Raw genomic sequence first — 91,303 nt, forward strand, 5'->3', positions numbered from 1 at the left:
AGTCAGGCGCGTTGGTGGTGTATCCCGTGCTCAGGAAGGCGGTCTTGGAGATGCCGAACTCTTGCCCGCCCCCCGCCCCGTCGATCATGGAGTTGTGGTGGGCCGCAAATGCCGCTCGTCCGGGTGAACCGGGCACCACAACTCCATGATCGACGGGGCGGGGCGGGGTTGACTGGAAGGTGTGGTGGACGGTGTGGGGCTGCGGGAGGCTTATCGCGGGGTGTTCGCGGAGGTCGACGCTGGGGGGTTCGGGCCGCCGCCGGATGGGCAGCTCAGTGCCGAACAGATCCTCGCGCACCTGGTCGCCAACGACGAGCTGATGATCCAGGCCACCGAGGCGTTGCTGGCCGGGTCGCCGTTCGCCTACTACGACCTGGATGACATCCACCGTCCGCAGCTCGACGCGCTGGCCGCTGAGCAGGGTGGCCTCCGTGGCCTGACCGCTCTGCTGCACGAAACCAGCGAACGGCTCTGCGCGCTGGTGGATCAGCTCGGCCTGGCGGCGGAGACCCCGGTCGAGACCCACCTACGCGAGGGCTTCGACCTTATAGTCGACGAGCCCCTGCCCTGGTCCCGAACCCTGGACCTGCAAGCCCGAGTCCACCTCCCAAAACACCAAGCCCAGCTAAACCTGCTCCGCCCCTAACTCCCCGCCCCCGCCCTGCCGCCCGCCCGCCCTCCCGCCCTCCTCCTCCCCCTCCCGCCCTCCCCCGGAAAGGCCACGCCTCACCGTCGATCTAGGGCAGATCGTTGCTCAAGGAGATCAACTCACCGCGATTTCCCCTAGATCGCGGGGAAGGAGGGGCGGGGGGAGAGAGGGGCGGGGGTGGAAGGTGCGGCGGTAGGTGGAGGGGGCTACTCCTATTCGCTGGTGGAGTTGTTGGCGTAGGGCGGCGGTGGTGCCGAAACCACAGCGGTGGGCGATCTGGTCGACGGTGAGGTCGGTCGTCTCCAGCAGCAGTCTCGCGTGGTCGGTGCGCTGTTGCAGCAGCCACTGGGCCGGGCTCAGGCCGGTCTCCGACCGGAAGCGCCGGGTGAAGGTGCGCACGCTCATCCGGGCCTGCTCGGCCAGGTCGCGCAGCGCGATCGGCTCGTGCAGCCGTTGTCGCGCCCACTCTCGGGCGCCCGCGGTGCTGGTGTCGGTGGCCTTGGGCACCGGCTGCTCGATGTACTGCGCCTGACCGCCGTCCCGCCAGGGCGGCATCACACAGCGGCGGGCCGCCCGGTTGGCCACCTCGGTGCCGTGGTCGAGGCGGATGACGTGCAGGCAGAGGTCGATGCCGGCGGCCACTCCGGCGGAGGTGAGCACCCGGTCGTCGCCGATGAAGAGCACGTCCGGGTCGAGGTCGACCCGGGCGTGGAGCCGGCGGAACTGCTCCGCGTACGCCCAGTGGGTGGTCGCCCGACGCCCGTCGAGCAGCCCGGCGGCGGCCAGCACGAACGCGCCGCTGCAGATCGACATGATCCGGGTGCCCCGCTGGTAGGCCGATCGCAGCGCCTCGGCCACCTCCGGCTCGACGGTGCCCGAGGTCAGCGCGTTGCCGTCGTGGATGCCGGGGACGATCACCGTGTCGGCGGTGTCGAGCAACTCCAGCCCGTGGTCGGGTAGCACCTGGAAGCCGGCGGTGCTACGGACCGGCTGCCCGCCGGGAGTGCACACCCGTACGTCGTAGTAGTGCGTCTCGTCGGCGGCGCGGGCGGTGCTGAAGACCTGCGCCGGGGTGCCGAGGTCCAGGCCGACCACGTGGTCCAGGGCGAGTACGGCGATGCGGTGCGGGCGTACGGACATGGCCCGATTATTGCGCACGATGGCTTTCCGGCCACTCGTCGCCGCCAACGACCCCGCCCAGACTGGTCGCGTGACCAAGAACCGCCGCCTGCATCCCGCCTGGCTGGTCGCCGCCGTCGCCTTCGTGGCGCTGGTCGGCGCGGCCGGTTTCCGCGCCACCCCGTCGGTGCTGCTGCACCCGCTGCACGAGGAGTTCGGCTGGCCACTGGCCACCATTTCCGCGGCCGTCTCGGTCAATCTGCTGCTCTACGGGCTCACCGCACCGTTCGCCGCCGCGCTGATGGACCGGTTCGGCATCCGCCGGGTGGTCTCGGTGGCGCTGCTCACGGTCGCCGTCGGTAGCGGGCTGACGGTATTCATGACCGCCAGCTGGCAGCTGCTGCTCTGCTGGGGTGTGCTGGTCGGGCTGGGCACCGGCTCGATGGCGCTGGCCTTCGTGGCAACCGTCACCGGCCGCTGGTTCGTGCGCCGACGAGGTCTGGTCACCGGAGTGCTGACCGCCGGTGGGGCAGCCGGACAGCTGGTGTTCCTGCCGCTGATCGCGGTGCTGGTGCGCGACCACGGCTGGCGGACGGCAGCGCTCGTCGTGGCCGGAGCCGCGCTGGCGGTCGTACCCCTGGTGGTGTGGTTGCTGCGCGAACACCCGGCGGATCTCGACCTGCCCGCCTACGGCGCGACCGAGGTCGTCGCGGCGCCGCCGGTGACCGGCGGCGCGGCGAGCCGAGCGCTGGGCGCGCTGGCAACCGCGGCCCGAACCCGGCCGTTCTGGCTGCTGGCCGCCGGGTTCGCGATCTGCGGCGCGACCACCAACGGCCTCGTGGGTACGCACTTCGTGCCGGCCGCGCACGACCACGGCATGACCCAGACCACCGCCGCCGGGCTGCTCGCCCTGGTTGGGCTCTTCGACATCATCGGGACGATCGCCTCCGGCTGGCTCACCGACCGGGTGGACAGCCGATTGCTGCTCGGCATGTACTACGCGCTGCGTGGGGCGTCCCTGCTGGTGCTGCCGAGCCTGTTCTCCGGCTCCGCCAGGCCGAGCATGCTGGTGTTCATCATCTTCTACGGCCTGGACTGGGTGGCCACCGTGCCGCCCACCGTGGCGCTGTGCCGCGAGTACTTCGGTAGCGCCGGGGCTGTGGTGTTCGGCTGGGTGTTCGCCGCCCACCAGTTCGGGGCGGCGTTCGCGGCGACCGGCGCGGGGCTGGTCCGGGACCGGCTCGGCGACTACGCGATGGCCTGGTACGTGGCGGGCGCGCTGTCGATCGGCGCGGCCGGGCTGTCGCTCCTGCTGCGTCGACGGCCGGGCAAGCCGGTGCCGGAGGCTGTCCTGGTCGCCGCCACCGCGCCCCGGGCGTGGAGCTTCCGGGGCTGAGGCCGGGCCGTCAGCCCAGGCTCCACTGCTGGGCCGGCCGGCCGTCGCAGGGGCGCTGCCGGATTTCGTCGCCGGCTTCGGCGCCGTCGTCGTCGGCCTGGGCGCACTTGCCGCTGTGCACCGCGACCAGCAGCACCGGGCCGGTGCCGGTGGCGGCCAGCCGCCACTGCTGGTTGGCACCGCCGTGGCAGGGGAACTGCATCATCCGGGCACCGTCGTCCCCGCTGCCGCCCTCGACGTCGAGGCACTGCCCGTGGGCGGCGTTGGTCAGCGTCACCACGTCCGCGGCGGCCGGATTGACCACCCACTGCTGCTCCGGGCCGCCGGTGCAGGCCGCGAGCTGCGCCTCCGCCTCCTTGTCGTCGCCGTCGAGCGCGAGGCAGAGCCCGGAGGCGGCCCGCAGCACCCGGGGGCCGGTGGGCGGCGCGGCCGAGGTGGTGGCCGACGGGGTCGGTGACGGCTCAGCCGGGCTCGGCGCGGCCGCCGGGGCGGTGGGTTCTGCCGCGCTGGACGACGCGCCGACCGTCGCCGGCACCACCGGCTCGTCGTCACCGTCGAGCAGCCCGGTGGCGAAGACCACCCCCAGGAGTACGCCGACCAGCCCGACCGCCAGCGCCACCCGCAGCAGCGGATCGGCCAGCGGGCCGGGGCGGGGCGCCTGTCGACCGCCGTAAACGGTGCCGGCGGGGTCGGGGCGTTCCTCGGGCGCGGACATACGCGCCATCCTCGCCCACGGCGGCGCGCCGGAGCCAACCCAGCGGTCAGTCGACGACCCGGACGTCCTTCCAGAACGCCACCCGGTCGCGCACCATCTCGGCGTCCGGCTTGGGCTCCGGGTAATACCAGACAGCGTCCTCGCTGGTGCTGCCCTCGTTCGCGAGGGTGTAGTACGAGGCGGTGCCCTTCCACGGGCAGACGGTGTGCGTCGCGGACTCCCGGATCAGGTCGTCGCGCAGGGCGGAGCGGGGGAAGTAGTGGTTGCCCTCCACCAGCACGGTGTCGTCGCTCTCGGCGACGATCAGGTCGTTCCACACGGCTTTCGGCATACGACCAACACTAGGCCGCGCCACCGACGTCGGCAGTGGTTGGTGCTGCGGTTCAGCGGGTGGGCTGCGGGTCGGTGACGTCGGCCACGGTCGCGTCGAGGGCGGTGATCGCCGCGTCGGCGTCGACCGCGATGGCGAGGCCGCGTTCACCGGCGCCCAAGGTGATCTCCCGGCCGCGCAGTCGCTCGTCGGCGATCACCGGCCAGGCCGTGCTCGCGCCGAACGGGGTGATGGTGCCGCGTTCGTAGCCGGTGGCGGCCAGGGCGCCCGCCGCGTCCGGCATGGAGAGTCGGTGCACCCCGAGCAGGGCGCGCAGCTTGGGCCAGGAGACGACCCGGTCGCCGGGGGTGAGCACGAACAGGTGATTGTCCGCACCTCGGCGGACCACGATCGTCTTGACCACGTCGGGGATGGCCACACCCCGGGCCGCGGCGGCCTCCGCGAGGCTGCCGACCGCGCCGTGGCTGACCAACCGGTAGGGCAACTGAGCGGTGTCCAGGGCGGCGATCGCGGGCGACGGCATGTCCGCCACGGTAACCGCCGGACCTGGCATCGGACGGGAAACGCCCCTCGTCGACATCCCACCGAATCCGGGGTGCGGGCGTAAGGTGATCACATGCGCGCTGAGCGTGTGGATCACCCCATTGACCATGATCAAGCGGTGGACACGCTGCGACGGTCGTACGCCGCGGTGCCCACGGGCGAGCCTGTCCGGCTCGCCAAACGGACCTCCAACCTGTTCCGACCCCGATCCGTTCCCCGGGCCCCTGGGCTCGACGTGAGTGGCCTGAACGGCGTGCTGTCGGTCGACGCGACTGGCCGCACGGCCGACGTGCAGGGCATGTGCACGTACGAGGACCTGGTCGACGCGACGCTGCCGTACGGGCTGATGCCGCTGGTGGTGCCGCAGTTGCGCACCATCACCCTGGGCGGTGCGGTGACCGGCCTCGGGATCGAGTCGACCTCGTTCCGTAACGGCCTGCCGCACGAGTCCGTACGGGAGTTGGACGTGCTCACCGGCTCCGGTGAGGTCATCACCGCCCGACCCGACGGTGAGCACGCCGACCTGTTCACCGCGTTCCCCAACTCGCTGGGCAGCCTCGGCTACGCCACCCGGCTGCGCATCGAGCTGCAACCGGTCGGCCGGTACGTGGCGTTGCGCAACGTCCGGTTCACCCGGCTGGAGGCGCTCACCGAAGCGATCGCCGAGGTCAGCGCGACCCGCTCCTGGGCCGGCGAGCCGGTCGACGCGATGGACGGGGTGATGTTTAGCCCCGGCGAGGCGTACCTGGTCTTCGCCAGGTTCACCGACACGGCCGACCCGCCGAGCGACTACACCGGTCAGTCGATCTACTACCGGTCGCTGCGCCAGCGCACCCGCGACGTGCTCACCACGTACGACTATCTCTGGCGCTGGGACACCGACTGGTTCTGGTGCTCGGCGGCGTTCGGCGCGCAGCACCCGGTCGTGCGGCGGCTCTGGCCGGCGCGCTACCGGCGCAGCGACTTCTACCACCGGCTGGTCCGGCTTGAGCACCGGCACCAGGTGGCGGCCCGGATCGACCGGCTGCGCCGACAGCCGGCCCGGGAGCGCGTCGTGCAGGACGTGGAGATCCCGCTGGACCGCATGACCGACTTCCTGCGCTGGTTCGCAGACAGCGTGGGGATGAACCCGGTGTGGCTGTGTCCGTTGCGACTGCGCGAGCCGGCGGGTCCCGGTTCAGCGCGGTCCTGGCCGCTGTATCCGCTCCGGCCGGGGCAGGACTACGTCAACATTGGGTTCTGGGGGAGCGTGCCGATCGCGCCTGGCGCTGGCGACGGCGACGTCAACCGCACGATCGAACGCAGGGTGTCGGAGTCGGGCGGGCACAAGTCGCTCTACTCCGACGCGTACTACGACCGGGACGCCTTCGATCGCCTGTACGGCGGCGACACGTGGCGTGCGGTGAAGGACCGCTACGACCCGGACCACCGGCTGACGGGACTGTACGAAAAGGCGGTAGCACGAGCATGAGCCTGACCGACAGAGATCAGGGGGCGGCAAGCGTCCCCGCCACCCCGCCGGCGGGGGGCCGGCACACGGGTCCGACCGTGGCGGACGTCGTCCGCGCGCTCACCGCAGGGCCGCTGCCGGTGCGGATCACCGGGTACGACTGCAGCGCCGTCGGCCCGGCCGACGCCGGCATCACCCTGGCGATCCGTACCGAGCGGGGTTTGTCGTACCTGCTCACGGCTCCCGGAGACCTGGGCATGGCCCGGGCGTACGTCAGTGGCGACCTGGCGTTGCAGGGGGTGCACCCGGGCGACCCGTACGAGGCGTTGCGGGTGCTCAAGGACGAGTTGCGGTTACGCCCACCGTCGCTGGCCGAGGGGCTGGCGCTGGCCCGTGGGCTGGGCTGGGAGCGGCTGATGCCGCCGCCCGCACCACCGCAGGAGGCGCAGCCGCGGTGGAAGCGGGTGATGAACGGGCTGCGGCACTCGCGGGGCCGCGACAGCACGGCGATCTCGCACCACTACGACGTTTCCAACGCCTTCTACGAGAAGGTGCTGGGCCCGTCGATGACGTACACCTGCGCGGTCTACCGGTCCCCGGACGACACGCTGGAGCAGGCCCAGGCGGCGAAGTACGACCTGGTCGCCGGCAAGTTGGCGCTCAAGAAGGGGATGCGGCTGCTGGATGTGGGCTGCGGCTGGGGTGGCATGGTGCGGCACGCCGCCCGCGAGTACGGCGTGAAGGCGCTCGGGGTGACCCTGTCGAAGGCGCAGGCCCAGTGGGCGCAGGCCGCGATCGAGCGGGAGGGGCTGACCGAGTTGGCCGAGGTGCGGCACCTGGACTACCGGGACGCGCCCGCGGAGCAGTTCGACGCCATCTCCTCGATCGGGTTGACCGAGCACATCGGGGTGCGCAACTACCCGGCCTATTTCGGGGCGTTGCGCGACCGGCTGCGGCCGGGCGCGCGGCTGCTCAACCACTGCATCACCCGGGCGGACAATCGGGCGCCGCACCGCTCTGGCGCGTTCATCGACCGGTATGTCTTCCCGGACGGGGAGTTGGCTGGTCCGGGCCGGCTGATCAGCGAGGTGCACGACGCCGGTCTGGAGGTGCACCACGAGGAGAACCTGCGTGAGCACTACGCGCTGACGCTGGCCGCCTGGTGCCGCAACCTCGTCGAGCACTGGGACTTCTGCCTCTCGGAGGTGGGCGCGGGCACCGCTCGGGTGTGGGGGTTGTACATGGCCGGGTCGCGGATGGCGTTCGAGCGCAACGGCATCCAGTTGCATCAGGTGCTGGCCACCCACAACGGCCCGGAGGGCGTGAGCGGCTACCCGCTGCGGCCGGACTGGCTGCCCTGACCGTCTCCTGACCGCCGTCGCCTGAAGCCGCGTCGAAAAGTCGGCGCGGCTTCTCGCGAAGCCATTGACAAACAAATTTTGTACGTACAAACTGATTTTGCCATGAGAGACGTCCTGTACCTGGAGCAGATCGAGCAGGCCGAAGTCCTGCTCAAGCCGCAGCGCGTCGAGGTGCTGCGGCAACTGGCCGAGCCGCGCACCTGCACGGAGGTCGCGGCCCGACTCGACCAGACGCCACAGCGCGTCTACTACCACGTCAAGCAGCTCGTCGCGGCCGGCCTGGTCGAGCTGGTCAACGAGCGCAAGGTCCGCGGCATCACCGAGGGCATCTACCAGGCCGCAGCCCGGTCCTACTGGCTGTCCCCCCGGCTCGTCGGCCGGATCGGGCTGCGGCGGGCCCGCGACGAGCTGAGCCTGGGCTACCTGCTCGACCTGATGGAGGAGGTCCAGGCCGACGTCGCCGCCCTGGACCGGGCGGCGCCCGAGCTGCCCTCGATCGGGGTGTCCGGCGAGATCCGGGTGCCGGCCGAGCAGCGCCAGCAGTTCCTGCACGACCTGCAAACCGCACTTCAGGATTTGTTCACCCGCTACGGCGGCAGCGAGGGAGATGCCTTCAAGCTCGCCGTCGCCTGCTATCCGAAAGGAAACGACCATGAGTGAACCGTTGAAGGTCCAGGCTCGTCTCTCCGCGCCCGTCGGCCGCGTCCGCGAGGCCCTGACCGACCCGGCCGAGCTACGTCTCTGGCTGGCCGAGCACGCCGAGGTCGAGCTGCCCCAGCGGTACGAGTTCTGGGGCCGCTTCACGCCCGAGGGTGACGCCCCGCACCAGCGGCTGCTGCACGCCGACGACGACACGCTGCGCTTCGGCTGGCTGCTCGACGGGGTGGAGACCACCACCGAGTTCCAGCTGACCGCCGAGGGCACGGACAGCACCGTGCTGACGCTGACGCAGAGCCACTTCGACTTCGCCGAGGCGATGAGCGGCTCCAGCATCCGGGGCGTGCTCCAGACGTACTGGGCCCTGGCCATCGCCAACCTGGACGCCCACCTCGAGGGTCGGCCACTCCTGCCGCGCACCGACTTCACCTCCGCCGACCTGCGCGGCGAGCTGGTCATCGCGGCCCCCGCCGACAAGGTGTGGGAGTCGTTGACCGACTCCGAGCAGGCCAGCGCCTGGTTCGGCTACCCGATCGGGATCGAGCCGTGGGTCGGCGGCCGGTACGCCATGGGCGGCTTCGAGAGCGGGTACGCGGCCAAGATCGTCGACCTGGAGCCGGGCCGGAAGATGTCCGTCGACTGGGGACCGACCGGCGTCACGAGCTGGGAGCTGGCCGAGTCCGGCGGCCGCACCACGCTGACCTTCGTGCAGAGCGGCTTCGACGAGACCAACCCCCCGTACGCGGCCTGGAGCGGGTCGGTGTCCGGGTTGTCCGAGCTGCGCCGCTACCACGAGGTGCCGGACTGGCAGCCGATCTGGCTCCCGGCCGAGGTCCCGGGCCTGGAGCCCGAGCCCGCCAACTGAGTCGCGGACACCTGCGAGCGCCGGCCCACCGCACCACGGGCCGGCGCTCGCCGCACGTCCGGCAGCCTGCGGGGTGAATTTTCGGGGTGGAGTGGGTATTGGTGGGCGATGTTCTTCATCTTTGGTCTGCGTACCAAGGTCGACCGCTCGGGGGTCGTGCAGCAGGTCTGCCGCCACTGCGGCAACCACGCCGCGCAGATGATCACCCGCCGATCTACCAAATTCACCCTTTTCTTCATTCCCCTCATTCCAATCCGCACCCGGTACGCGCAGCAGTGCACGTTCTGCGGGGCGGAGTATGAAATCTCCAAGTCCGACGCCGAGCGACTCCCGGTCGGCTGACCCGTCGATGGAACGCTTCCTCTGCTGGCTGATCCGCCGGCCACCACCGTCTGCCGGCCCTCCGGTGCACAGCGCCCCGCGCCCGCCCTGCACCCCCGGCCGGCGCAAGCACCGTCGGGCCCGGCGTCCACTGGCCGGCACCAGGCTGCCCCGCTCACCCTGGAACCGCTCCACCGGGCGCTGAGATGACCCGTCGCGTGGCTGCGCCCTCGCACTGCTGGTGATCCTTCGGCAGGTCGCGCTGGTCGACCACTACTCGCGGTCCCTGTAGAGCTGCCCCAAAGATGGGGCACCGGCATCGCCTGGAGTGCCGGAGGACGCGCTCTCGCCCAGGGCCGTTCGCTCGCCCCGTGTGTGGGGCAGCTCTACAGGGGCGCGTACCGGTCCACAGGGACGCCCGCCGGTCTACAGGGACGCCCGCCGGTCTACAGGGACGCCCGCCGGTCCACAGGGACGCCCGCCGGTCCACAGGGACGCCCGCCGGTCCACAGGGACGCCCGCCGGTCCACAGGGACGCCCGCCGGTCCACAGGGACGCCCGCCGGCGAGGCTTGTCGGTGCTCGTGGCTTGCGTGGCCGGTCTCGGCTGGACCGGCGCGGGCGTCCGGCTCTGGCGGCGCACCCGGGCGCTGGCTAGGCTTTTGGGGCTTGCCGTGGACCGGTCCTCCCGAGGGTGCACGCACGACGAAGAGCCGGAGCGACCGTGTCCCGACAGGACGTGAGGCAGGCTGCGGGGGAGCGCACCCCTGCCGAGCCGACCGGCGTGCCGCCCAACCGCGCTGGGCTGATCATCGCGGGCACCGTCGTGCTCGTGGAGGCGTGCTGGCTGGTCGCCGCGTTGCCCGCCGCCGCGCTGGTCAGTGACCTCGGCGGGATGCTCGTGGCCGGCTGGGCCACGGTCGCGTGCGTCGGAGTGGCCCGTCGACACCCGGCACCGCTGCGTCGGTTCTGGAGGCTGCTCGCCGTCACGATGGCGCTCGCCGCGCTCGGCCGGGCGATCTGGACGGTGCAGCGGCTCGTCGGCGGCGACCTGCCGCACACCCCGCTGGTCGGGGTGGTCTTCACCGCCGGCATCCTCACCGGCACGGCCGCGCTGCTCAGCTCGCCGTCCGCGCCACGGACCGCGGTCGGGCGGGCCCGTACGTTGCTGGACGGGGTGATCGTCGCGCTGGCCCTGGTGCCGATCGGTTGGGTGCTGGTCTACCGCGGGGTCGCCGCCGCCGAGTTGGCCGACCCGGCGCGCACGCTGGGGCTGCTCTACCCGATGTTCGACCTGATGCAGCTCACCATCCTGGTCGCGGTCTCCGGCCCGGTCCGGCCGATGTGGCGGCCGATGAGCGTGCTCGCGGCGAGCCTCACCCTGCGGGTTGTCGCCGACGTCGTCTACGTGTCGCTGGTCGCCCGCGGTGACTACACCGCCGGTCACCCGATCGACCTGTGCTGGCCGCTGAGCTATCTGCTGATCGGCCTGGCCACCCGGAACCCGCCGCCGCCGGACTGCGACGGCACCGACGACACCGCCGAGTCGCCGCTGCCGCCCTGGTGGCGGGTGGCGTTGCCGTACCTGCCGGTGGGTGGGGCGATCATCGCGGTGATTCTGGCCCGTCGGCCCACCGGGCAGACGCCACAGCTGATCTTCGTGACCATGATGGTGTTGCTCGCGGCCCTCGCCATCCGACAGGGGTTGGCCGCCAACGAGAACCTGCGGTTGGTGGCCCGGCTGCGCCGACTCGCGTACGGCGACCAGCTCACCGGGCTGCCCAACCGGCTGCTGTTCAACCGGCGGCTGCGCCTGGCCCTGCGCGACGGGCGACCGGTGGCCGTGCTGCTGCTCGACCTGGACGGGTTCAAGCAGGTCAACGACCGGTTCGGGCACGCCACCGGTGACACTCTGCTGACCGGGCTGGCGGCCCGGATGCGGGCTGCCGTGGACAGCGACGGCACCATCGCCCGGCTCGGTGGGGACGAGTTCGCGGTGCTGGTCGACGGCGACCGACCGGTGTCACCCGAGCGGCTCGCCGAGCGGCTGCTGGACGCGCTGCGACCCTTCGAGGGGGAGGAGGACGTCGGGGTGCACCCGTCGGCGAGCATCGGCATCGCCGAGTACGGCCCGCAGCACGCCTCCCACACCGATCTGCTGCGAGACGCCGACATCGCCATGTACGCGGCCAAGGCGGCCGGGAAGTCCGCGTACCGGACGTGCACCCCGGCGCTGCGCGAGTCGGCGGTCTCCCGCGCCGAGCTGATCGCCGATCTGCGCCGCGCGGTCGCCGAGGAGCAGCTGCACCTGGAGTTTCAACCCATCGTCGACCTGGCCACCGGTGCGGTCCGCAGCGCCGAGGCGCTGGTGCGCTGGCGGCACCCCCGACTGGGGATGCTGCCGCCGGCCCGGTTCCTGCCGCTGGCCGAGGAGACGGGCCTGATCCTGCCCATCGACCGCTGGGTGATCCACGAGGCGTGCCGGGCCGCGGCGACCTGGCGGGGCCGAGCGCCGGAGGCGACCGTCGCGGTGAACATCGCCGCCGCGCACCTGCGCCGGCCGGACCTGATCGCCACGGTCACCGCGGCCATCAGCGCCGCAGGGCTGGCGCCGCGCGCGTTGACCCTGGAGCTGACCGAGTCGGCGCTGATCGAGGGCACCGACGCGGTGCTGGAGCGGCTGCATCAGCTCCGGGAGCTGGGCATCAGGATCGCCATCGACGACTTCGGCACCGGGTACTCGTCGCTGAGTTACCTGCACCGCATCCCGGCCACCGAGCTGAAGATCGACCGTTCGTTCGTGGCCCGGCTCGGAACCGACGACCGCGCGTACGCCACGGTGGAGATGGTCACCCGGCTGGCCGGCGCGTTCGACCTGGCGGTGGTCGCCGAGGGTGTCGAAACCGAGCGTCAGCACGACGCGGTCGCCGCGATCGGCTGCCCGCGCGGCCAGGGCTACCTGTACGGGCGGCCGGACGGCGCCGCCATGGTGGGCCAGAATCGGGCTTGACCCTGACGTAGCGACAGGCGCGAGCCTGGTTTCCGGAAGGGAGGGGAACCATGGCGTACACGGTGGGTCAGGTGGCGAAGGTCGCCGGCGTGACGGTCCGGACGTTGCATCACTACGACGAGATCGGGCTGCTCTCGCCGAGCGGGCGGACCGCGGTCGGTTACCGGCGCTACGACGACGCGGACCTGCAACGGTTGCAGCTCGTCCTGTACTACCGGGAGCTGGGTTTCCCGCTTGAGGAGATCACCGCGATCATCGACGACCCGGCGGCCGACCCGGCCGCACACCTGCGCCGGCAGCACGAGCTGCTGACGGTACGGATGAAGCGGTTGCAGGAGATGGTCACGGCGATCGAATTCGCGATGGAGGCGAGCAAGTTGAACATCCAACTCACCCCCGAGGAGCGGTTCGAGGTCTTCGGGGACGTCAACCCGGAGGAGCACGAGGCCGAGGCGGAGCAGCGCTGGGGCGACACCGACGCGTACCGGGAGTCGAACCGGCGGGCCTCCCGCTACGGCAAGGACGACTGGCTGCGGATCAAGACGGAGAACGAGGACTGGGGTCGGCGGATCGTCGCGGTGCTGGCCTCGGGCGCCCCGGCCGACGGCCCGGAGGCGATGGAGCTGGCCGAGGAGCACCGGCAGATCATCAGCCGCTGGTTCTACGAGTGCTCGTACGAGATGCAGACCGGGTTGGCCGACATGTACATGGCCGACGAGCGGTTCACCGCGCACTACGAGAACATCGCACCGGGGCTGGCGGCGTACCTGAACGAGGCGATCCACGCCAACGCGATCAGCCGCGCGTGACTCGGTGCGGTCCGGCTAGTCTGGCCGGACCGCACCGCCCCCGGGGAGATGACCGTGCAGAAGCCGAAGCTGATCGCCGCTGTCGCCGTTCTTGTCGTGGCGGTCGGCGCCGGGGCGTGGGCCCTGGTCGCCAGCGGCGACGAGCCGGACGCGGGTCGCCAGGCGGCCGAGGCGTCGTCTGCCTCGACCGACCCGGTCGGTGTGCTGAAGGCCGCCGCCGCGAAGGCCGACGAGCAGCCGTACAAGCTGACGGTGGGCACCGGCGGCGCGGATGGCGACGCCACGGTGCTGCTCTGGGACCCGAAGGCGAAGCGTGGTCTGGAGACCACCTCGTTGAAGGTGCCCACCGGTGCGGTGAAGATCGAGCGGTTGACCACCGGGCCGGACGTCTACGTGCGGGTCACCGCCCCGGACCGGCGCGTCCCGGTGTGGGACGGCAAGACCTGGTGGCACGTGGGCGCGCCGGGCGCGCCGGCCGCGAAGCAGGGTCTGGACAACACGCGGCTGGCCAGCACGCTGGCCTCGCCGGCGGGGGTTCGGCAGACCGGCGTGCGGGAGTACGCCGGCACGTTGGACCTGCGCAACAGCGGCGAGGTGCTGGGCAGCGGCGTCGGCAAGGTGCTCGGCGACCGGGCCGGCGCGGTGCCGTTCACCGCGTCCGTCGACGAGCAGGGGCGGCTGGTCCGCTACCGCATCGAGCTGGCCAGTGAGCAGTCGCAGACCGCCCAGCTCGACCTGACGTACGCGGATTTCGGGTTGCTGGTGTCGGCCGACCCGCCGGCGGCTGACCTGGTCGGCGAGGACCCGCCGGCGAACATCCCCGGCGCCTGACGCTGGCTCACTCCTCGACCGCCCCGCCGGTCGGGGTGACCAGGAAGTCGTAGACGGTGCGGGCCATCCGGCGGACCGTCTCGTCGCCGGTGGCCATCGGCCCGGCGGTGAGGAACGCGACGGCGGTCTCGGTGCCGGGGATCAGGTAGTAGCCGACGTCGTGGGAGGCGTCCGGCAGGTCACCGGTCTTGTGGGCCACCGGCACCCCGGGTGGCAGCGCCGCCGGGATCTTGGTGTTCAGGGTCTGCTCCCGCATGAAACCGATCATCAGGTCGCGGGAGGCGGGCGTGAGGATCTCGCCGTCCCAGACCGCGCCGAGCAGCGACACCACGTCGTCGGGGCTGGTGTAGTTCTCCTCGCCGCGCTGCGCGGCCGCGCTGTCGAGCATCCGGCGGGCCAGGATGGTGGACCGCTGGTTCATCGAGTCGATCAGCGCGTTGACCGGGGTGAACCCACCCAGGTAGGTGATCAGCACGTTCGCCGCGATGTTGTCGCTGTACTTGATCAGGTACTGGGAGAGCCGATGCAGGGTGACCACCTGCGGGAACGTCTCGAACTGCAGCTGGCCGGTGCCGCCGACCACGTCGTCCGGGGTGACCAGCACGCCGTCGTCGAGAGAGACCTGTCCACAGTCGACCCGGCGGAGCAGCTCGACGAGGATCCACAGTTTGATCACGCTGGCCGCCTTGGGGCGGAGCGCGCCGTTGACGGCGATCTGCTGGTCGCCGTACCGGCCGGACAGGTCGCGGACGGTGACCCCGGCCGGGTTGAGGCTCGCGTCGGCGACGACCCGGGCGAGCTGCCCGCTGAGCGGGAACAGTTGGGCCCCCGCGATCGGGTCGGTGGGCGGCTGCGGGCTGGTGACCACCACGCCGGTCAGCTCGATCGGCTGGCGGTGCCGTCGGATCACCTCGAGCGTGCCGTCGCTCCGCCCGATCAACGGCACCCGGTAGCGGTAACCGGTGCCTCCGACGATGACCTCGCCGCTTGCCACCCCGGCGGCGACCCGCATGTTCGGGTCGGCGACCCGGCCGGTGTCGCCGTCGCAGGCGCGGTAGCGCACGGTGTGCCCGAGCGAGTCCACGGCGAACGCCCCGCCGGGGAACGACAACCAGGACACCTCGCTGGTCGGCGCACGATCTGGCGTCGGCTCCACACCGGGCTCGTGGCTCTGCCCGTCCTCGTCTCCCGGCTCCACCCCGTACCCCGGCTCGGCCTGCTGGCCCGGGTCCGCGACGGGCCCGCGGCCCGGACCGTCCGCGGTGGCCGGCCCGGTCGTCGCGACCACGGCGAGCGCGACCGCCGCCGTCAGCCACTTCAGGGGTACGCGGGCAGGGGTGAACAACAGGGAAGATGAGCGCGTCTTGTCGCTTTTTCTCACGTTTGCACGATATGAAGCGTCGGAGGCGGGTGGGGTCACCGGGACTGGTGTCACCCGTCCGGGCGGCGATGCTCCCGGGAGCGACATACCTCAGAAGTATAACTATTCCTCTGCGGCATCAGGCGCATCAGCAGAACCCCAGCCCGAGGGAGCGTCCATGTTGATCATCGCCGGCATTCTGCGCGTGGAGCCGGATGCGCGCGACGGCTATCTCGCCGACTGTGCACCGGTCATCGCGCAGGCACGCGCAGCCGCCGGCTGCCTCGACTTCCTGCTCGCGGCCGACCCGTTGGAGCCGGGCCGGATCCACGTCTACGAACGCTGGGAGTCCGCGGAGCAGTTGGCGGCGTTCCGTGGCTCCGGGCCGGATGATGTGCAGACGACGGCGATCCTCGACGCCGACGTGCACCGCTACGTGATCGCCGGCGTCGAGGCAGCCTGATCCGGGCCGTGCCCGCCGAGGTCGCTACAACAGCAGGTCGAGGAGGAGCACGCCCAGGAAGCCCACCACGGAGATGATCGTCTCCATCAACGACCAGCTCTTGATGGTCTGCCCGACGGTCAGCCCGAAGTATTCCTTCACGAGCCAGAACCCGGCGTCGTTGACGTGCGAGAAGAACAGCGACCCGCAGCCGACCGCCAGCGCCAGCAGAGCCACCTCGGGGCGGTCCAGACTCGCCGCGAGGGGCGCCACGATGCCCGCCGCGGTGATGGTGGCGACGGTTGCCGAGCCGGTGGCCACCCGGATGCCGACCGCGACCAGCCAGCCCAGCAGCAGCGGGGAGAGGTTCGCGTCCTTGGCGGCGTCGGCGACCAGGTTGCCCACCCCGGCGTCCACCAGCACCTGCTTGAACCCGCCGCCGGCCGCGACGATCAGCAGGATCCCGGCGATCGGTGGCAGCGAACCACCGATCACGGAGGAGACCTGGGATCGGTTGAACCCGGCCTGATAGCCGAGGGTGAACATCGCCAGGATCACCCCGGCGAGCAGCGCCACGATCGGTGTGCCGACGATGTCCAGCGTCTTACGCCCCGCCGTGCCCTCGTCCAGGAACAGCTCGCCGATCGCGCGCAGCAGCATCAGCACCACCGGCAGCAGCACGGTGATCACCGCCGGCCAGAACGCCGGGGTCCGCCGGGCGGTCTCCGTGCCGCTGTCGTCCACCGGGGCGCCCGGCCGCCCGCCCCCGGGGTTGACCAGGTCGTCGTCGGTGAGCAGGTCACCGTCCACATCACGCTGTTCCGCCGACGCGCCCGTGGTCCGGCCCGCGTCACGGCGGGTCGGCAGCAGTGCGGCGGGCGCGGTCGCCGGCACGTACCGGGCGATGATGTTGCCGAACACCGGCCCGGCAATGATCACCGTGGGGATCGCCACCAGCAGGCCCAGCCCGAGCGTCAGGCCCAGGTCGGCGTTGAGCGAGGAGATCGCCACCAGTGGGCCGGGGTGCGGCGGGACGAGGCCATGCAGCACCGACAGACCGGCCAGCGCCGGGATGCCGAGCTTCATCAGCGGCACGTCGGTGCGCATCGAGACGAGCAGCACGATCGGCACCAGCAGCACCACGCCGACCTCGAAGAAGAGCGGCAACCCGATCAGCGCCGCGACCCCGGCCATCGCCCAGGGCAGCGCCCGGCCGGAGAACCGGCCGACGGTCCGGTTGACGATGCCGTCGGCGCCGCCGGATTCGGCGAGCAGGCCGCCGATCATCGCGCCGAGTGCGATCAGCAACCCGACGCCGCCGACGGTGGAGCCCACCCCGGCGGTGAACGAGGTGATCATCTTGTCCGGTGCGACGCTGGCGACCACGCCGAGCACCGCCGCGCCGAGGATCAGCGACAGGAACGGATGGATCTTCGCCCAGGCGATCAGCAGCACGACGGCGGCGATGCCGAGCAGCGCGGCGATGACGAGCTGGGTATCACCGGCGGTGGTCACCGGGTCGGCGGGTGCGGCGAGGGCGGTCAGTGGATCGGCCAGGGCGGAGAGTGGTGGCACGAGAATCACGACCTTCGGGACGGGGTCGGTCCTTGGTGGGCCGGCCGAAGGGTCACATCGGTGGACCTGCTGATGGCTCGGATTCCGCGGGCAGGCCGGGTGCCAACCGGCGCATCGAGGTGAAGGTGGGCACCAGCGCGTCGTACAGCTCGGCGAAGAGCGGCAGCAGCGCCGCGTACGTGGCGGCGGCGGCCGGGTCGGGGCGGACCGTCTCCTCGATCCGCACGAGGTCGGCCGCGACGTCGATGCTGGGGATCAGCCCGAGCGCCTGCATGCCGAGCAGCGCAGCGCCGAAGCTCGACCCCTCGTGCGCGGCCGGGAAGCTCACCGGCAGGCCGAGCACGTCGGAGAGCATCTGCCGCCACAGCCCGCTGCGGGCGAAGCCGCCGCCTGCCCGGATCTCGCGGACCTCGTTGCCGGCCGCGCGCACCGAGCTGAGCACCAGCGCGAGCTGCTGGCAGACCCCCTCCAGTGCGGCTCGAATCAGATGCTCGCGGCGGTGCCCGTTTGTCAACCCCACGTACGCGCCGCGCGGCAGCGCGCTCCAGTGTGGCGCCCGTTCGCTGTGCAGGTACGGCAGCATGATGAGCCCGCCCGAGCCAGCCGGCGCGCGTGCGGCGAGAGCGACCAGCTCCTCCTCGGAGTGCTCGCCGAGATCCGGAGCGAGCGCCTCACCGGCCCACTTGAGGACGATGCCGCCGTTGTTGATCGCGCCGCCGACCACCCAGCGGTGCTCGGTCAGCGCGTAGCAGAACACCCCGCCGAGCGGGTCCACGCCGGGCCGCTCCACCATGACGCGCATGGCGCCGCTGGTGCCGATCGAGCAGGCCACCATGCCGGGGTGCACCGCGCCCAGGCCCAGGTTCGCCAGTGGGCCGTCGCCGGCGCCGACCACCACCGGGGTGCGTTGCGGCAGGCCCGTCTCGGCCGCGGCCTGCGGGGTGAGGCCGGGCAGTACGGCGGTGGTGGCGACCAGTTGGGGGAGTTGCTCCTCGGTGATGCCGGCGATGGTCAGCGCCTCGCTGTCCCACTCCAGCGTGTGGATGTCCATCAGGCCGGTGGCCGAGGCGATCGAGTGGTCGGTGACCAGCGCCTCGCAGAGCCGCAGCAGCACCCAGTCCTTGATGCTCACCCAGTGCGCGACGCTCTCGAAGAGCTTCGGCTCCTGCTCGGCGAACCAGAGCAGCTTGGGCAGCGGCGACATCGGGTGCATCGGCGTGCCGGTGCGCCGGTGCAGGGCCAGCCCGGACGGCACCGCCCGCAACCGCTCGGCCTGTCGGGTTGCGCGCGAGTCGGCCCAGGTCACCGACGGTGTGAGCGGGTTGCCGGCCGGGTCCAGCCCGATCACGCTGTGCATGGCCGAGCTGAACGACAGCCCGGCCACCGGCTCGATCAGCTCGGCCACGACCATGCTGATCGACTTGAGCACCGCCTCCAGGATGAGTTGCGGGTCCTGTTCGGCGTACCCGGGCTGCGGGTCGTCCAGCGGGTAGCCGACCGAGTAGCTGCCGAGCTCCCGCCCATTGGTGTCGTACGCGACGGCCTTGGTGCTGGTGGTGCCGATGTCGACGCCGATGACCACGGCGGGCCGGGTGTCCTGTGGCACGACCCTCACCCCCTTCGAACGGCGGTGCGGCGGCATCGCCACCCGGCTGCGGCTGACGTTACCGAGACAGCGACCTCCCCGCATGACACGCGCGAAGGCGGCACTCCGGGCCGGATGAATCGACGCAGCAGTATCGGCCTATCGTGCGGTTTGCTCCGCCGATCGGGTAATTTGCCCGTTCCGGCGTGTCCGCGCGCCGCGCCGCACCTGTTAAACCGGGTGACACCCCCAGATTGGTGGCCTGCGCGGCGAAGGAGTCGGCGTGGCAAAGACTGATTCGACGGGTTCCACATGGCGGTACCGGTGGGCGCACCGGCAGAACGTGCGGCGGCTCAGCACGTACCGCGGCGCTGATACGGCATGGCGGCGACGCGACGACGAGTTACGGCGGCTACGCGCTCTCGCCGCCGACTTCCAGGGCTCCGCGGCGGCTGGGACCGGCCTACCGCTGGAGTTGGCCGCCGACGAGGTCGTGCTCTGGGCGCTGCCCGCAGCGCAACTGGTCGAGGTGCGCCACACCACCGTGCTGCCCGCGCCGGACCTCACGGTCGCCGCGCAGACCGGGCCGCTGCGCCCGCGCCGCCCGGACGGCGTACGAGTCACCGACGCCGGCATGGCCGTGATCACCAGCCGTCGGCTGGTGCTGCTCGGCGGACGCGGCCGGCGCGACTGGGCGTACGGCCGAATGACCGGTCTGGCCCATGACCCGGCGACACCGGTCACCCTGATCCAGGTGCTGGACCGGCGGCGGACCTCCGGGTTGCTGCTGCCCGCCAAGGCGGCGTCGGACTTCCGGTTCAAGCTCACCCTGGCCTTCGCCGACGCGATCGAACAGCGCGCCGCGGTGCTCGCCCAACTCGACGAGCTGATCGCCGAGCATGCGCAGCTCAAGCCGTTCCGGCCGGCCGTGGCCACCCCCGGGCAGGCCCGGCTCTCCTCGTTCGTCCCCGGTGGTCGGCGGACCCTCGCGGTGGCCGCCGCCATCGCGCTCCTGGTGCCGGCGGCGCTGATCGAGTCGGATCCGTCCGACCCGACCGGCGGCCCGGAGGTCGCCGTCGCCGCCACTCCGGCGCCCACCCCCAGCGTGGTGCCCGCGCTGATTCACCCGGCGGCCCCGGCGCCCGCGCGGAGCACCCCGCCGAAGCCGACGAAGTCGCCACGCCCGTCGCCCAGCACGACCCGGGACCCGCGCTGTGGCGCCCCGGAAAACCCCCTGGGGTACGACTTCTGTGGCGGTACGCGGATCCGCCGGCCGGCTACCGAGGTGTGCGACTGGTTCGACTGTGTGCCGCAGTTCTGGGCTGGTCGGGGTTACCTCGTGCAGTGCCGCGACGGCTCGGTCAGCCTGACCGGCGGCCGGTCCAACGCCTGCGCTGAGCACCGAGGCGTGCGGCGAACCATCTGGAAGTGACCGGTTTGGGGGTTAACGTCTGCTTCGGTCGGCCAGAATGATCGAGTGGAGATCCGGTCTGACGATGGCGCGCGGGTGCGGATACGCCCCGTCGGCTACCAGCCCGGCATCGACCCGCCCGACGACCCGGGCCGAGCCGCGCCCGGCTGGCACGACTGGCTGCTCATCGAGGTGGACGCCCGCACCGCCGACGGTCAAACCTGGTCGCATCACTACCCGAGCCTGATGGTCGAGGAAGCCCGCGCGCTCGGCGGCTGGCTGCACGGGCAGGCCACCGCAGCCCTCGGGCCGAGCTCACCACCGGCGCTGGTCCGCTTCAGCGAACCCAACCTGGCCCTGCGGACCCGGATGCTCCGCCGTCGCCGGTTGGAGCTGACCGTGGAGTTCACCGCCGAGTCGCTGCCACCGTGGATGCGCCGCCCGTCGACCGCCATCTACCCACTGATCCTCACCGTCTCCGCGGACGCCCTCGCCACCGCCGCCGAGCACTGGGCCGAGCACTGCGAGGCGTACCCGCCGCGTACCCCGTCGCGGTTTCCGGCCCGAGGCCCGCTGCCGGACCCGATGCCGCACCGCCGAGGGGCCGGCTGACGTTCTTGTCCCAACCGCGCCGGCCTGCTGTGATGGGCGGTCATGGGGGACGAGCAGGTGCACCGCACCGTCGAGGCGGTCTGGCGGATCGAGTCCGGACGGGTGATCGCTGCCCTGGCCGGCCTGGTGCGTGACGTCGGCTGGGCCGAGGAGTTGGCGCAGGATGCGCTGGTGGCCGCCCTCGAACAGTGGCCGCGCGACGGGGTACCGGCCAACCCGGGCGCGTGGCTGACCACGGTCGGCAAGCGGCGGGCGATCGACGCGCTGCGCCGCCGCAGCCTGCTGGAACGCCGGGTCGCCGACCTCGGGCGCGACCTCGGCGACGACCAGTTCACCCCCGACTTCGACGCCGCCTTCGAGGAGAAGATCGAGGACGATCTGCTGCGCCTCGTCTTCACCGCCTGCCACCCGGTGTTGTCGCCGCAGGCACGGGCGGCGCTGACCCTGCGGATGCTCGGCGGGCTCAAGACCGAGGAGATCGCCCGGGCGTTCCTGGTGCCCGAGACGACCGTCGCGCAGCGGATCACCCGGGCCAAGAAGACACTGGCCGAGGCGAAGGTGCCGTTCGAGGTGCCCGGCGTCGAGGAGCGCGGCGAACGGCTCGCCTCCGTGCTGGAGGTGATCTATCTGATCTTCAACGAGGGCTACTCAGCGACCGCCGGCGATGACTGGATGCGTCCGGCCCTCTGCGCGGACGCGCTGCGCCTGGCCCGCGTCCTCCAGGGGCTGATGCCCGACGAACCGGAGGTGCACGGGCTCGCCGCGCTGCTCGAGATCCAGGCCTCCCGCACCGCCGCCCGGGTCGACCCCACCGGCGAGCCGATCCTGCTCATGGAACAGGACCGCGGACGGTGGGACCAGATGCTGATCCGCCGGGGCCTGGCGGCGCTCGACCGGGCCCGAGCCGCCGACGTCCCACCCGGGCCGTACACCCTCCAGGCGGAGATCGCGTCCTGTCACGCGCGGGCGCGTACCCCGCACGAGACGGACTGGGCGCGGATCGCGGCCGGCTACGCGGAGCTGGCCCGGGTCGTGCCGTCGCCGGTCGTGGAGCTGAACCGGGCCGTCGCGGTCTCCTTCGCCGACGGCCCGGCCGCGGGCCTGGACCTGGCCCGGGCGTTGGCCGACGAGCCGGCACTGGCCGGCTACCACCTGCTGCCCAGCGTGCTCGGGGACCTGTTGGGAAAGCTGGGCCGCTACGACGAGGCCCGGGCCGAGTTCGACCGGGCAGCCCAGCTCACCGGCAACGAACGCGAGCGCGCGCTGCTGCTCGCCCGGGCCGCCGACTGCGCCCGAGGCGTCGCGCCGACCCGCTGAAAAAGCTCCCATCGTCATGTCGTATCCCGCGCGTGCCGCTCGACGCGTCAGTGCACAGCCGGCTCGCACCGGCAGGTGGGACCGGCGGCCGGCCGGCAGAGACGAGGAGATCGACATGACGACGACGAACGCGATGAGCGCAGGGTCCGGGGTGGCGGGCGTCGACTCTCGGCGTACGACGACCAGGGCGCTGTTGGCCGGCGGGGTCCTCGCCGGCCCGCTGTTCGGGGTGGTGGCGGCGGCCCAGATTCTCACCCGGGACGGGTTCGATCTGAGCCGGCAGCCGCTCAGCCTGCTGGCGCTAGGCGACCTGGGCTGGATCCAGATCGCCAACTTCGTGCTGACCGGGCTGCTCGCTGTGGCCGGCGCGGTCGGGCTGCGCCGGGCGCTCGGCGGCGAGCCGGGCGGCACGTGGGGGCCCGCGCTGATCGCCGTGCACGGCCTCGGCCTGGTCATTGCCGGGGTGCTGATCTCCGATCCCAGCATGGGCTGGCCGGCCGGTGCGCCGGAGGGCACCCCGGACACGCTGAGCTGGCACGCCGTCGGTCACGGCGTCGGCGCTGGGCTGGCGTTCGGCTCGCTGCCCATCGCCTGCCTGGTCTTCGCCCGTACGTGGTGGCGTGCCGGGCAGCGCGGTTGGGCGACGTTCTCCCTCGGCTGCGCGCTGGCCGTCGTTGCGATCCTGGCCTGGCCCGACCAGGACACCCTCAGCGTGCGGATGGCGCTTGCCTGCGTCCCCACGTTCGGCTGGCTCACGGCGCTCTGCACTCGACCGCTCACCCGCTGACCGCTGCTCACCGATCACGAGAGGACCACACCGATGCGTTTCATGCTGATGCACAAGCTCGACGAGACCCGCCCCGAGGCGTTCAACCCGAGCCCCGAGTTCATCGCCCGGATGGAGGGCTTCATGAAGGAGGTGGCGCAAGCCGGGGTGTTGCTCGCCGCGGAAGGGCTGTGCGAGACCTCCAAGGGCGCCACCCGGATCACCGTGACCGGTGGGAAGACCACCGTCACCGACGGGCCGTTCGCCGAGACCAAGGAACTGATCGCCGGGTTCGCCCTGCTGGACGTGCGCTCCCAGGAGGAGGCGGTGGAGTGGGGACGGCGGTTCACCGAGGTTTTCGCCGACACGATCGGCGACGTCGAGGTGGATGTCCGCAAGGTCTTCGAAGTGCCGGAGGACGCGCCGCCGGCCTGATCCGACTACGCCCGCGCCGCCACTTCATGCCGGTGGCGGCGCGGTCCCGTGTAAGGTGATCTTCGTCAGCCATTGAGAGGAGGTGAGCCCGGTGACCACCCAACGTCATTCCTGGGCGCTCCTCTCGGCCGTCCCCCTCAGCTGACCTCTCGCGTCGGGGAGCGCCCTCCTTATCGGAGGACCAATGTCCCACTCTTCCTTCCGCATCGACGTACCCGATGCGGTCCTCGACGACCTGCGGGCCCGACTGGCCCGTACCCGCTTCACCACCCGTAGCGGCGACCAGCCGTGGCAGGGCGGCGTCGACCCGGACTACCTGCGCGACCTGGTGTCCTACTGGCACGACGGGTTCGACTGGCGTGCCCGTGAGGCGCAGCTCAACGCGTACCCCCAGCATCTGGCCCTCGTTGGTGGCCGGAAGCTGCACTTCCTGCATGTCCGGGCCGCGCGCCCGGCGGGCGCGCCCGCGCCGTTGCCGTTGATCCTCAGCCACGGCTGGCCCAGCAGCTTCGTCGAGATGCTGCCGCTGGTCGACCGGTTGACCGACCCCGATCGGCCGGGCGGCGCGTTCGACGTGGTGGTGCCCTCGCTGCCCGGCTTCGGCTTCTCGGAAGTCCCGGACGAGCCGGTGACCCGGGCGGTCCTCGCTCGGACGCTGCACGAGCTGATGACCGACGTGCTCGGATACGAGCGCTATGGCGCCTTCGGCGGCGACGTCGGCGGGGTGGTCACCGGCTGGCTCGGTGCCCTGTACCCGGAGCAGGTGGCCGGCATCCACATGATCCATCCACCGTTCCCGGCCAGCTTCGACGACGGACCCCTGTCCCCGGCCGAGCAGGCCTACCTGGACGCCGAAGCCGCGTACGACGAGACCGACGGCGGCTACAGCGCCATCATGGGCACCCGCCCGGACACCCTCGCGGCGGCGCTCGCCGACTCACCGGCCGGGTTGGCGGCCTGGATCGTCGACAAGTACCGGGACTGGAGCGACAACCACGGGGACCTGGCGAACAGCATCGACCGGGACACCCTGCTCACGATCATCACGCTGTACTGGGCGACCGAGACGATCGGCTCGTCGTTCCGGCAGTATGTCGACTTCGACCACAACACCCCACGGCCCATGATCACCGTGCCCGCCGCGTTCACGGTGAGCACCGAACCCTCGCAGGCCAACTTCCCCCGCTCGATCGCCGAGCGGGCCTGCACCGACATCCGGCACTGGAGCGAACCGGGCCGAGGCGGGCACTTCATGCCGTTGGAGGAGCCGGATCTGCTCGCCGGTGAGCTGAGGCAGTTTTTCACCTCACTGCGCCCGTAGTCGGGGCACTGCTCGCTGAACAGCACCCGGCGTGGCCGGCGGCTGTTGCGGTTGTCACCGCAGCAGCCGCCGGCACCCGGGCTACGCGCCGAGCGACGCCTTGGCGGCGTCGATGGCTTCGGACAACTCCTCGATATGTTCGAAGCCGTCTTCGACGATGGCCATGTTCACCCCGCACTCGCGCTGCCGTGCTCGCAGCAGCGTCTCCTCGATCGGGGCCACCGGGAAGGCCAACGGGTCGAGTCCAGGAGCGGAGCCCACGTCGTCGACCAGAAGCCACTTGCTGTCCGCGTCGTAGACGACCACACCGGCGGCGATTCCCCTGGTCCACTGGTCGAACAGCGTGGCCAGGCTGGTGGCGGCACGAACCGAATCCCAGGCGTCGGGCGAGATCTCGTAGCGCCAGATCTCACCCTCGTGCTCGCCCGCGAGGACGAACGTGTAGAGGACGGCATCGAAGTGGAACAGGGGCATTTGCTGCCGCCAGGGGAACGGCGTGCCGATCGACAGCCCCAGATAGTCCAGCGCGTCCCCGCCCTCCGGCCATGGCATCCGCCATCCGACGTTGGGCAGCAACTGCCGGTCGGGCCATCGTTGCGACTGCAACCAGGTCAGCTGCTCCGCGACGTGATCCACCCCGAAGATCCGGTGGACCACGTCCGGCGGCTGCCCGGCCGGCGACTCGCCCTGGTCGGGCCAGTCGAGGCCGGCAGCCGTCGCCACGACGCGGTACTCCCGCACCGCGTCGCGCAGCACGCGCATGTCATCGAGCATCAGGAAGCTCCTCGGCTACGGGGCCTTGGGGGTCATGCAGAGGCTAGCCCCGCCCCCGCTGACCTTGAAGGCGAAGCTCGGGCCGCCGGCCTCGACCCACGGCTTCACCGGCAACACGACGAACTTGGTTTCGTTGGTCACCTTGCACTTGCCGTAGAACGAGCTGATGTCTCTGGCCTGCGGCAGCGACTCCGTCGTCGGCACCAGCTTGAGGTCGGCGACCTGGCCGGTCAGGTTGACCGCCTGGTCCGTCGCCCAGAACGGGAACTCGTCGCAGGTCTGCCCGGGCACCCGCACGTCGCATGCGTTCGGTTGGAACTGCGCGGTGTTGAACCAACCGCGCGAATAGCCCCTGGACGTCGCGGCCTGACCGTTCACGCTGCGCGCCGGGTAGAACCACACCGCCCGGGTCGGCGGCTGCGGGAACCCGCCGTCACCCATCGCGGCCACGATGTGCTTGCCGGTCTCGGTCATGTCGTCGCCCCGGTAGTTCTTGGCGCCGGGGACGTAGACGATGACGTTGTCGTCACACCCGGCCTTGCCCTGGGTGCCGCGTTGGGCCGTGCACGCCGCGTCGATGATCCGCTTGAGTCGCGAATCCTCGCTGGAGTCCCACGCGAAGTCGAGATCCCGCTGGTCGGCCACCAGCTTCGTGGTCTTGATGACCTCGGCGTAGACCTTCAGGCTGTTGTACCACTCACCCTCGTCCAGGCCCCAGTTGTCGAACGTGTCGAAGTCGACGTCGTGCTCGATCGGGTACTCGATGAGGCCGTTCACGCCGATCGTGCTGGGGAACAGGATGGCGAGCAGGACGCCCAGCACGAGACCGATGCCGATGCCGGCGGCGCCAACGACGATCCACGAGATGCCGGCGGCCGCGGCCGGAGCGATCGCGACGACCTCCACCGTCTCCGCGATGGGAGCCAGCAACGTCGCGCATGCTCCGCTGGCACACCAGGCGATCGGCGCCACCGGGCTCGGCACCAGCAGGCGAGCCTGCGGTGCGTCCACCGAGGAGATCACCGGACCGCGGCCGGACGGGGCCACCGCGAAGAGCATGTCGGTGATGTTGTCCGCGCAGTCGAGCAGTTTCTCGCCGGACGGCGGCAGGAAGGCGTCGAGGCAACTGCTGTTCGACGCCCGGTAGCAGCCGAGGAAGACCTCCGTGCTGCCGGCGGGCACCGGCACCGTGGAGCGTGCGCTGGCCGCGATGTAGAAGTCGCCACCGGCGCCCGCGCACTGCGACGTTTCGCTGGCGGTCGTCTGCGTGGTCGCCGGCGACACCTCGTCCACATGGATCATCGTGGTGAAGTCACCGGCGAGCTCCCGCGCCACCGTGCCGTCGGCGCGCAGCGCCTCGACCCGGAACGCGTACGGGGTGTATTCCTCAAGCGGCTCGATGGGGAACGTGATGACGCTGTCGACCGTGCACGGGTTGGCCGCGTTGCCGTTGCCGTCCACGCAGAGCTGCTCCACGGAGAACTGGTCGTAGATCTCGCCGTCCAGGTAGGCGCGGTAGCTCGCCTCCTTGGCGGGGTCCGGGTGCCAGCTGGCCGTGGCGCCGCCCTCGTCCGGGTCCAGGGTCAGACCGGCGTCGACGTCCGGCGGCGGCGGCAACGCGTCCGTCGTGAAGGACGTCGTGGCGGCCGTCGTGGACCGGTTGCCGGCCAGGTCGATGGCGACCACGGAGACCGTGTGGTTGCTGGACGGCTGTAGGTCCGTGATCGAGTACGAGCGGGTGCCGACGGTGGTCCGGTGCGCCGTGCCGCCGTCGACCTTGACCTCGTATCCGGCGAGGCCGTAGTTGTCGGTGGCCGCGCCCCAGGTCACCTTGGCGCTGGTCGCCGTGATCGTGCCGACCGTCAGGCTCGGAACGTTGCTCGGCGGGATCAGGTCCACCACGGTGATGCCGCGCAGGATCTTCGCGTACCGGCCGGGTTCACGCTGTGCGCGGGAGCAGACCTGAACCGGGCCCAGGTGCGGCGGGCGCATGCTGGTGGTCCAGGAGGCGGACCAGTTCGTGACGCCGGGCGGCGGCGGACCGAAGGTGAAGCTGGACGAGGTCGTCTTCTCGATCGAGACGTCCACCATCGTGGCCTGCTTGTGCAGGTAGCCGCTGATCGCGATCTTGCCGTTAGCGTCGACCGCGACCTCAGACCCGGCTGTCGGTCCTTCGAGCCGGATGGAGGCGTGGTTGATGTCCTCCGGCACGGACGGGTCGGCGCAGGCCGGAAGTTGGGCCTCGGTCACCGCCTGGGTGACCGCGGCCTGGGCAGGCGGCGCGCTGATCAGGGTGACCGGCAGGACGAGCGCGACGGCCAGTGCCGTCGCGCGGAGTGACCTGCTGAAATATCGAGTACGTCTGTGGTCGGCCATGCGGCTCCGCTCCCCGTAGTTGATCAATGACGGAGCACAGCCTTCCATGCAGCTCTATATTTAGTCCAGCCGATATCGAGTCCGAAGGGCACGCCCCGACGCGGCCACAGCCTGGGCGTCCGTCAAATCTCTCCTTTCGGGAACAAAGGGATGCATCGATCCTTGGAGCGTTCCCTGTCACGTACGTGAGCGGTTGTACCACGTGTGACCGTGACCTCACTGGCACGCTCCCCCTGGCGGACCGCCTGGGCCGAGCGCGAGAACGAGCGGCGGCAGCGCGCGTACCGCGACGCCATCGACGCCTGGCTGCGCCGCAACGACCATTTGGTCCGGCTCCGCATCGAAGCCGCCGGCTTCCTCGGGTGTACGCAGCCACGCACCGGCCTGCCCGTGGACCTCGACGACGACGAACTCGTCTTCCGCGTCGTCCCCAGCGCCGAACTGGTCGAGGCCGAGGCGCGGCACGTCCCCGGGCTGCCAACGACTGGCCCGTGCGACTTCGCTGAGGTTTCGGGTGAAGCCATGCCGGCGGGCCTGCGGATCGTCGACATCGGCATGGCTGTCGTGACCAGCCGGCGGGTGGCGTTCGCCGGGAGCGAGCGTCGGCGCGAGTGGACGTACGCGGACCTGGTCGGCGCTGCCCACCACCCCGACGTGCCGGTCACCCTGCTGCCGGACCACAGTCGACTCGCGGGGCTGCTCGTCCCGGCCAGTGCCGTGGTGAACTTCCGCTTCTATCTGGCGCTCGCCGTCGCTGCGGCTGCCGGGGATCGCGCTGCCGTTACGGCGCAGGCCGACGCGCTGCTGGCCGCTCATCAGGATGCTCGGCCCACACCGCTGCCGTTGGTGGGGCCGGAGGAGGCTCCGCTGGCGGCGGTACGCCCCGACCGCCGAGCGCTCGGTGCTGCCGCCGTCGCGACGGTCGTGTTCGCGACGATAGGTCCCGGCGCTCTGGGTCCTCACGCACTGGGGTCGGAGCAGACCGCTCCTGTGCAGCGGGCGGAGATCGTCGCCATGGACGTTCTGAGGGCCGGGGAGATCCTTGCTCCGGTCCGTCCCGTCGGGCCGGTGGCACCCAAGGTCGGGCCCGGATCGGTCGGACGCCCGACGCCGGACCTGCCGAACGGCGGATCGAGCACCGCCGCACCCGTTCGGCCAGCGGCCTCGGCGTCCCGCCCGAATGCCTCGGCTGTTGTGGCACCGCCGGTCGCGGCCCCGGTGCCGATTGCTACGCCGTCCGTCCCCCCGACCTCATCGGCCAGTTCGGCTCCGACACCTGGCCCGGTCCCCATCACGGGCTCGCCCACGGCCGCCCCTTCGACGCCGCCCACCGCGACGGCCTCGCCGACGCCTTCGTCTGATCCCGCACTGCTGAGGCTCTGCCTTGACCCCCTACAGCTTCCGTTGCTGGATCCGCTGCTCTGCCCGTCTCCAGCGCCCGTTTCTGGATGAGTCGCTTCTGCCCGGGGGCCTGTTCGCCTTATTCCGTGGCGCTGAAGTCGGGGACCGTCAGGGTGCCGTCCGGACCGAGAGTGAAGCCGGGGTTCCAGGCGATCTCCCAGATGTGGCCGTCCGGGTCGGCGAAATAGCCGGCGTAACCGCCGTAGAACGTCTCCCTCGCCGGCTTGGTCACCTCGGCACCGGCCTTGGTAGCTGTGGCGATCACCTCGTCGACCTCCGCTCGCGAGCGGACGTTCTGGGCCAGGGTGATCCCACCGAAGCCGCGGGTGCCCGGATCGTCGATGCCGGCGTCGTCGGCCAGTTTGTCCCGGCCCCAGAGGACGAGGGCCAGGCCGCCGGCCTGGAAGAAGACCGTCTCCTCGACCTCCTGGCCGTGCCAGCCGAGCTGCTCGTAGAAGGCTTTCGCCCGCGCCACGTCCGCCACGCCGAGGGTGACCAAGCTGATTCGCTGTTCCATATTCGTCACGCTAGTGGCGGGGTGTGACGTACGGCCTGCGTTCGTTCGCCACGGGGCAGGAGCCGTGGTGCCTGGAGCCTCTTAACTAGCTTCGCCGCACACACGGACGCTGCCTGACCCCGGCCAGCCGGACCGGGCTGGGCCGGAGAAGGCTAGGCGGCGATCGTCCGAGCGGTGGCGTACACGTCGGCGGGTAGGGCGTGGTGGAGCTTCCACAGGACTCGCATGGGCCGGTCGCCGGTGTGCGACTCGTAGGTCGTGGTGCCGGCGTAGAGGTACGGCGGTGCACCCAGGTCGCGGTCGGCGATCCGGGTTTCCCGAACGAAGAGGTGCACGGTCGAGCCGCCCGACGTGTAGCGCTGCCCGGTCGCCGACGTGGCCGAGGTGGTGCTCTGCGACTCCCACTGGAACAACGTGTCGGTGATGGCCCGGTCGGCGTACATGGTGGTGGGGGAGTAGTGCGCCTCCGACTTGACCAGGGTGACGAAGAAGAGGTCCGCTTGGGCGTCGGGCAGCCACTTCACCCCCTCGCGGAGTGAGCCCGGGTTGGGCATTCCGAAGGCGGCGCACGCCTCGTTGCGGCTGTATCGAGCGTGCACCCGCAGCGGCACCGCACCCGGGCCGGCGGTTGGTGTGACCCGGTGGATGCGATCCCGCAGTACCTCGGCGACCTGCCGCAACTCGGTGCAGCGCGCCGGCTCCTTCCACAGTCGTGCCAGCCGCTCGCCGCGCGTGGCTAGGGGTGCGTTCGGCCCCCAGAGGCTGAAGTGCAGCATGTCCAGCAGTCGGCCGTTGCCTGCGTACACCTGCTGACCTGGCGCAGGCGGTCCGGCCGCAACCCGAGTCAGCAGCTCCAGCCGGTCGACGTCGTCGGTGTGCAGCATGCGACCGATGGCCCGGCCCAGCTCCCGGTCGTCCGGGCCGGGCGCGGATGTCTCGATGCCGGCGAGCCGGCGCAGCCCAGCCCAGCCGCCGATGCTGGCCGACCGGTACACGTCCTCGATCTCCAGGCCGGTCTCCCGGAGGAACGTCGCCAGGCTGACGTCACCGAGCTGCCGCAGCTCCGCGATCAGGCCGGGCTTCGACGTCGGCATCGCCTTTTCCAGGTTGCGGAGCACCACCTCCTTCGCCACCCGGTCCAGCTCGACATGGCAGCCACTGGGCAGGCTCGGGAAGTCGTCACGAACCGCCTCGGTGATCGCCCGCCGGCTCACGCCGGTTAGCGCCCGCCAGCGCAGGTCGAAGCGGAAGTTGGCGTGCTGTCCGCCGATGAAGTCGAGCACGGTGAGGCAGGGCTTGTCGTCGTCGAGGCGCAGCCCACGGCCGAGCTGTTGCAGGAAGATCGTGGCGCTCTCGGTGGGCCGCAGCATCAGGATCGTGTCGACCATGGGCAGGTCAACGCCCTCGTTGAACAGGTCCACGGTGAAGAGCACCCGAAGCTTGCCGGCCTTGAAGTCCCGCAGCATTCCGGCCCGATCGGTGCCGGCCCGCGAGGTCACCGCCGCTGCCTCGACACCGTGCTTCGTGAACCAGGCGGCCATAAACTCGGCGTGCCCGATGCTCACGCAGAACCCAAGTGCCCGCATGCGCCTGACGTCCACCTTGTCGCGGACCGCGCGCAGTACCAACAGCGCCCGAGCATCATTGCCGGTGTAGATGGTGTTCAGCTGTGTCGGGTCGTAGCCCTGGCCGCGCTTCCAGGTGACGTGCGACAGGTCCACGTCGTCATGCAGCCCGAAATACTGGAACGGCGCCAGCAACTGCCGCTCCAACGCCTCCCACAGGTGCAGCTCAACGGCCGCGCGGCCGTCGAACCACCGGCGCACGTCGCCGCCGTCGGCCCGGTCAGGGGTCGCCGTCAGCCCCAGGAGTACGCGGGGACGCAGCCGCTCCAACAGCCGGGCGTACGTGGGTGCCTCCGCATGGTGGAACTCGTCGACGATCACCATGTCGTACGCCTCGGGGTCGACCTCCCGGCGGTGCAGCGACTGGATGGAGGCGAAGACGTGCTTCCAGCCGTTCGGCTTCTCGCCCGCGACCAGCGTCTCGCCGAAACTGCCGTCCCCCATAACCTGCCGGAACGTCGAGAGGCTCTGCCGCAGGATCTGCTCCTGATGAGCGACGAAGAGCAGCGAGTCTGCTCGTCCCGCCTTGTGTAGCCGGCGGTAGTCGAGGGCAGCGACGACGGTCTTGCCGGTGCCGGTGGCCATCACCACGAGGTTGCGCCAACGCCCGTGCACCAGCCGCTCGGCGTCCAGGTCGGCGAGAATTTCCGCCTGGTACGGGTACGGGCGCACGTCCAGGTTCGAAATCTGGGTCGGGGCCTCGTCGCGGCGCTCACCACTCAACGCGTGCCGCAGCCGCTCGGCGTCCCTGGCCTTGTCGTACGTCTCGAACGCCGGATCGTTCCAGTAGTCCTCGAACGTGGCGGTGAAGGTGTCGATGACGTGCGGCTGCTCCATGTTCGAGATGCGGACGTTCCACTCCACGCCGTCCACCAGCGCGGTCTTCGACAGGTTCGACGAGCCGACGTACGCGGTGGTGGTGCCGTTGGACCGGCGGAACAGCCATGCCTTGGCGTGCAGCCGGGTGGTCCTGGTTTCGTACGACACCTTGATCTCGGCGCCCAGTTCGGCGAGCCGGTCGAGTGCCCGTTGATCGGTTGCGCCGAGGTAGGTGGTGGTGATGACGCGGACCTTGCCGCCCCTGGCGATCAGCTCGCGGATGGCTGGCTCGACGATGCGCAGGCCGTACCACTTGATGAACGCGCACAGCAGGTCGACGCTCTCGGCTGACGCCATCTCGTGGTTGACCTCGTGGCCGATGCGGGGCTGATGGCGGCCGTTGACCAGGAGCGCGCCGGTGGAGAGCGGAGTGGTGGGGCGCTGCGGGAAGGCTGGTAACGCGGGAGGGGTTGGTGGGGCGGCGATGGCGTGAAGCAGGTGCTTGGCGTCTGTTACCTGGTCCTGTTGGGTCGCCGCCTTTGGGCTCAGCGTGGCGATGGCTTCGGCGATTTGGTTCGCCAGGTCGACCTGGTGGTGGAGCTTGTCGTCGCTGTTGGGCAGGGACTGGAGGGCGCGGGCGGCCAGCGCGGCGATGTGGCGGGCGAGGGTGTGGTGGGCGTCGGCGGGGTCGAGTTTGTGGTGTTGGACCAGGGCGGGGTCGACGTGCTGGAGGCGGTCGGCCAGCTCACGGGTGATTAGGTGCTCGTAGATACCCCGCTCAAGATCCGTCATCCTGACAGCTAATCAGCTACGGCGCCGGGAGTAGACCCGCGGCACGATTGATTTAGGCACTGGCCAGCACGGGAAGCAATCCTGCTGACTGCAGGCGTTCGTACGCCATCTGAATGTGTGCTGGGGTGAACAACCTCGCCTTGCGACCACTCCAAGCCTGGACTCGCTCGATTAACTCACCGAGTTCGTTGGTCGGAGGGGTCAGTTCGGCGGCGTAGTGCACGGTGGCCAGCAATTCGAGGCTGTATGGCGCCTCGAAGCCCTCAACCAAGCTGGCTAGCCGCTCTAGCGAAGGCCTTGTTGGCGAGCCGTGCGGTTCCAACCATGCCGACACGGCCTCCGTCGTTCCGGCTGTCAGGCGGATTGGCTGGAAGTCTTCGACCCGGGCGCTGCGGTCGCCGAAGCCGGTCAGGTAATGCCCTTCAAGTCGGTCGAGGACCTGGTTCAGATTATCGGCATAAGGTCCATACCGTCCCCGGCTGAACTTTAGTCGGAGCGGCTGCCCCAAAACCTGAAGGAAGTAGGCGATCTTCTGGATCTCCAGCACGGTCACCCCATCCCGAGGCTCCAGCGCTCCTGCCCGTTCGAGGTAGCGGTCGATGGCGCAGAGGAGGGTTGCGCGGCCAGGAGTCAGCGGAGGCTTGGTCGTTGCCACTGGCATGTCCGCGGGGTTGGGAGCACCTTCCGGCGGAAACATTAGAACCCGAACCTCTGGTAGGTCAGCGAAGCTCCGCTCTATCAGTGGCCGGATCTCCTCCCAGTCCAGCCCTCCGTTACCGCATCCCAGCGCGGGCACGGCCAGCGAGGAGATCCGATGGTCACGGACGACGCGAACAAGGTCGTTGAGGCCGTCCTTGATATCCGTCAGTTTCGAACTGGTGCGCCAGTGACCTTTCGTGGGGAAGTTGATCACGTAGCGTCTTGGACCTAGGAGAGCCGAATCAAACAGGAACATTTCGCCCAATTTGACCTCTTTGGCAGCGCAGGCTGCCCGGTAGGCGGCGTAGTTCGCCGGGTAGGCACGCTTGAACTGCAGAGCTATCCCCTTGCCCATCACACCCACGGTGTTGACGGTGTTGACCAGGGCCTCGACGTCAGCGGTCAGCAGGTTGCCGTGAGCAATGACGATCATTCGCGTGCCTCCCCCCGTCGGAACCCGTAGTACCAGTTCGGTCTGACATCAACGTACGCGTCGATGATGCCAGCATCCCGTAAGACCTGCCTCAGCTGTTCCTGTCGCGCCGGCGTCCGTACGACGTAGCCCGCCAGTAGATCGAGAGGGAACTCACGGTGGACCAGCAGCTCGGCCATTCGACGCCGGACGCGGTCGGGGTCTTCCGGCAGGTTCCTCCAGATCCGCTCGCCCATCAACGCCCAGTCGACGAGTTCAGCAAGGTCGTCCAGAACTCCTGAGAAACTTGTCAAGGTTGCGGCGCAGTTGCCGTCGCTCGCGACCCAGCTCAACTGGGCGTGATGCACCTTCTCGAGCGAGCTTACGAGGTAGACAAGTGGATCGTCTCCGTCTGGGTAGCAACCCTGCGTTCCGTCCTGATGCTCCCGGGCGATACGAAACATCATGGGTGAACGCGGAGCGAAGTAGAAGGGCACGTAGTCAGCGACCGCTCCACCTGGAGGGCATGGGACGGCTCGTCGGCGGCGGCTGGCTTTGATATCGGGGGCACCCACGTTTGTGGCCAACCTGGTACCCACCATGCTGTCGGCGAAGAGCCGGCCTACGGCGAGGATGGCCGGCAAGTTCTCGATGTGAGTGAAGTGCAAGATCCTGGTTTGGCTCGGCTGACCGGCTGGCCCGGGCATCGATCAGTCCAGGTCAGTTGGATCGATTCGGGCCTTTACTTCCGCGTGCTCGGCGAGTAGGTAGAGCAGGTTCGAGCCGTCGATCAGCTCTAGTGGCTTGCCGGAGGCGAACTCGTATGAGGCAGGCCCGTATCCGCTTGTTGTCACCAAGATCCCCTTAGACGCGCCTTCGTTCTGTAGGGTCCCATAAAGGTCGCGGACAGAAGAAACGTCGACGGTGTTGCGGTAGCGTTTCGCCTGAATGACGACCTTGCCGCCAAAAATGGGTCGAGGATCGAAGGCCACGCAATCCACGCCGCCGTCCCGTGACGCGCGCGTTTGTTTAGTGTCGAGGCCCATCTTGGTGAATAGGTTTTGAATAAGGCTCTCGAACTCGCTCGGCGTCAGCCTTAGAAGGTTTGGTCGCTGGTCGAGGTCAGCCAGCACGTCAACCTCATCGATGAATCGCTTGTCTACCATGTCGAACTCAAGCACCGGTCGAACTGGCGCAAGGGCCTCGGGACGCTTTGACACCGAGGCGTTAAGGTGTTGCAGACATGCGGCTGGCTCGACGCTGCGTAGAGTCAGGGCGGTGAACACTTGCCGGGTCGTACGGAGTGTCACGAGGCAGGGCTGAACAGCAGTGCCAGTGCGCGGGTCGGTCGTGTCGACGATGCCGTTAAAGACGATCGTGTCTACCAGTCCTGCGCGGTCGGACTCGAAGAGTTCGTGGATGGTCCGCAGAGTCACTTGGCTCACGGTGCTTGCGTAACGTTCCTTGACTTCCTTCGCTGGGCGCGCCACAGTGCTGATCTCATCGCGCACTTTGACGTAACGGTATTCCCGCACAGCTGGAATCACGTCCAACGTCGGTAGGTGGTATTCCACCACGAGTTGCCGGGATTCGGGCACGTATGCCAAGCGGTAGTGCTGGGGGAAGTCGTCGGGGTAGACCGAGTTGCCGAGCACCATCCCGAAGTAATCCACCACCGCGGCGGGATCTCCGGCAGCCACTGCGGCCGCGAAGCGATCTACCTCAGCGTTGTGCGCCTTAATCTCGGCTTCGATTTTCGCACAGTCCTGTTGGTATCCCTGGTAAGCGATAGCCAGCCGGCGGTGCCGATCGGCCTCTGCGGCTGCGTGCTGCGCCTGAGCCTGCCCGAAGGCATGTTGCGCCTGAGCGAGATGCTGCTGATATTTGGCCTGGCCCCCGAATAGCTTTCCAATGCCCGACGGAGCAAGCGGTTCGAAGCGTCGCCAATCCGGTGGTGGCAGGGGAGTGCCGAGAGGTCCCGGCTGGAAGGGCGGATGCTTAACCGATTTGCGAAGTCGTCGGAAATCAATGTGATCGTCCACGTTAAGCGTGGCCAGCAGTAGTTCATCGAGCTCGTCTATGCGCGCCTGCAGGTCTGAGTTGTTTGCCGCGACCTCGGCATTGCGCGCCTCCGCGTAGAGCCGCTTGCGTTCTCGGTCATCCGCGGCAGACGCACGCTCTGCGGCCTTCCTGGCGCGATCTGCCTCGCGGTGAAGGTGTTGATGGTGCCGGTATGCGGCGGCTTGAGCCTGCCTTTGGGCGCGCTCCTGGCGAGCCTGCGCCCGCTGCATCTCCTTGAGAATCCCCACGCCATTCCTAAGGTCGCGACGACTGCGGTCCGGACACCATAACCAGCAATCGAGCATTCCGATACCCGCTGTACGGTTGTACTCGATACCGACGGAACCTTACGTCCTGCCTTGTTCGTATTCATTGGCGTTCTCAGTGTCGGATCTCGGACAGAATCATCCGCGCGTTGCGGCCGGGGTGATCCTGGTTGCTGCACTTGGCGGACGCTAGCCTCGATACTTGAGAGACCTGTCAGGTGAATTTGGGGAACGCATAGCGTTAATGGCAGCAGCGGATCTATTGCTGAATCTTTTTCCGTGCGCCTCGCATCTTTCCTGGACCACCCCGGTTAGCCACTTTAATGAGTGTGGGTCCCTGCGGCGTTGCGAACCAAGACATCGAAGACTGATGCATTTTCCCAGTTCGGCTGGAGCTTGGTGATCTTGCTCCAGCCCCAGGAGCGGTACGCGGTCTGTGCGGCGAAATTGTCAGGACGGGCCAAGAGCGTCGTTCGGGGCTCTGCCCGGCTGCCCATCAGGTCATCATGCAGCGCCCTCGCGATGCCCTGACGGCGCCAGCCGGAGTGCACCAGCAACTCGCTGAGCGCGAAGGTGCGCTTCCCGTCCTCCTCGGTGAACCCGGGCGGCACCGGCTCGTGGATGCCGTCCCACCAACGCGTCTGCGGAGGTAGCGGAAACCCATAGATGTACCCGACCAAGGCCCCGTCTACCGTTGCAGTGACCAGCTCCCACCCAGCCCGCTGCATGTGCAGGTCGAGCTGACGCCGGAAACAGTCCTCGTTGTAGAACTCGCCCCGGCCCGTGTAGACCTTCAGGTAGAGGTCTACGAGCTGATTGAGGAGCACCTCAGCCTCGTCGGCGCTGTGATGGCGGAGTTGCAAGCCTTCGATCACCCACTTACCGCCTGGTCGTAGGCGTCGACGAACTGGCGCGTCGCCGCGGTCGCCTGCCGTGGCACCGCCAGGTTCGAGCGCACCTGCGCAAGGTGCCGGCTAATCCGCCCCGAGTTCATCTGGCTCACCGCGGGCAGGACGTCCAGCGCGATGCGCGCTGCGTCGTTGACGTCGCCCTGCTGATACGCCGCTTGAGAGAGGTGCACGGTGTAGTAGACCTGGTTGCGTCGATGGCCCGGCGACGGATTGGCAATGATTGCGCGGAACGACTGAGCCGCACGGTCGGGCCTGTTCAGCGCGAGGTAGGAAAGCCCCTGGATGCCGTTCACTTCTTGCTCGTTCACGAAGTCCACAAACCCCGGATCATCCTCGTGCGGGCCGCGCTCCAACTCGCGGCGAGCCTTGGTCATCTCCCGGCTGAACCCACTCGCATCCGTGAGCACGGCGTAGGTATGCGCCCTCCGGAGATGTAACAGCGTGGTGAGGCGAGGTGTCGCCCATCTGGCGGAGACGCGTAGCGCGGCCTCGGCGCAGTGCAGCGACTCGCCGGGCTGACTTTCGCGGAGCAGCATAGATAGCTGTGTCAGCGCCTGTACTTCCATACGAGGGTCGTCGGCGATGCGGGCACGAGTAATGGCCTCGTTAAGGTAGGGCCTGGCTTCGGGCCTGCGCTCAGCATCGGTAGCGAGCCACGCGGCCTGGATGCCGAGGTCAGCCAGGGCGCTTTGGAGGGCATCGCCGACTTGTCGGCTGTAGTTCGCCCTCGCCGCCCAAGTTGAAAGCCTGGCGTGCGCTTGGACGGCAACGTCGCAGAGCTGGTCGGCACCGGCTGCCGCATCGGCTCGCCGGAAATCTTGAACCAGCGAACTGGCCAGTCGTACCTGGTCCATGCCAATGTTCCTGGGCACCTCGGCAGGGCCCGTGAGCAGGTATGGGTGACCGGCCGCGGCGAGTCCCGCGAGCGCGGCCATTGCATTGAAGCGTCGCCGGTCCGTAGCGCCACCCCCTCCGGTTGATGCCCCCTCCACGGTAACCGCCATGGCCGGCAGTTCGCCCTGCTCAGTCGTCTGGTCGTGGGCATGGGGATTGATTGCTGTGTCGTCCGATGCGCAGTTGTCGGCTCGGTAAGGCTGATCAGGAAGACCGAACCAGAGGCATGAAGCGGGTATCCCGAGAAGCTGTGCCCAATGTGCCAGCCGGTCCAGGTGCACCAGCGGCGGCCCGTTCTCCACCCGACTCAACTGCGCCTGCGTGATCCCCAGCCAGTCCGCCACCACGGTCTGGGGCAATGCGACTCGTCCGTGGTACGGATGGCATCGGTAGGCCCTGATCACCCGCCCCAAATGCCGCTCCGCCAACCCTCGCCGGACCGGCTCGTGGTCCCAAAAGCTCGCCGGAACCACCGGCGGCGTACTCAGCCGATCCCGTTCGGCGGCCTGGCAGGGCGTACACCGTCCGCTGTCGTTGTCCCGGGCCAGTCGTCCGCCGCACCGAGGGCAGTTTGCGTGTGTCACCGGCGGCTCCATCCGTCTCGCCTCATCGAGCCTATCCATTGAACACGGTGCGTGGAGAGCTGGTATACGCACCACGCATATCTTCAATGACTGCCAAACAAGGGAACAGACGGCAGTTGCTCAGGATGGGCGAACCATCCGCAGCGCCTCGATGACCACGGCCCACCGCTCCGGCCCGTGCGCCGAGTCCAACGCCTTGCCCTCGGCGACGACAACACCGGCAGCGCGCAGCACCGCCAGGTGACCGGCGTAAGCCGGATGCGCGGCCAACTCCGCCTTGACGTGCGGAAAGGCAACGATCGGTAGGCCCGCGCCCAGCGACTCGTTGAGAACGCCGAGCGCCAGGGTGTTGTTGATGCCCAGCGCCCACTTCGCGATCGTGTTGAACGTGACCGGCGCGGCCAGCACCACATCAGCTGGTGGGTGAGGCTCAGGGTCGCCGGGCATTCGCCACTCGACGCGTACGAGATAGCCGGTCTTGTCTTGCAACGCCTCCCGGTCGAGCCACGGCGCGGCGGTGGGGCTGACGATCAGGCACACCCGCCATCCGTCGGCGATCAGCAGGTCGACCAGCTCGTGAATGTGTTCCGCCGGACCCGCGGCGCAGACCACCAGATACAGGACCGGACATTCCATCATGCCCGCAGTCTGCCGGACTCGGGCGGCGTGTAGTCGAGCGCATACACAACGCGCATGCTGCCGACGATCACCGTGACATGCCGTCGTACCCGGTCAACCGCCACCGTCGACGCATGGCCCGGGGCGGGTGCTGGCTCCGGAGCTGTGCCGACCCGAACGGTGCAGCTCCGCACCCGCCCGCCCCGGCGCCACTCCATCCGTCAACGTCTCGGAGCCGGCATGCCCACCCTGATCGACGACTTCCCGGTCCTCACGCCCGTCACCGATGAGGACCTGTGTACCGCGCTGCGGGCGGTCACCATCCACGTTCCCGAACGCTGGCCGCAGGGCGAGCTGTGCCGCAGCGAACGCGTCCCGTACCCGTGCCGGCTCGCCCGCTGGGGTCGGGCCACCATCGAGGCGGCAGGCTTCAGCGAAGCACAGCTCACGCAGGGCGCACCGGCATGACGCCGAGCGAGGTGGTCGCCCGTTGGCTGCGGCTGGTGGTGGCGGACGCGGAGCTGTCGCCGTACCTCATCGGGGTTGACCTGGGCCGGCTTTCCGCGCATCTCACGGCGTGCCTGGCGAACGCGCTCGACGGCGAGCCGGCGGCGGCGGACGGCTGGCGCGGCCTGGGGTTGTCGGAGGCGCAGCACCGGAGGATCGTCGACTACCTGGTGGGGGTGCTGTGGGCAGCCGAGCTGCCGGACGGCCACATTGCCCGGGCGCGGCGGGCGTTCGAGGTGCCCGCGTGAACCTGGCTGCCGCGTGGGCGTTGGTCGACGACCGGGCCGCCGGCGACTTCTGGTGCACTCTCGAAGACCGTCGACCCGGGCTGCTCCCACACCGCGACGCGCCACTGTTCTTCACCGCGTTGGGTCGCCTCGTGGTCGGCGGTGACGACGCGGCGAGTCGGGCGGCGCTGCTGATGGTGCTCGGCCGCGCGTACCGTCACTTTGACCTGCTCCCGCACGCCACCACCATCGGCGACGCGCTGCTCGCCACCGTGGCCCGCCACGCCCACCCACTGTGGACACGGTCGCTCACCATCGCCGGGGAGCGCGCCGTGTGCCGCGCCACGCACGCCGTCCGTCGTGCCGTCGCCCGGGTCGGCGACGGCCCGGCCTGGTGGCACGTCCAGGTGATCGGCCACGAACGGCCGTCGCCCGGCATCGCCATTCTGACGGTACGTCCCTGGCGGCGGCTGCCCTTCCAGCCAGGCCAGGCGGTCCCGGTCTGCACACCACGCCTGCCGGGGCACTGGCGCTGGCTATCCCCGGCCAACGCCCCACGCGCCGACGGCACCGTCGAACTGCACGTCCGCGCCGTACCCGCCGGCACCGTCTCCCACCGCCTGGTCCATGACGTACGCCCCGGCGAGCTGCTCTGGCTCGGCCCACCCGGCAACACCGGCCTGAGCCTGCGTACCGGTGATCTGCTGCTCGTCGCTGGTGGCACCGGCCTGGCGCCGCTGCGCGCCCTCGTCGAACAGGTCGCCGCCGCACCGGATGGTCGGCGGGTGACGCTGGTCGTCGGCGCCCGCACGTTCACCGACCTGTACGACCCGATCACCCTCGACAAGCTGCAATGCGCCCACGACTGGCTGACCGTGGTGCCGGCGTTCTCCGATGACCTCTGCGCCGAGCCAGCCGAGCAGGGCGACGCCCTGACCATCGCCCTCGACCACCACCAGCCCGGCCAGGAGATCTACCTCTGCGGCCCACCCGCGATGCTGGCCGACGCGCGGCCACGGCTGCGCGCTCTCGGCATCCCCGCCGCGCGCCTCCACCTGCCTATTGGCTTCAGCCGCTGATGGCTGTCTACCGCAGTCGACACACCCTGACCGGGCCGCTCACCCCCGACCGGGTCGCCGCACTGGACCTGCCTCGCACCCGGCTCGGCCGCCGCGGCTATCAGCCCGATTTCGTCAATGAGCTGCTCCACCGCCTCGCCCACGAGCTGCACGAACAGGGCCGCCAACTCGACCTCGCCGAAGCCGAGAACCACCGCATCAAGAAGGCCCTCCGCACCTGGCAGACCCAACAGACCAGGAACCGGCATGAGCCCGGTCGCGAACGCCCCACGCTCGTGGCAGCCGAGCCGGACATCCTGGATGCGTGACTTGCTGGGTGCGGTTGGCCGGCAGCGGCTGAGCAACCAGGGGTCGAACGGCAGATTCCCCGAAGTGGTTGATGCTTGTGAGTCATCGTGTTGACTCACAAGCATCAACGCGCCCGGCGCGCGACTGTCCCGCCGGTAGAGGTCAGCTGCTCAGCCGGGCAAGGAAGCCCTCCAGGGCATAGACCTGATGTAGCTCGTCTGTGGGCCGCCCAGTGCGGCGGGCCAGGTTCTGAAGGTCGAGGTAGGCGCGGCCGCCAACTGTGGAACGGGTCGGACGTGCGGTCACAGCAGGATCTCCAGTGCCTCTCGGAGCGGTCGCTCTGCCCTGGGGAACTCCCGAGCGATCATTAACAGCTTTGATGGTGATGCCTCGGGCCGTCTCAACCAACGCCGTAGTGCCGCATACGCCAGGTCTGACCCCTCGTGGTGTCGCAGCCGGATCGCGTCGATGATGCTGCGCTCCGGGCCGTAGAGCCCGATTGAGGTCTCCGGATCAACCGGCAGTTCCGTGCGCCCGATTCCGTAGGTCTTCGGGTCAAACCAGTGCCACGAGACGGGTGCGGTTGTAGCCGGCCGATGCCGCCCACGGGGTAGGGCGACATCGATGCGGGCGGGGATTTCGTCAGTAAGGCCGTGACGAGCTAGCGCGGTGGTCAGGCACAGCGTGCCTGAGGGGGCGCGTCGGGCGAGTTCTATGAGGTCAATATCGACCAAGGCGGCGCTGTGCCTCCGGTAGAGACCACGGCCTACAGACACGATCAGCCCTTGATCCCTCAGCCGGTACAGCTGCCACTCGGAGAGGCCCGCGCCGAGGGCCTCGGAGTAGCTAAAGGTGACAGGAAGGGTGCCAAGGGGGACGCGCCAGACTTCTGATCCTTCGTCCGACCCCACAGGGAAACTCTATACACATCGCCACGACCTGTATGGCATTTCCTTGGCGAGTTGGATGTGGCCTGATCCAACCCGTGCCAACCTGTCGGAACGGCAGCGTCTACTGGACGTTGAAGATCCGATGGGATCTTCCACTGACCCGCAAAAGCTCTGCAGGCTTACGTGTCGCCGAACTCGCGTACCCCGTCGACGTCCAGCGTGATCCGCCCGTTCTCGGTCCACTGCCCGGTGGCGGCGAGCCAGCTCGGGTCGTCGCGCTCGTCGATGTCACTCCAGCTGTGCCGGTGATGCCGTAGCTGGATCGGCCCGGTCGACGCGCCAGGTTCGAGCACCCCGTCAGTAAAGGTCAACTCAACCCAGCCGGGGGCCGCGGTGCCCGGGATCGGGTAGCCCGGCGGCGCTGGCGTCGTCAACCCGGGTGGCCCGCCCGGCGGGATGAAGAACTGCACGGTTTGCCGGATCCGGTCGCAGCCCAGCGCGGCCCAGTCGCAGTTCGGCACCAGCGAGGTGTTGCCGCCCTCGAAGCGCAGGTGGTAGCGCACCCGCACCGTGCTCAGGTCGAGCGATCCGGTGCCGGTGTTGGTGACCCGGAGGACGTGCTGGATCTGGTTGTTCGTCGGGGCCCAGTCGAGATTGAGGTAGCTGACCGTCGCGCGGCCGCTGGCGGTGCGAACGGTGGTGGCGGGCGAGCTGTCGGAGTAGCCGCCGAGCGCGCGGGCGGCAACCGCGATCCGGTACGTCGTGCCGGGTGCGAGGTCGGTCAGCGTGATCGTGGTGTCGAGCGTGGTGCCGAGCCAGCGGTACGTGTTCGGGCCCAGCGGCACCTGCACCTCGTAGTTGATCGGCTGCTCCGCGGCCGGATCGCCGATCCAGGTGGAGGGTGCCCAACTGAGGGTGAGCTGGTGTGGTTCGTTGGCCACCACCGTTGGGCTGCCGGGGGTGCTGATAGCCGGGCCGTCGTCGGCACGGGCGGCGTTGACGGTGAGCAGGCTCGCCAGCGCGGCGAGGGCGATGGTGGCGGTGACGCGGCGAGCACGCATGGTGCGAATGCTAGGGCGATCTCGTCGACAACGATAGGCAGGTGTCAATATCTGGGCCGGGTTTCCGCGAGCATTCGCGTGGGTCATCGGACCGCCTGGCCGACGTGGGGTGCGATGACTCGCAGGAATGGCAGGGCGATGAGCAGTGCGATCGCAACGAGGAGGCCGCTCACCCACACCGGGCCGAGGTCACCAGCATTGGCCCCGAGGGTCGCTGCTGCGACGGCGGGGCCGCCAGCAGCACCTATGTTGAGCGCTGCGGTCGCATACGACCCTCCCATGGTGGGGGCGCCCGCCGCCTCATAGAGCACCCTGGCGATCAAGGTGCTGCCCAACGCGAAGGAAAGCACGCCCTGCACGAACACGAGGAGCAGAAGCACCACCGGCTGGGCAGCCAGGGTCGCCAACGCCACCCAGCCAAGCAGTAGCAGCGGGCCACCGACTGCGATCACGATGCCGGGACGCTGATCGGACAGCCGTCCCGCGAGGGTGACGCCGGTAAAGGACCCGAGACCAAAGAGCACCAGCACGACCGAGACCCACAGCTCGCCCAGGCCGGCGGTGTCAGTCACGATCGGCGCCAGGAAGGTGAACGTGGCGAAGGTGGCAGCGTTGACCAGGGCGCCGAGCAGCATGACCAGGACCAGCCTGGGCATTCCGAGCTGGGCGATTTCGCTCCGAAGCGACGAGTGAGCCGGAGTGCCCTGAGGGGTCGTTCCGGCACGGGCCGGGATGCTCTTCACGACGCCGTAGGCAGCGGGAAGGCAGAGTAGTGCGATCGCCCAGAAGGTTGCCCGCCAGCCAAGCAGCGTGCCGAGCACCGCGCCGCAGGGCACTCCGGCGATGGTGGCCGCCGTCGTACCCGAGAGCAGCACCGCCAGCGCGCGCCCTTTCTGATCAGTTGCGACGAGCGTGGTCGCCCTGCTCAGAGCCACAGCCAGGAAACCCGCGTTGGCCAGGGCTGCGATCACCCGGGTGACAAGCAAAACCGCGAAACTCGTCGTGAGGGCGCCCACGACGTGGGCCACGGCGAAAACCAGCACGAAGCCCAGCAGGCTGGTTCGGGCCGGCCACCGACGCGCAAGCGCCGCCATCAGCGGCGCGCCGACGACCATCCCGACAGCGAACGCCGAGGTCAAAAGCCCGGCGGCCCCGACCGACACATCGAGACTTGTGGCGATGCCCGGCACCAGGCCGGCGAGCATGAACTCCGACGTACCCATGGCGAAGACCGCCACGGCAAGCAGATAGAGCGGCAGAGGCATCCAAAACTCCGAGGTGAGAGAGAACGAGGAAACGTCTCGTCACCGCGGCCAGCGCCCCAAGGGTGCGCGCAGATGTCCCAGGCAGCAGAACTGCTGGGAAGCGGGCTGAAAACTCAGCGGTTCAGGGGGCTGACGGCGTGACCGAAAGCCCCCACCGTGGATGCCTCAGGGCTCGACATGGCGCAAACACTACTCAAAACCACCGGTCATGACGCAACCGGATTCGGCCTGGGCGAGTGTCGTCAACCTCGTGGCCCGCAACAGCTAGTCATGAGCTGCGGTGAGACTGCCGTCGTATCGGACGGGGTTGACGAGGGTGAGTGTGCCGGCGTCGAGCAGTTGGCGGACGTCCCTGAGTAGGCACGTTCCTATCGATACCGCGATATGGCGTCAGCGGGCGGTGGGCACGGGTGCGTCGGTCGTAGCGTCCGGACAGAGGGCGCGATCCGAGGGAGACGACATGCAGGCGACCGAGGGTGTGGTGTTACCGGGGGAGCAGGCCCCGGTCATCGTGAACATCGACCGGTGGCGGGCCGGGCTGCCGCTAGACGCGTGGCCCGACAACCTTCCGACGAGCGGCGAAATCTGGCGGCGCGACGTCTTCGCGGTCGCCGACGCGTACCGGGCCGGCTCCGCGAGCGCCCGGCAACTGCTGACCGCCGTGCTGGTCTGGGGTTACGGACCCATCGGGTACGGCCCGTGGCGCGCCGCCAAGTCGCTCGCCGCCGATCCGGACGGCAAACGCCTGGCGTACGCGCTGGAAGAGACGTCGGATGAGGACGCGCTGCGAACGGCGTACCGCCGCTTGTCCGACCCCGACCACGCGCGGCTGCCGTGGTTGGGGCCGGGCCTGTTCACGAAGGTTCTCTACTTCGTCGGCTACCGACGAGGCGTGGGCGGTGTGCAGCCCTTGATCCTCGACCGCGTCGTGGCCAGCCACCTCCCCGCCGAGGTCGGTGTCAGCCGCCGAAACGCCTGGTCATCCGAGGAGTGGCTTGCGTATCTACGGTGGGCAGCCGGGCAGGCGCAGGCCAGGGGGATCGAACCGGACGCGGTGGAGATGGGGGTCGTCCACGACCGGTGAGGCGGCTACGACGCAGCGTGGAGGCGAGCGTCGAGCGCGTCGAGGTCGGGGACGAACCAGATGTGCCCGGCCTGGTTCGACTCGTACACCAGGGCGCGTAGGGCGGAACTCTCCGCAAGCTGTGCCGAGATGTCGCCGACGACGGCCAGCCGCAGCCGGTAGTTGACGAACTTCTGCATCACGTCGCCCGCGAAGCGGGTGCCCAGTGCGAAGAAGCGTTCGTCGAGCCGGTTGGCCGGCATGGCCACCACCTGGGCGCCGAGGAACGCCGCCCCGATCAGGTCCAGCGCGTCCTGCTCGGTGGCGACCGTGGGGCCGGCCGGGTCGCAGACCAGCACCTGCACCCCGGCGCGTTCCTGGATCTCGTCAGGCATCGTGGACCTCCCAGTTGAGCAGGCCGTTGTCGGCGTTGAGGACGGCGTCGAGCAGGTGCAGCAGCTCGGCGGTGGCGGCGGGGTCGCCCAGGATGATGATCTTCATGCGGTGGCGTTCCTCGTCGTGCACCGTCTGCACCCGCAATCGGTGGGCCTGGTCATGGCCGGTGTTGGCGCTGGCGAGCATGAGCGTGCCGAGCCGGTCGGCGGCGGCCCGGTCGACGCCGTCGATCTGCACGATGCTCGACACTTCCGCTGGCCCGGCAGTCGTGGTGACGGCTCGGGTCTGCCCGGTGAACGCGTCGAGATCGCCGGCGGTGATCCGGTACTGCTTGCCGATCCGCACCGCCTTTAGCCGGCCGGAGCGGATGTAGCCGCGCACCGTCCGGACGTGCAGGTCGAGCCGCTCGGCGACCTGCTCTACCGAATACATGTCTTCCCTCATCACTCCCTATCCTAGCCTGACAGGGAAGGTTAAGGAGTGATGAGGGTTGCCGGAGACGTGAATCGTTAACGACATCAGCTCCAAAGGGCCTGGAGGACACCAGTACCGCCGCGGCGGTGGTGCCGGGAGCAGCCGCAGCCGACCCGAAAAGCAGCCGACCTGTGTCGGACGGTTCCAGTACCGTCTGGAAACCATGGACGCGCGGCTCGGCGACGCCATCATCGGGCGGGATCATCCCGCGGGTCTGCTGCGCGCTGAGCTGGACCGATCCGCCACCAGCTACGGCGGTCTCGTCCTGGTCACCGGTGAGCCGGGCATCGGCAAGACGACGCTGGTCACGGCAGCCGCGCGGGAGGCCCGGCAGCGCGGGGCACTGGTGCTCGGCGCCGCCTGCTGGGATTCCGACAGCGCCCCCGGCTACTGGCCGTGGCTGCAGGTGCTGCGCGGCCTGCGACGCTCCGCTGACGACTGGGCGGTGGCGCGGCACGCCGCGGAGCCGGCTCTCGCGGCCCTGCTCGGCGAGGTCGGCGCCCCCAGCGAGCAGGCCGGTCTCGCCGCCAACTGGGCCGGCCTCGACACGGGCGGAGGCATCGCCGACCGCGACGCGTTCGCCCTGTACGACGCGGTGACCGCCGCGCTGGTCACCGTCTCCCAGGAGCGGCCGGTCGTGGTCGTCCTCGACGACCTGCACTGGGCCGACCCGGCCTCACTACGGCTGCTGAGCTTCGCCGCCCAGCACACCTGGTTCGAACGACTGCTGCTGATCGGCACCTACCGCGACGCTGAGGTCGAGTCAGGCGACCATCCGCTGCGTCCGCTGCTGATGCCGCTGGTCACGAAGGCGACCACGATCACCCTCACCGGCCTGTCCCGGGACGAGGTGGCCGCGCTGATGGCCCGCACCGCCGGGCGCGAGCCGGACGCCGACCTGGTGGACAGGGTGCACGGGCGTACCGGCGGCAACCCCTTCTTCGTCGAGCAGACCGCACGGCTGTGGCGCGCCGACGGTGCGGCCGGGACGATCCCACCCGGCGTACGGGAGGCGGTGCGCCGTCGGCTGGCCCAGTTGCCGGCGGCGGTGGTCGAGGCGCTCACCGTCGCCGCCGTGCTGGGCCGCCAGTTTCACCGTCAGGTCCTGGCGGCCAGCTCGGCGGCCCCGCCGGCGCAGGTGGACCGGCTGCTCGACCGGGCGATCACCGCCCGGCTGGTGGTCGCCCGGGGCGGGGGCCGGTTCGCCTTCGCGCACGACCTGGTTCGGGAGACGCTCTACGACGGGCTCACCGAGGAGGATCGGCGGGCCCGGCACGCGGCGGTGGTCCGGGCGGTCGACCCGCCGACGGACCTTACCGACCGGCTGATCCCGGCTGACCTGGCCCGCCACGCCTACCTGGCCGGCCCCGCGCTCGACCGGGCCCGGGTCACCGAGCTGCTGGTCGCCGCAGGGCGGGATGCGTTCTCCCGGCTCGCCATCGACGAGGCGGCAGTGCACTTCGGCAGGGCGCTGGAGGTTGTCGAAGACCGGGCACAACGGGTCCGGACCCTGGTCGAGTTCGGTCAGGTGCGCTACCACCACGCCGGCCGGGAGGAGGCCGGGAAGCTCTTTGCCGAGGCCGCCACACTGGCTCGCACGCTCGACGACCCGGTCCTGCTGGCACGCGTTGCTCTCACGGTCCACCGCGCTCGACAGGTGGAGATCGGGCGCTCGCACCAAGCGGCGGAGCTGGTGCGGGAGGCGTACCGGCGGCTGATCGGCGAGCCGGACGACACCGCGTTGGTCGGCACGTTGATCGCCGACCTGATCACCGCCACCGAGACGATCGCCCGCCGGGGCCGGGACGACGAGACGCTCACCTTCAGCCTGTGGGCCCGCCACGACACCACCTGGGGGCTGGGCACCGCCGGTGCGCGGGCGGCGCTGACCGCCGAAATCCGGGACGTGGCTCGCCGCACCGGCGATCGGGAGACCGAGCTGTGGGCCACCTCGCTGCGCTGGGTGGCGCTGCTGGAGCTGGGCGACCCCCGCTTCGCCGAGGAGTTCACCGCCTTCGTCACCGCCGGCCAGCTGGACGACCTGGCCCGACCCCGGATGGCGGCAGCCGTGGACGGTGGGATCATCGCGGCGTTTCGCGGTGACTTCGCGGAGGCCGATGAGCGTTTCATCGTCCTCACCGACCTCGCCGACCCGGGCCACGCCGAGTTCGCGTTCATGGGCCATCACGTGCGCTGGTCACGCCTGCTGCTGCAGGGCCGGTTCGACGAGGCCAACGCGCTGCTGGGCGAGCTGGCGCCGACCGACTACCCCTACCGGGACCTGCTGCTGGCGACCACCGCGGCGGAGCGCGGTGACGACGAAGCAGCAATTCGGCTGACCGCCGGCATCGAGGCCGCGGGCATCCGTTACCCCCGCCCGGTGTCGCCGCTCTGGCTGCGGCTGCGCGCGCAGGCCGCTGCGGCGTCCCGCGACCCGCAGCGCTGCGACGACGCACGGGCCGCGCTGATTCCGCACCGTGGGGAGTGGATGGTCGGGCTGTTCGGCTGCGACATCAGCGGCCCGGTCGACCACTGGCTGGCGGTGGTCGACGCGGCGCAGGAGCGCTGGGATGACGCCATCGCCGGTTTCACGGCAGCCCGCGACTCCGCCGACCGGATGGGCTCCCGGCCCTGGGCGCTCATCGCCAGCGGCGGGCTGATCGCCGCCCTGGCCGGTCGTGACCAGCCGGGCGACGCCGCCACGGTGGCCGCGTTGCGCGCCTCCACCGTCCGGGACGCCACCGCCCTCGGCATGACGCAGGTGCGCGACCGGCTGGCTGCCCTGACGCCCACCGACGCCGCCGCGCCGGAGCAGGCCGTCGCGCCGGGCCAGGTCACCGGACGAACCCAGGCCGCAGGGTCGAGCCAGGTTGTCAGGCCGGGTCAGGGCCAGCCCGTCGCGTCAGGCCAGGCCGCGCCGGTCGGTGTGCTGGTCCAGGAGTACGAATTCCGCCGCGACGGGCCGGTCTGGCAGCTCGCCTACGCCGGTGCCGTCGTACACCTGCCCGACGCCAAGGGTCTGCACGACCTGCACCTGCTGTTGGGCCGGCCGGGCAGCGACGTGCCGGCGGTGGAGTTGCTCGACCCGGCCGCCGGCCCGGAGCTGGTCGCCGCCCGCCGGATGGGCGCTGATCCGGTCCTCGACGACGAGGCGAAGGCCCGCTACCGGCGGCACCTGGCACGCCTCGACGAGGAGATCGACCGGGCCGCCGCGCGCGACGACGACCGAAAGGTGTCCACACTGGATGCCGAGCGAAGTGCGCTGCTCGACGAGCTACGTGCCGCTGCTGGGCTGGCCGGCCGGAGCCGCCGTCTGGGCGACGAGGCTGAGCGGGCCCGCAAGACGGTGACCGCACGGATCCGGGACACGCTGCGCAAGCTCGACGAGCGGCACCCGGCCCTCGCCAGCCATCTGCGCGAAGCCGTGTCGACCGGCAGCACGTGCCGCTACCTGCCGTCCGAGCCGCTGCGCTGGCGGCTCTGAGCCCACGGCCGGCGCGACGCCTGGTCGCTGCCGGCCGTGGGTCCGGTTCAGTCCTGGGGCTTGGGGCTGGGGTCCAGGACTCGGGCGAGCCAGTCGGCCTGGGTGCGCCGTGCGGCGTCCGAGACGCGGATCTGCGGGAACAGCGCCGAGAATCCGTGGAAGCCGCCGGCCCACAGGTGTAATTCCGCCTGACCACCGGCGGCCCAGATCCGGGTCGCGTAGGCGACGTCCTCGTCGCGGAACACCTCGGCGGTCCCGGCGTCGATGTAGGTCGTCGGCAGGCCAGACAGGTCGTCCGCCAGCGCGGGTGAGACGTACGCGGAGACGCTCTCGCCGGTGTGCTCGCCGAGGACGGTGCGCCATCCGAACTCGTTCATCTCCCGGGTCCACACGCCGTCCAGCCCGCTGTACTGAAGGCTGGAGGTGGTGTCGTTGCGGTGGTCGAGCATGGGGCAGGACAGCAACTGGGCGGCGATGACCGGGGTGCCTAGGTCGCGAGCCATGAGCGTGACTCCTGCCGCCAGACCACCTCCGGCGCTGGCACCGGCTACGACGATGCGGGCGGGGTCGATGCCGAGGCCCGCGGCGTTCTCGGCCACCCAGAGCAGGCCCTGGTAGCAGTCGTCGACCAGGGTCGTACCGGTCGCTTCCGGGGCCAGTCGGTAATCCACGGAGATCACGACGGCGCCGAACCGGTCGAGCCATTCCAGGGGGACGTCGATGTTCGAGAAGCGGTCGCCCCACATCATCCCGCCGCCGTGGATCCAGTAGACGCAGGGCGCACCGGCGACACGATCGGTGGGGCTGAAGATGGACAGCGGGATCGGGGTTCCGTCACCGGCGGGAACGGTGACCTCGCGCCGCTCGACCGCCCGGCCTTCGAGGTGGGTCTCGATCGACGGTTGTGGGAAGTGGCGCAACTGTTCGATCACCTCGGGGCCGAGGGGCGGCATGGAGGGCAGTTCGGCCAGGGGTACGAGCAACTCGGGGTCGATGCCCGGTCGGGGGGAGTTCATGGGAGGTCCTTTCGCTGAAATCGGGTCGGGGTGCGGTCGCCGGTTCAGAACGTCGCCTTGCCGCCAACCGGCACCGCGTCGGTGTACGCCGAGTCGCCGGCCAGCAGCGCTTGAAGCTTCGCGACCAGGGCCTGCGCCTGCTCGCCGCCGAAGAACGCGCTGTGCGCCTCGGCGCTGGTCCAGCCTTCGATGACGTGGACGACGTCGGGGTCCGACGCCGAGCGGGACACCAGGAAGACGAGGCAGTCGTCGTGGGGCAGGGACGGCGCATCGAGCAACAGCGCGATCAGCTCGTCAGCCTTACCCGGCTGGGCGGTCATGGTGGCCTGGAACCCGTGGTGGACGGTCATCACTGGAGACTCCTGATCGTCGAGCGGCGCTGCGTTGCCGGGGAAACTGACACTCCAATGGAAGCACCGCCACCAGCAGAATCGTTAGAGAGATGCTCCTCAGTCCTTGCCTGATCCTCTCGTTGTGGCGAGGATCAGTCGTGTGCTTCAATCGGGCCGTGGACCTCGATGAGCTGCGGGCGTTGCTGACCCGTCACGCCCGGCCGGACATGAGCACCGCCATCGACGGGGTGCTGATTTCAAAGGTCGAGCAGCAGACAGCACCAACCACGTCGATGTCGGGCACGGTGCTGGCACTCATCGCTCAGGGCGCCAAACAGATGGCGCTGGGCGACCGCGTGTACGAGTACCGGGCCGGCCAGTACCTTGTCGCGTCGGTCGACCTGCCGGTCACCGGCCGCTTCACCCAGGCCAGTGCCGACTCGCCGGCTCTGGGGTTCGGGCTGGTGCTGCACCCGGCCACGGTCGCGGAGTTGCTGTTGCAGGCGGCGCCGGGCGATCTCCCGCCCCTGGCCGGCGGGACGCCGTCAGGGATGGTGGTCAGCGACGCTCCCGCCGAACTCGGCGACGCGGTGATCCGACTGCTTCGGCTGCTGGACCGGCCCCGGGACGTCACGGTGCTCTCTCCCCTGATCAAACGGGAGATCCTGTGGCTGCTGCTCACCGGGGAGCAGGGTGCCGCCGTCCGGCAGCTCGGTCTGGCCGACAGCAGCCTCAGTCACATCGCGCGGGCGGTGCGGTGGATCCGCGACCACTACGCGCAGCCGTTCCGGGTGGAGGATCTGGCGCGCCTGTCCGGGATGAGCGTGTCCGCGTTCTATCGCAACTTCCAGGCCGTGACCGCCATGAGCCCGATCCAGTTCCAGAAGCAGATCCGGTTGCAGGAGGCGCGACTCCTGCTCGCCACGCACCCGAACGACGTCACCGGGGTGGGCATCCGCGTCGGTTACGAGAGCCTGTCGCAGTTCAGTCGTGAATATCGCCGTCAGTTCGGTGCGCCTCCCAGTAAGGACGTCGCCCGCCTGCGCGGTGTCACGCGAGCCGAGGTGCCGGCGGTCGTCTGACCGCCGACGGGCGCCGCCACAGCCGTGGCGGCGCCCGTCGGTCGGGTCTGGGCAGGGTCAGCGGCGGTTGTACTTGTACATGGTCAGTGAGCCGAAGACGAGCACGAATCCGGCGCTCCACACCAGCAGCCACATCGTGGCCGACGGGTCCGACTCGCCGCTCATCGCCCCACGGATCGCGGCCACCAGTTGCGTCACCGGGTTGACCTTCACGAACGCCTGGAGCCAGCCGGGCATGGTGCTCGGCTCGACGAAGACGTTGCTCAGGAACGTCAGCGGGAACAGCACCATCATGCTGACCCCCATCACCGACTTCTCGCTGCGCAGGATCAGCCCGAAGAACGTCCACACCCAGGAGAACGCGAACGAGAAGATCACCAACAGCCCGATCCCGACGGCCACGCCGACCACCCCGCCAGCGGGCCGGAACCCGAGCACCAGCCCCAACCCCAGGATCACCAGGGCGGCGAGGATGTAGCGCAGCACGTCGCCGAAGATCATGCCGACCAGGGCGGATGGACGCCAGACGGGCAGGGTCCGGAACCGGTCGAAGATGCCCTTCTCGATGTCGGTGTTGAGGCCGACACCGGTGTACATGGTGATCATTACGACGCTGGTCACCATGATGCCGGGCAGGAAGAACTGCAGGTATTCGCGCGGGCTGCCGGCGAGGGCGCCACCGAACAGGTACGTGAACATCAGCACCATGATGATCGGGAACGCGGTCACGTCGAAGAGCTGCTCCGGCACATGCTTGATCTTCAGCATGGCCCGCCAGCCGAAGGTGAGCGACGCACCCAGCGCGCTCGGCCGGGGCGGTCGGGCACCGGGCGCGAGCACGGTCGCCAGCGCCTCGGCGGACGGGATGTAGACGGACGGCGCCCGTTCGGTCGTGGTGGTCGTGGCGTCACTCATCGGGCTGCCTCCAGCTCGTCGTCGCGCTCGTCGGCCGGCACGGCGGGGTGATCGGTCAGGGCGAGGAAGACCTCGTCCAGGCTCGGCTGGCCGAGGGAGAAGTTGTCGACGACGATGCCGGCGCGGGCCAGGTCGCCGAGCGCGCGGGCGGCCTGGGCACTGGCGTCGAGGTCGGTGCCGGCCTCACCGACGCGGGCGGTCAACGCCACCGGATCGGCGGCGAGCTGCACCGGTACGTCGAGCGCCTCCCGGAGCACCTTCTCCGCCTCGGGTCGCTGCCCGGGATCGCGCAGTCGTAGGTGGACCGTGCCGGAGCCGATCGACGACTTCAGCTCGCCCGGGGTGCCCTCCGCGATCACCCGGCCGTGGTCGACGACCGCGATCCGCCCGGCGAGTTGGTCGGCCTCGTCGAGGTACTGCGTGGTCAGCAGCACCGTCGTGCCGTGCGACACCACCGCCCGGATGATCTCCCACACCTGGTTGCGGCTCCGCGGGTCGAGACCGGTCGTCGGCTCGTCGAGGAAGAGCAGATCGGGGGTGTTGAGGATGCTGGCGGCGATGTCGATGCGGCGGCGCATCCCACCCGAGTACTTCTTCACCTGGCGGTCGCTCGCCTCGGTCAGCCCGAACGCGGCGAGCAGGGCAGCCGCGCGCTCACGGGCGGCCGGCTTGCGCAGGCCGAGCAGGCGGGCGAGGAGCACCAGATTCTCCGTACCGGTCAGGTCCTCGTCGACCGAGGCGTACTGGCCGGTGAGGCTGACCCGGGAACGGACCTTGTCGGCCTCGGTGACCACGTCGTGCCCGAAGACCCGCGCCGAGCCGCCGTCGGGGCGCAGCAACGTCGCGAGCACCCGGACGGCGGTGGTCTTGCCCGCCCCGTTCGGGCCGAGCAGGCCGTAGACGGTGCCGGCGGGCACCTGCAGGTCGATCCCGGCCAACGCCTTGGTATCCCCGAACGTGCGGGTGAGCCCCTCGGCCTCGATGGCCAGGCCGGTGGTGCGTCTACTCATGATCCTTACCTTTCGTCAGACGTGTTCAGGAGACGTAGGGCCGGGCCGCCCGGCCGTCGCGTAACGCCAGACCCCACCAGCGGAGCTGGTCGAGCAGGACGTTGGTGTCGCGGCTCAACTCGTCGGTGCACTGTGGTGTCGGCCCACCGGCGAGCAGGTCGATCCCTACGACCTCGCGCACCGTCATCGCGTGCAGTGCGGTGAAGACCGTGCGCAGTTGGTCGACGGCGTGCAGACCGGTGGAGCGGCAGCCGTACGACACGAAACCGACCGGCTTGGCCTGCCACTCGTCATACGCGTAGTCGATGGCTTGTTTCAAGGGTGCGGGGAAGCTGTGGTTGTACTCGGGGGTGACCACGACGAATGCCTCCGCCCGACCCACCTCGCGGACGAACGCCCGGATGGACGCGGTCGGCTCGGCGGGATAGCTGGTCGGGAAGTCGTACTCGGTCAGGTCAACGACCGTCACCGCCAGGTCGTCGTGCCGCGCGGCCTGATCGGTGAACCAGCGGGCGATCCGGTCGCCGGCCCGCCCCTCCCGGGTGCTGCCGATGAGCACGGCAATCCTGAGCGGTGTCATCTTTCCCCCTCCCGAGCTGTCGTTCCACCCATCAGGCGCGAGGTGACGACAGGCCGTCCGCTAGATCCGATCTAGCGGACGGCGTTTCGGTGCGGAATGTCGGAGGGGTCGGCTTGACTGAGGCCGACGAACAGGGGAGTGGGATGGCACAGGTACGCATCGAACCGTGGCATGAGGACGACCTCGACCTGCTGCGGCAGCTCAACTCTCCGGACACCCGCAAGCACACCGGCGGTCCGGAGACCGACGAGCAGGTGCTCGCCCGGCACGAGCGCTACGTGCACTTCGCCGAGGGCGGGCAGGGCTGCATGTTCACGCTGGTGCTGCCGGACGGCGCACGGGCGGGCAGTGTCGGCTACTGGGCCCGCGAGTGGCGCGAGCGACCGGTGTACGAGTTGGGCTGGGCGGTGCTGCCCGCGTACCGGGGGCAGGGGCTGGCGACGGTCGCGGTGCGCGCGGCGGTCGACGTGGTCCGCGCCCGACGGGACCGGCGCTACGCCCACGCCTACCCCTCGGTCGACAACCCCGCCTCGAACGCGGTCTGCCGCAAGGCCGGCTTCACCCTGCTCGGCGAGACCGGTTTCGAATACCCGCCGGGGCAGATGATGCGCGCCAACGACTGGCAGCTCGACCTGACCGCCCCGCCGGTCGAAGGCTGACACCGGCGGGGCGGCTGAAGCGCAGTCACCTCAAGCGCTCACCAGGGCAGCTCGCCGTACCCACCGCCGGCGTCCATCTGGAAGCCCCACAGCAGCCCGCTCGGGCCGTCCGCTGGCAGCGTCGCCAGGTGCACGCTGACCTCGCCGCCCTGCTCGGGCGTGCGGAAGCCGCTGTTTCCGTTGAGGTCGGTGGCACAGTAGCCCGGGTTCGCCGCGTTCACCTTGATCGGGGTGTCCCGCAGCTCCTTGGCGTACATGGCGGTGACCATGTTCAGCGCCGCCTTCGACGACGGGTACGGCACGGAGGTCAGCGCGAACAACGCGCCGTCCGGGTCGGTCATCACCGCGATCGAGCCGACCTCGCTGGAGACGTTGACGATCCGGGCCGCCGGTGCCCTGCGCAGCAAGGGCAGCAGCGCGTTGGTCACCGCCACCACCCCGAAGACGTTCGTCTCGTACACCCGGCGCAGCGTCGCCACGGTCGTGTCGCTGGGCAGCGCCCGCGCGCCGTCGCCGAGCACGATGCCGGCGTTGTTGACCAGTACGTCCAGTCGGCCGTACTCCGCCTCGACCAGCTTCGCGACGGCCGCCACCGACTCGGCGTCGGTCACGTCCAGTGGCACGAACCGGGCGTCGGTGCCGCCGTCGCGCAGATCCCGTTCCGCTGCCCGGCCCCGCTCGGCGTCCCGCGCCCCGATCAGCACGGTCATCCCCAGGCCGCCGAGCTGTCGGGCGGTGGCCAGTCCGATTCCCTTGTTGGCCCCGGTGATCAGGGCGATCATGTTCGTCATGCCGTCGAGCCTGCCGGTGTGGGTGGCGTTCGGGGAGAGTCGGCTGAGGCTGGGACCAGCGGTACCACCCTCCCGGGCTTCGCCCGGGGCATGCTGGAGGCATGACGAGCACCGGCCTGCGGCGTGACGAACTGGCAGCGTTCCTGCGCAGCCGCCGCGCCCGCCTGCGCCCCGCCGAGGTCGGCCTCCCCGATGGGGTACGCCGGCGCACTCCCGGCCTGCGTCGGCAGGAGGTGGCCCAACTCGCCGGAATGTCGATCGACTACTACATCCGGTTGGAGCAGGGCCGCGGGCCGCACCCGTCCCGGCAGGTGCTCGCCTCGATGGCCCGGGCGTTGCTGCTGAGCCGGGACGAGCGCGAGTATCTGTTCCGGATCGCTGGGGAGAACCCGCCGCAGACCGTCGGGCCGAGCCGGGAGGTGCCACCCGGGCTGCGGCACCTGCTCGACGCGATGACCGAGACTCCGGTGTACCTCGTCGATGCCGCGTACCAGGTCCTGGCCTGGAACCACCTGTCGACGTACTTCATGGGGAACCTCGCGGCCGTGCCCGACGCGGACCGCAACATGATTCGCTGGACCTTCCGGCAATCCGCCGCCGGCAGCCACTGGAGCGACGCCGAAACGGTGCGGTTCGTCCGCAGCACGGTGGCGGACCTGCGGGCCGCCTACGGCCGCTACCCGGCCGACCCGGCGATCCGCGAGCTGGTCACCGAGCTGCTCGGCACCTCGCCCCGGTTCGCCCAGCTCTGGGCCGAGCACGACGTTGAGGAGCGCCGTCCGATCGTCAAGCGGGTGCCGCACCCCGACCTGGGTCCGTTGGAGTTCGAGTGCCGGGTTCTGCTGGTGCCGGAGACCGACCAGAAGATGATCGTCTACGTCCCCGAGCCCGGCTCGCCGACCCAGGCGGCGTTCCGGCGAATCGCCGAGCGCGTCGGCGCCTGAACCGCACGGGCCGTACCTCCCGTAAGAGCGTTATACCTCAGAGTCATCAATATGACTCTGAGGCATAACGCTCACCGGACCATGTCCCGCCGGCGGCGGGGCCGGATCAGCGGGGGACGTAGGCGAAGGTGTCCGGGTGCGCGCCCTGCCGGCCTGCCTCGCCCTTGTTCAGCTCGGTGATCCGCTCCATCGCCGTGTCGTCCAGCTCGAAGTCGAAGATCCGGAAGTTCTCCTCGATCCGCTTCGGGGTGGTCGACTTCGGGAAGATGATGTCGCCACGCTGCACGTGCCAGCGGAGCACCACCTGCGCCGGCGTCCGGTCGACCTGCTCGGCGATGTCGACCACCGTCGGGTCGCCCAGCACGTTGCCCTGCGCGATCGGCGACCACGCCTCGGTGAGGATGTTGTGCTCGCGGTTGTAGGCGCGCACCTCCTCGTTGCCGAAGTACGGGTGCGCCTCGATCTGGTTCACCGCGGGCACCACGTCCGCCTCGGCGGCCAGCCGCCGCAGGTGCGGCACCTGGAAGTTCGACACACCGATCGAGCGGGCCCGGCCGTCGCGCTGGAACTCCTCCAGCACCTTCCAGGTCGAGACGAAGTCGCCGTCGTACAGGGTCGGCAGCGGCCAGTGGATCAGGAACAGGTCGATGTAGTCCATCTTCAGGGCCGCGAGCGTCGAGTCGAATGCCTTGCGCGCGTCGTCCGGGCGGTGGAAGCCGTTGTTCAGCTTGCTCGTCACGTAGACCGCGCCCCGGTCCAGGCCGGACCTGCGTACCGCCTCGCCGACCTCGGCCTCGTTGCCGTACATCTCGGCGGTGTCGATGTGCCGGTAGCCCGTCTCAAGCGCCGTGGTCACCGCCGCGACGGTGTCCTTCGGCTCGATCTGGAACACCCCGAAGCCGAGCTGCGGAATGGTGGTGCCGTCGTTCAGGCTGATGTCGGGAATCGTGTTGGCCATTGCGGCTCCTTCGCGTCATCTTCGTTGCCTGTCATCCATACCCGAGCGGCAGGTCGATTCACCGTCCAGGCCGGGGTGACGAGCATGACGTCGGGTCTGGTCACCCGGTCGTGTCGAACAACACCGGCCAGGGCCGTTCCGCTGGCACCGACGGCTGAGCCGGCGCGGGCGCGACGGGCTCGGCGTCGGCCAGCACCTCGGCGGCGAGCTGCCCGAACATCGACGCCGCCGGGTGTGCCGACCGGTCCGGCCAGGCCGCCGAGGTGCGCTTCGCCAGCGGCGCGTCGGCGATCGGCCGCCAGGCGATCCGGGGTTCGCGTCGCGCCACCGTCGCGGGTTCCACGGCCACCGCGCCACCGGCCAGCACCAGCCCGAACAGGAACTCAGGGTTGCGGGCCGGGCGTACCCGAGCCGGGCGCCAACCATGCTGTTGGCACACCGCCAGCAGGTGATCGTGCCGGCCGGGCGCGGTGGCCCGGGGCGCAGCCACCAGGTCCAGACCGGCCAGCGACGCGAGCGTCACCTCACGGCCGCGGGCCAGCGGCGAGGTGCGCGGCAGCAGCACCCCCAGAGGTACGTCGACGGTGGCGCCGAAGCGCAGCCCGTCCGCCGCCACCGGGTGGTGCACCAGCCCCACGTCCAGGGTCCGCTCGGCGAGCATCCGTACCTGCTCGGCGGTGGTCAACTCGTGTAGCTCCACGTCCAGGCCGGGTGCCCGGGTGGTGAGCCCGTCCAGCAGCGCGCGCAGCGTCACCGCGGGCGTCTCCGGCGGCACCCCGGCCCGGAGTACGCCGAGCTCACCCGCGCGGATCTGCCCCATCAGGTTGCGGAGCCGACCCTCGCCGGCGAGCAACTCCTCCGCCTCGCCGAGCAGCAGCTCACCGGCGGTCGTGAGGCGTACCTGGCGGCGGGACCGGTCGAACAGCTCGACCGTCAACTCCCGTTCCAGCCGTTGAATCGACTGGCTCAGCGGCGGCTGGGCCATCCCGAGCAGCTCCGCGGCCCGCCCGAAGTGCAGCTCCTGGGCGACCACCACGAAGTGTCGCAGGTGCCGGAGCAGGTCCACGCCCGGACCCTACGCCAGCGCCGGCACGGTGCCGCTGGATACCGTGCGGGCGTGGACGTGGACGAGCGCATCGAGGCCATCTTCGCCGCTGCCGGGGTGACGGCCAGCCTGCACGTCGTCGACCTCGACGCCGTGGACCTGACCCTCGACAGCCCGGCCGACGGTGGTCGGGAGGTGGGGGTGCGGGCCGACGAGCAGGTCGTGATCGCCTCGATCTTCAAGATCCTGCTGGTGCTGGAGTTCGCCCGGCAGGTCGAGGCCGGTCAGCTGGACCCGACCGAGCGGATTCTGGTCACCGCCGACGACCGGCTCGGCGGTTGGGGCCTGGCCGGCTGCACCGACGACGCCGAGGTGTCGCTGCGCGACCTCGCGTACTTCGCCATGTCGGTCAGCGACAACACCGCCGCCGACCTCCTGCTGCGCCGGGTCGGCCCGGATCTGCTGCCGATGCTGGCCGCCGAGCTGGGGCTGACCCGTACCCGTGTCGTCGGCGGTCCTCGGGAACTGGTCGAGGTGATGCTCGCCGACGTGGGTGCGCGGACCGAGGCGGAGTTCGCCCGGATCTTCCCGACGCTGTCGGCGGACCGGGTCCGTGCGATGCGGGTGTTCGACCCTCTGCACACCACGTCCAGCACCGCCCGGGAGATCACTCGACTGCTCACCCTGATCTGGCGGGACGAGGCCGGGCCGGCGGCGGCCTGCGCGATGGTCCGTACCTGGATGGCCCGGCAGATCTTCTGGACCCGGCTGGCCGCAGGTTTCCCGCCCGGCGTCCGGGTGTTCGGTAAGACCGGCACCCTGCCCGGGCTGCACCTGGAGGCCGGGGTCGCCGAGTATCCCGACGGCGGCCGGTACGCGATCGCCGTCTTCGCCCGCGCCGACCAGTTGGCCCCGCGCCGGATCGACGTGGACCTGGCGATGGGGGACGCCGCCCGGACGGCCGTCGAGGCGCTGCGTGGCGGCTGATTTCTCACCCGTCGGAGCGCCGACGCACCGTCGCTGAGCAGGCCCGATATGCGACGGCGTATCAGAGCCGGCGGTCTTCGATCTTGGACCGGAGCCCGGTGGCGCTGGTTGGCTCGTGTCGACCAATCGCCCGACCACGGGGAGTAGATCCGCATGCCCAGTCTCGACCGCCGACGCTTCCTGCGCGACGCCGCCGCCACCACCGCCCTGGTCTCCGCCGGTGGCCTCGTCGCCGGCACCGCCACCCCGGCCCACGCCGCGCCGCCAGCCGCCGCACCCACGCCGACCACCCCTCGCAAGGGCGCGGTCAGCTTCCGCTGGTGGGGTACGGCCGGATGGCGCGTCGACATCGGGGACCGGACCGTCCTCGTCGACCCGTTCCTCAGCCGGATCGACACAGGGCTGTTCACCGGCGCGTTCAAGACGGACACCCCGTTGACCGTGCGCACCGACGTGATCGATCCGCGCGTCGACCGGGCCACGACGGTGCTGGTCACGCACACGCACTGGGACCACTTCATGGATGTGCCGTACATCGCCAAGCGCACCGGCGCGCGGGTGTTCGGCACGCTGACCGCGTACCACCTGGGGTTGGCCTACGGGGTGCCGTCGACGCAGCTCAGCACCGTGAAGGGTGGGGAGGTGCTGGACTTCGGCAACCACACCATCGAGGTGGTCGGCTCGCTGCACAGCCGCAACCCGTCGTACTCCCTGGCCTTTCCGGGGGTGCGGGTGAGTCAGCCCGCGCAGCCGGCGACCATCGCCGACCTGCCCGAGGGCGACACGCTGGGCTACCTGCTGCGGGTCGACGGCGGCCCGTCGGTGTACTTCACCGGGGCCAGCGACGTCGCCGAGCGGAATCTCACCGGGCTGGCACCCGACGTGGCGATGGTGGCCCTGCAGAACGCCACCACCACCGGCGACTACCTACCCCGGCTGCTGGCCGGCCTCAACTACCCGAAGGTCGTGGTGCCGGTGCACTTCGACAACTTCGAGACGCCGCTGGAGAACCCGCCGTCGGTCGCCGAGACCGACCGCACCCGACTGAACGACATGATCGCGGCGGTGCGTCGTATCTCGCCGCGTAGTCGGGTGCTGGTGCCCGAGTACGAGACCGCGTACCACTTCTGACCGGCTTCGGTGGGGGCCGGCGCGGCCCCCACCTGGTCAGCTGGCGGCCATCTCGGCCAGGGCGCGCACCGACTTCCAGTTTCGCGTGGTGGCCACCACGCCGAGCTTCTTCTCCAGGTACATGTTGTTGAACCTCGACCGCCCGTAACCGTCGTCGACGTAGTGCAGGAAGACCTCCCGGCCGGTCACCGTGAACGACACGTTCTCGCTGCCGGGCACGGTCAGCGCCGCCGTGGCCGCTTTCGTGGGGCTGGTGCGCAGAAAGGCCACCAGCAGCCTCTTCGGGTCGTCCTCCCGGTCGACGTACGGGTTGCCGCCGGCCACCGCCGCCAACTCCCGGCCGCTGCGCACCAGCACCGGCACGGTCAACGCCAGCTCGTCGGCGAGCGCCCGCTCGATCCCGGCGGCCAACTTCTCGGCGTCGCGAACGGTGCTGCCGAAGGCCACGTTGCCGCTCTGCAGATAGGTCTCGACGTCGGAGTGCCCGAGGTCGGTGACCAGCCGGCGCAAATCAGCCATCGCGAGTCGAACACCGCCGACGTTGACCCCGCGCAGCAGGGCGACGTACCGGGTCATGGCTCCTCCTCGGATGCCGGGCAGACCCGCTCAGCCTAGGTCGCTCGTCCCCGCCGCGGGGTGTCCGACGTGGCCGTCTGGCAGTTACCGTCCACCAATGCGATCCGCGCGCCCGGTCGGGCTGCTCCTCTCCGCCGCCGCCGTCGTGCTCTGGGCGGTTGGCATGACCGTGTGGCAACCGCTGACCGAGCCGATCGGCCCCTGGTCGGAGCGGTTGCCGGGCAACAACGCCTACTGGGCACGGGACCTGCGGTTCGTGGCGATCGTCGCGGTGGTCCTCGGGCTGATGCTGGCCGGCCGGGGGCAGTTGCGCTGGAGCGGCCCGGCCGTGCTGCTCGGCGGCCTCTGGGTCGCGGCCGACGTGGCGATCGACCGGGCCGACCCGATCGGTGTCGATGCGACGGTGCTGCTCGCCGTCGGCGGTTGCGCGGTGCTCGGCGTGCTCGCGGCGGTTCTGCTGTGGCGGGAGCGAGGCAAGCCTCCAACCGCCGACCGGAGGACGCTGACCGGCGCAGCCTGTGTGGCCGGGGTGCTGGTGGTGGTGGCGGCCGCCATCGAGTCACCGACCGACCGGGAGCCGGAGCTGAACCAGGGAGCCCTGGCAACCTCGGCGCTGCTGGTCGCGCTGACCATCGCTGCCGCGCTGACGGCGGCCCCGGCGCGGACCAGGGCCCGCTGTGGGCTGGCGGCCGGTCTCGCTGTGGCGGCCCTGTTCGGCGTCGGGCTGATCCGTGCGGCCGCGCCCGGTTCACGGCTCCTGCCGGAGCTGGCCCTGTGGGCGGTGCTGCTCACCGGGGTCACCCTGCTGGCCTGGGACTGGCCAGGTGACCGGCCGGTCTGGCGGCACCACGCACTGGCCGCGCTCGCCGCGTTGGTGGGTCCGTATGCGCTGCTGGTGGTTGCCGCCATCGTCATGGTCCTCGTGCTGCCGATCGGCGCGACGTTGACCGCGCTGGCCGGCAACAGCCCGATCAACTCCGCCGACTCCGACCTGCTGAGCTCCCTGGCCGGGCTGGTCGCCGGGCTCGGCATGGCGCTGCTGCTGGCGTGGCCGACCGTGCACGGCCGCCGTTAGCTCACTCCACGACCGGCAGCACGACCTCGTTGCGGCGTAGGAACCACGGCTTCCACGGCGGGTCGAAGCGCGCGTACCGGATGGCCCCGGTGGGTTGCAGCCCGGCCGCGGTGACCGATCGGCCGAGCACGGTGGCCCGCTGGCTGAACGCCTGCTCGGTCCACCGCCCGGAGAAACGCATCGCCGCTGCCAGTTGCGCCGGAACCTCGCGGATCCGCACCCGGGCGTCCACCGGCTCGGGCAGGGTAGCGGCGGTGAAGGTGGCCGGCATGACGAACTGAATCAGGTACGCCCCGGGCCGCTCACCCTCCACCTGGACCATCGGCACGGTCATGTCGATCTTCTCCGGGTCACCGGCCGCCGACGTCGCCGGGGCGGCCGGTCCGATCGGGTGCCGGGCCCGGTTGGCGCCCCCGATGTACGCGGCCAACGGCCGGAACGCCTCTATCGGTGCCCGGGTGAACGACGCCTGGATCTGCATCTCGGCCACCAGGTGGGCCGGGTACCGACGCAGCTCGAAGCCGGGGTGTCGGGACACCACCCGGTACGGCTGCTGTTCGGTCATCGCGCGCTCCCAGTGATCTACTGGGACAGACGCTACCGCCCATCCGGCCCGCGCTCGCCAGAAGTCGTCTCCTGCTGCCCGGGCGTGACGGCGCGCCCGTTCAGCCGCCAGTACTGCCGCTTCTCCTCGTCGCGCAGCACCACCCCGAGCAGGCCCAACTCCCGGCGCAGCTCCCGCGCGTCGTCGCGGCGATCCTTCCGGACCGCCCGCTCGCGGGCCTGCAGCAGGGCGTTCGCCCCGGCGGGCAGGCCGGGCAGCTCGGGCACCCACAGCCGGTACGCCGACCGGTGCGGGTCGTCGTCCGCCCACCCCCAGCCGTGCGTGCGGAACGCCGCAGCCAGCCGGTCGGCGGGTAGGTCCGTCGACTCCCGGACCAGTTCCGCGCCGTCGCCGTCGAGCAGCACCAGATGCCCGTCGGCGAGGAAGACCACCCGGGTGTCGACCCGTGCGACGGTCCGGTTCTGATCGGAGCGGCGCAGCTGGACCTGCGCCGCGTCGACGGTGACGATCAGTCGTTCGGCGGTGCCGATCCCGGCGATGACCAGGCCGGCCAGGACGCCCACCGCGGCCGTGCCGGCGGTGGCCTGCGGCTCGGGTAGCCGGTCCAGCCACTCGATCAGGCCTCCGAACGGCACCCAGGGCAGCCGGGCGAGCCAGCCCGTCGTCGCCGCGAGGAGCCATCCGGCGCCCGCGCCGAGCAGCGGGAAGCCGCCCCACATGATCACCAGCTCCAGAGGGCCACCGCTGACCACGGTGCGCGGCCGGTTGTCGGCGACGTCCATGGTCAGGACACCTCCCGGCGGAGCGTCCGGAACAGGCCGACGGCCAGCGGGAGGACCATCCAGACCAGCAGGGACACCGCCATCCGCCCCCACTGTTCGCCGGTGATGGTGTCGCTGCTGAACAACGGTTCCATGGTCCGGCTCGTGTCCAGCCATCTGGCCGGACCGTTCAGGGGCCGGACCAACTCGCCGAGCACCCCCCAGAGGGTGGGCAGCAGCAGGTAGCCGACGATGGCCAACGGCGGGTTGAGCAGCAGGAGACCGAAGGCGGCACCCATCAGCACGCTGGTGACCTGGAGGATTCCCGCGTTCAGGATCAACGACGCGTCGATCTGCCAGGTGCCCGCGCCTCCGCTGGCGGACGCCACCAGCGTGCCGACGGCGGCGACGGCCAGGCTGGCCAGCACCGAGGCGAGCGAGGTGAGCACCACGGCGATCAGCTTCGCGGTCACCACCCGCTCCCGGCGGGGCACCAGCGCGTACGTGGTGAGGGCGGTGCGCTGGGACCACTCGCTGGTGATCGACAGGATGCCGAGCACCGGCAGCAGCACCCCGACCGGCAGCAGCGAGGGAGTGAAGAAGTTGACGAAGGTCTGCTCGGCATCCTTCGCGTAGATCAACTGGATGGTGACGATCGCGGCGGCGACCAGACCGATGGTGATCAGCAGCCAGCGGCCGGCCCGGGTGTCGACGAGCTTGCGCAGCTCAACGACGGTGAGTCGAAGCAGCGACGGGCGGCGTACCGGAGTGTGCTGTCGGGGCGCGACGGCGGGCGCGGTGGTGGTGGTCATCGAACGGCCTCCTTGGTGGATTCGCCGGCGGTCAGGGTGAGGAAGAGCTGTTCGAGGCCGCCGCCGTCGGCGGGGCGCAACTCGGCGAGCGCGACGCCCGCATCGGCGGCGGCCTGGCCGACCACCTCGGCGTCGGCCTGCACCAGCAGGCCGTCGGTGCTGTCGGCGGCGGTCAGGTTGGCCGCGTCCAGCGCCCGGCGCAGCGCCGCGCCGTCGCGGGCCCGGACCACCGTGCCGCCAGCCGCGAGCAGCTCGTTCTTGTCGCCCTGGGCCACGATCCGGCCGCCCCCGATCACCACCAGCCGGTCCGCGACCGCCTCCACCTCGCGCAGCAGGTGGGAGGAGAGCAGCACCGTGCCGCCCCGGTCGGCGAAGTCGCGCAGCAGGCCGCGCATCCAGAAGATCCCCTCCGGGTCCAGGCCGTTCGCCGGCTCGTCGAGGATCAGCACCCGGGGGTCACCGAGCAGCGCATGCGCCAGGCCGAGCCGCTGGCGCATGCCCAACGAGTACGCCTTCACCCGCCGCTTGGCGGCCACCGCGTTCAACCCGACCAGGTCGAGCTTCGCGGTGACCTCGCGCCGGTCCAACCCCATGGTGTACGCGGACAGCGTCAACGCCTCGCGGCCGGTGCGCCCGGCGTGCTGGGCGGAGGCGTCCAGCAGGACCCCGACCTCCCGCCCCGGGTTGGGCAGCTCCCGGTAGGAGCGCCCCGCGATGGTGGCGTGTCCGGCGGTCGGTGCGGTGAGCCCGCAGATCATCCGCATGGTGGTGGACTTGCCGGCGCCGTTGGGGCCGAGGAAGCCGGTGACGGTGCCCGGCTCGCACTGGAACGACACGTCGTCCACGGCCGGGTGTGGCCCGTATCGCTTGGTGAGGTTCTCCACGGTGATCATGTCGTAGAGCCTGCCCGCGCCGCCCGGCCATCCGCTGCGGCCACCGGTCGGCACCGCACCGACCGTGGTCGACCGTTGGGTCTCGACTTTGGTAGCTGGTCGTGGCGCCGGTCGGCTGCCTAGCATGGCCTCGTGACCAGCATCGCCGTCCCCGAGCACCCCTGGCTGCTGCCAGGGGAGCTGGTGGTGCCGGCCGAGCCTGACCGTCCGCGTCCGCGCCGCACCACCCGCGACTGGGTGGTGGACAGCCTCGCGTTCCTGCTCGGGCTGCTCTGGGTGCTGTTCGCCACGGCGGACGCCCTGTCGCCCAACCCGGCGTCGTCGGTCCCGCTGCCGCACGACTGGATGGTCGTCGTGGACGCGCTGATCGGGCTGGCCTGCTGCGGGCTGCTCTGGCTGCGTCGGCGGTGGCCGCTCGGGTTGGTGGTGGCGACCCTGCCGTTGAACCTGTTCTCGATGGCCGCCTCCATCCCGCTGTTGATCTTCTATTTCACTGTCGTGGTGCATCGGCGGACCGCCGTCGCTGTGGCGGTCACCGGTGCCGGTCTCCTCACCAACCTGGTCTTCAGTTGGACGCGTCCGGACCCGAACTGGTCGTACTGGGCCACCGTGGCCTGGGGCGTCATGATCACTTTCGCGGTGCTGGCCTGGGGGATGTTCGTGCGGGCCCGGCGGCAGTTGATCGTGTCGCTGCGGGATCGGGCCGAGCGGGCCGAGGCCGAGCAGCAGCTCCGTGTCACCCAGGCCCGCCACCTCGAACGCACCCGGATCGCCCGGGAGATGCACGACGTGCTGGCCCACCGGATCTCCCTGCTCAGCCTGCACGCCGGCGCGTTGGAATTCCGCCCGGACGCGCCCCCGGACGAGGTGGCCCGAGCGGCCGGGGTGATCCGGGGCAGCGCGCACGCCGCCCTCCAGGACCTGCGGGAGGTGATCGGGGTGCTCCGGGCCGAGGGCGACGGCGGTGCCCCGGAGCCCCCACAGCCCACCCTCGCGGACCTGCCGGCCCTGATCGCCGAGTCGCGGTCGGCCGGGGTGCGGGTGAACGTCAGCGACAGCGTCGCCAGCCCGGGGGAGCTGCCGGCGGCGCTGGGCCGGGCCGCGTACCGGATCGTGCAGGAGGGGCTGACCAACGCCCGCAAGCACGCGGCCGGCGCGGCGGTCACCGTGGACGTGGCCGGCGGGCCGGGCACCGGGCTGACCGTGGCGATCGGCAACCGGTGGCCCGTCGGTGCACCGACCGGCGGCACACTGCCGGGTGCCGGCACCGGCCTGGTCGGGATCAGCGAGCGGGTCACGCTGGCCGGCGGCCGGCTCGCCTATGGCCGGGACGACGCCGGCGACTTCCGTCTGGCCGCCTGGCTGCCGTGGCCGGCGTGACCGGGCCTTCCGGCGGGGCCGAGCCGGCCGCGCCGCCGGTGCGGGTGCTGATCGTGGACGACGACGCGCTGGTGCGGGCCGGGCTCTCGATGATCCTCGGCGGCCTGTCGGACCTGATCGTGGTCGGCGAGGCGGCCGATGGCGGCGAGGTGCCGGCCGCGGTCGCCGCGTACGCCCCGGACGTCGTGCTGATGGACATCCGAATGCCGAGGGTGGACGGGCTGACCGCCACCGAGGCGCTGCGTGCCCAGCCGCGACCACCGGAGGTGCTGGTGCTGACCACCTTCGACGCCGACGAGCAGGTGCTGCGGGCGCTACGCGCCGGGGCGGCTGGCTTCCTGCTCAAGGACACCCCGCCGGCGGAGATCGTGCACGCCGTGCGCCGGGTGGCGGCCGGGGAGGCGACGCTCTCCCCGACGGTGACCCGGAAGCTGATCGCCCACGTGACCGCCGCCACCCCCGGCCCGGTCGGCCCCGATCCGCGCCGGGAGCGGGCGCTGCGGCTGCTCACCGGGCTCAGTGAGCGTGAGCGGCAGGTGGCGGTCGCCCTGGGGCGGGGCCACACCAACGCGGAGATCGCGGGGCAGTTGTTCATGAGCGTGGCGACGGTGAAGGCGTACGTCTCTCGGCTGCTGACCCGGCTCGATCTCAACAACAGGGTCCAGGTGGCCCTGCTCGTGCACGACGCCGGCCTCGTCTGAGTGGAGCGCGGCCCGCCGACAGCCTCATCCTTGGCAAACGATTGATACACTCACCGCTGAGTGTTCCAAAAATGGAACTATCAGGGGTGGCGGCATGGACGGCTTCGTGGGGCGAGATCGTGAGCTGTCGCTGCTGAACGGCATGCTCTCCAGGGTCGAACGCGGTGGACGGGCTGGTCGGCCTGGTCGTGCCCTGCTCATGCGCGGTCGCCGACGTGTCGGCAAGTCGCGACTCGTGGAGGAGTTCGTCGAGCGGGCGGAGGTGCCGCACCTCTTCTTCACCGCCTCTGCGCAGCCGGCCGTCGCTGCCGACCTCGCCCTCTTCGTGGAGGCGGCGGCCGGGTCCACGCTGCCGGGGGCGCAGCTTCTGCTTGAGCAACAACCACGAACCTGGGACGCCGCTCTCACTCTGCTCGTCGCCGCGCTGCCGACCGACCGGCCGAGTGTCGTCGTCCTTGACGAAATGCCGTACCTCATCGCGAGCGACCCGGGCTTCGAGGGAACGCTGCAGAAGATCTTCGATCGTGAGCTGTCCCGACGACCGGTCCTGCTGATCTGTGTCGGATCGGACCTGGCGATGATGGAGTCCCTGAACGACTACGGCCGGCCGTTCCACCAGCGGGCCACGGAAATGATCATCCCGCCGTTGAGCCCCGCCGACGTCCGCGACATGCTCGACCTGTCTGCCGCCGACGCGTTCGACGCCTACCTGGTGTCCGGCGGCCTGCCATTGATCCTCGACGAGTGGCCAACTGGTGCATCGGTACACGAGTATCTGATCGACGCGGTACGGGATCCGACCTCGGCTCTGCTGGTCAGCGGCGAGCGTGCCTTGGCGGCCGAGTTCCCGCCTCAGTCCCAGGCGGGGCTGGTGCTCCGAGCGATCGGCTCAGGTGAGCGGACCTTCTCGCTGATCTCCCGTGCTGCGGGGGATCTTCCACAGGCATCGCTGAGTCGCGCCCTGCGCCTGCTGACGCAGAAGCGGACGGTGGAGGCCATCCTTCCGCTGTCGGTCAAGCCGTCGCGGGAAACTCGCTACGTGGTGGCCGATCCGTACCTGCGGTTCTGGCTGTCGTTCCTCGGACCCCACCTTCCCGAGATTGAGCGAGGCCGAGGCGACCTGACCCTGGACCGGATCGTCACGTCGTGGGCGTCCTGGCGGGGCCGGGTCATCGAACCTGTCATCCGGGAGGCGCTGCGCCGGCTTCCCGGAGACCATCTGCCTGCGGAAGCGGCGGTGATCGGCGGCTTCTGGACGCGGACCAACGACCCGGAGATCGACATAGTTGGCGCCGACCGTGAGCCCGTCGCTCGACGCATCAGCTTCGTCGGGTCGATCAAGTGGCAGGAGAATCGGCCCTTCGATGCTCATGACCTGGGCCGACTGCTCCTGCACCGGTCCCAGTTGCCCGGCGCCGACGAATCGGTTCCCGTCCTTGCCGTGTCGCGCAGCGGCAGTGCCGTCGACGGGGTACGCGTGCTGTCTCCGGAGGATTTGCTTACCGCGTACCGGAATTGAACTTTCGTCCGGTGTCGGCCGTACCAATGGCCGAGGATGTCGGTGCGGTAGGTCCGCCGTACCGCTGCCGAGCTGCGGGAGGCCTGCCGTGCGAGTTGGTGAGCAGTCGACGGATCCCATCGATCAGGTACTGGGTGAGGTGCCAATGCCGACACCTCTGACCCCGGAAGATGTTCGGCTCGCGGTCCGGGCGGTGGTCGTGCACACCGCCGAGGAGTGGCCCACCGGGCCGCTGTGCCGCAACGACGGTGCCTCCTACCCGTGCCGCCTGCACCGCTGGGGGCGACGGGTGTTGGAGACACACGGGCTCAACGAGCGGCAGATCGAGGCGTTGATCCGGCACGGCAACCCGTTCGTCCACGTGCCCTTCCCGTTCACGGCGACCGGGCCGTCACGGCACCCGGCCGCACGGGTCGCCCCCTCCGGGGTACGGCCCACCGCTGCTGGCCGGCCGGTGACTCCCCCCGTCACCGCGCCGCGCTGGCCCCGGGCGAGCTGAGCGCGCTACCCCTCCGCCCACCCCACCCGGGGCGACACAACGTCGGCCCGACGCGAAGATTCCCCTCCGCGTCGGGCCGACGTCGCTCTGACCGACCGATTCAGTCGTTGCCGGCGCCGATCCCGCAGTCCGGCGCGGACCAGCTCGTCGTGTTCGAGCTGCGGTCGCTGTTGTTCTCCCGCCGCGAGTCGACGTGCACGTGATCGTCGTGGTCGGGGTAGCCCGGCCCGTAGATCCCGCTGAAGCCGTTGTTACGGGCGCCGCGGGCGACCTGGCACAGCGACGACGTCCGCGAGGTGACGTCGGCCGCGTTGCCGTACAGGTGCTGGCTGTCGGATGCGCCGCCGACCTGGTTGTTGCAGGCGCGGCTGCGGAACCCACTGGACACGTTGAGCGGTTTGTCGCCGAGGCTCTTGCGCAGCGCCTCCAGCTTCCACATGGTGCGCAGCGCGTTCTGCTTGGTCTGGGCCGCCGACACCGGGCCGCCGCTCCACCCACTCCCGCCGCACCCATTGTCCAGTTCGTTGTAGCTGAAGTGCGCGGGCGTGCAGTCGTTGTCCTGGAGTTGGTACAGCTTGGCGTAGGTCTGCGGGCCGGCGATACCGTCGGCGCGCAGCCCGTACGCCTGTTGGAACCGCTTGACCGCGGCGGCGGTCTTCGGGCCGTAGCGGCCGTCGTTCTCCACGATGTTCCGGTTGCCCGCCCAACCAGCGACCCGGATCTGCAACTGGCGGACGTCGTCGCCCGAGCGGCCCTGGGTCAGGTTGCGGTTCCAGGTGTAGCAGCCGTCCGCGTGCGCCGCTGGTGCGGCGACCAACGTGGCGATCGCTGCCCCGGGCAGCGCCAGGGCGAATGCGACGGCAGCACGCTTCAAGGTGTTTACGCGCACAGAAGTCCTCCCGATAGGAGAGCGAATGGGGTGGCTCCGGGACATCGACCGAGAAGTCCCGCGATTTCCACCCTGGCACTGATCGGTGCGGTTGGAGGGGATTAACAAGAATCGTCCTCACAATCCGTGGTCCCTGGGTATTGCCTGGGAATTCGGCTGATTTGCGAAACAGCCATTTACCGCAGATCCCCTCTCCTGCGGCCAACCGCACCGAACGTCGCAATCGCCGACACCGAGGGTGATGTTCCCCGGCCACGGGCAGCCGGTAACGTCAGCCCCGGGCGGCGGACTGGCGGAGGTGCACGTGGCACGCGGTGGCGTCTTCTGTGTCGAGGGTCAGTGGCACCGCGACCTCAACGAGCGGGGTTCCGTGCTGCCCACCCTGGAGCTGCTGGAGCGGCTGGGCAAGATCCGTTTCATCCACAAGGACGCGGCCACCCGCGACGAGTTGTTCTATTTCCTGGACCGCTGGCTGCTCAAGCAGTACGCCGACCACCGGGTCGGCTTCTTCGCCATGCACGGCGAGCCGAGCCGTCTCTGCCTCACCGACTGGCAATCTGTGGAGTTGAGCGAGGTGTCCGAGCTGATGGCCGGCCGCTGCGAGGGCCGCCGACTCTATTTCGGCAGCTGCTCGGTGCTGCGGGCCCCGGACGCGGTGCTGCGCGAGTTCCTGGAGGTCACCGGAGCCGCTCTGATCTGCGGTTTTACCCGAGAAGTCGACTGGGTCGAGTCGGCGGCCTTCGAAACCGTCCTCCTCGACGTGCTCGCCAACGGCCAGCGACACAATGCCGCCGAGCTGCGGATGGGCTCGGCCCACTGGGCGCCGCTCGCGTCGTACCTCGGCTTTCGGGTGATCTACGCCAACGGCCGGGCCTGGCGCCCGCCCGTCCGCCCCCGGGTGCCCGCCCAGGCGGTGCACCGCTCGGAGGCCCGGCCCCGCTGACACCCGCCGCCGCCGCTTCGCCACCAACCTGGTAGGAACGAGTGATGGCGCCCAGCATCGCACGGAACACCCGGGTCGACCGGGACAGCCTGCTCGACTTCCTCCGGCCGCGACACCGCGTCCTGCTGATGACCACGCGGGCCGACGGTCGCCCGCAGTCCTCCCCGGTCTCCGCCGGCATCGACGGGCAGGGTCGGTTGGTCGTCTCCACCTACCCCGAGCGGGCCAAGGTGACCAACATCCGCCGCGACCCCCGGGTCTCGGCGTGCGTGCTCAGCGACGACTGGAACGGCCCCTGGGTGCAGATCGACGGCACCGCCGAGGTGCTCGACCTGCCCGAGGCGGTGGAGCCGCTGGTCGAGTATTTCCGCAGCATCTCCGGCGAGCACCCGGACTGGGACGACTACCGGGCGGCGATGGTGCGCCAGGGCAAGTCGCTGATCCGCGTCACGATCGACGCCTGGGGTCCGATCGCCACCGGTGGCTTCCCAGCCCGCCTCGCCGACTGACCGCTTGAGCCGCGGTGCCGGCACGGGTGGCGGACCCGAGGTCAGTCGACCAGGGCGGCGTAGACGAGTTGGCGCAGCTGGGAACGCAGCGGGTACGTGCTCGACGGCATCAGCTGGGTGAACAGGAGTGTCGTGATCTCCTCGGCCGGGTCCACCCAGAACGCGGTGCTCGCCACCCCACCCCAGTAGTACTCGCCGACGCTGCTCGGCACCCGGCTGGGGATCGGGTCGTCGACCACCGCGAAACCGAGGCCGAAGCCGATCCCGTCCAGGGTCGTCTCGGCGAAGCCGCCGGTGGACAGGGTGCCCAGGTCCTGGCCACCGGGCAGGTGGTTGCGGGCCATGAACCGCACCGTGCGCGGCCCGAGCAGGCGGACCCCGTCCAGCTCACCGCCGCGCAACAGCAACTGGGTGAAGCGGTGGTAGTCGGCGGCGCTGGAGATCAGGCCTCCGCCACCGGAGAGCAGGGCGGGCTTGCTGAATGCGAGCGCGCCGAGTCTGTCGTAGCGGACGGCCCGGCCGCTGCGCGGCTCCGGTACGTAGAGCGCGGCCAGCCGCTCGGCCTCGTCGCCCTCCACCCACCAACGGGTGTCGGTCATGCCCAGCGGGCCGAAGATCCGCTCGGCGAGGAACGCGTCGAGGCTCTGCCCCGAGACCACCTCGACGAGCCGGCCGAGCACGTCGGTGGCGACGGAGTAGCCCCAGGCGGTGCCGGGCTGGAACAGCAGCGGCAGCTCGCCGAAGGCCGCGCAGGCGCTGGCCAGGTCGACGTCCGCCGGTGGGTACAGGTCGTAGCCGGCGGCCCGGTAGAGCCCGTCGACCACCGAGGTCTGCATGAAGCCGTACGTCAGGCCGGCGGTGTGGGTGAGCAGGTGCCAGACCCGGATCGGCTCGATCGCCGGCACCGTGTACGGCTTGAGCGCCGACCCCTTGGAGTAGACCCGCAGGTCGGCGAACTCCGGCAGCCAGCGGCTGATCTCGTCGGTCAGCTCGAACCGGCCCTCCTCCCACAGCATCATCGCCGCGACCGAGGTGACCGGCTTGGTCATCGAGTAGATCCGCCAGAGCGTGTCGGCCTCGACCGGGGCGCCCGACTCCCGGTCCCGCAGCCCATACGTCGAGGAGTGCGCCACCTCGCCGCGACGGGTGACCACCACCTGCCAGCCGGCCAGCCGGCCGTCGTCGACGTACCGGCCGAAGTGCTCGTCGATCCGCGCCAGTCGCGCCGGGTCGAAACCGATCTGATCCGGGTCCTTGCTCCGAGCCACACTCACGTCGCCGAACCTACTCGGCGGCACGCCGATCTCGGAAGGGGGCCGTCATGGACCGGCCGTCGGTGGCCGGCGCTAGCCTGGCCGGATGCCGGAGTTGACCGAGGACGTGACCTTTCGCAACGAGGACTGGTACGGCGAGGAGCTGACCGATCGGCACTTCGTGGGCTGCGAGTTCTTCGACGTGGACCTGACCGAGGCGGTGAGCCGGGGAGCGGTCTTCACCGGGTGCACGTTCGGCAACGTTCAGTTCAACGCCTCCCGGCACGTCGACTCGGCCTTCACCCGCTGCGTCTTCCGGCGGTGCAACTTCTTCGAGGCCGAGTTCACCGGCTGCAAGCTGGTCGGCAGCACCTTCGTCGAATGCGACCTGCGTCCGTTGGCGGTGGACGGCGGTGACTGGTCCTTCGTCGCGCTGCCCGGCGCCGACCTGCGGGGGGTCCGGCTGACCGGGGTGCGGATGCGCGAGGCGGACCTGACGAGGGCCAATCTGACCGGTTCCACGGTCACCGGCGTCGATCTCTCCGGCGCGCAACTGCTCAACGTCCGGCTCGGGGGCGCCGACCTGCGCGGCAGCGATCTGACCGCTCTCGACCCGACGGCCGTCGAGCGGGCCGGTGCCATCATCGACATCGAGCAGGCCGTGGTCATCGCGCAGGTGCTCGGCTTCCGGATCGGCTGACGCGAGAGGCGTTCCCGGTCCACCGACGTCCCCGCCCGAGCGGGCCAGGCTGTCCGATACCGTCCGGTTGCGGGCTGGACACACCCGGCAGTCCGGATCTAGCGTGGCGTCCACGCCGGTGCGAATGTGAAACGGCCCACAATGGACGGTGTGATCCGCGACGGTCGATGGCGGCCGGGTGGTGGAGTTGGAGGGGTGGGTGGCGGACGAAGACCGCACGCGGGCTGATTCGCGGGCTGGGGACGAGCCGCCCGACGGACCGGCGAGGTGCCACCCGCGCGCCGTCACCGACGGGCAGAGCAGCCGCGCGCTGCGCCGGGTCGCCCGTGCCCGGCAGCGGCGGCGTTGGGCGGTGGAGGGATTCGCCGTACTCGCCTGCCTGGTGGTGTTGATCTCGTACCTCAGCACCCGGTCCGATCCGGAGCCCGGCGACGACCAGGCGGGCCGGCAGGGCGGCGTGGCCGCCGGGGCCGCCCGTCCCAGCGGTCCTCCGGCCGCGGGTGGGCGCACCGGCGAGGCGGGGCCGGCGTTGCCCGGGTTGCGTCCGCGCCTGCGCCCACCCTCGCCCGACCCGACACCGTCGGCCAGCGCACCCGCCCCACCGCCGGCGTCGCCGGCGTCGCCCGAGTCGCCGGTGTTGTCGATGAGCCGGGGGGAGATGCCCGCCGAGGTCGACCTGACCGCCATGGGCACCCGGGACTGGATGCACTGGGGGGAGCGCGGCGGCACCTCGACGGTCCGCAAGCGCTCCGGTTCCGGGGAGATCGTCGACGGGGGTGGCGCCGGCGCCCGGGTCGGCTGGGACGGCAACCAGGAGTACGTCCGTTGGTCCGACGGCTCGTCGGAGCGGTCGGTGAGCGGCAGCTCGAACGGCGTCTACACCTGCGGCGCCGGCAACGGGTTCACCCTCGCCGTCGCCGGCAGCGGCGAACTGCGCACCGTCCAGCTCTACGGCGGCATCTGGATGGCCCGGGGGCGGCTGGAGGCGCGGCTGTCCACCGGCGGGCCCACCAGCACCGCGCTGCTGGAGGACCCGTACACCAGTCAGAGCGCTCAGTTCACCATCCGGTTCAAGCTGCCGAAGGGCGCCCGACTGCTGCTGACCTGGACAGTCGAGAAGGTCTTCACCCAGCATTGCGGCAACGTCGGCCTCCAGGCCGTGGCGGTGCGCTGACCGCCCGACCGCTGCGCGTTCGCACAGCGGGACAGTTTGTCCGTCGCGTACGGTCGAGGACGTCGTAACTTTCTGCTGTCCCCATCGAACCGTCCAGTGTGGAGGTAGCGGAGATGACCAGCAGTGCCGCCCGCGTCCGTCGCGCCGCTTCCTCCAGCGCCGGTGAAGCGTCCGGGAGGTGCTCCGCGACATCCCCCTGCCGCCGTACGTGACGGGCGAGGACACCCAGTTCGCGGTACGGGCGGTGGTGGTGCACGCCCCCCGACGGTGGTCCGGGGGAGTGGTCTGCCGCAACGATGCCAGCCCGCACCCGTGCCGCCTGCACCGCTGGGGCACCCGGGTGCTGACACTGCGCGGGCTGCGGGCCGCCGAGATCGCCGCGCTCATCGAGCGCGGCGACCCGACGGCGGTGGTCCCCCCACCGGACCTTCCGGCCTGAGCGTGCGCCCGGCCGGGAGGCGCACCAACGCCTCCCGGCCGATGCTCAGCAGGTGATCGGCTTGACCCAGGAGCACTCGACGCCCTCCGGAGTCCGGGGCGTCTCGGGCACCGCTGGCGGTGCCACCCGTGCCGTGGCCGCACCGCCCTCGCGGTATCCGGCCAGCGCCACGGCGATCTGGTCCTCCAACGACTTGACCGACGCCGTCAGGTAGTTGTTCAGCAGGATCGAGAACGCCAGCAGCCTGCCGTCCGCGCTGGTGACGTAGCCGGACAGCCCGGAAACCCCGGTCAGACTGCCGGTCTTGGCGTGCACGTTGCCCGCCGCCGCAGTGCCGGCCATCCGGCTGCGCAGGGTGCCGCCGACGAACCGCTCGGGTTGCCCGGCGATCGGCAACGCCGCGTACCAGGTGGCGAACCACGGTTCGGCGCGGACGGCGCTCAGCAAATCGACGAACTCCGCCGCCGGGATCAGATTGCGCCGGGACAATCCCGAGCCGTCGCGCTGGCGCAGCTTTCCGGTGTCCATTCCGGTGTCGGCGACGTACTCGCTGATCGCGGTCAGTCCGGCCGTCCAGGTGCCCGAGCCGGATAGCACCCGGCCGATCTCCTTGGTCAACACCTCGGCGTGCCCGTTGTTGGAGAGTTTGAGGAACGGCGTCATCAACTCGCCCAGGCTCATCGACTCGTGCCGCGCCACCGGCTGGGCCGTCTCAGGGGTGGGCTGACCGAGCATGGTCCGGCCGAGCACCCGGACGCCGTGCCGGTGCAGCGCCGCCCGGAACACGTCGGCCGCGTAGCCGGTGGGCTCCCAGACGGTCACCCAGTCGCTGGCGGGCTCGTCGCCGACGGCGATCTGGCCGGTCACCACGACGGTGTTGCCGCCGTGTTCGCGCTCGATCGAGATCGAGGTCTCGCCCTCGGTGACCGTCTTGGCACGGTTGTCGATGCGGACGTACCCGGTGGGTGGGGTGGTGCTGACCACCGGTGGGGCGCCGGCCCGGTCGGCCGGGGCGGCGTGCACGATCACGGTGCCCGCGTCGTAGTCGGTGTCCGGCGCCACGGTCAGCGCGGAGACCTGCGCGGCGTAGTAGTAGGGCTCGTCGTCCCAGGTCCAGTCCGGGCCGAGCCGGGTACGGTCGTAGCGGGTGTCGTCGGCGACCAGGTTGCCGGCGACCACTCGTACGCCGTCGGCGGCGACCTGCGCGGCGAGCGCGTCGTAGTCGGCGGCGAGCATGGTCGGGTCACCCCCGCCGCGGAGGTAGAGGTTGCCGGAGAGCAGGCCCGCGCGGCGCTTGCCGCTGGCTCGTACGTCGGTGCTGAAGCGGTGCCCCGGGCCCAGCAGCTCAAGGGCCGACGTCGAGGTCAGCAGCTTGGTGTTGGAGGCGGGGATCAGCCGGCGGTCACCGTTGCGGTCGTAGAGCGTCTGGCCCGTGCTGGTGTCGACCACGACCACCGACGCCTGCGCGCCAGCAAGCCGGGTGTCGGCGAGGATCGTGTCGAGGGTGGCGTGCAGTCGGGTCGTCGCGGGGGTGGGCGACTCGGCGGTGGCACCGGGCGCGCCGGCGGTGGCCGCGGTGGCGACCAGCGCGAGCAGCGCGAGGGCCCGGGGAAAGTGACGACGATGCATGCGCTGATGCTGCCACGAAGATATTCGCCGGAGAAGGGGCTCAGGCGAAGGTTATTGCCGCCGGTGCTACGACGGCCGGCCGACGGACTTGTCGTGCCCGCCCCAGTAGTGCCGTTGCGCCCCCATGATCGATGGTGCGACCAGTGCGGCGAGCGCCCCGCCGAGCAGCGGGAAGACGATGAACACCCAGAGCTGCCGCAGGGCCACACCGCCCTCGAACACTGCCGGGCCGAACGCGCGGGCCGGGTTGACCGCGGCGCCGGTCAGCGTCACGCCCACCAGTTGGGTCGCGGCGAGGGCCAACCCGATGGCCACCCCGGCGGTGCCCGGATTCTCGCTACGGCTGGTCACCACCAGGACGACCAGCACGAAGAGGAAGGTCAGGACGATCTCCAGCACGGCTGCGCCACCCCGGTTGATGTGCGCGCCGTAACCGTTTGTGCCCAGTGACCCGGTCTGGTCCGCGAGGTCACCCCAGCGGGTCAGCGCCCAGAGCACGAAGGCGGCCACGGTCGCGCCGAGGAACTGCGCGATCCAGTACGCCAACGCACCGATCACCGAGATCTTTCCGGAGAGCAGCACACCAAGCGTCACCGCAGGGTTGACGTGGCTGCCGGAGAGCGGGCCGATCGTGTAGACCAGGGCGAGCATCACGAAACCGAAGGCCAGGGCCACCACCACCACACCGCCCTGAACCCGCGCGGCGACGGCGCTACCCACTCCGAAGAAGACCAGCAGCAGGGTGCCGAGGAACTCAGCCGCATACCGACGGAAGTCGCTCATTTGCTCAGCGTAAGCACAGTTCAGGTGGTCGTAGCCGGAATGGCCGTCTGTGACCGGCGCGACGGCCTGTAGTGGGCACAGCGGTGAGCACCGGGGCGTTGCACCCCACGTGGACACCCACTCTGCGGACGTCGTGGTGATCGGCGCCGGTCAGGCCGGCCTGAGCGCCGGCTACCACCTGCGCCGCACCGGGTTCCTCCCCGACAGCGGCTTCGTCATCCTCGACGGCGACAACGGGCCCGGCGGGGCCTGGCAGCACCGCTGGCCGACGCTGGTCTTCGACCGGGTGCACGGCTTCCACGACCTGCCCGGGCTGCCTCTCCCGCCCGCCGAACCGCAGCGCCCGGCGGCCGAGCAGGTAAGCGCCTACTTCGCCGCGTACGAGAGGGCATTCGACCTGCCGGTGCGGCGGCCGGTGCGGGTCCGCGCGGTGCACTCCCGCCCGGACGGCCGACTGGACGTTTCCACCGACCACGATCGGTGGACCGCCCGCGCCCTGATCAACGCGACCGGCACCTGGACCCGGCCGTTCTGGCCCCACTACCCGGGCCGGTCGTCGTTTCGGGGCCGGCAGCTGCACACCGCCGACTACCGGGGTCCGGCCGAGTTCGCCGGCCTCCGGGTGGTGGTTGTCGGTGGCGGCACCTCGGCCGTGCAGCTGCTCGGTGAGGTTTCCACCGTCGCGGCGGCCACCACGTGGGTGACCCGCCGGCCGCCGGAGTTCAAGGAGCGAGAGTTCGGTCCGGAGCTGGGCCGCGCCGCGGTCGCCCGGGTGGACGAGGCGGTACGGGCCGGTCGCCCCCCGGGCAGCGTGGTGGGCGTGACCGGGCTGCCGGTCACCCCCGAGGTGCGCCGACTGCGCGAGCGTGGCGTCCTGGACCGGCTACCCATGTTCGACCGGATCACACCCGACGGGGTGGTCTGGGCGGACGGGCGGTTCGTGCCGGCGGACGTGATCCTCTGGTGCACCGGCTTTCGTGCCGCCATCGACCATCTCGCCCCGCTGGGCCTGCGCGCGCCGGGCGGCGGTATCACGATGGACGGCACCCGAGTGGTCGCCGACGAGCGGATCCACCTGGTCGGGTACGGCCCCTCGGCCAGCACGATCGGAGCCAACCGGGCCGGCCGCGCGGCGGTCAACGAGATTCGCGCCTGGCTGGCCCCGGCCGCCGCTCTCGACTGACCTGGCTCTATTTGACGGATCGCCCGTCAGCGGGCACGGTGGAGTTGACGGGGCCTTCAGCTGCCCCGATTCGATGCGACGGCGATGACCCTTCGCCCCTCCTGTCGCCTCCCACGCGTGCTCGTACGCGGGCCGACTGTCCGGTCTGCGCAGTGTCCGACCGCGAGCCGAGAATCCACGAGGAGTTCCGCCAATGCTCACCATGACCGATAACGCCGTGCTCGTCATCCGCGACCTCGCCAACCAGCAGGACGTCGCCGAGGACGGCGGAGTGCGCATCGCCGCCGACGCCGAGGCCGGCTCGCTCACCGTGGAGTTGGTGCCCGAGCCGGTGCAGGGCGACCGGGTGGTCGACAACCAGGGTGCCCGGATCTTCCTGGACGAGAACGCCGCCGAGTTGCTCGGTGACGCGTCGGTGGACGCCACCGTGGATGACGAGGGCATCATCCAGTTCGGCTTCACCGAGCAGCAGTAAGCGAGGGGTTCAACTCGCCCGGCGGGTCGACCGTCCCCGTTGCGGTGGCTCCGACCTGCGTCGCCACTCGGGGTCGGTGTCACCGTCCGGCCGCACCAGCGTGGTCAGCACGTGCGCCAGGTGGTGCGACGTGCTCCACGCCGCCCAGTTGGCGGCCGAGCCGGCGCCTGCGCCTCTCCGGGCCCGGCGCAGCAGCTCGTGGTCGCCCCAGGAGAAGGCGGCTCCGGTGCTCGGCCAGTGCGGTGCCGACACCAGCGTGCGGCACAGGTCGGCGAACCGGTCGTCGCCCCTGCCGCCCCGCCGCGCCCAGCGGTAGACCCACCAGCTGCCGTCGTCGGTGTATCGCACGGTGGGCAACTTGTCGCTGGTGTCACCGGTGCCCGGCATGGCCGGGCGGACGCCGTAGTCGCCGTAGTCGACCCCGGCGTCGGCCAGCCGTTGCCAGAGCTGCCAGTCCCAGCGGTCGAGCTGGATCGGCTCGTCGGTGGGCAACCGGGACAGCGTCGGCGGCATTCCGCCCGCCGCCACCGTCACCGACCGCCAGGCGTGCCGGCGCGCCCAGTCCAGCAGGTGGCGTACCCGGGGCTCGGCTGCCCGCACGTCCGCCGGGCAGCACACGTCCCCCGCGTCCACCAGCAGGTCGCACTCCTCGGGGGTGAGGGCCGTGAACCGCCAGATCCGTTCCACGGCGGTGGTGCTCGCGTCCGGCCCGGCTCGGTCCTGGCCGGCCCGCAGCCGGACCAGCGCCCGCCTGTCGTACGCGCGCGCCGCCGCGCCGTGCGCGACCAGCCGACGGTCGCTCTCCGCGAGCCCGATCACCGGCACCAGGGGTACGTCCCAACGGCTCAACTCGGCCTCGGGGGTGTCGGGCAGCGCGCTGACGTCGATGGCCGGCAGCAGCCCGGGGGGCAGCCGGCGGACACTGTCCATGGTGGATCGTTCGACCGTGCCGATCTCCAGGATGGGGGCGACCAGTGCGGCGGCTGCGGGGTCGAGGTGGCTCAAGGCCTCCAGCTCGCCTCGTCGGCTGGCGAGGATGGGGCGGTAGACCGGTTCCGCCGCCCGGCCCCCGTGGGCGGGCACCATAATTCAATCTAGCCAGGCATGTGCATGCGTCACAGCTCGCCGAGTCGGAATTCGGCTGCTCGGCTGTCGGCTCGACGACTACGCTCCTCCGATGCTCACACCAGCTCACCGTTACCGATCCGACGACGAGGACAGCGCCCGGTGGGCCGGTTTCCCGTTTCGCGACGGCGACATCGTGATCAGCACCCGGTCCAAGAGCGGCACGACCTGGATGCAGATGATCTCAGCGCTCCTGGTGCTGGGCACTCCGGAGTTGCCGGCGCCGCTGACCGTGCTGTCGCCGTGGCTGGACTGGTTGGCCGAGCCGCGGGACGCGGTGTACGACCGGCTGGCCGCGCAGCCGCACCGGCGGTTCATCAAGACGCACACCCCGCTGGACGGGGTGCCACTCGACCCCCGGGTGCACTACGTGGTGGTGGCCCGGCACCCGCTGGACATGGCGGTCTCCCTCTACCACCAGGCCGGCAACCTGGACCGGGTGCGCCTCGCCGAGCTGACCGGCCAGCCCGCTCCGACCGGGCCGCACCGGGAGCGCCTCCCGGTGCAGCAGTGGCTGCCGAGCTGGGTCGACCGGGACGTGGACCCGCGCGCCGAGCTGGATTCGCTGCCCGGCGTGATGCTGCACCTGAGCGACGCCTGGGCCCGTCGGCACGAGCCGAACGTCGACCTGGTGCACTACGACGACCTGCTGGCCGACCTCGGCGGTGAGATGCGCCGGCTCGCCGACCGGTGGGGCATCCCGGTCTCTCCCGAGAGCTGGCCTGAGCTGGTCGAGGCGGCCACCTTCGGTCGGATGCGGGAGCGCGCCGACCGGCTCGCCCCGGACACGCTCGGCGTGCTGCGCGACCGTCGGGCGTTCTTCCGCCAGGGTGGCTCGGGGCAGGGACGCAACCTGCTGGACGCGGCGGCGCAGGCCCGCTACCAGGAGCGAACGGCGGCGCTGGCCCCGCCCGACCTGCTCACCTGGCTGCACCGCTAGTCGAAAAGAGCGCACGGCGCCGCTTCGACCGTGGTCGAGAACGTCGCCGCGCTCTGGCCGTCTCCCACCACCGCAGCCGTTCGGCGGTACGCCGGCGGGGACCTGGCTCGACCGGCCGTGCGCGCCGGTCAGCGTTGTCGATCCCCGGTCCGCGCGGATCCAAACCTGCCGACCGTGAGGAATTCCATCATCTGCGAGTCCCGGCGTGGCGCGCTGCCGAACGGGGTATGAGGGTGGGCATGGAGCATTTCACGATCGCGACTGTCGCTGAGAAGAGCCCGGATTTCCGGCGGGTGCTGTGGACTGGTGAGCACACCCAGTTGGTCATCATGACCATCCCCGCCGACGGTGAGATCGGCGAGGAGGTGCACGAGGACATCGACCAGATTCTGACCTTCGTCAGCGGCATCGGCGAGGCCCGGGTTGCTGGCGCGAAGCGGAAGGTCGTCGCGGGCGACCTGGTCGTGGTGCCGGCGGGGACCAAGCACAACTTCGTCAACACCGGTCCCAACCCGCTGGTGCTGTACACGGTCTACGGCCCGCCGGAGCACGCCGACAAGGCCGTGCACAAGACCAAGAAAGAGGCCGACGCGGCCGAGGCGGCGGGCAAGGACGAGCCACCGACCGAGTGATCGGTCCGGCAGCGGTCTGATCCGGGCCGATGCGGGTACCCGCGGCGGGTGGAGCAGCAGCCGGCGATCTCCGACTACGGATTCCTCTCGGATTCCCGTTCGGGTGCTTTGGTCGGCAAGGACGGCTCCATCGACTGGTGGTGCCCGCATCGGTTCGACGGGGCGTCCGTCTTCGGGCGGCTGCTCGACCCGAACGCCGGGCACTTCCGGCTGGCGCCGGTCGGTGTCGGCCGGCCGGGACACCGGGTCGAGCGTGCGTACCAGCCGGACACGCTCGTGCTGCGTACGGTGCACCACACGCCGCACGGCAGCGTGGCGGTCACCGACGCCCTCGCCGCGGAGATGGGCGCCCGCGCTCACGAGCTGGGCATGAACTCACCCGCCGTGCTGATCCGGGTGGTCGAGGGGCTGTCCGGGCGGGTTCGGATGGCGTTGGATTTCGCGCCCCGGCCGGAGTACGGCCTGCTCACGCCGTACCTGCACGAGCAGCCGGACGGCGGGGTGTTGGCCGCCGCGGGCCCGGTGGTGCTGGTGCTGCGCGCCGGCGGTCTGCACCTGCGGGCGGGCGTCGACCGGGTGACCCACGAGTTCGAGGTCTCCGCCGGTCAGGTGATCGGGATGGACGTGGCGTTCGGCGAGGCGTACGGCGACCCACCGGCCCGGCTGGACCCGGTCGCCGTGCTCGCCGAGACGACGCAGGCCTGGGAGGCGTACCGGGAGATGCACGGGTATTCCGGCCGGTACCCCGACCTGGTCCGACAGAGCGCGACGGTCCTGACCGGCCTCACGTACGCCCGCAGCGGCGCGGTCGTCGCGGCGCTGACCACGTCGCTGCCGGAGCAGATCGGCGGCGACCGTAACTACGACTACCGCTACTCCTGGCTGCGGGACTTCTCGTTGACGTTGCGCGCGCTCTGGGTGGCAGCCTGCCCCGACGAGACGTCCCGGCTGTTCGCCTGGGCGACCCGCTCGATCGGCCGCATTGGCGACGAGCCGGTGCCGGTGCTCTTCGGGGTGCAGGGCGAGCGGGACCTTTCCGAGCACCACTGCACGCACCTGCGCGGATACCGCGACAGCATGCCGGTCCGGAGCGGCAACGACGCCTGGCGGCAGCGGCAGCTCGACGTGCCGGGTGAGGTGATGTCGGCGGTGTGGCGGCTGCGGGACTATCTCGGCGCGACGTTCGAGGACGAGTTGCGGGAGATGGTGCTCGGGCTGACCGAGCAGGTGGCCTCGACGTGGCATCTCCCGGACCGGGGGATCTGGGAGACCCGGGACGAGGAGCGGCACTACGTCTCGTCGAAGGTGTCCTGCTGGCTCACCATGGACCGGGCGGTTGGCCTCGCCGACCGGCTCGGTGAACGCGCCGACCCACGTCGCTGGGCCGGCGTACGCGACGAGATCCGCGAGGTGGTGCTGCGCGAGGGGTGGAACGACCGGATCGGGGCTTTCACCGGTGCGTTCGGGTCGGCGGAGCTGGACGCCTCGGTGCTCGCCCTGCCGGTGACGCATTTCCTGCCGGCCACTGATCCGCGGATGCGCTCGACCATCGCGATGGTGGAGCGGGAGCTGGGCACTGAGGACGGGCTGCTGCGGCGGTGGACGACGGACCCCGCCGGTTTCCTGCTGTGCTCGTTCTGGCTGGTCGAGTGCCTGGTGATGGCGGGTGAGCAGCGGCGGGCCGAGGAGCTGTTCGAGCGGGTGGCCGGACACAGCAACGATCTCGGCCTGTTCAGCGAGCAGATCGACCTGACCACCGGGGTGCAGCTCGGCAACACTCCGCAGGCGCTGTCACACATCGGGCTGATCAACGCGGCCTGGCGGCTGACCAAGCCGGACAGCTACTGATCGGTCGGGCCTCTTCCCGGCCGAAATCCTGCAACAGACCTGCAAGCGCAAGGCATTGACGCTGATGCTTGTGCAGTTCTAGCCTCGAAGGAGCGGGAAAGCCCTTTCCCAAGGTCTTTGATCCCGCTTCACCCCGCTTCGGACACGGGCATCCGACGGGGCGCGCACCGATCCCAGGCGATGGCAGCACGCCGTGCCGACACGTCCCAGCTGGACGGTCGAGGGATCGCCACCACATGCGTCAAGGAGGACAACTGTGCAGAAGAGACGACTCCCCGGCAGACGACCACTACTGCTGGCGGTGGGCGCCGGCGTGACCGTGGCGGCCCTCGCCGCCGGCATGACCTCGGCCTTCGCGGCCACCGTCTTCAGCGACGACTTCAACGACGGCAACACGTCCGGCTGGTCCAAGTCGGGCGGCACCTGGGCGGTCGACGGCTCGGGCGTGCTCAACCAGTCCAACGCCGGCAGCGAGCTGGCCCGGCAGTTCGCCGGCCAGACCAGCTGGACCAACTACTCCGTGCAGGCCCGGGTCAGGCCGGCGAGCTTCGGCTCGTCCAGCGCCCTGGTCGGGCTGGCCGCCCGGTCCACCAGCAGCACGAAGATGTACCGGCTGGCCCTGCTCGGCTCCGGCCGGGCCGAGTTGCAGGCCGTCAACGGCAGCGCCATCACCGCCATCGGCTCGGCGTCGCTGGGCATCGGCACCGGCACCTGGTACACGCTGCGCATCGAGGCCAGCGGCAGCACCATCCGCGGCTTCGTCAACGGCACGCAGATCGCCTCCGGCAGCAACAGCCTGGCCGGCGCGGGCCGGATCGGCCTGGTCACCGCGTACGCCAGCGGTGGCTTCGACGACGTGACGGTCGACTCCTCCGGCGGCGGCACCCCGACCACACCCCCGACGACCACCGCACCACCGAGCACGCCGCCGCCCACCACGCCAGGCCCGACCACCCCGCCACCCGCAGGCTGGCCGACGCCCACCGGCAGCCAGAAGGTGGACGCCACGATCCCGGTCTCCGGCACCTTCGACGGTGGGCTCAAGCGCTACTACGGCATCGGTGACGGCGGGCAGAGCGAGAGCCAGGACCCGATGTTCGAGCTGGCCGCCGGCGCCACCCTGCGCAACGTGATCATCGGTGCCCCGGCCGGTGACGGCGTGCACTGCGAGGGCAACTGCACCCTGATCAACGTCTGGTGGGAGGACGTGGGCGAGGACGCGGCCACCTTCCGCGGCGGCACCACGTACACCGTCGACGGCGGCGGCGCCCGTTCCGCCAGCGACAAGGTCTTCCAGCACAACGGCTCGGGCACCGTCTACATCAAGAACTTCCGGGTGGAGAACGCCGGGAAGCTCTACCGGGCCTGCGGCAACTGCTCCACGTCGTACCAGCGGCACGTGGTGATCGACAACGTGATCGTCCGGAACACCGACGCGATCGCCGGCATCAACACCAACTGGGGCGACACCGCCCGGTTCAGCCGGATCACCATCGTCGACGACCCGGACCGGGACACCTCGATCTGCGTCAAGTACCGGGGTGTGCCGAAGGGCGACGAGCCGACCGAGATCGGCGAGGGCGCCGACGGCGTCAACTGCCTCTACTCACCGTCGGACATCAGCTACCAGTAGGCCGGCACGCCGGCACCCCGCGGACCGCATGGTCCGCGGGGTGCCCGCCGTCTCACACCAGCACGGGTACGCCAGACACGTCGACCGTGTCCGGATACTTCAGCCCAGCGCCCGTGTTGAGCACCACCACCCGCTCACCGGCCCGGATCCACCCGCCGGCGCGCAGTTGCCGCGCCGCGGTCAGGCAGGCCGCTCCCTCCGGGCAGAGCAGCAGCCCCTCCCGCGCGGCGAAGTCCCGGAGGTCGGCCAGGATGTCCGCGTCGTCGACGGCGACGGCCGTGCCGGAGGACTCCCGCAGCGCCGCCAGGATCAGCTCGTCGCCCAGCGGCGCCGGCACGGTGATGCCGAACGCCACCGTGTGCGCGTCCGCCCACGGCTCGGCCCGATCCTCGCCGGCGGCGAACGCCCGCACGATCGGCGCACAGCCGGTCGACTGCACCGCCACCAGCCGGGGAAGCTTGTCGCCGATCCAGCCCAGCTCACGCAGCTCGTGCAGCGCCTTGTGGATGCCGATCAGGCCGACACCGCCGCCCGTCGGGTAGATGATCACGTCGGGCGTCTGCCAGCCGAGCTGCTCGACGATCTCGTACCCCATCGTCTTCTTGCCCTCGAGCCGGTAGGGCTCGCGCAGCGTGCCGGCGTCGAAGATCGCCCCGTTCGACTCCGCGATCAGCAAGGACACCCGCCGACCGGCGTCACTGATCAGCCCATCGATCAGGCGCAGGTCGGCACCGGCGGCGACGCACTCGCGCCGGCAGATGCCCGGCGCCTCCAGCGGCATGACGATGGTCGCACCCATCCCGGCCCGCGCCGCGTACGTGGCCCAGGCCGACCCGGCGTTGCCGTTGGTGGGCATCGCGATCCGCTCGACGCCCAGCTCACGGGCACGGCTCACACCGACCGCCGCGCCGCGCGCCTTGAACGAGCCAGTCGGGATCAACCCCTCGTCCTTGACCATCAGGTCGGCGATGCCGATCTCGGCGCCGTACGCCGGGGCGCGCAGCAGCGGCGTCCAGCCCTCGCCGAGCGTGGTGACGTGCCGTGGGTCGGCGACCGGCAGCAGTTCGCGGTAGCGCCACAGGTCGGCCGGGCGCAGCCCGAAGCGCTCCGGGGTGACCGCCTTCGCCACGGCCGGCAGGTCGTAGCGGGCCAGCAGCGGTGAGCCGCACTCGCAGAGGTTCTGCAACTGGTCGGCCGCGTGCTCCCGGCCGCAGCGCGGGCAGTCCAGGTGCGTCAGGTACACGTCGCTCCTCGCCGTCAGACCGCGTCGATGCTCAGCCATCGCCGGCTGCGCCGCCCCGGCTCGTAGACCGAGTCCAGCCGCTTGGCGACCACGCCCGGCAGACCCTGCTCCCGCCCGGCACGCAGGGCCTCGTCGCCCGCGCCAGGGAACCACGGCGGAGTCTGCCAGTGCGTACCTGCCAAGGCCAGCCCATCGAGCAGTTCCCGGCGTTGCGCGTACGGCACGTCGACGCTGCTCACGCCCTCAAGCCAGAGCAGGTCGACCACGAGATACTGGGCGCCCGCGGGGACCCGGCTGCCGCTGGCCGGGCGGATCGGGCGGACCCGGCCGGCGTCATCGATGCGGACCAGCACACCGTCGAGCACTGCCTCGGTGGGCGCGAGCGCCTCGGCCATCGCCCGCAGCCACGGATACCCGCCGGTGATCTCCTCGTCGGTCTCGGAGAGCAGCCGCAACCGCCCGCCGGAGACGTACGCCATCGCCCGGGCCCCGTCCCAGCGCAGCTCGTACCCCCAGTTGGCGCGGTCCCGGGGGAGCCTGGCGGCGGGCGTGACGTGCATCGGGCGGACCAGTTCGGGCATCGACGTCCAGCCCGGCGGCGCCGGGTCGGTGCGCCGGACCATCCAGTCCCGCCCTCCGGTCGCGAAGAGGACGTAGCGGCCGGCGGTCCGGTCACCGGAGAGCGTCACGATCACCTCGTCGTCGCGCCACTTCTCGCACCGGTAGGTGCCCCGGTCGTGGACGACCATCCGGCCGCCGCCGTACTCGCCCGCGGGGATCTCGCCGGAGAAGTCGAGGTATTCCATGGGGTGGTCCTCGGTGTGCACGGCGAGGTGGTTACGGCCCGGGTCGCGGGGCAGGCCGCGCGGCACCGCCCAGGACGCGAGCACCCCCTCGTGCTCCAGGCGAAGGTCCCAGTGGAGGCTGCGGGCGTGGTGCTGCTGGATGACGAAGCGGGCGGTGTCGCCGTCGGGGCCGGCCGCCGCGGGAGCCCGCTCCGGCACCGGCTCGGGCGTACGGGCCGCGTCCCGCCGTCGCCGGTACTCCTCCAGCCGGTCGGTCACATCCGCATTCTCCGGCAATCCGGACCATCGCGCTGGATGCCGGAGTGTCCGGTTCGCTCGGCGGCCGGGGGCGCGGCGGGGTAGAACGGACCTCATGGACCTCACCGACCAGCCCACCGCCCTGCTCCCCGGGGACGTGCGGATGCCCCTACTCGGCTTCGGCACCTGGCAGGCCACCGGCCAGGCCGGTTACGAGGCGACGCTGGCAGCGCTCGACACCGGCTACCGGCACCTCGACACCGCCACCATGTACGGCAACGAGCGGGAGGTCGGCCGGGCGGTGCGGGAGAGCGGGCTGCGACGGGAGGACGTCTTCATCACCACCAAGCTCCCACCGGACCGGGTCGGCCGGGAGCGCGCGACGTTGGAGGCCAGCCTGGAGGCGCTCGGCGTCGACCAGGTGGACCTCTGGTTGATCCACTGGCCGCCGTCGTCGCCGGCGGACAGCATCCCCCTGTGGCGAGAGTTGCTGGCCGCCCGGGACGAGAACCTCACCCGTGCGGTCGGGGTGAGCAACTACAGCACCGGGGAGATCGACGAGCTGATCCAGTCGACCGAGGAGAACCCGGCGGTCAACCAGATCCGGTGGAGCCCGGCGTTGTACGACCGGCAGCGGCACGCCGAGCACCGGGACCGGGGCGTGGTGCTGGAGGGATACAGCCCGTTCAAGACCAGCGACCTCAGCGACCCGGTGCTGACCAGGATCGCTGCCGCGCACGGTGTCTCCCCGGCGCAGGTGGTGCTGCGTTGGCACATCGATCACGAGATCGTGGTGATCCCGAAGTCGGTGACCCCGGAGCGGATCACCGCCAACTTCGACGTCTTCCACTTCTCGCTGACGGCGGAGGAGATGCGCGACATCGACGCGCTCGGCGACGCCTGATTCGGCGAAATCCTTCAGTGCGCGGCCTGAGATTGAAGGGTATCGACATAGATGCTCATGACGGTATAGCGTGCCCGTCATCGCGTTCGTCGATCCGTTCGAACCCGCCGTCGCTGGAGGACCGCCATGGCCCGATCACCATCCATTCGCCTGCGCCGCCGCGGGGTGCTCGGCATCCCCGCCCTGGTGGCCGCCGCGCTGACCGTCGTCGCCCGACCCACCCCGGCGAGCGCCGCGCCGAAGGCCGAGTGCCTCGCTGATCTGCTCCAGGACGCCTGATGGCGACGGTTCCCTGGCTGGTGGACGTGCTGCGCTCCGCCGGAGTCCAGGTCGTGGTCGAGGGAGACTGGCTCAACCGGATGCGGCCGGGCTCCTTCGACCCCATCGGGGTGCTCTGGCACCACACCGCCTCGACCTCCAGCGCCAGCAACCCGCACCCGGCGCTCGGCATCTGCATCAATGGCCGGTCCGACCTGCCCGGCCCGCTCTGCCAGGCGCTCGTCGACTACAACGGCGTCTTCCACGTCATCTCGGCGGGCCGCTGCAACCACGCCGGGGCCAGCGGCGGCAGCGGGCCGATCCCGGCCGGGGACGGCAACACCCTCATGATCGGGTGGGAGATCGACTACAACGGCGTCAACCAGGAGATGACCGCCGCGCAGTACAACGCGTCGATCGCCGCCACCGCCGCCGTGCTCACCCGGCTGGGCCGCAACAGCAGCTACGCCCGGGGGCACCGGGAGACCAGCACCAGCGGCAAGATCGACCCATCGTTCATCGACCTGAACGTGATGCGCGCCGACGTGGCGGCGAAGATGTCGGGCGGAAACCCTCCGGCGTGGTCTTCCATCGTGGACAACACCACCGCCGGTCGCTTCACCGCCAGCGCCAGCTGGGGCGTGTCGACCTACTCCACCCAGCGATACGGTGCCGACTACCGGTACGCGGAGCCGGTCGCGGCCAGCGATGCCGCCTGGTACAAGTTCAACGTCCCGGCCACCGCCAACTACCGGGTCGACGCCTGGTGGCCGGCGACCTCCGGCTACAACGGCGCCACCCCGTACATCGTCGCCACCACCACCGGCAACCGGACGGTCATCGTCGACCAGCGGGCCACCGGCGGGCAGTGGCGATCCCTCGGCACGTTCACACTGCCCGCCGGGGATGCCAACCGGGTGGCGGTGAGCCGGTGGAGCAGCGCCACCGGCCTGATCGTCGCCGACGCCGTACGCCTCACCCGCGTCTGACCAGGACCGGCCCGAACCGACCGGTGGGCTCCCGCAGGTCGAGCAGCACCTTCATCACGCCGCCACCCTCCAGCGCCGTGAACGCGGCGGTGGCCGCCTCGACCGGTTCGACCCGGG

The 91,303-nt window shown here is 70.6% G+C and carries 91 protein-coding genes; 48 read left to right on the top strand and 43 right to left on the bottom strand.

All coding sequences use genetic code 11. The annotated features are described in order from the left end of the window. Window positions 1-184: 184 nt before the first annotated feature. On the top strand, window positions 185-646 hold the full coding sequence (locus tag ABZT18_RS26675; RefSeq protein WP_354996375.1) for a hypothetical protein: 462 nt from the start codon (window positions 185-187) through the stop codon (window positions 644-646). 117 nt (window positions 647-763) lie between these two features. Here the strand turns inward: ABZT18_RS26675 and ABZT18_RS26680 are convergent, their stop codons facing one another. After that, on the bottom strand, window positions 764-1,789 hold the full coding sequence (locus ABZT18_RS26680; RefSeq protein WP_354996246.1) for a DJ-1/PfpI family protein: 1,026 nt from the start codon (window positions 1,787-1,789) through the stop codon (window positions 764-766). 70 nt (window positions 1,790-1,859) lie between these two features. Here ABZT18_RS26680 and ABZT18_RS26685 point away from each other — a divergent pair, with 70 nt between their 5' ends. Beyond that, window positions 1,860-3,164 carry an MFS transporter gene (locus tag ABZT18_RS26685; RefSeq protein WP_354996247.1) on the top strand — a complete coding sequence of 435 codons (1,305 nt, stop codon included), beginning with the start codon at window positions 1,860-1,862 and terminating at the stop codon, window positions 3,162-3,164. 10 nt (window positions 3,165-3,174) lie between these two features. Here ABZT18_RS26685 and ABZT18_RS26690 read toward each other — a convergent pair whose 3' ends face one another. Genes ABZT18_RS26690 through ABZT18_RS26700 form a run of 3 tightly spaced genes read right to left on the bottom strand, consistent with a single transcriptional unit; the run spans window position 3,175 to window position 4,733 of the window. Beyond that, window positions 3,175-3,879 (bottom strand): RICIN domain-containing protein, encoded by a 705-nt coding sequence (locus ABZT18_RS26690; RefSeq protein WP_354996248.1) that lies wholly within the window; start codon window positions 3,877-3,879, stop codon window positions 3,175-3,177. A 46-nt stretch (window positions 3,880-3,925) separates the two neighbouring features. Next, window positions 3,926-4,210, bottom strand: a complete 285-nt coding sequence (locus tag ABZT18_RS26695; protein WP_354996249.1) for a DUF427 domain-containing protein — start codon at window positions 4,208-4,210, stop codon at window positions 3,926-3,928. 52 nt (window positions 4,211-4,262) lie between these two features. Next, window positions 4,263-4,733 carry a YbaK/EbsC family protein gene (locus tag ABZT18_RS26700; RefSeq protein WP_354996250.1) on the bottom strand — a complete coding sequence of 157 codons (471 nt, stop codon included), beginning with the start codon at window positions 4,731-4,733 and terminating at the stop codon, window positions 4,263-4,265. 93 nt (window positions 4,734-4,826) lie between these two features. Between ABZT18_RS26700 and ABZT18_RS26705 the strand changes: the two genes are divergently transcribed. The 8 genes from ABZT18_RS26705 (at window position 4,827) to ABZT18_RS26740 (ending at window position 14,056) form a co-directional block, all read left to right on the top strand. Beyond that, window positions 4,827-6,224, top strand: a complete 1,398-nt coding sequence (locus ABZT18_RS26705; RefSeq protein WP_354996251.1) for an FAD-binding oxidoreductase — start codon at window positions 4,827-4,829, stop codon at window positions 6,222-6,224. Continuing rightward, on the top strand, window positions 6,221-7,564 hold the full coding sequence (locus ABZT18_RS26710; protein WP_354996252.1) for a class I SAM-dependent methyltransferase: 1,344 nt from the start codon (window positions 6,221-6,223) through the stop codon (window positions 7,562-7,564). The genes ABZT18_RS26705 and ABZT18_RS26710 overlap by 4 nt, the downstream gene beginning before the upstream one ends. A 102-nt stretch (window positions 7,565-7,666) precedes the next feature. Then, window positions 7,667-8,224, top strand: coding sequence for a helix-turn-helix domain-containing protein (locus ABZT18_RS26715; RefSeq protein WP_354996253.1), 558 nt, complete (start codon window positions 7,667-7,669; stop codon window positions 8,222-8,224). Beyond that, a complete protein-coding gene (locus ABZT18_RS26720) occupies window positions 8,217-9,086 on the top strand; it encodes an SRPBCC family protein (protein ID WP_354996254.1) in 870 nt (289 codons plus the stop codon). Before ABZT18_RS26715 ends, ABZT18_RS26720 begins: the two co-directional genes overlap by 8 nt. 108 nt (window positions 9,087-9,194) lie before the next feature. After that, window positions 9,195-9,428, top strand: a complete 234-nt coding sequence (locus ABZT18_RS26725) for a zinc-ribbon domain-containing protein (protein WP_354996255.1) — start codon at window positions 9,195-9,197, stop codon at window positions 9,426-9,428. 702 nt (window positions 9,429-10,130) lie between these two features. After that, window positions 10,131-12,416 carry an EAL domain-containing protein gene (locus ABZT18_RS26730; RefSeq protein ID WP_354996256.1) on the top strand — a complete coding sequence of 762 codons (2,286 nt, stop codon included), beginning with the start codon at window positions 10,131-10,133 and terminating at the stop codon, window positions 12,414-12,416. A 50-nt stretch (window positions 12,417-12,466) separates the two neighbouring features. Beyond that, window positions 12,467-13,225, top strand: coding sequence for a MerR family transcriptional regulator (locus ABZT18_RS26735; protein ID WP_354996257.1), 759 nt, complete (start codon window positions 12,467-12,469; stop codon window positions 13,223-13,225). Window positions 13,226-13,279: 54 nt separating this feature from the next. Continuing rightward, window positions 13,280-14,056 carry a hypothetical protein gene (locus ABZT18_RS26740; protein ID WP_354996258.1) on the top strand — a complete coding sequence of 259 codons (777 nt, stop codon included), beginning with the start codon at window positions 13,280-13,282 and terminating at the stop codon, window positions 14,054-14,056. Between the two features lie 7 nt (window positions 14,057-14,063). Here the strand turns inward: ABZT18_RS26740 and ABZT18_RS26745 are convergent, their stop codons facing one another. Then, complete coding sequence (locus ABZT18_RS26745; protein ID WP_354996259.1) at window positions 14,064-15,437, bottom strand: serine hydrolase; 1,374 nt, start codon at window positions 15,435-15,437, stop codon at window positions 14,064-14,066. Between the two features lie 157 nt (window positions 15,438-15,594). Here ABZT18_RS26745 and ABZT18_RS26750 point away from each other — a divergent pair, with 157 nt between their 5' ends. Beyond that, window positions 15,595-15,879: an antibiotic biosynthesis monooxygenase gene (locus tag ABZT18_RS26750; protein WP_354996260.1), complete on the top strand. Its 285-nt coding sequence runs from the start codon at window positions 15,595-15,597 to the stop codon at window positions 15,877-15,879. Window positions 15,880-15,903: 24 nt separating this feature from the next. On the opposite strand, the gene ABZT18_RS26755 is transcribed toward ABZT18_RS26750, so the two are convergent. Next, complete coding sequence (locus ABZT18_RS26755) at window positions 15,904-17,433, bottom strand: SLC13 family permease (RefSeq protein WP_354996261.1); 1,530 nt, start codon at window positions 17,431-17,433, stop codon at window positions 15,904-15,906. Window positions 17,434-17,485: 52 nt separating this feature from the next. Then, the gene (locus ABZT18_RS26760; protein ID WP_354996262.1) at window positions 17,486-19,039 is read right to left on the bottom strand and encodes a gluconokinase; all 1,554 of its coding nucleotides are present in this window, start codon (window positions 19,037-19,039) and stop codon (window positions 17,486-17,488) included. Window positions 19,040-19,301: 262 nt separating this feature from the next. On the opposite strand from ABZT18_RS26760, the gene ABZT18_RS26765 reads away from it, so the two are divergent. The 6 genes from ABZT18_RS26765 to ABZT18_RS26790 all read left to right on the top strand — a co-directional run bounded on the left by ABZT18_RS26765 (window position 19,302) and on the right by ABZT18_RS26790 (window position 24,880). After that, window positions 19,302-20,450 (top strand): hypothetical protein, encoded by a 1,149-nt coding sequence (locus ABZT18_RS26765; protein WP_355252757.1) that lies wholly within the window; start codon window positions 19,302-19,304, stop codon window positions 20,448-20,450. A gap of 45 nt (window positions 20,451-20,495) precedes the next feature. Next, window positions 20,496-21,041 carry a hypothetical protein gene (locus tag ABZT18_RS26770; protein WP_354996264.1) on the top strand — a complete coding sequence of 182 codons (546 nt, stop codon included), beginning with the start codon at window positions 20,496-20,498 and terminating at the stop codon, window positions 21,039-21,041. 42 nt (window positions 21,042-21,083) lie between these two features. After that, window positions 21,084-22,358, top strand: coding sequence for an RNA polymerase sigma factor (locus ABZT18_RS26775; RefSeq protein ID WP_355252760.1), 1,275 nt, complete (start codon window positions 21,084-21,086; stop codon window positions 22,356-22,358). A gap of 115 nt (window positions 22,359-22,473) precedes the next feature. Continuing rightward, window positions 22,474-23,145, top strand: a complete 672-nt coding sequence (locus ABZT18_RS26780) for a DUF998 domain-containing protein (RefSeq protein WP_354996266.1) — start codon at window positions 22,474-22,476, stop codon at window positions 23,143-23,145. Window positions 23,146-23,178: 33 nt separating this feature from the next. Further along, window positions 23,179-23,559, top strand: a complete 381-nt coding sequence (locus ABZT18_RS26785) for a YciI family protein (RefSeq protein WP_354996267.1) — start codon at window positions 23,179-23,181, stop codon at window positions 23,557-23,559. 184 nt (window positions 23,560-23,743) lie between these two features. Beyond that, the gene (locus tag ABZT18_RS26790; RefSeq protein ID WP_355252763.1) at window positions 23,744-24,880 is read left to right on the top strand and encodes an epoxide hydrolase family protein; all 1,137 of its coding nucleotides are present in this window, start codon (window positions 23,744-23,746) and stop codon (window positions 24,878-24,880) included. An 81-nt stretch (window positions 24,881-24,961) separates the two neighbouring features. Here ABZT18_RS26790 and ABZT18_RS26795 read toward each other — a convergent pair whose 3' ends face one another. Both ABZT18_RS26795 and ABZT18_RS26800 read right to left on the bottom strand, forming a co-directional pair. Further along, a complete protein-coding gene (locus ABZT18_RS26795) occupies window positions 24,962-25,654 on the bottom strand; it encodes a hypothetical protein (RefSeq protein ID WP_355252766.1) in 693 nt (230 codons plus the stop codon). Between the two features lie 15 nt (window positions 25,655-25,669). Then, window positions 25,670-28,030, bottom strand: a complete 2,361-nt coding sequence (locus tag ABZT18_RS26800) for a fibronectin type III domain-containing protein (protein WP_355252769.1) — start codon at window positions 28,028-28,030, stop codon at window positions 25,670-25,672. A 210-nt stretch (window positions 28,031-28,240) separates the two neighbouring features. On the opposite strand from ABZT18_RS26800, the gene ABZT18_RS26805 reads away from it, so the two are divergent. Then, window positions 28,241-29,482, top strand: a complete 1,242-nt coding sequence (locus tag ABZT18_RS26805) for a hypothetical protein (RefSeq protein ID WP_355252771.1) — start codon at window positions 28,241-28,243, stop codon at window positions 29,480-29,482. Between the two features lie 28 nt (window positions 29,483-29,510). Here the strand turns inward: ABZT18_RS26805 and ABZT18_RS26810 are convergent, their stop codons facing one another. From ABZT18_RS26810 to ABZT18_RS26845, 8 genes are all read right to left on the bottom strand, one after another. Then, window positions 29,511-29,948: a VOC family protein gene (locus ABZT18_RS26810; RefSeq protein ID WP_355252774.1), complete on the bottom strand. Its 438-nt coding sequence runs from the start codon at window positions 29,946-29,948 to the stop codon at window positions 29,511-29,513. 152 nt (window positions 29,949-30,100) lie between these two features. Then, entirely contained in the window at window positions 30,101-33,184 is a 3,084-nt protein-coding gene (locus ABZT18_RS26815) for a DUF3427 domain-containing protein (RefSeq protein WP_355252777.1), read from the bottom strand. Between the two features lie 52 nt (window positions 33,185-33,236). Then, window positions 33,237-34,316 carry a macro domain-containing protein gene (locus tag ABZT18_RS26820; RefSeq protein ID WP_355252780.1) on the bottom strand — a complete coding sequence of 360 codons (1,080 nt, stop codon included), beginning with the start codon at window positions 34,314-34,316 and terminating at the stop codon, window positions 33,237-33,239. Further along, window positions 34,313-35,002 carry a DUF4433 domain-containing protein gene (locus ABZT18_RS26825; RefSeq protein ID WP_355252783.1) on the bottom strand — a complete coding sequence of 230 codons (690 nt, stop codon included), beginning with the start codon at window positions 35,000-35,002 and terminating at the stop codon, window positions 34,313-34,315. The genes ABZT18_RS26820 and ABZT18_RS26825 overlap by 4 nt, the downstream gene beginning before the upstream one ends. A gap of 3 nt (window positions 35,003-35,005) precedes the next feature. Next, on the bottom strand, window positions 35,006-36,604 hold the full coding sequence (locus ABZT18_RS26830) for a restriction endonuclease (protein WP_355252786.1): 1,599 nt from the start codon (window positions 36,602-36,604) through the stop codon (window positions 35,006-35,008). A gap of 338 nt (window positions 36,605-36,942) precedes the next feature. Beyond that, window positions 36,943-37,497 carry a GNAT family N-acetyltransferase gene (locus ABZT18_RS26835; RefSeq protein ID WP_355252789.1) on the bottom strand — a complete coding sequence of 185 codons (555 nt, stop codon included), beginning with the start codon at window positions 37,495-37,497 and terminating at the stop codon, window positions 36,943-36,945. Beyond that, the gene (locus ABZT18_RS26840) at window positions 37,494-38,786 is read right to left on the bottom strand and encodes a hypothetical protein (protein WP_355252792.1); all 1,293 of its coding nucleotides are present in this window, start codon (window positions 38,784-38,786) and stop codon (window positions 37,494-37,496) included. Before ABZT18_RS26840 ends, ABZT18_RS26835 begins: the two co-directional genes overlap by 4 nt. A 345-nt stretch (window positions 38,787-39,131) precedes the next feature. Further along, entirely contained in the window at window positions 39,132-39,650 is a 519-nt protein-coding gene (locus ABZT18_RS26845; protein ID WP_355252795.1) for a flavoprotein, read from the bottom strand. Between the two features lie 219 nt (window positions 39,651-39,869). On the opposite strand from ABZT18_RS26845, the gene ABZT18_RS26850 reads away from it, so the two are divergent. Genes ABZT18_RS26850 through ABZT18_RS26865 form a run of 4 tightly spaced genes read left to right on the top strand, consistent with a single transcriptional unit; the run spans window position 39,870 to window position 41,750 of the window. After that, window positions 39,870-40,097: a hypothetical protein gene (locus ABZT18_RS26850; protein WP_355168333.1), complete on the top strand. Its 228-nt coding sequence runs from the start codon at window positions 39,870-39,872 to the stop codon at window positions 40,095-40,097. Continuing rightward, a complete protein-coding gene (locus ABZT18_RS26855; RefSeq protein WP_355252798.1) occupies window positions 40,094-40,384 on the top strand; it encodes a hypothetical protein in 291 nt (96 codons plus the stop codon). The genes ABZT18_RS26850 and ABZT18_RS26855 overlap by 4 nt, the downstream gene beginning before the upstream one ends. Continuing rightward, window positions 40,381-41,442 (top strand): FAD-binding oxidoreductase, encoded by a 1,062-nt coding sequence (locus tag ABZT18_RS26860; protein WP_355252801.1) that lies wholly within the window; start codon window positions 40,381-40,383, stop codon window positions 41,440-41,442. The genes ABZT18_RS26855 and ABZT18_RS26860 overlap by 4 nt, the downstream gene beginning before the upstream one ends. Next, a complete protein-coding gene (locus ABZT18_RS26865; protein ID WP_355252804.1) occupies window positions 41,442-41,750 on the top strand; it encodes a hypothetical protein in 309 nt (102 codons plus the stop codon). The genes ABZT18_RS26860 and ABZT18_RS26865 overlap by 1 nt, the downstream gene beginning before the upstream one ends. Before the next feature lie 142 nt (window positions 41,751-41,892). Here ABZT18_RS26865 and ABZT18_RS26870 read toward each other — a convergent pair whose 3' ends face one another. From ABZT18_RS26870 to ABZT18_RS26885, 4 genes are all read right to left on the bottom strand, one after another. Beyond that, window positions 41,893-42,036, bottom strand: coding sequence for a hypothetical protein (locus ABZT18_RS26870; protein ID WP_355252807.1), 144 nt, complete (start codon window positions 42,034-42,036; stop codon window positions 41,893-41,895). Next, entirely contained in the window at window positions 42,033-42,641 is a 609-nt protein-coding gene (locus ABZT18_RS26875; protein ID WP_355252810.1) for a type IV toxin-antitoxin system AbiEi family antitoxin domain-containing protein, read from the bottom strand. The genes ABZT18_RS26870 and ABZT18_RS26875 overlap by 4 nt, the downstream gene beginning before the upstream one ends. A gap of 158 nt (window positions 42,642-42,799) precedes the next feature. Beyond that, window positions 42,800-43,681 carry a cellulose binding domain-containing protein gene (locus ABZT18_RS26880; protein WP_355252813.1) on the bottom strand — a complete coding sequence of 294 codons (882 nt, stop codon included), beginning with the start codon at window positions 43,679-43,681 and terminating at the stop codon, window positions 42,800-42,802. Between the two features lie 83 nt (window positions 43,682-43,764). Then, on the bottom strand, window positions 43,765-44,946 hold the full coding sequence (locus tag ABZT18_RS26885; RefSeq protein WP_355252816.1) for a Cmx/CmrA family chloramphenicol efflux MFS transporter: 1,182 nt from the start codon (window positions 44,944-44,946) through the stop codon (window positions 43,765-43,767). A 460-nt stretch (window positions 44,947-45,406) separates the two neighbouring features. On the opposite strand from ABZT18_RS26885, the gene ABZT18_RS26890 reads away from it, so the two are divergent. Continuing rightward, window positions 45,407-46,030, top strand: a complete 624-nt coding sequence (locus tag ABZT18_RS26890; protein ID WP_354996286.1) for a hypothetical protein — start codon at window positions 45,407-45,409, stop codon at window positions 46,028-46,030. A 5-nt stretch (window positions 46,031-46,035) separates the two neighbouring features. Here the strand turns inward: ABZT18_RS26890 and ABZT18_RS26895 are convergent, their stop codons facing one another. Both ABZT18_RS26895 and ABZT18_RS26900 read right to left on the bottom strand, forming a co-directional pair. Further along, window positions 46,036-46,404, bottom strand: a complete 369-nt coding sequence (locus ABZT18_RS26895; RefSeq protein ID WP_354996287.1) for a DUF4180 domain-containing protein — start codon at window positions 46,402-46,404, stop codon at window positions 46,036-46,038. Continuing rightward, window positions 46,397-46,849, bottom strand: coding sequence for a helix-turn-helix domain-containing protein (locus ABZT18_RS26900; protein ID WP_354996288.1), 453 nt, complete (start codon window positions 46,847-46,849; stop codon window positions 46,397-46,399). The genes ABZT18_RS26895 and ABZT18_RS26900 overlap by 8 nt, the downstream gene beginning before the upstream one ends. A 193-nt stretch (window positions 46,850-47,042) precedes the next feature. On the opposite strand from ABZT18_RS26900, the gene ABZT18_RS26905 reads away from it, so the two are divergent. Beyond that, entirely contained in the window at window positions 47,043-50,363 is a 3,321-nt protein-coding gene (locus ABZT18_RS26905; RefSeq protein ID WP_354996289.1) for an AAA family ATPase, read from the top strand. A gap of 47 nt (window positions 50,364-50,410) precedes the next feature. Here ABZT18_RS26905 and ABZT18_RS26910 read toward each other — a convergent pair whose 3' ends face one another. Continuing rightward, entirely contained in the window at window positions 50,411-51,379 is a 969-nt protein-coding gene (locus ABZT18_RS26910) for an alpha/beta hydrolase fold domain-containing protein (RefSeq protein WP_354996290.1), read from the bottom strand. Window positions 51,380-51,423: 44 nt separating this feature from the next. After that, a complete protein-coding gene (locus ABZT18_RS26915; RefSeq protein WP_354996291.1) occupies window positions 51,424-51,729 on the bottom strand; it encodes an antibiotic biosynthesis monooxygenase in 306 nt (101 codons plus the stop codon). Window positions 51,730-51,887: 158 nt separating this feature from the next. Between ABZT18_RS26915 and ABZT18_RS26920 the strand changes: the two genes are divergently transcribed. Next, window positions 51,888-52,793 (top strand): AraC family transcriptional regulator, encoded by a 906-nt coding sequence (locus ABZT18_RS26920; protein WP_354996292.1) that lies wholly within the window; start codon window positions 51,888-51,890, stop codon window positions 52,791-52,793. A gap of 57 nt (window positions 52,794-52,850) precedes the next feature. Here the strand turns inward: ABZT18_RS26920 and ABZT18_RS26925 are convergent, their stop codons facing one another. The 3 genes from ABZT18_RS26925 to ABZT18_RS26935 are packed head-to-tail and all read right to left on the bottom strand — an operon-like array spanning window position 52,851 to window position 55,298. After that, window positions 52,851-53,708, bottom strand: a complete 858-nt coding sequence (locus tag ABZT18_RS26925; protein ID WP_354996293.1) for an ABC transporter permease — start codon at window positions 53,706-53,708, stop codon at window positions 52,851-52,853. Next, window positions 53,705-54,718 carry an ATP-binding cassette domain-containing protein gene (locus ABZT18_RS26930; RefSeq protein WP_354996294.1) on the bottom strand — a complete coding sequence of 338 codons (1,014 nt, stop codon included), beginning with the start codon at window positions 54,716-54,718 and terminating at the stop codon, window positions 53,705-53,707. The genes ABZT18_RS26925 and ABZT18_RS26930 overlap by 4 nt, the downstream gene beginning before the upstream one ends. Window positions 54,719-54,743: 25 nt before the next feature. Further along, window positions 54,744-55,298, bottom strand: coding sequence for an NAD(P)H-dependent oxidoreductase (locus tag ABZT18_RS26935; RefSeq protein ID WP_354996295.1), 555 nt, complete (start codon window positions 55,296-55,298; stop codon window positions 54,744-54,746). Between the two features lie 143 nt (window positions 55,299-55,441). Here ABZT18_RS26935 and ABZT18_RS26940 point away from each other — a divergent pair, with 143 nt between their 5' ends. Continuing rightward, a complete protein-coding gene (locus ABZT18_RS26940; RefSeq protein WP_354996296.1) occupies window positions 55,442-55,957 on the top strand; it encodes a GNAT family N-acetyltransferase in 516 nt (171 codons plus the stop codon). A gap of 38 nt (window positions 55,958-55,995) precedes the next feature. On the opposite strand, the gene ABZT18_RS26945 is transcribed toward ABZT18_RS26940, so the two are convergent. Further along, window positions 55,996-56,748: an SDR family oxidoreductase gene (locus ABZT18_RS26945; protein WP_354996297.1), complete on the bottom strand. Its 753-nt coding sequence runs from the start codon at window positions 56,746-56,748 to the stop codon at window positions 55,996-55,998. Window positions 56,749-56,849: 101 nt separating this feature from the next. Between ABZT18_RS26945 and ABZT18_RS26950 the strand changes: the two genes are divergently transcribed. Continuing rightward, window positions 56,850-57,692, top strand: coding sequence for a helix-turn-helix transcriptional regulator (locus ABZT18_RS26950; RefSeq protein ID WP_354996298.1), 843 nt, complete (start codon window positions 56,850-56,852; stop codon window positions 57,690-57,692). A 106-nt stretch (window positions 57,693-57,798) separates the two neighbouring features. Here the strand turns inward: ABZT18_RS26950 and ABZT18_RS26955 are convergent, their stop codons facing one another. Together ABZT18_RS26955 and ABZT18_RS26960 are read right to left on the bottom strand one after the other, a co-directional pair. Further along, on the bottom strand, window positions 57,799-58,650 hold the full coding sequence (locus ABZT18_RS26955) for an aldo/keto reductase (RefSeq protein ID WP_354996299.1): 852 nt from the start codon (window positions 58,648-58,650) through the stop codon (window positions 57,799-57,801). Between the two features lie 100 nt (window positions 58,651-58,750). Next, window positions 58,751-59,716: a LysR family transcriptional regulator gene (locus ABZT18_RS26960; protein WP_354996300.1), complete on the bottom strand. Its 966-nt coding sequence runs from the start codon at window positions 59,714-59,716 to the stop codon at window positions 58,751-58,753. 51 nt (window positions 59,717-59,767) lie between these two features. Between ABZT18_RS26960 and ABZT18_RS26965 the strand changes: the two genes are divergently transcribed. Both ABZT18_RS26965 and ABZT18_RS26970 read left to right on the top strand, forming a co-directional pair. After that, window positions 59,768-60,682, top strand: a complete 915-nt coding sequence (locus tag ABZT18_RS26965; RefSeq protein ID WP_354996301.1) for a serine hydrolase — start codon at window positions 59,768-59,770, stop codon at window positions 60,680-60,682. A gap of 153 nt (window positions 60,683-60,835) precedes the next feature. Beyond that, window positions 60,836-61,813 carry an MBL fold metallo-hydrolase gene (locus ABZT18_RS26970; RefSeq protein WP_354996302.1) on the top strand — a complete coding sequence of 326 codons (978 nt, stop codon included), beginning with the start codon at window positions 60,836-60,838 and terminating at the stop codon, window positions 61,811-61,813. Window positions 61,814-61,849: 36 nt separating this feature from the next. Here the strand turns inward: ABZT18_RS26970 and ABZT18_RS26975 are convergent, their stop codons facing one another. Beyond that, a complete protein-coding gene (locus ABZT18_RS26975; protein ID WP_354996303.1) occupies window positions 61,850-62,389 on the bottom strand; it encodes a DUF1697 domain-containing protein in 540 nt (179 codons plus the stop codon). A gap of 97 nt (window positions 62,390-62,486) precedes the next feature. Here ABZT18_RS26975 and ABZT18_RS26980 point away from each other — a divergent pair, with 97 nt between their 5' ends. Continuing rightward, window positions 62,487-63,464: a hypothetical protein gene (locus ABZT18_RS26980; protein ID WP_354996304.1), complete on the top strand. Its 978-nt coding sequence runs from the start codon at window positions 62,487-62,489 to the stop codon at window positions 63,462-63,464. Between the two features lies 1 nt (window position 63,465). On the opposite strand, the gene ABZT18_RS26985 is transcribed toward ABZT18_RS26980, so the two are convergent. From ABZT18_RS26985 to ABZT18_RS27000, 4 genes are read right to left on the bottom strand one after another with little or no spacing between them, the layout of a single operon-like run. Continuing rightward, window positions 63,466-64,029, bottom strand: a complete 564-nt coding sequence (locus ABZT18_RS26985) for a heme-binding protein (protein WP_354996305.1) — start codon at window positions 64,027-64,029, stop codon at window positions 63,466-63,468. Between the two features lie 32 nt (window positions 64,030-64,061). Further along, the gene (locus ABZT18_RS26990; protein WP_354996306.1) at window positions 64,062-64,811 is read right to left on the bottom strand and encodes a hypothetical protein; all 750 of its coding nucleotides are present in this window, start codon (window positions 64,809-64,811) and stop codon (window positions 64,062-64,064) included. Between the two features lie 2 nt (window positions 64,812-64,813). After that, a complete protein-coding gene (locus ABZT18_RS26995) occupies window positions 64,814-65,602 on the bottom strand; it encodes an ABC transporter permease (protein WP_354996307.1) in 789 nt (262 codons plus the stop codon). After that, window positions 65,599-66,495 (bottom strand): ATP-binding cassette domain-containing protein, encoded by an 897-nt coding sequence (locus ABZT18_RS27000; protein WP_354996377.1) that lies wholly within the window; start codon window positions 66,493-66,495, stop codon window positions 65,599-65,601. Before ABZT18_RS27000 ends, ABZT18_RS26995 begins: the two co-directional genes overlap by 4 nt. A 132-nt stretch (window positions 66,496-66,627) precedes the next feature. Here ABZT18_RS27000 and ABZT18_RS27005 point away from each other — a divergent pair, with 132 nt between their 5' ends. From ABZT18_RS27005 to ABZT18_RS27020, 4 genes are all read left to right on the top strand, one after another. Continuing rightward, on the top strand, window positions 66,628-67,875 hold the full coding sequence (locus ABZT18_RS27005; protein WP_354996308.1) for a histidine kinase: 1,248 nt from the start codon (window positions 66,628-66,630) through the stop codon (window positions 67,873-67,875). Then, window positions 67,863-68,576 (top strand): response regulator transcription factor, encoded by a 714-nt coding sequence (locus ABZT18_RS27010; protein WP_354996309.1) that lies wholly within the window; start codon window positions 67,863-67,865, stop codon window positions 68,574-68,576. The genes ABZT18_RS27005 and ABZT18_RS27010 overlap by 13 nt, the downstream gene beginning before the upstream one ends. Window positions 68,577-68,670: 94 nt before the next feature. Continuing rightward, a complete protein-coding gene (locus tag ABZT18_RS27015; protein ID WP_354996310.1) occupies window positions 68,671-70,095 on the top strand; it encodes a DUF234 domain-containing protein in 1,425 nt (474 codons plus the stop codon). A gap of 145 nt (window positions 70,096-70,240) precedes the next feature. Further along, the gene (locus ABZT18_RS27020) at window positions 70,241-70,594 is read left to right on the top strand and encodes a hypothetical protein (protein WP_354996311.1); all 354 of its coding nucleotides are present in this window, start codon (window positions 70,241-70,243) and stop codon (window positions 70,592-70,594) included. Window positions 70,595-70,694: 100 nt separating this feature from the next. Here the strand turns inward: ABZT18_RS27020 and ABZT18_RS27025 are convergent, their stop codons facing one another. After that, entirely contained in the window at window positions 70,695-71,483 is a 789-nt protein-coding gene (locus tag ABZT18_RS27025; RefSeq protein WP_354996312.1) for a D-Ala-D-Ala carboxypeptidase family metallohydrolase, read from the bottom strand. 304 nt (window positions 71,484-71,787) lie between these two features. Between ABZT18_RS27025 and ABZT18_RS27030 the strand changes: the two genes are divergently transcribed. Both ABZT18_RS27030 and ABZT18_RS27035 read left to right on the top strand, forming a co-directional pair. After that, window positions 71,788-72,426 carry a hypothetical protein gene (locus ABZT18_RS27030; RefSeq protein WP_354996313.1) on the top strand — a complete coding sequence of 213 codons (639 nt, stop codon included), beginning with the start codon at window positions 71,788-71,790 and terminating at the stop codon, window positions 72,424-72,426. A 44-nt stretch (window positions 72,427-72,470) separates the two neighbouring features. Beyond that, window positions 72,471-72,935 carry a PPOX class F420-dependent oxidoreductase gene (locus tag ABZT18_RS27035; protein ID WP_354996314.1) on the top strand — a complete coding sequence of 155 codons (465 nt, stop codon included), beginning with the start codon at window positions 72,471-72,473 and terminating at the stop codon, window positions 72,933-72,935. 41 nt (window positions 72,936-72,976) lie between these two features. Here the strand turns inward: ABZT18_RS27035 and ABZT18_RS27040 are convergent, their stop codons facing one another. Beyond that, complete coding sequence (locus ABZT18_RS27040) at window positions 72,977-74,209, bottom strand: serine hydrolase domain-containing protein (protein ID WP_354996315.1); 1,233 nt, start codon at window positions 74,207-74,209, stop codon at window positions 72,977-72,979. Window positions 74,210-74,294: 85 nt separating this feature from the next. On the opposite strand from ABZT18_RS27040, the gene ABZT18_RS27045 reads away from it, so the two are divergent. The 3 genes from ABZT18_RS27045 to ABZT18_RS27055 all read left to right on the top strand — a co-directional run bounded on the left by ABZT18_RS27045 (window position 74,295) and on the right by ABZT18_RS27055 (window position 76,501). Next, window positions 74,295-74,888, top strand: a complete 594-nt coding sequence (locus ABZT18_RS27045) for a pentapeptide repeat-containing protein (RefSeq protein ID WP_354996316.1) — start codon at window positions 74,295-74,297, stop codon at window positions 74,886-74,888. Between the two features lie 199 nt (window positions 74,889-75,087). Next, complete coding sequence (locus tag ABZT18_RS27050; RefSeq protein WP_354996317.1) at window positions 75,088-76,062, top strand: hypothetical protein; 975 nt, start codon at window positions 75,088-75,090, stop codon at window positions 76,060-76,062. 178 nt (window positions 76,063-76,240) lie between these two features. Next, window positions 76,241-76,501, top strand: coding sequence for a hypothetical protein (locus ABZT18_RS27055; RefSeq protein ID WP_355252820.1), 261 nt, complete (start codon window positions 76,241-76,243; stop codon window positions 76,499-76,501). Window positions 76,502-76,546: 45 nt separating this feature from the next. On the opposite strand, the gene dacB is transcribed toward ABZT18_RS27055, so the two are convergent. Together dacB and ABZT18_RS27065 are read right to left on the bottom strand one after the other, a co-directional pair. Beyond that, entirely contained in the window at window positions 76,547-78,130 is a 1,584-nt protein-coding gene (dacB, locus tag ABZT18_RS27060; protein WP_354996319.1) for a D-alanyl-D-alanine carboxypeptidase/D-alanyl-D-alanine-endopeptidase, read from the bottom strand. A 66-nt stretch (window positions 78,131-78,196) separates the two neighbouring features. Further along, on the bottom strand, window positions 78,197-78,913 hold the full coding sequence (locus ABZT18_RS27065; RefSeq protein ID WP_354996320.1) for an aquaporin: 717 nt from the start codon (window positions 78,911-78,913) through the stop codon (window positions 78,197-78,199). A gap of 109 nt (window positions 78,914-79,022) precedes the next feature. Here ABZT18_RS27065 and ABZT18_RS27070 point away from each other — a divergent pair, with 109 nt between their 5' ends. Beyond that, window positions 79,023-80,096 carry an NAD(P)-binding domain-containing protein gene (locus tag ABZT18_RS27070; protein ID WP_354996321.1) on the top strand — a complete coding sequence of 358 codons (1,074 nt, stop codon included), beginning with the start codon at window positions 79,023-79,025 and terminating at the stop codon, window positions 80,094-80,096. A gap of 193 nt (window positions 80,097-80,289) precedes the next feature. Further along, on the top strand, window positions 80,290-80,571 hold the full coding sequence (locus ABZT18_RS27075; RefSeq protein ID WP_354996322.1) for an adhesin: 282 nt from the start codon (window positions 80,290-80,292) through the stop codon (window positions 80,569-80,571). A 9-nt stretch (window positions 80,572-80,580) separates the two neighbouring features. Here ABZT18_RS27075 and ABZT18_RS27080 read toward each other — a convergent pair whose 3' ends face one another. Further along, window positions 80,581-81,657 carry a hypothetical protein gene (locus tag ABZT18_RS27080; RefSeq protein WP_354996323.1) on the bottom strand — a complete coding sequence of 359 codons (1,077 nt, stop codon included), beginning with the start codon at window positions 81,655-81,657 and terminating at the stop codon, window positions 80,581-80,583. A gap of 91 nt (window positions 81,658-81,748) precedes the next feature. Here ABZT18_RS27080 and ABZT18_RS27085 point away from each other — a divergent pair, with 91 nt between their 5' ends. The 4 genes from ABZT18_RS27085 to ABZT18_RS27100 all read left to right on the top strand — a co-directional run bounded on the left by ABZT18_RS27085 (window position 81,749) and on the right by ABZT18_RS27100 (window position 86,749). Continuing rightward, window positions 81,749-82,636, top strand: coding sequence for a sulfotransferase domain-containing protein (locus ABZT18_RS27085; protein WP_354996324.1), 888 nt, complete (start codon window positions 81,749-81,751; stop codon window positions 82,634-82,636). A gap of 239 nt (window positions 82,637-82,875) precedes the next feature. Beyond that, window positions 82,876-83,268 (top strand): cupin domain-containing protein, encoded by a 393-nt coding sequence (locus ABZT18_RS27090; protein ID WP_354996325.1) that lies wholly within the window; start codon window positions 82,876-82,878, stop codon window positions 83,266-83,268. A gap of 48 nt (window positions 83,269-83,316) precedes the next feature. Beyond that, complete coding sequence (locus ABZT18_RS27095) at window positions 83,317-85,116, top strand: glycoside hydrolase family 15 protein (RefSeq protein ID WP_354996326.1); 1,800 nt, start codon at window positions 83,317-83,319, stop codon at window positions 85,114-85,116. A 256-nt stretch (window positions 85,117-85,372) separates the two neighbouring features. Further along, window positions 85,373-86,749: a pectate lyase gene (locus ABZT18_RS27100; protein ID WP_355252823.1), complete on the top strand. Its 1,377-nt coding sequence runs from the start codon at window positions 85,373-85,375 to the stop codon at window positions 86,747-86,749. Window positions 86,750-86,801: 52 nt separating this feature from the next. Here the strand turns inward: ABZT18_RS27100 and ABZT18_RS27105 are convergent, their stop codons facing one another. After that, window positions 86,802-87,992: a threonine synthase gene (locus ABZT18_RS27105; RefSeq protein WP_355252826.1), complete on the bottom strand. Its 1,191-nt coding sequence runs from the start codon at window positions 87,990-87,992 to the stop codon at window positions 86,802-86,804. Between the two features lie 14 nt (window positions 87,993-88,006). Beyond that, the gene (locus ABZT18_RS27110; protein WP_355252829.1) at window positions 88,007-89,056 is read right to left on the bottom strand and encodes a DNA polymerase ligase N-terminal domain-containing protein; all 1,050 of its coding nucleotides are present in this window, start codon (window positions 89,054-89,056) and stop codon (window positions 88,007-88,009) included. Between the two features lie 94 nt (window positions 89,057-89,150). Between ABZT18_RS27110 and ABZT18_RS27115 the strand changes: the two genes are divergently transcribed. The 3 genes from ABZT18_RS27115 (at window position 89,151) to ABZT18_RS27125 (ending at window position 91,186) form a co-directional block, all read left to right on the top strand. Further along, a complete protein-coding gene (locus tag ABZT18_RS27115) occupies window positions 89,151-89,939 on the top strand; it encodes an aldo/keto reductase (protein WP_354996330.1) in 789 nt (262 codons plus the stop codon). A 126-nt stretch (window positions 89,940-90,065) separates the two neighbouring features. Further along, window positions 90,066-90,218 (top strand): hypothetical protein, encoded by a 153-nt coding sequence (locus ABZT18_RS27120; protein WP_204943577.1) that lies wholly within the window; start codon window positions 90,066-90,068, stop codon window positions 90,216-90,218. Beyond that, window positions 90,218-91,186 carry an N-acetylmuramoyl-L-alanine amidase gene (locus ABZT18_RS27125; protein WP_354996332.1) on the top strand — a complete coding sequence of 323 codons (969 nt, stop codon included), beginning with the start codon at window positions 90,218-90,220 and terminating at the stop codon, window positions 91,184-91,186. The genes ABZT18_RS27120 and ABZT18_RS27125 overlap by 1 nt, the downstream gene beginning before the upstream one ends. The last annotated feature ends 117 nt before the right edge of the window (window positions 91,187-91,303 follow it).

The organism is Micromonospora sp. NPDC005291 (genome assembly GCF_040607415.1).
Taxonomy (GTDB): Bacteria; Actinomycetota; Actinomycetes; order Mycobacteriales; family Micromonosporaceae; genus Micromonospora.

Coding starts and splice junctions, on each gene's coding strand:
- ABZT18_RS26680 (WP_354996246.1), bottom strand. CDS start 1,789: ATGTCCGTACGCCCGCACCGCATCGCCGTACTCGCCCTGGACCACGTG.
- ABZT18_RS27075 (WP_354996322.1), top strand. CDS start 80,290: ATGCTCACCATGACCGATAACGCCGTGCTCGTCATCCGCGACCTCGCC.
- ABZT18_RS26885 (WP_355252816.1), bottom strand. CDS start 44,946: ATGCCTCTGCCGCTCTATCTGCTTGCCGTGGCGGTCTTCGCCATGGGT.
- ABZT18_RS26855 (WP_355252798.1), top strand. CDS start 40,094: ATGACGCCGAGCGAGGTGGTCGCCCGTTGGCTGCGGCTGGTGGTGGCG.
- ABZT18_RS26800 (WP_355252769.1), bottom strand. CDS start 28,030: ATGGCCGACCACAGACGTACTCGATATTTCAGCAGGTCACTCCGCGCG.
- ABZT18_RS26950 (WP_354996298.1), top strand. CDS start 56,850: ATGACGAGCACCGGCCTGCGGCGTGACGAACTGGCAGCGTTCCTGCGC.
- ABZT18_RS27120 (WP_204943577.1), top strand. CDS start 90,066: ATGGCCCGATCACCATCCATTCGCCTGCGCCGCCGCGGGGTGCTCGGC.
- ABZT18_RS26725 (WP_354996255.1), top strand. CDS start 9,195: ATGTTCTTCATCTTTGGTCTGCGTACCAAGGTCGACCGCTCGGGGGTC.
- ABZT18_RS26815 (WP_355252777.1), bottom strand. CDS start 33,184: ATGACGGATCTTGAGCGGGGTATCTACGAGCACCTAATCACCCGTGAG.
- ABZT18_RS27045 (WP_354996316.1), top strand. CDS start 74,295: ATGCCGGAGTTGACCGAGGACGTGACCTTTCGCAACGAGGACTGGTAC.
- ABZT18_RS27115 (WP_354996330.1), top strand. CDS start 89,151: ATGGACCTCACCGACCAGCCCACCGCCCTGCTCCCCGGGGACGTGCGG.
- ABZT18_RS26925 (WP_354996293.1), bottom strand. CDS start 53,708: ATGAGTGACGCCACGACCACCACGACCGAACGGGCGCCGTCCGTCTAC.
- ABZT18_RS26780 (WP_354996266.1), top strand. CDS start 22,474: ATGACGACGACGAACGCGATGAGCGCAGGGTCCGGGGTGGCGGGCGTC.
- ABZT18_RS26790 (WP_355252763.1), top strand. CDS start 23,744: ATGTCCCACTCTTCCTTCCGCATCGACGTACCCGATGCGGTCCTCGAC.
- ABZT18_RS26915 (WP_354996291.1), bottom strand. CDS start 51,729: ATGACCGTCCACCACGGGTTCCAGGCCACCATGACCGCCCAGCCGGGT.
- ABZT18_RS26750 (WP_354996260.1), top strand. CDS start 15,595: ATGTTGATCATCGCCGGCATTCTGCGCGTGGAGCCGGATGCGCGCGAC.
- ABZT18_RS27035 (WP_354996314.1), top strand. CDS start 72,471: ATGGCGCCCAGCATCGCACGGAACACCCGGGTCGACCGGGACAGCCTG.
- ABZT18_RS26985 (WP_354996305.1), bottom strand. CDS start 64,029: ATGACCGAACAGCAGCCGTACCGGGTGGTGTCCCGACACCCCGGCTTC.
- ABZT18_RS26690 (WP_354996248.1), bottom strand. CDS start 3,879: ATGTCCGCGCCCGAGGAACGCCCCGACCCCGCCGGCACCGTTTACGGC.
- ABZT18_RS27080 (WP_354996323.1), bottom strand. CDS start 81,657: ATGGTGCCCGCCCACGGGGGCCGGGCGGCGGAACCGGTCTACCGCCCC.
- ABZT18_RS26700 (WP_354996250.1), bottom strand. CDS start 4,733: ATGCCGTCGCCCGCGATCGCCGCCCTGGACACCGCTCAGTTGCCCTAC.
- ABZT18_RS26720 (WP_354996254.1), top strand. CDS start 8,217: ATGAGTGAACCGTTGAAGGTCCAGGCTCGTCTCTCCGCGCCCGTCGGC.
- ABZT18_RS26775 (WP_355252760.1), top strand. CDS start 21,084: ATGGGGGACGAGCAGGTGCACCGCACCGTCGAGGCGGTCTGGCGGATC.
- dacB (WP_354996319.1), bottom strand. CDS start 78,130: ATGCATCGTCGTCACTTTCCCCGGGCCCTCGCGCTGCTCGCGCTGGTC.
- ABZT18_RS26945 (WP_354996297.1), bottom strand. CDS start 56,748: ATGACGAACATGATCGCCCTGATCACCGGGGCCAACAAGGGAATCGGA.
- ABZT18_RS27125 (WP_354996332.1), top strand. CDS start 90,218: ATGGCGACGGTTCCCTGGCTGGTGGACGTGCTGCGCTCCGCCGGAGTC.
- ABZT18_RS27065 (WP_354996320.1), bottom strand. CDS start 78,913: ATGAGCGACTTCCGTCGGTATGCGGCTGAGTTCCTCGGCACCCTGCTG.
- ABZT18_RS27020 (WP_354996311.1), top strand. CDS start 70,241: ATGCCGACACCTCTGACCCCGGAAGATGTTCGGCTCGCGGTCCGGGCG.
- ABZT18_RS26825 (WP_355252783.1), bottom strand. CDS start 35,002: ATGCCCGGGCCAGCCGGTCAGCCGAGCCAAACCAGGATCTTGCACTTC.
- ABZT18_RS27085 (WP_354996324.1), top strand. CDS start 81,749: ATGCTCACACCAGCTCACCGTTACCGATCCGACGACGAGGACAGCGCC.
- ABZT18_RS26910 (WP_354996290.1), bottom strand. CDS start 51,379: ATGAACTCCCCCCGACCGGGCATCGACCCCGAGTTGCTCGTACCCCTG.
- ABZT18_RS26980 (WP_354996304.1), top strand. CDS start 62,487: ATGCGATCCGCGCGCCCGGTCGGGCTGCTCCTCTCCGCCGCCGCCGTC.
- ABZT18_RS26785 (WP_354996267.1), top strand. CDS start 23,179: ATGCGTTTCATGCTGATGCACAAGCTCGACGAGACCCGCCCCGAGGCG.
- ABZT18_RS26820 (WP_355252780.1), bottom strand. CDS start 34,316: ATGATCGTCATTGCTCACGGCAACCTGCTGACCGCTGACGTCGAGGCC.
- ABZT18_RS26905 (WP_354996289.1), top strand. CDS start 47,043: ATGGACGCGCGGCTCGGCGACGCCATCATCGGGCGGGATCATCCCGCG.
- ABZT18_RS26880 (WP_355252813.1), bottom strand. CDS start 43,681: ATGCGTGCTCGCCGCGTCACCGCCACCATCGCCCTCGCCGCGCTGGCG.
- ABZT18_RS27090 (WP_354996325.1), top strand. CDS start 82,876: ATGGAGCATTTCACGATCGCGACTGTCGCTGAGAAGAGCCCGGATTTC.
- ABZT18_RS26900 (WP_354996288.1), bottom strand. CDS start 46,849: ATGAGGGAAGACATGTATTCGGTAGAGCAGGTCGCCGAGCGGCTCGAC.
- ABZT18_RS26890 (WP_354996286.1), top strand. CDS start 45,407: ATGCAGGCGACCGAGGGTGTGGTGTTACCGGGGGAGCAGGCCCCGGTC.
- ABZT18_RS26865 (WP_355252804.1), top strand. CDS start 41,442: ATGGCTGTCTACCGCAGTCGACACACCCTGACCGGGCCGCTCACCCCC.
- ABZT18_RS26710 (WP_354996252.1), top strand. CDS start 6,221: ATGAGCCTGACCGACAGAGATCAGGGGGCGGCAAGCGTCCCCGCCACC.
- ABZT18_RS27000 (WP_354996377.1), bottom strand. CDS start 66,495: ATGATCACCGTGGAGAACCTCACCAAGCGATACGGGCCACACCCGGCC.
- ABZT18_RS26705 (WP_354996251.1), top strand. CDS start 4,827: ATGCGCGCTGAGCGTGTGGATCACCCCATTGACCATGATCAAGCGGTG.
- ABZT18_RS26795 (WP_355252766.1), bottom strand. CDS start 25,654: ATGCTCGATGACATGCGCGTGCTGCGCGACGCGGTGCGGGAGTACCGC.
- ABZT18_RS26845 (WP_355252795.1), bottom strand. CDS start 39,650: ATGATGGAATGTCCGGTCCTGTATCTGGTGGTCTGCGCCGCGGGTCCG.
- ABZT18_RS26715 (WP_354996253.1), top strand. CDS start 7,667: ATGAGAGACGTCCTGTACCTGGAGCAGATCGAGCAGGCCGAAGTCCTG.
- ABZT18_RS26970 (WP_354996302.1), top strand. CDS start 60,836: ATGCCCAGTCTCGACCGCCGACGCTTCCTGCGCGACGCCGCCGCCACC.
- ABZT18_RS26895 (WP_354996287.1), bottom strand. CDS start 46,404: ATGCCTGACGAGATCCAGGAACGCGCCGGGGTGCAGGTGCTGGTCTGC.
- ABZT18_RS26930 (WP_354996294.1), bottom strand. CDS start 54,718: ATGAGTAGACGCACCACCGGCCTGGCCATCGAGGCCGAGGGGCTCACC.
- ABZT18_RS26990 (WP_354996306.1), bottom strand. CDS start 64,811: ATGGACGTCGCCGACAACCGGCCGCGCACCGTGGTCAGCGGTGGCCCT.
- ABZT18_RS26735 (WP_354996257.1), top strand. CDS start 12,467: ATGGCGTACACGGTGGGTCAGGTGGCGAAGGTCGCCGGCGTGACGGTC.
- ABZT18_RS26695 (WP_354996249.1), bottom strand. CDS start 4,210: ATGCCGAAAGCCGTGTGGAACGACCTGATCGTCGCCGAGAGCGACGAC.
- ABZT18_RS26935 (WP_354996295.1), bottom strand. CDS start 55,298: ATGACACCGCTCAGGATTGCCGTGCTCATCGGCAGCACCCGGGAGGGG.
- ABZT18_RS26975 (WP_354996303.1), bottom strand. CDS start 62,389: ATGACCCGGTACGTCGCCCTGCTGCGCGGGGTCAACGTCGGCGGTGTT.
- ABZT18_RS26995 (WP_354996307.1), bottom strand. CDS start 65,602: ATGACCACCACCACCGCGCCCGCCGTCGCGCCCCGACAGCACACTCCG.
- ABZT18_RS26955 (WP_354996299.1), bottom strand. CDS start 58,650: ATGGCCAACACGATTCCCGACATCAGCCTGAACGACGGCACCACCATT.
- ABZT18_RS26940 (WP_354996296.1), top strand. CDS start 55,442: ATGGCACAGGTACGCATCGAACCGTGGCATGAGGACGACCTCGACCTG.
- ABZT18_RS26850 (WP_355168333.1), top strand. CDS start 39,870: ATGCCCACCCTGATCGACGACTTCCCGGTCCTCACGCCCGTCACCGAT.
- ABZT18_RS26810 (WP_355252774.1), bottom strand. CDS start 29,948: ATGGAACAGCGAATCAGCTTGGTCACCCTCGGCGTGGCGGACGTGGCG.
- ABZT18_RS27015 (WP_354996310.1), top strand. CDS start 68,671: ATGGACGGCTTCGTGGGGCGAGATCGTGAGCTGTCGCTGCTGAACGGC.